105 protein-coding genes, 3 tRNA genes and 2 pseudogenes (1 of these 110 running past the window's edge) are annotated in these 115,343 nt (G+C 64.3%); 75 read left to right on the top strand and 35 right to left on the bottom strand.

Annotation, left to right across the window (positions count from 1 at the left end; translation table 11 throughout):
* Positions 1–515, bottom strand: partial view of a GntR family transcriptional regulator gene (locus QZM67_RS21870; RefSeq protein ID WP_175023874.1) — the 5' portion only. It extends 256 nt beyond the left edge of the window; only the first 515 of its 771 coding nucleotides appear in the window; its start codon is at positions 513–515; its stop codon lies off the left edge, out of view.
* 298 nt (positions 516–813) lie between these two features.
* Between QZM67_RS21870 and QZM67_RS21865 the strand changes: the two genes are divergently transcribed.
* The gene (locus QZM67_RS21865) at positions 814–2,034 is read left to right on the top strand and encodes an MFS transporter (RefSeq protein WP_301806609.1); all 1,221 of its coding nucleotides are present in this window, start codon (positions 814–816) and stop codon (positions 2,032–2,034) included.
* A gap of 72 nt (positions 2,035–2,106) precedes the next feature.
* Here the strand turns inward: QZM67_RS21865 and QZM67_RS21860 are convergent, their stop codons facing one another.
* A complete protein-coding gene (locus QZM67_RS21860; protein ID WP_301806606.1) occupies positions 2,107–3,189 on the bottom strand; it encodes a LuxR C-terminal-related transcriptional regulator in 1,083 nt (360 codons plus the stop codon).
* 500 nt (positions 3,190–3,689) lie between these two features.
* Between QZM67_RS21860 and QZM67_RS21855 the strand changes: the two genes are divergently transcribed.
* The 11 genes from QZM67_RS21855 (at position 3,690) to QZM67_RS21805 (ending at position 12,912) form a co-directional block, all read left to right on the top strand.
* Positions 3,690–3,959, top strand: coding sequence for a DUF4148 domain-containing protein (locus QZM67_RS21855; RefSeq protein ID WP_175023872.1), 270 nt, complete (start codon positions 3,690–3,692; stop codon positions 3,957–3,959).
* 251 nt (positions 3,960–4,210) lie between these two features.
* Entirely contained in the window at positions 4,211–4,612 is a 402-nt protein-coding gene (locus QZM67_RS21850) for a DnaJ family domain-containing protein (RefSeq protein ID WP_043187968.1), read from the top strand.
* Positions 4,609–5,211 (top strand): tRNA adenosine(34) deaminase TadA, encoded by a 603-nt coding sequence (gene tadA, locus QZM67_RS21845; RefSeq protein ID WP_301806603.1) that lies wholly within the window; start codon positions 4,609–4,611, stop codon positions 5,209–5,211. The genes QZM67_RS21850 and tadA overlap by 4 nt, the downstream gene beginning before the upstream one ends.
* Positions 5,212–5,319: 108 nt before the next feature.
* Positions 5,320–6,258, top strand: a complete 939-nt coding sequence (gene ldcA / locus QZM67_RS21840; RefSeq protein WP_301806600.1) for a muramoyltetrapeptide carboxypeptidase — start codon at positions 5,320–5,322, stop codon at positions 6,256–6,258.
* Positions 6,259–6,565: 307 nt separating this feature from the next.
* Positions 6,566–7,270, top strand: a complete 705-nt coding sequence (locus QZM67_RS21835) for a GntR family transcriptional regulator (RefSeq protein ID WP_175023869.1) — start codon at positions 6,566–6,568, stop codon at positions 7,268–7,270.
* Between the two features lie 150 nt (positions 7,271–7,420).
* Entirely contained in the window at positions 7,421–8,905 is a 1,485-nt protein-coding gene (locus tag QZM67_RS21830) for an NCS1 family nucleobase:cation symporter-1 (protein WP_301806598.1), read from the top strand.
* A 10-nt stretch (positions 8,906–8,915) separates the two neighbouring features.
* Entirely contained in the window at positions 8,916–9,707 is a 792-nt protein-coding gene (locus QZM67_RS21825) for an aspartate/glutamate racemase family protein (protein WP_301806596.1), read from the top strand.
* A 148-nt stretch (positions 9,708–9,855) separates the two neighbouring features.
* Positions 9,856–10,809 (top strand): allantoinase PuuE, encoded by a 954-nt coding sequence (gene puuE, locus QZM67_RS21820; RefSeq protein ID WP_301806594.1) that lies wholly within the window; start codon positions 9,856–9,858, stop codon positions 10,807–10,809.
* Positions 10,806–11,327: a 2-oxo-4-hydroxy-4-carboxy-5-ureidoimidazoline decarboxylase gene (uraD, locus tag QZM67_RS21815; RefSeq protein ID WP_043187984.1), complete on the top strand. Its 522-nt coding sequence runs from the start codon at positions 10,806–10,808 to the stop codon at positions 11,325–11,327. Before puuE ends, uraD begins: the two co-directional genes overlap by 4 nt.
* A gap of 62 nt (positions 11,328–11,389) precedes the next feature.
* Complete coding sequence (gene alc / locus QZM67_RS21810) at positions 11,390–12,403, top strand: allantoicase (RefSeq protein WP_301806592.1); 1,014 nt, start codon at positions 11,390–11,392, stop codon at positions 12,401–12,403.
* On the top strand, positions 12,400–12,912 hold the full coding sequence (locus QZM67_RS21805) for an ureidoglycolate lyase (protein ID WP_043187989.1): 513 nt from the start codon (positions 12,400–12,402) through the stop codon (positions 12,910–12,912). Before alc ends, QZM67_RS21805 begins: the two co-directional genes overlap by 4 nt.
* A gap of 84 nt (positions 12,913–12,996) precedes the next feature.
* On the opposite strand, the gene QZM67_RS21800 is transcribed toward QZM67_RS21805, so the two are convergent.
* A complete protein-coding gene (locus tag QZM67_RS21800; protein WP_301806590.1) occupies positions 12,997–13,962 on the bottom strand; it encodes a LysR family transcriptional regulator in 966 nt (321 codons plus the stop codon).
* Positions 13,963–14,113: 151 nt separating this feature from the next.
* Between QZM67_RS21800 and QZM67_RS21795 the strand changes: the two genes are divergently transcribed.
* Complete coding sequence (locus QZM67_RS21795) at positions 14,114–14,518, top strand: RidA family protein (protein ID WP_043187994.1); 405 nt, start codon at positions 14,114–14,116, stop codon at positions 14,516–14,518.
* A gap of 26 nt (positions 14,519–14,544) precedes the next feature.
* Here the strand turns inward: QZM67_RS21795 and QZM67_RS21790 are convergent, their stop codons facing one another.
* Positions 14,545–15,360: an aminotransferase class IV family protein gene (locus QZM67_RS21790; RefSeq protein ID WP_301806588.1), complete on the bottom strand. Its 816-nt coding sequence runs from the start codon at positions 15,358–15,360 to the stop codon at positions 14,545–14,547.
* Between the two features lie 134 nt (positions 15,361–15,494).
* Here QZM67_RS21790 and QZM67_RS21785 point away from each other — a divergent pair, with 134 nt between their 5' ends.
* On the top strand, positions 15,495–16,415 hold the full coding sequence (locus QZM67_RS21785) for a LysR substrate-binding domain-containing protein (RefSeq protein ID WP_301806585.1): 921 nt from the start codon (positions 15,495–15,497) through the stop codon (positions 16,413–16,415).
* Positions 16,416–16,493: 78 nt separating this feature from the next.
* On the top strand, positions 16,494–16,904 hold the full coding sequence (locus tag QZM67_RS21780; RefSeq protein ID WP_301806583.1) for an ACT domain-containing protein: 411 nt from the start codon (positions 16,494–16,496) through the stop codon (positions 16,902–16,904).
* Between the two features lie 100 nt (positions 16,905–17,004).
* Here QZM67_RS21780 and QZM67_RS21775 read toward each other — a convergent pair whose 3' ends face one another.
* The gene (locus tag QZM67_RS21775; protein WP_043188007.1) at positions 17,005–18,198 is read right to left on the bottom strand and encodes a urate hydroxylase PuuD; all 1,194 of its coding nucleotides are present in this window, start codon (positions 18,196–18,198) and stop codon (positions 17,005–17,007) included.
* Between the two features lie 50 nt (positions 18,199–18,248).
* A complete protein-coding gene (gene uraH, locus QZM67_RS21770; RefSeq protein ID WP_011352401.1) occupies positions 18,249–18,602 on the bottom strand; it encodes a hydroxyisourate hydrolase in 354 nt (117 codons plus the stop codon).
* A gap of 512 nt (positions 18,603–19,114) precedes the next feature.
* On the opposite strand from uraH, the gene QZM67_RS21765 reads away from it, so the two are divergent.
* Positions 19,115–20,527 carry an 8-oxoguanine deaminase gene (locus QZM67_RS21765; protein ID WP_301806581.1) on the top strand — a complete coding sequence of 471 codons (1,413 nt, stop codon included), beginning with the start codon at positions 19,115–19,117 and terminating at the stop codon, positions 20,525–20,527.
* Positions 20,528–20,626: 99 nt separating this feature from the next.
* Here QZM67_RS21765 and QZM67_RS21760 read toward each other — a convergent pair whose 3' ends face one another.
* Entirely contained in the window at positions 20,627–21,556 is a 930-nt protein-coding gene (locus QZM67_RS21760; protein ID WP_006490213.1) for a LysR substrate-binding domain-containing protein, read from the bottom strand.
* Between the two features lie 221 nt (positions 21,557–21,777).
* On the bottom strand, positions 21,778–21,987 hold the full coding sequence (locus QZM67_RS21755; RefSeq protein ID WP_011352399.1) for a dodecin: 210 nt from the start codon (positions 21,985–21,987) through the stop codon (positions 21,778–21,780).
* Positions 21,988–22,122: 135 nt separating this feature from the next.
* On the opposite strand from QZM67_RS21755, the gene QZM67_RS21750 reads away from it, so the two are divergent.
* Positions 22,123–23,031, top strand: coding sequence for an NAD(P)-dependent oxidoreductase (locus QZM67_RS21750; protein WP_301806579.1), 909 nt, complete (start codon positions 22,123–22,125; stop codon positions 23,029–23,031).
* A gap of 66 nt (positions 23,032–23,097) precedes the next feature.
* Here QZM67_RS21750 and QZM67_RS21745 read toward each other — a convergent pair whose 3' ends face one another.
* From QZM67_RS21745 to QZM67_RS21730, 4 genes are all read right to left on the bottom strand, one after another.
* Positions 23,098–23,544, bottom strand: a complete 447-nt coding sequence (locus QZM67_RS21745) for a hypothetical protein (RefSeq protein ID WP_027784713.1) — start codon at positions 23,542–23,544, stop codon at positions 23,098–23,100.
* Between the two features lie 333 nt (positions 23,545–23,877).
* Positions 23,878–24,309, bottom strand: coding sequence for a large conductance mechanosensitive channel protein MscL (mscL, locus tag QZM67_RS21740; RefSeq protein ID WP_059233903.1), 432 nt, complete (start codon positions 24,307–24,309; stop codon positions 23,878–23,880).
* A 231-nt stretch (positions 24,310–24,540) separates the two neighbouring features.
* Positions 24,541–25,704 (bottom strand): tetratricopeptide repeat protein, encoded by a 1,164-nt coding sequence (locus QZM67_RS21735; protein ID WP_301806577.1) that lies wholly within the window; start codon positions 25,702–25,704, stop codon positions 24,541–24,543.
* Positions 25,705–25,792: 88 nt separating this feature from the next.
* On the bottom strand, positions 25,793–26,473 hold the full coding sequence (locus QZM67_RS21730; RefSeq protein ID WP_011352396.1) for a PspA/IM30 family protein: 681 nt from the start codon (positions 26,471–26,473) through the stop codon (positions 25,793–25,795).
* 443 nt (positions 26,474–26,916) lie between these two features.
* On the opposite strand from QZM67_RS21730, the gene QZM67_RS21725 reads away from it, so the two are divergent.
* On the top strand, positions 26,917–29,430 hold the full coding sequence (locus QZM67_RS21725; RefSeq protein WP_301806575.1) for a penicillin-binding protein 1A: 2,514 nt from the start codon (positions 26,917–26,919) through the stop codon (positions 29,428–29,430).
* Positions 29,431–29,514: 84 nt separating this feature from the next.
* Here the strand turns inward: QZM67_RS21725 and QZM67_RS21720 are convergent, their stop codons facing one another.
* From QZM67_RS21720 to mfd, 4 genes are all read right to left on the bottom strand, one after another.
* Positions 29,515–29,985: a DUF3574 domain-containing protein gene (locus QZM67_RS21720; protein ID WP_301806573.1), complete on the bottom strand. Its 471-nt coding sequence runs from the start codon at positions 29,983–29,985 to the stop codon at positions 29,515–29,517.
* Between the two features lie 145 nt (positions 29,986–30,130).
* A complete protein-coding gene (locus QZM67_RS21715) occupies positions 30,131–31,150 on the bottom strand; it encodes a threonine/serine dehydratase (RefSeq protein ID WP_301806571.1) in 1,020 nt (339 codons plus the stop codon).
* A 60-nt stretch (positions 31,151–31,210) separates the two neighbouring features.
* Positions 31,211–32,431, bottom strand: a complete 1,221-nt coding sequence (gene argE, locus QZM67_RS21710; protein ID WP_205822479.1) for an acetylornithine deacetylase — start codon at positions 32,429–32,431, stop codon at positions 31,211–31,213.
* A gap of 105 nt (positions 32,432–32,536) precedes the next feature.
* Positions 32,537–36,007, bottom strand: a complete 3,471-nt coding sequence (gene mfd, locus QZM67_RS21705; RefSeq protein WP_175023855.1) for a transcription-repair coupling factor — start codon at positions 36,005–36,007, stop codon at positions 32,537–32,539.
* A 107-nt stretch (positions 36,008–36,114) separates the two neighbouring features.
* Between mfd and ispD the strand changes: the two genes are divergently transcribed.
* Positions 36,115–36,828: a 2-C-methyl-D-erythritol 4-phosphate cytidylyltransferase gene (ispD, locus tag QZM67_RS21700; protein WP_043188032.1), complete on the top strand. Its 714-nt coding sequence runs from the start codon at positions 36,115–36,117 to the stop codon at positions 36,826–36,828.
* Between the two features lie 28 nt (positions 36,829–36,856).
* Positions 36,857–37,342: a 2-C-methyl-D-erythritol 2,4-cyclodiphosphate synthase gene (gene ispF, locus QZM67_RS21695; RefSeq protein ID WP_043188034.1), complete on the top strand. Its 486-nt coding sequence runs from the start codon at positions 36,857–36,859 to the stop codon at positions 37,340–37,342.
* 125 nt (positions 37,343–37,467) lie between these two features.
* On the opposite strand, the gene QZM67_RS21690 is transcribed toward ispF, so the two are convergent.
* The 4 genes from QZM67_RS21690 to ompR form a co-directional block, all read right to left on the bottom strand.
* On the bottom strand, positions 37,468–37,995 hold the full coding sequence (locus QZM67_RS21690) for a carboxymuconolactone decarboxylase family protein (protein ID WP_011352388.1): 528 nt from the start codon (positions 37,993–37,995) through the stop codon (positions 37,468–37,470).
* Positions 37,996–38,071: 76 nt separating this feature from the next.
* Positions 38,072–38,620: a peroxiredoxin gene (locus tag QZM67_RS21685; RefSeq protein WP_043188036.1), complete on the bottom strand. Its 549-nt coding sequence runs from the start codon at positions 38,618–38,620 to the stop codon at positions 38,072–38,074.
* A 189-nt stretch (positions 38,621–38,809) separates the two neighbouring features.
* Positions 38,810–40,171, bottom strand: a complete 1,362-nt coding sequence (locus tag QZM67_RS21680; protein WP_175023853.1) for an ATP-binding protein — start codon at positions 40,169–40,171, stop codon at positions 38,810–38,812.
* Between the two features lie 40 nt (positions 40,172–40,211).
* The gene (gene ompR, locus QZM67_RS21675; protein WP_004199523.1) at positions 40,212–40,937 is read right to left on the bottom strand and encodes a two-component system response regulator OmpR; all 726 of its coding nucleotides are present in this window, start codon (positions 40,935–40,937) and stop codon (positions 40,212–40,214) included.
* 267 nt (positions 40,938–41,204) lie between these two features.
* Here ompR and QZM67_RS21670 point away from each other — a divergent pair, with 267 nt between their 5' ends.
* The 3 genes from QZM67_RS21670 to QZM67_RS21660 all read left to right on the top strand — a co-directional run bounded on the left by QZM67_RS21670 (position 41,205) and on the right by QZM67_RS21660 (position 44,394).
* Positions 41,205–41,483 carry a hypothetical protein gene (locus QZM67_RS21670; protein ID WP_089450797.1) on the top strand — a complete coding sequence of 93 codons (279 nt, stop codon included), beginning with the start codon at positions 41,205–41,207 and terminating at the stop codon, positions 41,481–41,483.
* 132 nt (positions 41,484–41,615) lie between these two features.
* A complete protein-coding gene (locus tag QZM67_RS21665; RefSeq protein WP_089451015.1) occupies positions 41,616–43,118 on the top strand; it encodes a DUF1800 family protein in 1,503 nt (500 codons plus the stop codon).
* Positions 43,119–43,185: 67 nt separating this feature from the next.
* Positions 43,186–44,394 carry a DUF1501 domain-containing protein gene (locus QZM67_RS21660; RefSeq protein WP_301806565.1) on the top strand — a complete coding sequence of 403 codons (1,209 nt, stop codon included), beginning with the start codon at positions 43,186–43,188 and terminating at the stop codon, positions 44,392–44,394.
* 9 nt (positions 44,395–44,403) lie between these two features.
* Here QZM67_RS21660 and hpnD read toward each other — a convergent pair whose 3' ends face one another.
* Positions 44,404–45,237, bottom strand: coding sequence for a presqualene diphosphate synthase HpnD (hpnD, locus tag QZM67_RS21655; protein WP_043188045.1), 834 nt, complete (start codon positions 45,235–45,237; stop codon positions 44,404–44,406).
* A gap of 236 nt (positions 45,238–45,473) precedes the next feature.
* Here hpnD and QZM67_RS21650 point away from each other — a divergent pair.
* Both QZM67_RS21650 and QZM67_RS21645 read left to right on the top strand, forming a co-directional pair.
* Positions 45,474–45,560 (top strand) — tRNA-Leu (locus tag QZM67_RS21650).
* A gap of 173 nt (positions 45,561–45,733) precedes the next feature.
* On the top strand, positions 45,734–46,936 hold the full coding sequence (locus QZM67_RS21645) for an integrase arm-type DNA-binding domain-containing protein (protein ID WP_301806562.1): 1,203 nt from the start codon (positions 45,734–45,736) through the stop codon (positions 46,934–46,936).
* Between the two features lie 199 nt (positions 46,937–47,135).
* Here the strand turns inward: QZM67_RS21645 and QZM67_RS21640 are convergent, their stop codons facing one another.
* Entirely contained in the window at positions 47,136–48,041 is a 906-nt protein-coding gene (locus tag QZM67_RS21640) for a LysR family transcriptional regulator (protein WP_301806560.1), read from the bottom strand.
* A gap of 106 nt (positions 48,042–48,147) precedes the next feature.
* Here QZM67_RS21640 and QZM67_RS21635 point away from each other — a divergent pair, with 106 nt between their 5' ends.
* The 6 genes and pseudogenes from QZM67_RS21635 to aroQ all read left to right on the top strand — a co-directional run bounded on the left by QZM67_RS21635 (position 48,148) and on the right by aroQ (position 52,461).
* The gene (locus QZM67_RS21635; RefSeq protein ID WP_301806730.1) at positions 48,148–49,098 is read left to right on the top strand and encodes a ketopantoate reductase family protein; all 951 of its coding nucleotides are present in this window, start codon (positions 48,148–48,150) and stop codon (positions 49,096–49,098) included.
* Complete coding sequence (locus QZM67_RS21630) at positions 49,095–49,487, top strand: VOC family protein (protein ID WP_301806559.1); 393 nt, start codon at positions 49,095–49,097, stop codon at positions 49,485–49,487. Before QZM67_RS21635 ends, QZM67_RS21630 begins: the two co-directional genes overlap by 4 nt.
* Before the next feature lie 2 nt (positions 49,488–49,489).
* Positions 49,490–49,948 (top strand): MaoC family dehydratase, encoded by a 459-nt coding sequence (locus tag QZM67_RS21625; RefSeq protein WP_301806729.1) that lies wholly within the window; start codon positions 49,490–49,492, stop codon positions 49,946–49,948.
* On the top strand, positions 49,948–51,159 hold the full coding sequence (locus tag QZM67_RS21620; protein WP_301806557.1) for a CaiB/BaiF CoA-transferase family protein: 1,212 nt from the start codon (positions 49,948–49,950) through the stop codon (positions 51,157–51,159). Before QZM67_RS21625 ends, QZM67_RS21620 begins: the two co-directional genes overlap by 1 nt.
* A 6-nt stretch (positions 51,160–51,165) precedes the next feature.
* Complete coding sequence (aroE, locus tag QZM67_RS21615) at positions 51,166–52,002, top strand: shikimate dehydrogenase (RefSeq protein ID WP_301806556.1); 837 nt, start codon at positions 51,166–51,168, stop codon at positions 52,000–52,002.
* A gap of 19 nt (positions 52,003–52,021) precedes the next feature.
* Positions 52,022–52,461, top strand: a pseudogene (gene aroQ, locus QZM67_RS21610) (type II 3-dehydroquinate dehydratase).
* A gap of 159 nt (positions 52,462–52,620) precedes the next feature.
* Here aroQ and QZM67_RS21605 read toward each other — a convergent pair.
* The 4 genes from QZM67_RS21605 to QZM67_RS21590 form a co-directional block, all read right to left on the bottom strand.
* Positions 52,621–53,253: a tyrosine-type recombinase/integrase gene (locus QZM67_RS21605; protein WP_301806727.1), complete on the bottom strand. Its 633-nt coding sequence runs from the start codon at positions 53,251–53,253 to the stop codon at positions 52,621–52,623.
* 156 nt (positions 53,254–53,409) lie between these two features.
* Positions 53,410–54,822, bottom strand: coding sequence for an anion transporter (locus tag QZM67_RS21600; RefSeq protein ID WP_301806554.1), 1,413 nt, complete (start codon positions 54,820–54,822; stop codon positions 53,410–53,412).
* 914 nt (positions 54,823–55,736) lie between these two features.
* On the bottom strand, positions 55,737–56,201 hold the full coding sequence (locus QZM67_RS21595) for a hypothetical protein (RefSeq protein WP_301806553.1): 465 nt from the start codon (positions 56,199–56,201) through the stop codon (positions 55,737–55,739).
* 67 nt (positions 56,202–56,268) lie between these two features.
* Positions 56,269–56,664 carry a hypothetical protein gene (locus QZM67_RS21590; protein WP_301806551.1) on the bottom strand — a complete coding sequence of 132 codons (396 nt, stop codon included), beginning with the start codon at positions 56,662–56,664 and terminating at the stop codon, positions 56,269–56,271.
* Positions 56,665–56,840: 176 nt separating this feature from the next.
* Between QZM67_RS21590 and QZM67_RS21585 the strand changes: the two genes are divergently transcribed.
* The 33 genes and pseudogenes from QZM67_RS21585 to QZM67_RS21425 all read left to right on the top strand — a co-directional run bounded on the left by QZM67_RS21585 (position 56,841) and on the right by QZM67_RS21425 (position 94,279).
* Positions 56,841–57,149 (top strand): helix-turn-helix domain-containing protein, encoded by a 309-nt coding sequence (locus QZM67_RS21585; protein WP_367620450.1) that lies wholly within the window; start codon positions 56,841–56,843, stop codon positions 57,147–57,149.
* 919 nt (positions 57,150–58,068) lie between these two features.
* The gene (locus tag QZM67_RS21580; protein WP_301806548.1) at positions 58,069–58,530 is read left to right on the top strand and encodes a hypothetical protein; all 462 of its coding nucleotides are present in this window, start codon (positions 58,069–58,071) and stop codon (positions 58,528–58,530) included.
* A gap of 9 nt (positions 58,531–58,539) precedes the next feature.
* A pseudogene (locus QZM67_RS21575) lies at positions 58,540–59,058 on the top strand (protein mobD); the annotation flags it as partial.
* An 855-nt stretch (positions 59,059–59,913) separates the two neighbouring features.
* Positions 59,914–60,747 carry a phytanoyl-CoA dioxygenase family protein gene (locus tag QZM67_RS21570; protein WP_301806547.1) on the top strand — a complete coding sequence of 278 codons (834 nt, stop codon included), beginning with the start codon at positions 59,914–59,916 and terminating at the stop codon, positions 60,745–60,747.
* A gap of 17 nt (positions 60,748–60,764) precedes the next feature.
* Positions 60,765–61,178: a RidA family protein gene (locus tag QZM67_RS21565; RefSeq protein ID WP_301806545.1), complete on the top strand. Its 414-nt coding sequence runs from the start codon at positions 60,765–60,767 to the stop codon at positions 61,176–61,178.
* A gap of 76 nt (positions 61,179–61,254) precedes the next feature.
* Positions 61,255–62,619, top strand: coding sequence for a DUF1329 domain-containing protein (locus QZM67_RS21560; protein ID WP_301806543.1), 1,365 nt, complete (start codon positions 61,255–61,257; stop codon positions 62,617–62,619).
* 78 nt (positions 62,620–62,697) lie between these two features.
* On the top strand, positions 62,698–64,527 hold the full coding sequence (locus QZM67_RS21555; protein ID WP_301806726.1) for a DUF1302 domain-containing protein: 1,830 nt from the start codon (positions 62,698–62,700) through the stop codon (positions 64,525–64,527).
* Positions 64,528–64,561: 34 nt separating this feature from the next.
* A complete protein-coding gene (locus tag QZM67_RS21550) occupies positions 64,562–66,922 on the top strand; it encodes an RND family transporter (protein ID WP_301806540.1) in 2,361 nt (786 codons plus the stop codon).
* A 30-nt stretch (positions 66,923–66,952) separates the two neighbouring features.
* Complete coding sequence (locus QZM67_RS21545) at positions 66,953–67,933, top strand: YCF48-related protein (RefSeq protein WP_301806539.1); 981 nt, start codon at positions 66,953–66,955, stop codon at positions 67,931–67,933.
* A gap of 90 nt (positions 67,934–68,023) precedes the next feature.
* A complete protein-coding gene (locus QZM67_RS21540) occupies positions 68,024–69,502 on the top strand; it encodes an FAD-dependent oxidoreductase (RefSeq protein ID WP_301806725.1) in 1,479 nt (492 codons plus the stop codon).
* A complete protein-coding gene (locus tag QZM67_RS21535; protein WP_301806538.1) occupies positions 69,503–70,183 on the top strand; it encodes a cytochrome c in 681 nt (226 codons plus the stop codon).
* Between the two features lie 221 nt (positions 70,184–70,404).
* Positions 70,405–71,538: a trans-acting enoyl reductase family protein gene (locus QZM67_RS21530; RefSeq protein ID WP_301806536.1), complete on the top strand. Its 1,134-nt coding sequence runs from the start codon at positions 70,405–70,407 to the stop codon at positions 71,536–71,538.
* Positions 71,539–71,585: 47 nt separating this feature from the next.
* The gene (locus QZM67_RS21525) at positions 71,586–73,139 is read left to right on the top strand and encodes a class I adenylate-forming enzyme family protein (protein WP_301806533.1); all 1,554 of its coding nucleotides are present in this window, start codon (positions 71,586–71,588) and stop codon (positions 73,137–73,139) included.
* A gap of 24 nt (positions 73,140–73,163) precedes the next feature.
* Positions 73,164–74,405 (top strand): thiolase family protein, encoded by a 1,242-nt coding sequence (locus tag QZM67_RS21520; RefSeq protein WP_301806530.1) that lies wholly within the window; start codon positions 73,164–73,166, stop codon positions 74,403–74,405.
* Positions 74,406–74,595: 190 nt separating this feature from the next.
* On the top strand, positions 74,596–75,927 hold the full coding sequence (locus QZM67_RS21515) for an FAD-binding oxidoreductase (RefSeq protein WP_301806722.1): 1,332 nt from the start codon (positions 74,596–74,598) through the stop codon (positions 75,925–75,927).
* Positions 75,928–76,174: 247 nt separating this feature from the next.
* Complete coding sequence (locus tag QZM67_RS21510) at positions 76,175–76,861, top strand: TetR/AcrR family transcriptional regulator (RefSeq protein WP_301806527.1); 687 nt, start codon at positions 76,175–76,177, stop codon at positions 76,859–76,861.
* A gap of 169 nt (positions 76,862–77,030) precedes the next feature.
* Positions 77,031–78,320, top strand: a complete 1,290-nt coding sequence (locus tag QZM67_RS21505; RefSeq protein ID WP_301806526.1) for an acyl-CoA dehydrogenase family protein — start codon at positions 77,031–77,033, stop codon at positions 78,318–78,320.
* Between the two features lie 53 nt (positions 78,321–78,373).
* A complete protein-coding gene (locus tag QZM67_RS21500; RefSeq protein WP_301806524.1) occupies positions 78,374–78,802 on the top strand; it encodes a DUF4148 domain-containing protein in 429 nt (142 codons plus the stop codon).
* The gene (locus QZM67_RS21495) at positions 78,799–79,548 is read left to right on the top strand and encodes an electron transfer flavoprotein subunit beta/FixA family protein (RefSeq protein ID WP_301806522.1); all 750 of its coding nucleotides are present in this window, start codon (positions 78,799–78,801) and stop codon (positions 79,546–79,548) included. The genes QZM67_RS21500 and QZM67_RS21495 overlap by 4 nt, the downstream gene beginning before the upstream one ends.
* 15 nt (positions 79,549–79,563) lie before the next feature.
* A complete protein-coding gene (locus QZM67_RS21490) occupies positions 79,564–80,496 on the top strand; it encodes an electron transfer flavoprotein subunit alpha/FixB family protein (RefSeq protein WP_301806521.1) in 933 nt (310 codons plus the stop codon).
* A gap of 397 nt (positions 80,497–80,893) precedes the next feature.
* Positions 80,894–82,381, top strand: a complete 1,488-nt coding sequence (locus QZM67_RS21485; RefSeq protein ID WP_301806519.1) for an FAD-dependent oxidoreductase — start codon at positions 80,894–80,896, stop codon at positions 82,379–82,381.
* Between the two features lie 10 nt (positions 82,382–82,391).
* Complete coding sequence (locus QZM67_RS21480) at positions 82,392–83,051, top strand: c-type cytochrome (protein WP_301806516.1); 660 nt, start codon at positions 82,392–82,394, stop codon at positions 83,049–83,051.
* A 34-nt stretch (positions 83,052–83,085) separates the two neighbouring features.
* A complete protein-coding gene (locus QZM67_RS21475; protein ID WP_301806514.1) occupies positions 83,086–83,763 on the top strand; it encodes a hypothetical protein in 678 nt (225 codons plus the stop codon).
* Positions 83,764–83,782: 19 nt separating this feature from the next.
* Positions 83,783–84,514: a hypothetical protein gene (locus QZM67_RS21470; RefSeq protein WP_301806511.1), complete on the top strand. Its 732-nt coding sequence runs from the start codon at positions 83,783–83,785 to the stop codon at positions 84,512–84,514.
* A 36-nt stretch (positions 84,515–84,550) separates the two neighbouring features.
* Positions 84,551–84,847 (top strand): EthD family reductase, encoded by a 297-nt coding sequence (locus QZM67_RS21465; RefSeq protein ID WP_301806508.1) that lies wholly within the window; start codon positions 84,551–84,553, stop codon positions 84,845–84,847.
* Positions 84,848–84,940: 93 nt separating this feature from the next.
* A complete protein-coding gene (locus QZM67_RS21460; RefSeq protein ID WP_301806505.1) occupies positions 84,941–86,536 on the top strand; it encodes a Re/Si-specific NAD(P)(+) transhydrogenase subunit alpha in 1,596 nt (531 codons plus the stop codon).
* 10 nt (positions 86,537–86,546) lie between these two features.
* Positions 86,547–87,962 carry a Re/Si-specific NAD(P)(+) transhydrogenase subunit beta gene (gene pntB / locus QZM67_RS21455; RefSeq protein ID WP_301806501.1) on the top strand — a complete coding sequence of 472 codons (1,416 nt, stop codon included), beginning with the start codon at positions 86,547–86,549 and terminating at the stop codon, positions 87,960–87,962.
* Between the two features lie 102 nt (positions 87,963–88,064).
* The gene (locus QZM67_RS21450; RefSeq protein WP_301806498.1) at positions 88,065–88,376 is read left to right on the top strand and encodes a high-potential iron-sulfur protein; all 312 of its coding nucleotides are present in this window, start codon (positions 88,065–88,067) and stop codon (positions 88,374–88,376) included.
* A gap of 84 nt (positions 88,377–88,460) precedes the next feature.
* The gene (locus QZM67_RS21445) at positions 88,461–90,053 is read left to right on the top strand and encodes a methyl-accepting chemotaxis protein (RefSeq protein ID WP_301806496.1); all 1,593 of its coding nucleotides are present in this window, start codon (positions 88,461–88,463) and stop codon (positions 90,051–90,053) included.
* 59 nt (positions 90,054–90,112) lie between these two features.
* On the top strand, positions 90,113–91,513 hold the full coding sequence (locus QZM67_RS21440; protein ID WP_301806494.1) for a cytochrome ubiquinol oxidase subunit I: 1,401 nt from the start codon (positions 90,113–90,115) through the stop codon (positions 91,511–91,513).
* A 29-nt stretch (positions 91,514–91,542) separates the two neighbouring features.
* Positions 91,543–92,736, top strand: a complete 1,194-nt coding sequence (locus QZM67_RS21435) for a hypothetical protein (protein ID WP_301806491.1) — start codon at positions 91,543–91,545, stop codon at positions 92,734–92,736.
* Between the two features lie 17 nt (positions 92,737–92,753).
* A complete protein-coding gene (locus QZM67_RS21430; protein ID WP_301806488.1) occupies positions 92,754–93,455 on the top strand; it encodes a c-type cytochrome in 702 nt (233 codons plus the stop codon).
* A gap of 197 nt (positions 93,456–93,652) precedes the next feature.
* On the top strand, positions 93,653–94,279 hold the full coding sequence (locus QZM67_RS21425) for an FMN-binding negative transcriptional regulator (protein ID WP_301806486.1): 627 nt from the start codon (positions 93,653–93,655) through the stop codon (positions 94,277–94,279).
* Between the two features lie 624 nt (positions 94,280–94,903).
* On the opposite strand, the gene QZM67_RS21420 is transcribed toward QZM67_RS21425, so the two are convergent.
* The gene (locus tag QZM67_RS21420) at positions 94,904–95,290 is read right to left on the bottom strand and encodes an AAA family ATPase (RefSeq protein WP_301806484.1); all 387 of its coding nucleotides are present in this window, start codon (positions 95,288–95,290) and stop codon (positions 94,904–94,906) included.
* Positions 95,291–96,100: 810 nt separating this feature from the next.
* Between QZM67_RS21420 and QZM67_RS21415 the strand changes: the two genes are divergently transcribed.
* Complete coding sequence (locus QZM67_RS21415; protein ID WP_301806483.1) at positions 96,101–96,394, top strand: hypothetical protein; 294 nt, start codon at positions 96,101–96,103, stop codon at positions 96,392–96,394.
* Between the two features lie 105 nt (positions 96,395–96,499).
* On the opposite strand, the gene QZM67_RS21410 is transcribed toward QZM67_RS21415, so the two are convergent.
* The 4 genes from QZM67_RS21410 to QZM67_RS21395 all read right to left on the bottom strand — a co-directional run bounded on the left by QZM67_RS21410 (position 96,500) and on the right by QZM67_RS21395 (position 100,248).
* Positions 96,500–96,730, bottom strand: coding sequence for a hypothetical protein (locus QZM67_RS21410; RefSeq protein ID WP_043188046.1), 231 nt, complete (start codon positions 96,728–96,730; stop codon positions 96,500–96,502).
* A gap of 115 nt (positions 96,731–96,845) precedes the next feature.
* Positions 96,846–97,955, bottom strand: coding sequence for a class II histone deacetylase (locus QZM67_RS21405; protein WP_301806479.1), 1,110 nt, complete (start codon positions 97,953–97,955; stop codon positions 96,846–96,848).
* A 16-nt stretch (positions 97,956–97,971) separates the two neighbouring features.
* The gene (locus tag QZM67_RS21400) at positions 97,972–99,180 is read right to left on the bottom strand and encodes an MFS transporter (protein ID WP_301806477.1); all 1,209 of its coding nucleotides are present in this window, start codon (positions 99,178–99,180) and stop codon (positions 97,972–97,974) included.
* A 21-nt stretch (positions 99,181–99,201) separates the two neighbouring features.
* Positions 99,202–100,248 (bottom strand): porin, encoded by a 1,047-nt coding sequence (locus QZM67_RS21395; protein ID WP_301806474.1) that lies wholly within the window; start codon positions 100,246–100,248, stop codon positions 99,202–99,204.
* A 302-nt stretch (positions 100,249–100,550) separates the two neighbouring features.
* On the opposite strand from QZM67_RS21395, the gene QZM67_RS21390 reads away from it, so the two are divergent.
* Positions 100,551–101,696 (top strand): helix-turn-helix transcriptional regulator, encoded by a 1,146-nt coding sequence (locus QZM67_RS21390; protein WP_301806471.1) that lies wholly within the window; start codon positions 100,551–100,553, stop codon positions 101,694–101,696.
* Between the two features lie 99 nt (positions 101,697–101,795).
* A complete protein-coding gene (locus QZM67_RS21385) occupies positions 101,796–102,794 on the top strand; it encodes a 2-dehydropantoate 2-reductase (RefSeq protein ID WP_301806469.1) in 999 nt (332 codons plus the stop codon).
* Between the two features lie 170 nt (positions 102,795–102,964).
* Here the strand turns inward: QZM67_RS21385 and QZM67_RS21380 are convergent, their stop codons facing one another.
* A complete protein-coding gene (locus QZM67_RS21380; RefSeq protein WP_043188058.1) occupies positions 102,965–103,414 on the bottom strand; it encodes a MarR family winged helix-turn-helix transcriptional regulator in 450 nt (149 codons plus the stop codon).
* Between the two features lie 62 nt (positions 103,415–103,476).
* Positions 103,477–104,622, bottom strand: a complete 1,146-nt coding sequence (locus QZM67_RS21375) for a glycerate kinase (RefSeq protein ID WP_301806467.1) — start codon at positions 104,620–104,622, stop codon at positions 103,477–103,479.
* A 389-nt stretch (positions 104,623–105,011) separates the two neighbouring features.
* Between QZM67_RS21375 and tig the strand changes: the two genes are divergently transcribed.
* The 7 genes from tig (at position 105,012) to QZM67_RS21340 (ending at position 113,670) form a co-directional block, all read left to right on the top strand.
* Positions 105,012–106,358, top strand: a complete 1,347-nt coding sequence (tig, locus tag QZM67_RS21370; RefSeq protein WP_301806464.1) for a trigger factor — start codon at positions 105,012–105,014, stop codon at positions 106,356–106,358.
* 140 nt (positions 106,359–106,498) lie between these two features.
* Entirely contained in the window at positions 106,499–107,152 is a 654-nt protein-coding gene (clpP, locus tag QZM67_RS21365; protein ID WP_010092137.1) for an ATP-dependent Clp endopeptidase proteolytic subunit ClpP, read from the top strand.
* A 164-nt stretch (positions 107,153–107,316) separates the two neighbouring features.
* Positions 107,317–108,588: an ATP-dependent Clp protease ATP-binding subunit ClpX gene (clpX, locus tag QZM67_RS21360; RefSeq protein ID WP_043188067.1), complete on the top strand. Its 1,272-nt coding sequence runs from the start codon at positions 107,317–107,319 to the stop codon at positions 108,586–108,588.
* A 197-nt stretch (positions 108,589–108,785) separates the two neighbouring features.
* Positions 108,786–111,209, top strand: coding sequence for an endopeptidase La (gene lon, locus QZM67_RS21355; protein WP_011352361.1), 2,424 nt, complete (start codon positions 108,786–108,788; stop codon positions 111,207–111,209).
* 203 nt (positions 111,210–111,412) lie between these two features.
* Positions 111,413–111,488: transfer RNA gene (locus tag QZM67_RS21350), tRNA-Val, on the top strand.
* A gap of 23 nt (positions 111,489–111,511) precedes the next feature.
* Positions 111,512–111,588: transfer RNA gene (locus tag QZM67_RS21345), tRNA-Asp, on the top strand.
* A gap of 147 nt (positions 111,589–111,735) precedes the next feature.
* Entirely contained in the window at positions 111,736–113,670 is a 1,935-nt protein-coding gene (locus tag QZM67_RS21340) for a SurA N-terminal domain-containing protein (RefSeq protein WP_301806461.1), read from the top strand.
* 71 nt (positions 113,671–113,741) lie between these two features.
* On the opposite strand, the gene QZM67_RS21335 is transcribed toward QZM67_RS21340, so the two are convergent.
* Positions 113,742–114,413: an arylesterase gene (locus tag QZM67_RS21335; protein ID WP_301806458.1), complete on the bottom strand. Its 672-nt coding sequence runs from the start codon at positions 114,411–114,413 to the stop codon at positions 113,742–113,744.
* Here QZM67_RS21335 and QZM67_RS21330 point away from each other — a divergent pair.
* A complete protein-coding gene (locus tag QZM67_RS21330) occupies positions 114,412–115,125 on the top strand; it encodes an ABC transporter ATP-binding protein (protein ID WP_301806456.1) in 714 nt (237 codons plus the stop codon). The two genes, QZM67_RS21335 and QZM67_RS21330, sit on opposite strands and share 2 nt — an antisense overlap.
* A 60-nt stretch (positions 115,126–115,185) precedes the next feature.
* Here the strand turns inward: QZM67_RS21330 and QZM67_RS21325 are convergent.
* A partial coding sequence (locus QZM67_RS21325; protein WP_301806720.1) for a hypothetical protein occupies positions 115,186–115,343 on the bottom strand: 158 nt, incomplete at its 5' end.

Genomic DNA, 115,343 nt, shown 5'->3' with positions numbered 1-115,343 from the left:
AGGAAGATGTCGCGGGTCGCGAGATCGGCGCCCGCGAGGCGCTTGCCGAGGGCTTCGGGCACCCAGGTCTGTTCGAGCGACACCGGCTCGCGATTCAGCAGCCGCACGCGGTGAATCTCGACGAGCGGCGCGCCTTCGGGCACGTTCAGCTTGGTCGCGAGATGGCGGTCGGCCTTGACGGTGCGGAAACTGCGCACCTGGTTGACGATCTCGTAGCCCATCGACGACATCGCCTCGGCGAAGCCCTGCAGCGACGTCACGTTCTGGAACGCCTTCGGCTTCGACACGAAGGTGCCCTTGCCGTGCAGCTTGAACAGCAGTCCTTCCTTCTGCAGATCGCCGAGCGCCTGGCGCACCGTGATACGGCTGACGTCGAACATCGCGCAGAGTTCGTGCTCGGACGGCATCCGGCTGTGCGGCGCATAGGTGCCGTCGAGAATCCGCGCGCGCAGGGTGTCCTTGATCTGCACGTAGAGCGGGGCCATCGACAGCGGCACGACGTTGGGTGAAGTCATCGGTCAACTTGTTATGACAAGATTGATCGAGTGTAGTCAGCGCGCTCGCGGGTCCCAACCAACGATTTCTGATTTGAACTTTCCGATTCCGGAAAAGCACGCCGGCAGGGGACAGACCAAACGGACGATCCGCCGGTTGCGGGCAGAGCGGAGCGGCCGGCCATAAAAATTCGCCGGCGCGTGTTCCGCGCCTGTCGATTTCCCGATGCGTCGCCCGTCGTATCCATGTCGACCGGACAGGGCGCCACGCGGGTAGCACCCGGTCCCGGGCATTGCCGTAACGAAAAGGAGGCACGCCATGCCGGATTCCCGATACCGCTGGGTGATCGTCGCCGCAGGCGGCCTGATGGGCTGCATCGCGGTCGGCGCGATGTTTTCGCTGCCGGTGTTCCTGCGTGCGATCGCACGCGACACCGGCTGGTCGATAACCGGCATTTCCGGCGCGATGACGCTCGGCTTCATCGCAATGGCCTTCGCGAGCATGGGGTGGGGCAGCCTGTCGGATCGCATCGGCACGCGCCCGGTCGTCATGACGGGCGCCGTCCTGCTGTCGGCGAGCCTGGCGCTGGCGAGCCGTGCGCCGTCGCTGCTCGCGTTCCAGCTGACTTTCGGCCTCGCCGTCGGTGGCGCAACGGCCGCGATATTCGCGCCGATGATGGCGTGCGTGACGGGCTGGTTCGACACGCACCGCAGCCTGGCGGTGTCGCTCGTGTCGGCCGGGATGGGGATGGCGCCGATGACGATGGCCCCGCTGGCCGCGTGGCTCGTGTCGGTACGCGACTGGCGCACGTCGATGCTGCTGATTGCGGTGCTGGCGGCCGTCGTGATGATTCCGGTGTCGCTGCTGGTGCGCCGGGCGCCCGCGCTCGACGGTGCGCCTGCGGCCCCGGTGGCCCCTGCACCGGCGGACGAGCCTGCGGCGATGTCGGTCATGGATGCGCTGCGTTCGCCGCCGTTCATCGTGCTGCTGCTGACCAACTTCTTCTGTTGCGCGACGCATTCGGGCCCGATCTTCCACACGGTCAGCTACGCGGTGACGTGCGGGATCCCGCTGACCGTCGCGGTATCGATCTACAGCGTCGAAGGGCTCGCCGGCATGGGCGGCCGGATCGTGTTCGGGATCCTGGGCGATCGCATCGGCGCGAAGCGCATGCTGGTGGCCGGGCTGCTCGCGCAGGCGCTCGGTGCGCTCGGCTATGGCTTCGTGCGCACGCTCGACGGGTTCTACGTGATCGCGACGCTGTTCGGCTTCGTCTATGCGGGCGTGATGCCGTTGTATTCGGTGCTCGCGCGCGAGAATTTTCCGCAGCGGATGATGGGCACGGTGATCGGTGGCTGCGCGATGGCCGGCGGCCTCGGCATGGCCGCGGGGCCCGTCGCGGGCGGCCTGATCGTCGATGCGTCCGGCAGCTACCGCTGGCTCTACATCGGTTCGTGCGCGATCGGCATCGGCGCATGCCTGATCGCAGGGATGTTTCGTCCGTTTCCGCAAGCGCGGCCGATGCGGGCAGCCGCATGACTGTGGTTCGACCATGCGCCGCGTGTCGAGCGGAACATGTGAGCCGATCAGGAAAACGAACGATATGCCGCGCTAGTCGTGCGAGCCGGCCCGGAACACGCTGCGCAATTCGTCGTGGTTGTGCACGTTGAGCTTGCGATAGATCTTGCGCACGTGATCGATGACCGTGCTGTTGCGCAGCGCGAAGCCGCTCGCGATCTCGCTGTGAGAGCGGCCGAGCACGAGCTGCGTGCAGAGTTCGCGCTGGCGTTCGGTCAACCCGAATTCGAAGCCGAGCCGTTCGATCTCCAGTTCGAGCGGCGGAAAATGTTCGATGTAGATCACGATGGAGAAATCGCGCTGCACGGGGCGTGCGTCGGCGAGGCGATAGGCCTTGAAGCGAAAGCGGCCGGCGGTATTGCGGCGCTCGAGCGTCGCGGGTGGCGCAGGGTGTCCGCGCCAGATCCGGTTGACGTTCGACAGCAGTGGGGCGAGCCAGTCCGGCAAGTGGTCGTGACGATAGAACGCGAGCGGTTCGCCGGTCGCGAGCGACAGCATCCGGATGCTCTCCTTGTTGTGCAGCAGGAGCCGGCCGGCGCCATCGACGACGACGATCGCGGACAGGCTGCCTTCCGCCTCGTGCAGCGGCAGTTGCGCGGGCCGCGACAGCGCGTGCGCGAGATGTCTGGCGACGGGTTCGATGTCGCGATGATTCTTTTCCGAGAACGGACGACTGCCGGGCGCGCGTGACAGCTGCAGGCTGCCCCAGCCGCGCGTGCCGTCCGTCGCGGTCAGTTCGAGACAATGACGCATCGAGGTCGGCTGCCACAGGTCCGCATACATCTCGCTCGACAGCAGCTCGTCGTCGTAGTGCGCGCTGTTGACGAAGCCGCGGCCGCGGCGCATCGCGTCGGAGAACGTGACGCCGAGCACCTCCTGCCGGGCGGTGTTGTGCACGTTCATGAAGTACGACGGCAATACCGTGTAGACCGTGTCGTTCTCGCTGTAGACGTCCGACAGCGCGTAGTGCTCGTCGGCGTAGAAGAACATGCCCCAGTCGGCACCGACGATGTGTCGTGCGGCTTCAATCACATGAGGAATGACGAGGCGCGGCTCGACGCCGAGCGAACAGAGTCGTCGAATGTGACTCGCCAGCGCGACGTGCTTGTCGGACATGAAGACGCTCCTCGAGCGTGCATCGGACACGCGCGCCGCGTCGTGATGACGTGGCCGATTGCACATGCGCCGTCCTGTCTGTCCAGCTTAGACGCCCAACATGACAACGACCGAAATTACCCCCTTTCAAGGGGGCGTCAAAGCGGCACGTGGTTTCTATCATTGCTCCATTCCAGTTGTATTCACGTGACGAACATGCCGTTGCATTCGGCGTGCGGCATTCGTCCGATGCAACGTGAATGCAACCGGAATATCCGATTCGCGATGCGGCGGGATGCGCGAGCCACACAACTCGAAACGCGCAATGTGGCCGCAGCACGAAATCGCGCATGTCGATGCGCCAGCCCCGGGGGGAAACAGAGGGATTGCCAGCAAGGATCGACGTTGCGTGCACGCCGGATACGACGGCACGCGAGCAGGACGTCGAAGTGCGCGGACGGCGGGAAGCCGGCGCCGCCCGCGTCGTTGGGGGGTATTGCAGCTTCATGTGAGGTGCCACGATGAAGACCATGTACAAGGCGGCGCTGGCCGCAATCTGCGTGCTGGGCGCGGTGGGGCTCGCGCAGGCGCAGGAAGGGAGCGCGCCGACGTCGACGCCGCCGTCCGATGCCGCGATCAGCGCGACGTCGATGGGCAGCATGCCCGGCGCAGGGTCGCAGGCGGGGAGTCCGACCGCGCTCACGCGAGCGCAGGTCCGGAACGAACTGCTGCGCGCGCAGAAGTCGGGCGAACTCGATCGGCTCAACAATCAGTTGTACAACGGACAGTAGCGGCGGACGTGACGACGCGGCCGCAGCGAAGCGGCTGCGTCGATGGCGGCGCCGGGTATCGGCGGCGTGCGGAAATGGGGTTCGACCATGCGTGGCCACGAGCCGGCATGGTCTTAAACGGGGTTGGAACAACGCTCGCGCAAGCACGGCGCGAGCGTGTCGTCAATGGCATATCGAGCATTCGTTCGAAGTGCCTGTCACACGTGCGTCACCCTGCTAGAATTCGGCTGCCGCATTGTTTCGATTGACCGATGAGATTGCTTGACGCCCTGGTCGAACAACGTATTGCCGCTGCTGCCGCGCGGCGCGAGTTCGACGATTTGCCGGGTACCGGCGCGCCACAGGCGCTGGATGACGACCTGCTCGTACCCGAGGAGGTGCGGGTGGCCAACCGTATCCTGAAGAATGCGGGCTTCGTGCCGCCGGCCGTCGAGCAATTGCGCGCGCTGCGCAACCTGCACGACGAAGTGCAGGCGGTCAGCGACCGTGCCGCGCGGTGCCGGCTGCAGGCGAAGATCCTCGCGCTCGACATGGCGCTCGAATCGCTGCGCGGTGGCCCGATGGTGATGCCGCGCGACTACTGCCGGCGCATCGCGGAACGCCTGTGCGAGCGCGGGCTCGACGAAGCGTCCGCCGAAGCGGGGCCGATGTGACGTCCGACGCGCTGCACGACGCAGCCGGGTCGGCGGCCGCTCCGGCGGCCGAATCTACCGCCGATTCTCCCGTTCCCGTTCCCGAAGCCGCGCCCGTATCGGCGCGCGACCTGCATTTCATGCGTCTTGCGCAGGCCGCCGCCGAAGAGGCACGCGCGGCCGGCGAAGTGCCGGTCGGTGCGGTGCTCGTGCGCGGCGACGAAGTGATCGCTCGCGGCTTCAACCATCCGATCGGCGGGCACGACCCGTCGGCCCATGCGGAAATGGCCGCGCTGCGCATGGCCGCGCAGCATCTGCAGAATTACCGGATGCCCGGCTGCGAGCTGTACGTGACGCTCGAGCCGTGCCTGATGTGCGCGGGCGCGATCATGCATGCGCGCATCGCGCGGGTCGTCTACGGCGCCGCCGACCCGAAGACGGGCGCCTGCGGCAGCGTGATCGACGCGTTCGCGAATCCGCAGTTGAATCACCATACCGAAGTGACCGGTGGCGTGCTCGCCGACGAGTGCGGTGCCGCGTTGAAGTCGTTCTTCGCCGAGCGCCGTCGTGCGCTGCGCGAAGCACGGCTGGCCCGCGACGCCGAATCCGGCACGTCATAGGCGCGCCCGCCGCGCGCGTTGCCCGGCGCGAGCCGGGCGTCCACGGTTCCGTGAACCGGAGACGGTTCAGGCCCTCTAAGCAGGTTTGACGACCCGACACCCTTCGCCATGTCCTTCCAGCCCGCCGCGTCCTACACCATCCGCCTGCTTGCGCCGTCCGGCTATCCGCACGACCCCGACGCGATCAATCGTGCGCTCGAGCGCCTCAGCACCGCGCAGCACCGCGTCGAGAACATCGAGGCGACGCAGCGGCGCTTCCAGCGGTTCGGCGGCACCGACGGCGAGCGGGCGGGCGACCTGAACCGCCTTGCCGATCCCGAACGGCCGCTGCCGAACATCGCGCTCGCGGTGCGCGGCGGTTACGGTGCCGCGCGCATTCTGCACGGGCTCGACTATCGCGGGCTCGAACGCAGGCTGCGCGACCAGCCGGTCGCGCTCGTCGGCCACAGCGACTTCACGGCACTCCAGCTCGCGCTGTACGCGAAGGCGCGCATCAAGACGTTCGGCGGCCCGATGCTGTCCGCCGACTTCGGCGCGGAAACGCCGAGCGATTTCACGATGCAGCACTTCTGGCAGACGCTGACGCAGCCGAGCACGACGATCATCGCCGAAGCGCCGCAGGTGCAGACCGTCAACGTGACGGGCACGCTGTGGGGCGGCAACCTCGCGATCCTCACGTCGCTCGTCGGCACGCCGTACATGCCCGACATCGAAGGCGGCATCCTGTTCGTCGAGGACGTCAACGAGCAGCCGTTCCGGATCGAACGGATGATCTATCAACTGCACCTGTCGGGGCTGCTCGCGCGCCAGCAGGCGCTCGTGCTCGGCCAGTTCACCGGCGCGCGGCCGTTCGAGTACGACAACGGCTACGACATGCAGGCGATGATCGAGCAGGTGCGTGCGGTGGTGGGGATTCCGGTCGTCACGGGGCTCCAGTTCGGCCATGTGCCCGACCTGCTGACGCTGCCGTTCGGCGCGCAGGCGCAACTGGTCGCGAATGCGCACGGTTTCCGGCTCACGCTGTCGGACTATCCGCATCTCGGCTAAGGCGGGCGCGATCGAGCGAAAGGCGGGTTTCCCGCCTTTTTCCTTATGTAAGTGCGCAACTAACGGTCTATATTTTTCGTCGGCACCAGCAGGGTCCACACCGGATATTGCACCAGTTTTGTCAACAAAATAGCCGGAAGGGTATACGACGAGAATGGCCTCTGTCGTGCGTCTTGTCCTTGTCGTGCCTGGATTCGGCGCATCGTGCACCGAACGGGGTCGCATCGATGCACGCCGATTGTGCGCAATGCCGGAAAAGAATTGTTGACAATCTTTATGTCCGCCCTAGGATGAGGATCATCACACGATGCCGATCATGAACGAGCCCGAATCCCACCCGTCCGGTGCAGCCAGTCCCGAAGCGATCGCCGAGCGGATCCGCACGGCGATCCTCGAGCATCGGCTCGCGCCCGGCGCGAAGCTGACGGAGGCGCAGCTCTGCGATGTGTTCAACGTGAAGCGCGGGGCGATCCGCCAGGCGCTCGCGCAGCTCGCAACCGACAAGCTGGTCGATCTCGAGCCGAACCGCGGTGCGTTCGTCGCGAGCCCGACGCTGCAGGACGTGCACGAGGTGTTCGAGATGCGCCGGATCATCGAGCTCGCCGTGGTCGAGCGGCTCGCGACCGGGCCCGGCGCGAAGCGGCTGAAAGGGGTCGCCACGCTGATCGAGAAGGAACGCAAGGCATTCGAGCGGCACGACTTCGCCGCCTGGATCCGCCTGTCGGGCGAATTCCACACGACGCTTGCCACGCTGATGGGCAATGCGACGCTCAGCGAGTGCCTCGAAGGGCTCGTCGCACGCTCGACGCTGATGTCGGCGCTGTACGAATCGCACGGGCGCAGCCCGTGCTCGTGCGACGACCACGACGAGATCCTCGGCGCGCTGGAGGCGGGGGATCCGAAGCGGGCGGTGACGCTGATGGCGCACCACCTGCAGCATGTCGAACTGAAGATGCTGGACCGGCCCGCGCAAGGGCAGGTCGATTTGCGCGAAGTGTTCGGCGGCGCCTGAGCGGCGACGCGAACCCGGCCGCGCGCCACAAGAACGAGCGAAATGCAGGCCCGCGGTGTTTGCCGCGGGCCGCTGGTCCGACTCCGGGCGTCGATCCGGAGCGATATCGATGACGGTGGAGCGGCCGCGCGGCCGCGTCAAGGAGAAGTCATGGCTCAGTTCAGTGTGGCGCACGACAGCGCCTATCCGGCGGAAGAAGGCGGCGAGGGCGACGACCCGGCACTGCCGAACGGTTACAGCGAACGTCTGTACAACGAAGATTTGGCACCCCTGAAAAATCAGACATGGGGTTCGTACAACATCTTCGCGTTCTGGATGTCGGACGTGCACAGCGTCGGCGGCTACGTGTTCGCGGGCAGCCTGTTCGCGCTCGGGCTGACGAGCTGGCAGGTGCTGATCGCGCTGATCGTCGGGATCGGTATCGTGAACCAGCTGTGCAACCTGATCGCGCGGCCGAGCCAGCAGGTCGGCGTGCCGTATCCGGTCGCGTGCCGCGCGACGTTCGGCGTGCTCGGCGCGAACGTGCCGGCCGTGATCCGCGGGCTGATCGCGATCGCGTGGTACGGCATCCAGACCTATCTCGCGTCGAGCGCGCTCGTGATCGTCGTGCTGAAATTCTTCCCGCAATGGCTGCCTTATGCGGATGTCCACCACTACGGCTTCCTCGGGCTGTCGGCGGTCGGCTGGGCCGGCTTCATGCTGCTGTGGGTGCTCCAGGCGTTCGTGTTCTGGAACGGGATGGAGACGATCAAGAAGTTCATCGACTTCGCGGGGCCGGCCGTCTACGTCGTGATGTTCATCCTCGCCGGCTACATGGTGTGGCGCGCGGGCTGGCGCAACATCGGCATCAATCTCGGTGGCGTGAAATACCACGGCGCGGAAGTGATTCCGGTGATGATCACCGCCGTGTCGCTGGTCGTGTCGTACTTCTCCGGGCCGATGCTGAATTTCGGCGACTTCTCGCGCTACTGCCGCTCGTTCGGAGAAGTGAAGCGCGGCAATTTCTGGGGGCTGCCCGTCAACTTCCTCGCGTTCTCGCTCGTCACGGTGATCACGACGGCCGCGACGCTGCCGGTGTTCGGCGAACTCATCACCGATCCCGTCGAGACGGTCGGCCGCATCGACCATCCGACCGCGGTGATCCTCGGTGCGCTGACGTTCACGATTGCGACGATCGGCATCAACATCGTCGCGAACTTCGTGTCGCCCGCGTTCGACTTCTCGAACGTTGCGCCGCGCCTGATCAGCTGGCGCGCGGGCGGGATGCTCGCGGCCGTTGCGTCGATCTTCATCACGCCGTGGAACCTGTTCAACAACCCGGCCGTGATCCACTACACGCTCGACGTGCTCGGTGCGTTTATCGGCCCGCTGTACGGCGTGCTGATCGCCGACTTCTACCTCGTCAAGCGCGGCCGGCTCGTGCGCGACGACCTGTACACGATGTCGGAAAGCGGCACGTACTGGTACACGGGCGGCGTGAACCGCCGGGCGCTCGCCGCGCTGCTGCCGGCCGCGTTGATCGCGATCGTCTGCGTGATGGTGCCGGGCTGGCAAGGCGTCGCGAACTTCTCGTGGTTCATCGGCGCGGGGCTCGGCTTCGTCTTCTACCGGCTGCTCGTGAGCGCGAAGGCCTGAGGAGCGTGCAATGAAGATCCGACTGATCAATCCGAATACGACGCAGCGGATGACCGACGCGATGGGCCGCTGCGCGCGCGAGGTCGCGGCCGCCGGCACGGAGATCGCGGCGGTGAGCCCGCCGATGGGCCCGCCGTCGATCGAAGGGTATTACGACGAGGCGCTCGCGACGCCGGGGCTCCTCGCCGAGATCGCGCAGGGCGAGCGCGATGGCTGCGACGCGTACGTGATCGCATGCTTCGGCGATCCGGGCCTCTACGCGGCGCGCGAGCTCGCGCGCGGGCCGGTGATCGGCATTGCCGAGGCTGCGATGCATGCGGCGAGCGTGCTCGCGCCGGGCTTCTCGGTCGTCACGACGCTCGCGCGCACCTGCGGGATGGCGTGGCACCTCGCGGAACGCTACGGGATGAAGCGCTTCTGCCGCAACGTGCGCGCGACCGACGTCGCCGTGCTCGAACTCGACCGGCCGGGCTCGGCTGCGCGCCGGATCATCGTCGACGAATGCCGGCGTGCGCTCGACGAGGACGGCGCCGACGCGATCGTGCTCGGTTGCGCGGGGATGGCCGAGTTTGCGCACGAGATCGAGCAGCAGATTGGCGCACCGGTGGTCGAGGGTGTCACGGCGGCCGTCAAGTGGGCCGAGGCGCTCGTCGCGCTGCGCCTCGCGACCGCGAAGCGCGGCGACTACGCGCGGCCGCTGCCGAAGCGCTATGACGGCGCATTCGCCCGCTTCAGCCCGCCGGACGGGGATGAGGCGGAACCGGTCCCGAATTTGCCGCAACCGCACATACACACCGTCTGACACGCACTATCTGCGCCGCTGTATGGGCGCGTATGGGCGTTTTCGCTACACTGGGCCGTCATCGCATCGGCTTGCGCAGCCAGCCTCCGGCACCCGCGCAGTCGATGCGAACCCATTATTTCAGCGAGCTTTCGCCGCACTTCGAACCATGTCACTCGATCCCAACTATCCTCGCGACCTGATCGGCTACGGCCGCCATCCCGTTCAGGCGAACTGGCCGGGGCGCGCCCGCGTCGCTGTGCAATTCGTGCTGAACTACGAGGAGGGCGGCGAGAACTGCGTGCTGCACGGCGATCCGGGCTCCGAGCAATTCCTGTCCGAAATCGTCGGCGCGGCCGCATATCCCGACCGCCACATGAGCATGGAGTCGATCTACGAATACGGTTCGCGGGCCGGCGTATGGCGCATCCTGCGCGAATTCGAGAAGCGCGGGATGCCGCTGACGGTATTCGGCGTCGGCATGGCGATCGAACGCCATCCGGAGCTCGCGCGCGCGTTCGTCGAGCTGGGCCATGAAATCGCGTGCCACGGCTGGCGCTGGATCCACTACCAGAGCATGACGCCGGAGCTCGAGGCCGAGCATATGCGCCTCGGGATGGAAGCGATCGAGCGCGTGACGGGCGAGCGCCCGCTCGGCTGGTACACCGGCCGCGACAGCCCCAATACGCACCGCCTCGTCGCCGAATACGGCGGCTTCCTGTACGACTCCGACAACTACGGCGACGACCTGCCGTTCTGGATGGACGTCGACATGTCGGGCGGCAAGAAGTCGCCGCAACTGATCGTGCCGTACACGCTGGATACGAACGACATGCGCTTTGCGACGCCGCAGGGCTTCAACACCGGCGATCACTTCTTCGACTACCTGCGCGACGCGTTCGACGTGCTGTACGCGGAGGGCGACGAAGCGCCGAAGATGCTGTCGATCGGCATGCACTGCCGGTTGCTCGGCCGGCCGGGCCGGTTCCGCGGGCTGCAGCGTTTCCTCGATCACATCGAGAAGCACGATCGCGTATGGGTGACGCGCCGTGTCGATATCGCGCGTCACTGGCGTGAACATCATCCGTATCAGCCCAATCATCGAAACGAAGGGAAAGCATGAAGGCGATGCGCTACACGTTGGATCAACTGAACACGATGGCGCCGAGCGCATTTGTCGCGGCGCTGTCGGGGATTTTCGAACATTCGCCGTGGGTGGCCGAAGTCGCTGCGGGCGAGCGGCCGTTTGCGAGCATCGACGCACTGCACAAGACGATGTCGGGCGCGGTGGAAACGGGCGGCGAAGTGCGCCAGCTCGCGCTGATCAACGCTCACCCGGAACTGGCCGGCAAGGCCGCCGTGCGTGGCGAGTTGACGGCCGAGTCGACGCGCGAGCAGAGCGGCGCGGGCCTCGACCAGTGCACGCAGGAAGAGTTCGACAAGCTGCTGACGCTGAACCGCACGTATCGCGAGAAGTTCGGCTTCCCGTTCATCCTCGCGGTGCGCGGCTATGACCGGCACGGCATCATCGCGAACTTCGAGTCGCGCGTGAATCATTCGCGCACCGAGGAACTGCGTGCGAGCCTCGACCAGATCTACCGGATCGCGCGCTTCCGCCTCGACGACCTGATTGACGCCTGACACCGCTATACGGCCTGCTGCGTCGCAGCGGCCTGATCGCATCACTGAAACAAGGAAACATCATGGCTGTTCCGCTTCTCGATCCCAACGCCCCCGACTTCACGCGGCGCTACGTGAATCTTGCCGACCCGCGTCTCGGTGCGCAGGCGCTCGAAGCCAGCGACGATTTCTTCGCGCCGAAGGATCGGATGCTGAACCCCGAGCCGGCCGTCTTCATCCCCGGCAAGTACGACGACCACGGCAAGTGGATGGACGGCTGGGAAACGCGCCGCAAGCGCACGACGGGCTACGACTGGTGCATCGTCAAGCTCGCGCGCCCGGGCGTGATCAAGGGCTTCGACATCGACACGAGCCACTTCACCGGCAACTTCCCGCCGGCCGCGTCGATCGAGGCCGCGTTCGTGGCCGACGGCGCGCCGACGCATGCGACCGAGTGGGTCGAGGTCGTGCCGTCGACGACGCTGCAGGGCAACAGCCATCACTATGTCGAAGCGAGCGACGCGCGTGCGTTCACGCACCTGCGCGTGAACATCTACCCGGATGGCGGCATTGCACGCCTGCGCGTGTACGGCCAGCCGCAACTCGACTGGGCCGGCGCGAGCGCGACCGAGCAGTTCGATCTCGCAGCGATGGAAAACGGCGGTTACGTGGTGGCCGCGAACAACCAGCACTTCGGCGTCGCGTCGAACCTGCTGCTGCCGGGCCGCGGCGTGAACATGGGCGACGGCTGGGAAACCCGCCGCCGCCGCGAACCGGGCAACGACTGGGCGATCATCGCGCTCGCGCAGCCGGGCGTGATCCGCAAGATCGAAGTCGATACCGCGTTCTTCAAGGGCAACTATCCGGACCGCTGCTCGATCCAGGCCGCGTACGTGTCGGGCGGCACGGACAGCTCGCTGATCACGCAGTCGATGTTCTGGCCCGTGCTGCTCGGCGAACAGAAGCTGCAAATGGACAAGCAGCATTACTTCGAACACGACATCGCGTCGCTCGGCCCCGTCACGCACGTGCGACTCAACATCATTCCGGACGGCGGCGTGTCGCGCCTGCGTCTGTGGGGGACGCTCGACAAATGAAGACGCTTGCCATCGAACCGCTGACCAAGGAAGCATTCGCGCCGTTCGGCGACGTGATCGAAACGGAAGGCGCGAAGCAGATCCCGATCAACCTCGGCACCACGATCCGCTTTCACGATCTCGCGAAAGTCGACGTGACCGATGAAGACGGCCGCACGCTCGTCAACCTGTTCCGCGGCCAGCCGCGCACGCTGCCGTTCGAAGTGAAGATGCTCGAACGGCACCCGCTCGGCAGCCAGGCGTTCGTGCCGCTGAACGACCAGCCGTATCTCGTCGTCGTGGCGCCCGCGGGCGATCTCGATCCGGCGAAGATCCGCGCGTTCGTGACGAGCGGGTGGCAGGGCGTCAACTATGCGAAGGGCGTGTGGCATCACCCGCTGATCGCGCTCGGTGGCGTCAGCGACTTCATCGTCGTGGATCGCGGCGGCGACGGCCTGAACCTGAACGAGCAGGACCTGCAGGAATCGCTGTGGCTCACCGACGAGGCGCTGCACGCGCTGACTGCCTGAGTCGCTCGCGTATTCGCGACTGACTGCCTGTCGAAACCCGCGCAATTGGCGCGGGTTTTTTATGTCCGGTCGCTTTCTCGCGATTCAGGTCGCCGCGGTTTTGCGCGTGTCGCGCGAACCGTGGCCGCCGCGGCGCCGGTTCGCGACCGGCGCATGCTGCGCCATCAGCTCGGCGACCCAGTCGATAAAGACGCGCAACTTCGCGCTGACGTGCCGGTTCGGCGGAAACGCGACGTACATCGGCATCGGTTCGAGCTGCCATCGCTCGAACAGCGGCACCAGTTCGCCGCGGGCGCGATGCGCGCCGGCCATGTAGTCGGGCAGCCACAGAATGCCCAGCCCGGCGAGACCGGCCTCGAGGTACGCGTTGCCGTCGTCGACCGCGAGCACGTAGCGTCCGCGCACCGTGACCTGCTCGCCGTCGCATGCCATCTCGAACGGCAACGCCTTGCCGGTGCGTGCCCACAGAAAACCGACGATCCGGTGATGCGTGTCCTCCAGCTCGTCCGGATGCGTCGGCGTGCCGGCGCGGGCGAGATAGGCCGGCGACGCGTACACGCCGAGCCGCAGGTCGCCGACACGGCGCGCGACCAGCGCGCGGTCGGTAGGCTCGCCGCCGCGCACGACGCAGTCGACGTTTTCGCCGATTACGTCCACCACGCGGTCGCTCACGCCCATGTCGAGCTGGAGGTCCGGATAACGCGCATGGAACGCGGGCAGCGCGGGGATCAGGATCAGGCGCGCGAACGGGCTCGGCACGTCCACGCGCAGTCGCCCGCGGGGCGACGCGGAGGCTGCGGACAGGCTCGTTTCGGCATCGTCCATGTCGGCCAGCAGCCGCACGACACGGTCGTAGTACGCGGCGCCGTCCGCGGTGACGACGACCTTGCGCGTCGTGCGGTTGAACAGCTTCACGCGCAGCCGTGCTTCGAGCTGCTGCACGAGTTGCGTGACGGTGGTGCGGCTCATGTGCAGCGTGTCCGCCGCCTTCGTGAAACTGCCGGCTTCCACTACGCGGGCGAACGCCTGCATTGCGTCGAATCGATCCATCGGGTTACGGCTCCGCGTCGGTCGGAATTGTTTGGGACGTGCAAACAGTGTTGGACAGGGTTGCCGGTTTATTCGCCGGGCAACGATCCTTAAAGTGCCTTCATCGTTGATGCCGGGGCGGTTGCGCCCCACAAACCGAAGGAGGTATTGGATGGTAAAGCGTAGCGTGGTTTTCCCGCCCGGTCGCCAGGCGCTGTACGACCGCAACCGCTATTCTCCGGCGCTGCGCTCGAACGGCTTCCTGTTCGTGTCCGGGCAGGTCGGCAGCCGCGAGGATGGCTCGCCCGAGCCGGAACTGGGCGCGCAGGTCCGCCGCGCGTTCGACAACCTGAATGCGGTGCTGCGCGCGGCCGGCTGCACGTTCGACGACGTCGTCGACGTGACGGTGTTCCTCGTCGATCCCGAAGCGACGTTCGAGCGGATCTGGGAGATCGTCCCCGAATACTGGGGCGACGCGCCGCATCCGACGCTGACCGCCGTCGGCGTGACCTGGCTGTATGGCTTCCAGTTCGAAATCAAGGCGATCGCGCGGCTGCCGGAGACGGTCGACGGGTGAGCCGTGCCCAACCCAGGGCCTGCGCGTCACGGTGTGACGGGCGGCTCCTGTTCGTACGCGCGATGCAGCAGCGCGACGAACGACGATGAGTCGGGTAGCGTCGCCGTGCCGAACCGGCGCACGGCGATCCCGGGCGTCCACGAATTCATCACGACGGCGCCGGCCAGCGACGGCAGGTCGGCCGGCGTCAGTTCGCGATCGTGCTGCGCGACGCCCAGGCGTGCCAGTTGCCGGCGCAGGATCCCCATCGTGACGCCGCCGAGCATGCCGGCCACCGGCCACACGACCGCATCGCCGGTCCAGAACGCCAGATTCCAGATCGAGCCTTCGCTGACGCGCCCGTGGCGATCGACGAAGGCCGCATCGTCGAAACCCTGCGCGATCGCGCGGCGCAGGAAGTGTGTTTTCGCGACTTCGCCGACGTGCTTGATGTCCGGCAGCACGCGCTCGTGTTCGAACGGCGCAAGATCGAGCGGGCCCGCCGGACCCGACGACGGCGCGGCGGTGCGGACCAGCACGTCGAGCGCTTCGTCGTCGCGCGGCGCGACGAATTCGCCCGTCGTCGCATGCACGGTCGCCGTCAGCGACAGCGCAGCCGGCGCGCGATCGAGCGCGGCGCGCAGGAGCGTGCGAATCCGGTCGTCGGGCAGCGCCTGGCCGAACAGCGCGTTCGACGCATCGCGCAGCCGCGCGAGATGCAGGTCGAGGCCGCGCACGCGGCCGTCGCGCACCTGCATCGCGGTGAAATGCGCATGGCCGGCGAACGCGAGCGCGGCGAGCGCGTCCGGGGTGGCGGCAACGCCGTTGAGCTGGACGACGGACGGGAACGGGGCAACGGTCATCGATGGATCTCCGGGTTCGGTCGCGAGCGGTGGGGGGCTCGCCACATTTTCAAGAAAGCTTATTGTTTGCCGATTGATGGGTGCTTGAAAAACGAGTAGTTTTGGAACGATCATCAAATCCGGTTTGAAGATCGATGGAACGCATGTGGCCCGGTACGCGCGCGCTGAGGACGTTCGATGCGGCGGCGCGGCACCTGAATTTCTCGCGGGCGGCCGACGAGGTCGGACTGACGCCGGCGGCCGTCAGTCACCAGATCAAGGAAATGGAGGCGCAGCTCGAGATGGAGCTGTTCGTCCGCACGAGCCGTAGCATCCGGCTGACACTGGCCGGTGTCGTGCTGGCTGCTGCGGCAGCCGATGCGCTGGCGGGGCTTCAGCGTGCGACCGTGCGGGCACGACGCATCGCGCGGGAGCAGACGGAGCTGCGCGTGTCGGTCGGTGCGCGCTTCGCGACGCACTGGCTGCTGCCGCACCTGCCGCGTTTCAGGGCCGCGCATCCGGCGTTCGAGCTGTCGTTCGACATCACCGACCGGTTGCGCGATTTCGAAGACGACGACGTCGACGTTGCGATCCGCTTCGGCACCGGGCGTTATCGCGACACGTGCGCGCGGCGCCTGTTCGATACGTCGGTCGTCGCGGTCTGCAGCCCGGCGCTGTTGTCGTCCGCGCCGCCGTTGCGCAAGCCGCGCGATCTGCTGCGCCACACGCTTTGCCACGTCGATTGCGAAGTCGACGGCGTGACCTGGCCGCGCTGGTCGGCCTGGATGGCTGCCGCGGGCGTCGACGGTTTCGACGACAGCCGGTGCATCTCGTTTCCGGATTCGAACCACGTCGTGCAGGCCGTGACGGACGGCACGGCGGTCGGTCTTGCAGAGCCGCACATGATTGCGCGCGATCTCGCGGAAGGGCGCGTCGTGCAGTTGTTCGACGTGAATGTCGAGGTGGCGCCCGGACTTGCGTATCACGTCGTGTATCCGGAGCGCACGCAGGACGATCCGCGCATCGTCGCGTTGCGCGACTGGCTCGCGGATGAAGTCGCGACGATGCGCGCGTAGCGATGGTGATGGTGGCAGCGCGTGCTATCGTGCCCGCATCGCCACCGCACGATGCCCGACTCCGGGCTTATTCCTCCGATGAGCCAACCTGAAAACGACCTCGCGATCCTGCTGAGCACGATGCAGCCCGAACTGCATCCGGGCGCGTTCGCGTTCGCATCGCTGCCGCCCGATGCAAACGTATCGTTATCCGAAGCAATTGCAACGTTCCGAGAAGCGGAAGGGCTGACGGTCGTCGTCGACGAGGAGGCGGCCGCGCGCCACGGCTGGCCGGTGCTGTTCCGTGCGGCCTGGATCACGCTGACCGTGCATTCCGACCTCGCGGCCGTCGGCCTCACGGCGGCGTTCGCACGTGCACTCGGCGCAGCCGGCATCAGTTGCAACGTGATGGCGGCGGCCTACCACGATCACATCTTCGTGCCGTTCGACGACGGCCCGCGTGCGCTCGATGCGCTGGTCGCGCTCCAGCGCGACGCGATGCACAGCTGACGCGCGAACGGCATCCGGCGCACGCAAAAAAAAGCGGGCCCGTTACCGGGCCCGCGAACGGAGAGGATTGCGCCGTAACCAACACCCGGCGCACGGCGGCTTACTTGTTTGCGCCACCCTCGAACCAGGCGGCGAGCTTGGTCCGCTCGTCGTCGGTCATGTGCGTGACGTTGCCGATCGGCATCGCCTTCAGGCGCACGGCCTGTTCGTAGATACGCTGCGCGTTCTTCGACACTTCGTCCGGCGTGTCGAACATCACGCCCGCGGGGGCGCTGCCCATCAGCGTCGGCTTTGCCGAGTGGCATTCCACACAGCGTTGCTGCAGAACCGGCATGATGTCGGCGATCACGATCTTCGGCGCGTTGGCAGCTTGCGCTTCCGGCGCGACCGGCTTCGGCATCGTCCAGACCAGCGCGGCCGACAGCAGTGCGACGCCGCCGATCGGCAGGTACCACAGCTGCTTGCCGCGGTGACGCATCACGAAGAACTGGCGAATCAGCGCGCCGGCCAGCATGATCATCACGAGCACGACCCAGTTGAACTTGTTCGTGTAGGTCATCGCATAGTGGTTCGACAGCATCGCGAACACCACCGGCAGCGTGAAGTACGTGTTGTGCACCGAGCGCTGCTTGCCGCGCTTGCCGTAGATCGGGTTCGGCTCTTCGCCCTTGAGCATCTTGTCGACCATCTTGCGCTGGCCGGGGATGATCACGAAGAACACGTTCGCCGACATGATCGTCGCGAGCATTGCACCGACGATCAGGTACGCGGCACGGCCTGCGAAGATGTGGCACGCGAGGTAGGCGGCGGCGACCACGTAGATGCCTACGCAGATGCCGAGCACGCGGTCGTTGGTGCCGAGGATGCGGCACAGCGAGTCGTAGACGATCCAGCCGGCCGCGAGGAAGCCGAGTGCGGAGGCGACGGCGACCACCGGGCCCATGTCGAGCACGCTCTTGTCGATCAGGTACGTGTTCGGCGCGAGCAGGTACAGCACGAAGAACAGCGAGAAGCCCGACAGCCAGGTCGTGTACGACGGCCACTTCGACCAGTGCAGGTCATCCGGCATTTCCGGCGGAGCGACCGTGTACTTCTGCATGTTGTAGAAACCGCCGCCGTGGACGTGCCACAGCTCGCCGAACACACCGCGCTTGCGCTGGTTCGGGTCGGTCGGCGGTTTCAGGCTGTTGTCGAGCGCGACGAAATAGAACGACTCGCCGATCCACGCGATGGCGACGATGACGTGCAGCCATCGCAGCGCGAGGTTCAGCCAGTCGGTGATGAAGCCTTCCATGAAACTCCTCCAGACTCAGATTTTGTCTTGATGTGGGCGCTGATGCGATGTCAGCTGCCGCGATAGGTGCTGTACGACCACGGCGACACGAGCAGCGGCACGTGGTAGTGCGAGCCGGTGTCGGCGATGCCGAAGCGGAGCACGACGCGATCGACGAAACGGGGTTCGGGCACCTTCACGCCGAGCGACGCGAAGTAGTCGCCGGCATGGAACACGAGTTCGTATTCGCCGGCGGCGAGCGCGGCGCCTTCGAGCAGGGGTTCGTCGCAGCGGCCGTCGCTATTGGTCAGCACGGTCTTGATCGCGCGGCGCGATTCGCCGTCCAGCGCGTAGAGGTCCACCTTGATTGCAGCGCCGGGACGGCCGTGCGCCGTATCGAGTACGTGGGTAGTGAGCTTTCCCATTCGCAATTGTCCTTGTGTGAATGCGAGGTTCGGCGGCGACTCGATCCATTGACTGTGCGGCGGATCGAGGCTCCACGTCACGTGGCTACATACCCGTCGGCGAGATTGAAGCGAGCGCCGTGCAGGCATTGTAAAAAGGTTCCCCGCGCAAATACGGGCGCGATATCAAAGATAATGCGCCGCGCATGAGCGGCTGTCGACGGCACGCCGGATACGGCTTTCGGCGGGCGTTTCGGGCCTCCGGCGGGGCGTTGCGCGGCGTACCATATCGAAACCGTGAAACGCGGTATTCCGGATCGCGCATTGTGTGCGGCGCGCGCTTGGGCGATCCTCCCGCCGTGCGCGTCGGCCTTATGGCCCGCGCGTACCCCGAAGACGGCGAGCACGCCGGGTAACCGGGCCAGGGCGTTCGAACGGACGCAGGCACCGGAGCGTGCCGCGACTCAGCGTTCGAACGGCTGTGTGACCGCCTCCAGGATCAGCCCCTGGAAGCAGACCGACGCGGAGAACGCATGAACCTCGAGCAGCACGCTGGCGCACGCGCGCAGAACACCTCCTCATCCCGCCCGAAAACCCTGCTGGTCAGGCACGCCGATGTGCTCGTGACCATGGACGACACACGCCGCGAACTGCGCGACGCGGGGCTCTATATCGAAGACAACCGGATCGTCGCGGTCGGCCCGACCGCCGAGCTGCCCGACACGGCCGACGAAGTGCTCGACCTGCGTGGCCACCTGGTGATCCCGGGGCTGGTGAACACGCACCATCACATGTACCAGAGCCTCACGCGCGCGGTGCCGGCCGCGCAGAACGCCGAGCTGTTCGGCTGGCTCACGAACCTGTACAAGATCTGGGCGCACCTGACACCCGAGATGATCGAGGTGTCGACGCTCACCGCGATGGCCGAGCTGCTGCAGTCGGGCTGCACGACGTCGAGCGATCATCTGTACATCTACCCGAACGGCAGCCGCCTCGACGACAGCATCGGCGCCGCGCAGCGGATCGGCATGCGTTTTCACGCGAGCCGCGGCGCGATGAGCGTCGGCCAGCGCGACGGCGGGCTGCCGCCCGATTCGGTCGTCGAGCGCGAGCCCGACATCCTGCGCGACACGCAGCGCCTGATCGAGACCTATCACGACGAAGGCCGGTACGCGATGCTGCGCGTGGTCGTCGCGCCGTGCTCGCCGTTTTCGGTGAGCCGCGACCTGATGCGCGACGCGGCCGTGCTCGCGCGCGAATACGGCGTGTCGCTGCACACGCACCTCGCGGAGAACGTCAACGACATCGCGTACAGCCGCGAGAAGTTCGGGATGACGCCGGCCGAATATGCGGAAGACCTCGGCTGGGTCGGCCACGACGTGTGGCATGCGCACTGCGTGCAGCTCGACGACGCGGGCATCAGCCTGTTCGCGCGCACCGGCACGGGTGTCGCGCACTGTCCGTGCTCGAACATGCGGCTTGCGTCGGGTATCGCGCCGGTGAAGAAGATGCGTCTCGCGGGCGTGCCGGTCGGCCTCGGCGTCGACGGCTCCGCGTCGAACGACGGCGCGCAGATGGTCGCGGAAGTGCGGCAGGCGCTGCTGCTGCAACGGGTCGGTTTCGGACCCGATGCGATGACCGCGCGCGAAGCGCTCGAGATCGCGACGCTCGGCGGCGCGAAGGTACTGAACCGCGACGATATCGGCGCGTTGAAGCCCGGCATGGCCGCCGACTTCGCCGCGTTCGACCTGCGCCAGCCGCTGTTCGCGGGTGCGCTGCACGATCCGGTCGCGGCGCTCGTGTTCTGCGCGCCGTCGCAGACGGCGTACACGGTGGTGAACGGGAAGGTGGTGGTGCGGGAGGGGCGGCTGGCGACGCTCGACCTGCCGCCCGTCATCGCGCGTCACAACGCGCTCGCGCAGGCACTGGTCGAGGCATCGCGCTGAGGGAAGACTGAAGCCGTCCGGCGGCTGCCTTGCCGCCGGGCGTGCCGCCAGCATTCGCTGCGCCGCGCCGCGCCGGGACGGCGCGGTCGGTGCGTGCCGTTACGGCTCGATCAGCGTGCGGGTGGCTTCGGCGACGAGGCTGCGCAGCCAGCGCACTTCGTCGGAGTAGTGGCAGCGTTCGTGCCACAGCTGGTAGTACTGCATCGGCGGGAAGTCGAGCGGTGCCGGCACGACCGACAGCGGCAGAAACTTCGCGTAGTGATCGGCGAACAGGCGCGTCGTCGTGAAGATCAGGTCGGACTTCACGAGCACGTAAGGTGCAAGGTTGAAGTACGGCAGCGTGACGACCACGTGGCGCTTGAGCCGTTCGCGCGCGAGATGCACGTCGATCGCGCCGCGCTGGCCGACCGAGTACGGCGTCGGCGCGAGATGCGGTGCGTTCAGGTACTGATCGAGCGTGAGCCCGCCGCGCTTTGCGAACGGGTGCGTGTTGCTCATCAGGCAGACGATTTCGTCGACGAACAGGTTCGACAGGTGCAGCTGCTCGGGCGGTTCGGGCCAGTTGCCGACGACGATGTCGAGCTTGCCGTCTTCCAGCGCGAGCTCATAGTCGAACGCGGGGCCGAGCGAGTGGAATTCGAGCGTCGCGTTCGGCGCGGCCTGCCGGAAACGCTCGACCACGGTCGGCACGAACAGCACGTTCAGGTAGTCGGGGCAGCCGATCCGGTAGCAGCGGATCGACGTGGCCGGGTCGAAGTTGTGCTGCTGGAACTTGATGCGCTCGATTTCACGCAGCGCGTTCTGCACGGGCTCGAGCAGACGCAGCCCGTATTCGGTCGGCACCATGCCGGATTTGCCGCGCACCAGCAGCGGATCGCCGGTGATGTCGCGCAGGCGCCGCAGCGCGGCGCTGATCGCCGGTTGCGACTGGTTCAGTTTGACGGCCGCGCGCGTGACGCTGCGCTCCATCAACAAGGTGTGCAAGACGCGCAAGAGGTACGTGTCGATCGCCTCGCGTTGCTGACTCATGATATCTCCGTTTTATATGTCTGGGCTGATCGAGGGGGCAGGGGGGTATATCGTTTTTAATATGAAGCTGGCCCAGCGTCAAGGGATGGATACCCGCAGACGCCCGCCGGCCGGGCCGCGACGAGGGGCCCGAACGGGGTGCGAGGCGAAGCGCGCGGCGCCGCCTGGACCCGTGTTGCGCGGATCCGGATCGCGGCGCGGCGTGTGATGCGGCGTGCGCGTCAGTCGTCGATGCGCATGCCGACCTTCAGCGTGACCTGCCAGTGAACGACCTGGTCGCCTTCGATGTGGCCGCGTGTTTCGGTCACCTGGAACCAGTGCAGGTTGTGCAGCGTCTTGCCGGCTTTCGAGATCGCGTTGCGGATGGCGTCGTCGCTCGATTGCTTTGACGAACCGGTCAGCTCGATCATCTTGTACACGTGGTCGCTCATGATGCGCTCCCTGGGATATCGGTATGGATGGCCGGTGCAAGCCGTGGTCCCGAAGCGGCGCCGCGCGTGCCCGGCTTCTTGAGTGATAGGTATGATGGGCGGCAAGTTCAACCCATATCGGAGACGAGGAACATCGTGGAAGTCGGATTTTGCGGACCGGGATTGATGGGCGCGCCGATGATTCGGCATTTGCTGGCGGCCGGGCATCGGGTCAGCGTGTGGAATCGCTCGCGCGACAAGGCCGAGGCGCTCGTGAAGGACGGCGCGCAGGTGGTCGGCACACCGCGCGAACTGGCGGAGCGCGTCGAGACGGTATGCGTGTGCGTGCTCGACGGCCGCGCGGTGGGCGACGTCGTGTTCGGCGAGCACGGGCTGCTCTCCGGCGACGCCGCTACGCGTCGCCTGCAGCGCATCGTCGATCATTCGAGCATTCCGCCCGCCGCCACGCGTGATTACGCGGCGCGCGCGGCCGCGCTCGGCGTCGGCTGGGTCGATGCGCCGGTATCGGGCGGCGTGCCCGGCGCGCAGGCCGGCACGCTCGCGGTGATGGCCGGCGGTCGCGCGGCCGATCTCGACGCGGTGCGGCCGCTGATCGACACGTATGCGTCGCGCATCACGCACATGGGCGACGCGGGCGCGGGGCAGACGGCGAAGCTGTGCAACCAGGCGATCGTCACCGCGACGGTGACCGCGATCGCCGAGGCCGTCGGTCTCGCGCAGGCGAGCGGCATCGATGCCGCGCGACTCGCCGAAGCGCTCGCGGGTGGCTGGGCCGATTCGGTGCTGCTGCAGACGTTCGTGCCGCGCATGACCTCGGGCGGGCAGGCGCGGGGCGGCCATCCGCCGATCGGCGCGCTCAGCACATTCCAGAAGGACGTCGATGCAATTGCCGACGCGGCGCGCGACACGGGCGCGGTGATGCCCGTGTCGGCCACCGTGCAGCAGGTGTTGCGGCTCGGCGCCGCGCAAGGGCTCGCCGGCGCCGATTTCGCCGCGTTCATCGACATCGTGCGGCCCGGCAACGGGCGTCAGCAGGTGTCGTGACGGGCAAGCGGGGCGCGTGAATGGCAGATGGGCCGCCCGGAGGCGGCCCATCGAATGGCAGGCGGATCAGCCGAGGGAGCGAGGTGTCGTGTCGCCGGCGTTCTGGCGGCCGAGCCCGCCGCGCAGGCTCGCTTTCGTGCCTGCACCAAACTCGGGCAGGATGCGCGCACGCGCACGGCTGGCAAACACGAGGAAGCCGAAGCCGTTTGCTTCGTACCAATATCCGCCGTTCTCGAGGCCGTCCAGCGGCTGCTCGAGCGCGTTGGCGATCGATTCGATGCAGCGCTTGCGCAGCTCGGCAATGGCGGGATAGGGCGGCTGGGCACCGCGCACGCTGCACAGGAGCACGTCGAGACCGGGCAGCACATGCGCGTACAGGACGGGTTCGTCCTGCGCACGGGCGCGGGCAATCTTGGTGTCGAGCTGGGCAAACGGTTTCGAGTGGCGCAATACCGCGAGGAATGACTCCTGGCCATCCTGCTGGGCACGCCGACGTTTTTTCGGGAAGGACATAAACACTCGCCTCAAAAACAATTGCAAGAAATGCGGCACTTTCATGCGACCCACTCCCGGCTATGTACGCCGCATGTCGATCCTTTATAGCACACGAAAATGCTGCCTTCGTGCAGTACGACGATCAATGTCTCCCGTCGACCTGCTCGCCATGATCGACACAGCCAGCGTCTTGGCGCCCGTACTGTCGTTTAGTCTCCATCATAGACCTGCTTTCCCCGCGCGTGCATTCGCCCGTCACAAAAAAGTGAGATAGGCCGCATGCGGCGGTGCATCGCGCACGCAACAAAAAGGCCCGCACGGGGCGGGCCTGGCAGGCGGGGCGCGCGGCGATCAGCGCTGCTTCAGCGAATCGCGGATCTCGCGCAGCAGCACGGTGTCTTCCGGCGTCGCGGCCGGCGCGGCTTCGTCCGGCTTGCGCAGCTTGTTGATGAATTTCACCATCAGGAAAATGATGAACGCGAGGATGACGAAATTGATCGCCACGGTGATGAACGAGCCGTAGCCGAACGCGGCGACACCCGCGGCCTGCAGGTCCTTGAACGAATCGGGATTACCCTTGAATGTCGGAGGGATGGTGCCGAGCAGAACGAACTTGTTCGAGAAATCCAGACCACCGGTCAGCACGCCGATGACCGGCATGATGAGGTCTTTCACGACCGAGTCGACGATCTTCGAGAACGCGCCGCCGATGATCACGCCGACGGCGAGATCCATGACGTTGCCCTTGACGGCGAACTCCTTGAATTCCTTGATGATGCTCATGAGCGGCTTTCTCCTGGTTGGGGCGACGGGAGGCGTGCCGCGACGCGCAGGGATGCAGAGCGTCGAAAGAGGGTCGGTGGCACGCCGATGGCCGCATGATAGCGAACGCTCCCCATTGCCGGTAGTCCATCTTGAAATGATTGACAAATCCGCGCGTCGGCGCGGCCGGCATGCAGGGGAGCGTGGCGTGCGTGGCAGCGCGTCGCGGGTACGTCGACGCACTGCGTAGCGTCAGGTGTTGTCGTCGGTCCAGCCGTCGTCGTTGCTGCCGAGATCCATGCCGCCGCCGCCGTTGCCGTCGCTCCAGTTCGAACTGTCGCCGCGGCCGAGGTCGAAGCCCGGATCGTTCTCCTGCCGACGGCGCTCGCCGTCGACGATCACGTCGCGTTCGACCACGCGCTCGCGGCCACCCGACATCGCTTCGCCGAGCAATACGCCGGTCAGCAGCCCGCCCATGCCGCCGCCGAAACCGCCGCCGCCTTGCTGGATCACCACCGGCGGTTGCTGTTGCGGGTAGGGCTGCTGCGGATACGGCTGGCCTTGCGCGCCCGTCATGCGATCGGCTTCCTGCGCATACACGGAGCCGCTGCCGTTCACCGGTGCCGCGGGTTGCGCGGCCGGATCGTGACGGCCTTCGACGCGTGCCTTCACGCTCGCATGGCGCTGTTCGAGTTCATCGACGCGATAGGGCGGCACCGGATTCTTGCCGTTCGACAGCGTTTCGACGAGCGTGCGCGCGTCGGTCTCGATCGCTTCGAGTTCGCCCGTGAGCGCCGCGGCGCCGGGCGCCGTCGACAGCTTCGCGTCGAGTTTCAGCGGGCGGATGTCGTTCAGCACGTCGGTGGCACGCTTGAGCTGCGTGCGGCGTTCGTCGTCGGCGCGGCTGTCGTCGGCCGTGCGTGCGCGCCGCAGCGTCCAGCGCAGCACCAGCGCGATCACCGCGACGATCAGCCCGAGGCCGATCCACATGCCGGTCGACGGGCCGTGTTTCTCGGCCGGCGCGACGGCGGGCGCGAGCGACGATTGCAGCGTGCCGGCCTGCGTGGCCGACGGCACGTTGCCGCTCACGCGCGCGGCGTCGGCGCGGATGCGCGACTCCGTCTGCGCGAAGCGCGACGCGTCGGTGAACTTGAGCTGCGGATCGAGCGACTTCGCGCGTTGCAGTTGCGTGAGTGCGTCGGACGCGCGGCCTTCGCGGTCCAGCACCTGCGCATACAGGTAGCGCGCGTGCGCGTTGTTCGGATGGGCGTCGATGACTTGCGACAGCTGCGTGTCGGCTTGCTGCCAGTTGCGTTGCGCGATCGATTGCTCGACCTGCTGCAGCGACGGGACCGCAAATGCGGCGGACGACAGCAACATCAGCGACAGGCCGAGTGCGGCGAGAGATTTCTTCATGGTCGAACCGGGCGCAGGCGCCCGTCTCCTGACGATCGGTTCGCGCCGCGCCCGGGGCGGGCGGCGGCGCGGTTGCCCGCAGTGGCCGTTACTGCGCGGGCGTGTCGAGCTGCTTCTTCAGCGCGGCGAGGCGATCCTCGACCGACGGGCCCTTGTTCAGCGCGGCGAGCTTGTCGTCGAGCGCCTTGCCGCTCGACGTGTCGGCCGAATTCAGGCGCGCGTCCGAGCGTGCGTTCTGCAGCGCGACCTTGTCCTCGAGCTTCTGGAAGTCCTCGGACAGGTTCTTGCCGCCGATGCCGCCCAGGGCGCTGGCCGCGACGTCCTTCGCCTGCGCAATTTCCTGCTTGGCCTGCAGGATGTTCGAGCGCGCATTCAGGTCGTTGCGGCGCTGGCGCATGTCGGCGATCTGCCCCTTCAGCTTGTCGACCGACGGCTCGAGCGTCGACAGTTCGGCCGCGAGCGCGTCACGCTCGGCTTCCGCGTTGGACTGTGCGCCGAGTGCCTCGCGTGCGAGTGCTTCATCGCCGGACTGCAGCGCGCGCTTCGCGCCGTCCTCGTACTTCTTCACCTTGTCGTCGGCCGCATCGCGCTTGCTGCGCTGGGTCGCGACCTGTGCTTCGATTTCGATCAGCGAATTCTCGGCACGGCCGATGCTGTCGTCGAGCTCCCGCACGATCTGCCGTGCGTCGCGCGACGGATCCTGTACCGAATCGGCCGCATCGTTCAGCAGGCCTTTGATCGTGCGCGAAACAGAGTCGAAAAGCGACATGAAATCCTCCGTGGTTGAAAGGCGCCGCGTGACCGCGGCAGTGCCCGTTGCGAGCCGGTTCCGACCCGCATGAGCCGGCGGATATTACACCACCGGTTCACTTAAATACGGCTTAAACGCGCGAGTTCAAGCGGCTTGCGCATCAGGATGTCGAACCTTTCGCGATTGAAAGAAAATCGACTGTGCGCGCCATATTGCGTGTCCATGATAGGCAGAGGATGCCGACAATACGTTCCTTAAATCACGGCATTGCGGGAATTTTTACAAAAAATCGCGAAGCCACCCGGTCGATTTCATTAAAATGCGCTGTCACGTCGCGGGAACGGATCGCCGCGCGGCGGGGTCTGTCGACGTGACAGCCGCATCACGATGTCTCTGCTCTGATTCATTCGCCTGCATTTCCGCATGCGTCCGAGGGCGCCACGACCGCCCGCCATTCCGACATGCCAATTATCAAACGACCGCCTTCTTCTTCCGACAGGAACGAACCCCACTACACGCTGCGCCGTTCGCCGTCCGGAGCCTATTACCCCGATGAGGATGACCGCGACGACGATCGCCGCACCCAGCGCGGCGGCGGGGGCCGCCGCCGCGGATTCGGCTCGCGCGTCATGCTGTGGTTCGCCGGGCTGTTCGCGATCGCCGCGATCGTCGGCGCGCTGATCGTCGGCTACGCGCTGGTCGTGATGGCGCCGCAACTGCCGTCGCTCGATGCGCTGACCAACTACCAGCCGAAGGTGCCGCTGCGCGTGTTTACGGCCGATCACGTGCTGATCGGCGAGTTCGGCGAGGAGCGCCGCAGCCTCGTGCGCTTCCAGGAGATTCCGGACGTGATGAAGAAGGCGGTGCTCGCGATCGAGGACTACCGCTTCTACGAACACGGCGGTGTCGACTTCGTCGGCATCCTGCGCGCGGGTGTCGCCGACCTGATGCACGGCGGCGCGCGCCAGGGCGCGAGCACGATCACGATGCAGGTCGCGCGCAACTTCTTCCTGTCGAGCGAGAAGACCTACACGCGCAAGATTTACGAAATGCTGCTCGCGTACAAGATCGAGAAGGCCCTGACGAAGGACCAGATCCTCGAGCTGTACATGAACCAGATCTATCTCGGCCAGCGCTCGTACGGCTTCGCGGCCGCCGCGCGCGTGTACTTCGGCAAGGACCTGAAGGACATCACGCTCGCGGAAGCGGCGATGCTCGCGGGGCTGCCGAAGGCGCCGTCCGCGTATAACCCGGTCGTCAATCCGAAGCGGGCGAAGGTGCGCCAGGAATACATCCTGAAGCGCATGCTCGAAGTCGGCTACATCACGCAGCCGCAGTACGACGAGGCCGTGAAGGAAGAGATCCACGTGCGCACGCCGGGCAACCAGTATGCGGTGCACGGCGAGTACGTCGCCGAGATGGTGCGGCAGATGATGTACCAGCAGTACAAGGATGAAACCTATACGCGCGGGCTGACCGTCACGACGACGATCAACTCGTCCGACCAGGAAGCCGCGTACCAGGCCGTGCGTCGCGGCATTCTCGACTACGAGCGCCGCCACGGCTATCGCGGGCCGGAAGCGTCGATCAAGTTGCCCGCGGCCGGCGACGACCGCGACGAGGCGATCGACGACGCGCTCGCCGATCACCCGGACAACGGCGACCTGCAGTCGGCGGTCGTGCTGTCGGCGTCGCCGGGCGCGGTCGAGGTGCAGTTCGTCGGCGGTGCGACCACGACGATCGGCCCGGCCGGGCTGCGCTTCGTCGCGGTCGCGCTCGGTCCCCGCGCGAACGACACGCTGCGCATCAAGCCGGGCTCGGTCGTGCGCGTGCTGAAGGACGGCAAGACGGGCTGGCAGGTGGTGCAGCTGCCGCAGGTCGAAGGCGCGCTCGTCGCGATTGCGCCGCAGGACGGCGCGATCCGCTCGCTCGTCGGCGGCTTCGACTTCAACAAGAGCAAGTTCAACCACGTGACGCAGGCGTGGCGCCAGCCGGGCTCGTCGTTCAAGCCGTTCATCTACTCGGCGTCGCTCGACAAGGGCATGGGGCCGGCGACGATGATCAACGACGCGCCGCTGTACTTCCCGCCGAGCGTGCCGGGTGGCACCGCATGGGAGCCGAAGGACGACGACCAGCCGGACGGCCCGATGACGATGCGCACCGGCCTGCAGCGCTCGAAGAACCTCGTGTCGATCCGGATCCTCGCGTCGATCGGCACGCAGTACGCGCAGCAGTACGTGACGCAGCGCTTCGGCTTCGATCCGGCGAAGACGCCGCCGTACCTGCCGATGGCGCTCGGCGCGGGCCTCGTGACGCCGCTGCAGCTCGCGACCGGCTATGCGGTGTTCGCGAACGGCGGCTACAAGGTCGATCCGTACCTGATCGCCGAAGTCGACGACGCACGCGGCCAGCCGCTGCAGAAGTCGCAGCCGGTGCTCGCCGGCAGCACGGCGCCGCGCACGATCGAAGGCCGCAACGCGTACATGATGAACAGCCTGCTGCATTCGGTCGCGACGGCCGGCACGGGCGCGGGCACCAACGCACTGGGCCGCAGCGACCTGCAGGGCAAGACCGGTACGACGAACGACGCGAAGGACGGCTGGTTCGCCGGCTACCAGCAATCGCTCGTCGCGGTCGCGTGGATGGGCTTCGACCAGCCGAAGAGCCTCGGCAGCCGCGAATTCGGTGCGCAGCTCGCGTTGCCGATCTGGGTGAACTACATGCGCACCGCGCTGAACGGCGTACCCGAGCAGCAGATGCCGGTCCCGGACGGCCTGACCTCGATCGACGGCGAGCTGTACTACGCCGATCGCACGCCGGGCAACGGCTTCGTCGCGAACGTCGACATCAACCCGGCCGAGAATTCGATCAGCGCGAACGACGCACTCGGCTCGGCCGGTGCCGCAGGGCTCGCACCGCCGCCCGTCACTCCGCAGGAGAAGCAGCAGATCATGGACATGTTCGAGAACAAGTAAGCGGCACGCCGCGGTTCCGGCATGCGACGGGCGCCTTCGGGCGCCCGTTTTTTTTACGCGGATTTTCGGCAGAGAGAAGGGTCGTCAGAACGCCGCGCAGACCGGCACGAGCGTGATGCCGACCGATTGCTGCCGGAAGCGCACCACGTACGCTTGCCGGATTGCGGCGAGCCGCGCGCGCGTGTCGGGCGTATCGTCGGCGATGATACGGATCACGAAGCTGTCTTCGCGGGTGATTCCGCCGCTTGCGCGGTTGCGCCACTGGCCGTGCGTGTCCCAGTAGGTGAGGCCGTCGGGGAACCGCGGCGTGACCGTGTCGGCGAGGAACGTCGCCCGTTCCGCATCGGTGACGGGGCCGCGCGCGGCGATGTCGCGCCCGAACAGCAGGTCGGCCTGCAGCATGCGGTGCTCGCTTGGCTGCGCGCAGGCCAACGGCGCGCCGTCGACGGGCGAGGACGGTGCCGCGCAACCGGCGAGCAGCGCGATCGCGACACTGCCGATCACCGGCGCCGCGCGGCGCCACCCGGTCGCGGCGCATGCGGCCGACGGTCGCATCTGCCCATTTCGTGACGATCGACCTCCGCGCGCGCAAAACGCTGCGCGCTCAACCACTTGCGTGCTTGTCCGGCGGGTTATCAACAGGGCTGTCAACATAATCTGGGGATAACCCTGGGTTTACCCGCAAGTGCCCGATGCGGGGTCAGTGTTGCAATTTCGCGTGAGCGAGATGCATGCCGAGTGTGCCGGGGTCGGTATTGGTGCCGGATAGCAGCACGCCGACGCGCTTGCCCTGCAGCGTTTCGCGCAGCGGCCCGAGCAGTGCGGCCAGCGCGGCCGCGCACGCCGGTTCAACCGACAGTTTCAGGTGCGAGAACAGGAATAGCATCGCGGCACGCAGCGCGTCGTCGGACACGGTGACGATGCGGTCGACGTGGCGCCGGCACAGCTGGTAGCTGTATTCCTCGGTATGCGGCGCCATCAGCGAATCGGCGATCGTCTGCATCGCGCTCATCTTGATCGTGTGATTCGCCGCGAAGCTGCGGCTCATCGCGTCGGCGCCTTCCGGCTCGACGCCGTATACGTGCACGCGCGGATTCGCGAGCCGCAGCGCGGTCGCCATGCCGGCCGCGAGCCCGCCGCCGCCGATCGGCACGATCACCGCGTCGAGGTCGGGCGTCTGCGTCGCCCATTCGTAGCCGAGCGTCGCGGTACCGAGGATCGTGTGATAGCCGTTGAACGGATGGATGAAGAAGCGGCCTTCCTCGGCCTCGATTCGCCGGACGAGGTCGAACGCCTGCGATGCGCTGCCGGCCAGCACGACTTCCGCGCGGTACTGCTTGCACTGCGCGATGCGTGCCGGGCTCGCGGTATGAAACATCACGACCTTGGCGCTGCTGCCGAGCCGCATCGCCGCATACGCGACGGCCGCCGCGTGATTGCCGGCCGACACGCAGGTGACGCCGGCGTTCTTGCGCGCCTCGTCGAGCGCGAGCAGGTGCGTGAAGGCGCCGCGCGCCTTGAAGCTGCCGCTGGCCTGCAGCAACTCGAACTTGAAGTTGACGTGCGTGCCCTCGAGGGACGGCAGGTCGGCGCGTTCGAACACGGGCGTGCGCGCGACCCAGGGCGACAGTGCGAAATGCTGCGCGGCGATTTCGTCGAGCGTCGGGATCGGCTCGCCGTCGATCGTCGTATGGGCGGTGCCCTGGCGTTCAGTCGACATGACGTGGCGGGTGGCGGAGTGGGCCGGCCCGCACACGCGGGCCGGCGTGGCGGGAGGCAGTCAGTGCGCGTCGACCGACATGCTGCGGATGAACTTGCGCAGGAACTGTTCGCAGCCGGCGAGCTGCGCGAGCTCGACATATTCGTTCGGCTTGTGCGCCTGCTCGATGTTGCCGGGCCCGCATACGACGCTCGGGATGCCCGCGCGTTCGAACAGGCCGGCCTCGGTGCCGTACGCGACCTTGCGCTTGTCCTGGTCGGCCGTCAGCGCGCGCACGAGCTGCGTGATCGCGGCCTGTTCGGTGGCGTCGAGGCCGGGCGCCGCGGCGATCTTCGAGAATTCGATCGCGGCATTCGGATGCTCGCGAAGCATCTGTGGCAGCAGCGTTTCACGTGCATAGGCTTCGATGCGCGTGAAGATCTGCTCGGGGTCGAGCGTCGGCAGGTTGCGGAACTCGAAGTCGAACCGGCATTCGGCCGGCACCGTGTTGATCGCGTTGCCGCCCTGGATCGTGCTCGTCTGCGCGGTCGTGAACGGCACGTCGTACAGCGCGTCGAACGGGCCTTCGGCGCGGAAGCGGTCGGCGATGTCGCGGATGTGGCAGATGAGGCGCGCCGCATACTCGATCGCGTTCAGTCCCTTCGGCGTCAGCGACGAATGCGCCGCGTGGCCGCGCACGCAGCAGCGGTACGCATTGATGCCCTTGTGCGCGATGATCGGCCGCATGCTGGTCGGCTCGCCGACGATGCAGCCGGACGGTTGCACGCCGCGCTTGACCAGATCCGCAATCATCAGCGGCGCGCCCGCGCAGCCGATTTCCTCGTCGTAGGACAGCGCGAAATGGATCGGCTTCGCGAGCCGGGTCGCCTGCATCTCGGGCAGCAACGCGAGCGCGGTGCCGATGAAGCCCTTCATGTCGCAGGTGCCGCGGCCGTACAGGCGGCCGTCGCGGATTTCCGGCGCGAACGGATTGCTGTCCCATTGCTGGCCGTCGACCGGCACGACGTCGGTATGCCCCGACAGCACGATGCCGCCGTTCGTCGAGCCGTCGTGCGCGGGCACGGTCGCGAACAGGTTGGCCCAGCCTTCGCGCGGATCGTGCGTGATCGTCGATGCGATGCCTTTTGCGGCGAGCGCGTCGCGTACCGTTTCGATCAGGCCGAGGTTCGGCACGCGGCTCGTCGTGTCCATCGACACCAGTTGCTTGATCCAGGGCAGGCTGACGAGCGACGCGTCGCCTTGGTCGGCGGCGGACGACACCGTCGCGTCGAGAGTGGACATGGCAAGACTCCGTCTGATGAATGGGAAAATCATACTCAAAAACGCGTCGGCCCGCCTTCGCCGGACGCGATGCGGTGCAGCAACGCCGCACCCGCCAGTATCGCGTCAGCGCACCGCGGTAGCCGCTCCTTGCTTGGGGCCGAGCGCGCGCAGCGTTTCCTTGATCGTCGACACGCGGATCGCGAGATCCGGCGAGCGCGTCTCGATGCGCAGCTTGTCCTGGCCCGCGAGCTTGATGTGCCGGTGCTTCTGCACCATCTCGATGATCCGCATCGGATCGATCGGCGGATTCGGCTCGAACTGCAGCCCGATCGCGACCTCGCTCGCATCGATCTTCACGATGCCGAGCGGCTTCGCGGCGATTCGCAACCGGTGCGTCTCGACGAGCGCGTGCGCCTGCGGCGGCAGCTTGCCGAAGCGGTCGATCAGCTCTTCCTGGATACCGTCGATCGCGTCGCCGTGCTCGCAGTTCGCGAGCCGCTTGTACAGCGACAGCCGCTCCTGCACGTCCGCGCAGTAGTCGGCCGGAAGGATCGCCGGTGCATGCAGGTTGATTTCCGTCGTCGCGGCGAGCGGGGCGGTGAGGTCGGGCTCCTTGCCGTTCTTCAGCGCCTTCACCGCGTCGTTCAGCATGTCCGTATAGAGCTGGAAGCCGATCTCGTGGATCTCGCCCGACTGCTTGTCGCCGAGCACTTCGCCGGTGCCGCGGATCTCGAGGTCGTGCATCGCGAGATAGAAGCCCGAACCGAGTTCCTCCATCTGCTGGATCGCTTCGAGCCGGCGCTGGGCCTGCTTGGTCAGCGCCTGCGGATCGTGGACCAGCAGGTACGCATAGGCCTGGTGATGCGAGCGGCCGACGCGGCCGCGCAACTGGTGGAGCTGCGCGAGGCCGAACTTGTCCGAGCGGTGCATGATGATCGTGTTCGCGCTCGGCACGTCGATGCCGGTCTCGATGATGGTCGTGCACAGCAGCACGTTCGCACGCTGCGCGACGAAATCGCGCATCACGCGTTCGAGTTCGCGTTCGTGCATCTGGCCGTGCGCGATCGCGATGCGTGCTTCGGGCACGAGCGCCTCGAGCATCGTCTTGCGGTTCTCGATCGTCTCGACCTCGTTGTGCAGGAAATACACCTGACCGCCGCGCTTCAGCTCGCGCAGCATCGCCTCGCGGATCACGCTTTCTTCCTCGCGGCGCACGAAGGTCTTGATCGCGAGGCGCTTCTGCGGCGCGGTTGCAATGACCGAGAAATCGCGCAGCCCTTCGAGCGCCATCCCGAGCGTACGCGGGATTGGCGTCGCGGTGAGCGTCAGCACGTCGACTTCCGCGCGCAGCGCCTTCAGCGCTTCCTTCTGGCGCACGCCGAAGCGGTGTTCCTCGTCGATGATCACGAGGCCGAGGCGCTTGAACTGCACGTCCGACGACAGCAGCTTGTGCGTGCCGATCACGATGTCGACGCTGCCTTCGTTGATCTGCGCGATCGCCGCGTTGACTTCCTTCGCGGTCTTGAAGCGCGACAGCTCGACGATCCGCACCGGCCAGTCCGCGAAGCGGTCGGCGAAGGTCTGCGTGTGCTGCTCGGCGAGCAGCGTGGTCGGCGACAGCAGCGCGACCTGCTTGCCGCCCAGCACCGCGATGAACGCGGCGCGCAGCGCGACCTCGGTCTTGCCGAAGCCGACGTCGCCGCACACGAGGCGATCCATCGGCTTGCCGCTCGTCATGTCGCCGATCACGGCCGCGATGGCGGCTGCCTGGTCGGGTGTTTCCTCGAAGCCGAAGCTTTCGGCGAACTTCACGTAGTCGCGCGGATCGAGCGAGAACGCGTGGCCTTCGCGGGCCGCGCGGCGCGCGTACAGGTTCAGCAGCTCGGCGGCCGTATCGCGGATCTGCTGCGCGGCCTTGCGCTTCGCGCGCTCCCACTGGCCGGAACCGAGCGCGTGCAGCGGCGCGCTGTCGGGATCGGCGCCGCTGTAGCGCGAGATCACGTGCAGTTGCGCGACGGGCACGTAGAGCTTGCTGTCGCCCGAGTATTCGAGATGCAGGAATTCCGTCTCGCCTTCGCCGAGATCCATCGACACGAGGCCCATGTAGCGGCCGATGCCGTGCTGCGCGTGGACGACCGGGTCGCCGACCTTCAGCTCCGACAGGTCGCGCACCATCGCGTCGACGTTGCTCGCCTGTTCCTGCCGGCGGCGGCCCGCGCGGCGGCCGAGCGCGCCGTACAGTTCGGTCTCGGTGACGACCGCATAGCCTTCGCCCGGCACCGCGAAGCCGTTCGCAAGTGGCGCGACGCCGAGCGCGAAGCGTTCGTCGCTTTCGAGCCAGCCCGCGAAGTGGTCGTTCGACGCGGGGCGCAGATGGTGTTCGGCGAGCAGTTGCAGGATTGTCTCGCGGCGGCCGGCCGATTCGACGGTCAGCAGGACGCGCTTGCCCGACGATTCGACGAACGTGCGCAGCGACGCGAGCGGATCGTCGGCATGGCGATCGACGGTGAGCTCGGGTAGCGCCGTCGCCCAGCCACCGGCCGGCTGCGCGGGCAGCACGACGCGGGCGAACGGCTTCGCGAACGCGAAGAAATCCTCGTCGGACAGGAACAGCCGCTGCGGCTCGAGGATCGGCCGCTCGCGATCGTGCGCGAGGAACGCATGGCGCTGCTTCGTATCGGCCGTGAAGCGGCGGATCGACGCTTCGAGGTCGCCGGTGAACACCAGGTGCGCATCCTGCGGCAGGTAGTGGAACAGCGTGGCGGTTTCGTCGAAGAACAGCGGCAGGTAATACTCGATGCCGGCCGACGGCACGCCGTTGCCGATGTCCTTGTAGATCGGCGCGCGGCTCGGGTCGCCTTCGAAGGTCTCGCGCCAGCGGCTGCGGAAGGCCGTGCGCGCGGCTTCGTCGAACGGAAACTCGCGGCCGGGCAGGAGCCGCACGTCGCGCACCGGGTAGAGGCTGCGCTGCGTGTCCGGGTCGAACGCGCGGATCGAGTCGACCTGGTCGTCGAACAGGTCGATCCGGTACGGCAGCGGCGAGCCCATCGGGTACAGGTCGATCAGCGAGCCGCGCACGCAGTATTCGCCGGGCCGCACGACCTGGCTCACGTGCTCGTAGCCGGCCAGCGTGAGCTGCGCCTTCAGCTTCGCTTCGTCGAGCCGCTCGCCCTGAGCGAATGCAAACGTGTACGCGGCCATGAACGACGCGGGCGGCATCCGGTACAGCGCGGTGGTCGCGGGCACGAGCAGGATGTCGCAGCGGCCCTCGCCGAGATCGTGCAGCGTCGCGAGACGCTCGGATACCAGGTCCTGGTGCGGCGAGAAGGTGTCGTACGGCAGCGTTTCCCAGTCCGGCAGCAGGCGCACGCGCGCGTCCGGCGAGAAGTAGCGGATTTCTTGCGAGAGCCGTTGCGCGTCGACCGCGTTCGCACAGATCACCGCGAGGAGCGGCACCTCCTGGCGGTTGTCGGCGAGATAACGGGCGATGGCGAGCGCGTCGGCGGAACCATGCGCGCCGTCGAAGGCGAAACGCTGGCCGGACTTGACGCGGGCAATGGGCGAGGCGGACGGGGTGGAAGCGTTATCTGGCATAGGGACGACAGGGGTGGCGTGCACGGGCGCATCGCGGTGCGCCGGTCGAGACGAAAGACCTATTATAAAATCCGCTTCTCGATTTCATCTTTCCGGCGTTTCCCTTCGTGACTCCCCGACTTTTCGCCCTGATTCCCTGTGCCGGCACGGGCAGCCGTTCCGGTTCGGCCGTGCCGAAGCAATACCGCACGCTGGCCGGCCGCGCGCTGCTGCACTACACGCTCGCCGCGTTCGACGCGTGCAGCGAATTCGCGCAGACGCTCGTCGTCCTCTCGCCCGACGATTCCCATTTCGACGCGCGCCGCTTCGCGGGGCTGCGCTTCGCGGTGCGCCGCTGCGGCGGCGGCTCGCGCCAGGCGTCGGTGCTGAACGGGCTGCTGGAGCTGGCCGAGTTCGGCGCGACCGACCACGACTGGGTGCTGGTGCACGACGCCGCGCGCCCGGGCATCACGCCGGAGCTGATCCGCACGCTGGTCGCGACGCTGAAGGACGATCCGGTCGGCGGCATCGTCGCGCTGCCGGTGGCCGATACGCTCAAGCGCGTGCCGGCCGGCGGCGACGCAATCGCGCGCACCGAGTCGCGCGACGCGTTGTGGCAGGCGCAGACGCCGCAGATGTTCCGCATCGGCATGCTGCGCGAGGCGATCCTGCGCGCGCAGCGGGAAGGGCACGACCTGACCGACGAGGCGAGCGCGATCGAATGGGCAGGCCATACGCCGCGCGTCGTGCAGGGCAGCCTGCGCAATTTCAAGGTCACGTACCCGGAAGATTTCGCGCTCGCGGAGGCGATCCTCGCCGCGCGCCCTGCGAACGCCTCCTGACATTTACCCCCTCTCAATCGGAACACGCATGGATTTCAGAATCGGACAAGGCTACGACGTGCACCAGCTCGTCGAGGGGCGCCCCCTCATCATCGGCGGCGTGACGATTCCTTACGAACGCGGCCTGCTCGGCCACTCGGACGCGGACGTGCTGCTGCACGCGATCACCGACGCGCTGTTCGGCGCGGCGGCGCTCGGCGACATCGGCCGCCATTTCTCCGACACGGACGCGGCCTTCAAGGGCGCCGACAGCCGCGTGCTGCTGCGCGAGTGCGTGGCACGGATCAAGGCGGCCGGCTTCACGATCCAGAACGTCGACAGTACGGTAATCGCCCAGGCGCCGAAGCTGGCACCGCATATCGACGGGATGCGCGCGAACATCGCGGCCGATCTCGGGCTGCCGCTCGATCGCGTGAACGTGAAGGCGAAGACCAACGAGAAGCTCGGCTATCTCGGCCGCGGCGAGGGGATCGAGGCGCAGGCCGCGGCGCTGCTGGTGAAGCAGGGCGGCTGACGCCCGGCTGCGGCGCGCGGTTCGACCGCCGCGCCGCGGAAATGACAATGCCACGCGGATGCGTGGCATTTTCGTTTGGCGCGGCGACCAGGCCGGCGTGGCTGCCGGCCGGGTGGTGCAACCGCTTACTCGCCTTCAGCGGCGATCACTTGCGCGGCGGCGTTGATCACCGACGCGATACGGCCGACGTCGCGCAGCTGCGTGACAGTCATCCCTTGCTCGTTCTTCAGCAGCGCATAGTGCGACTTCACGCAGAAGTGGCACTTGCCGACGATCGACGCGGCGAGCGCGTACATCTCGAACTTGCGCTTGTCGACGCCGCCGTGGGTCGCATACGCACCCATCCGCAGCTCGGCGCGCTGCGTCTTCAGGTCGGCGTCGTCGGCCATCTCGACATACGGATACCAGGTGTTGTTCATCCCCATCAGCGCGGCCGCCGTCAGCACGGCGTTCGTCTCTTCGGGCGACAGCACGCCGGCCTCGCGGATCGTCTTGATGAGCACCGTGCTCTTCGCTGCGATCGCCGCCGCCAGCGCAACGCCGACCGCGTCGGTGCCTTCGAGCGACGAGCGCGAGATCGTGCCGTCGAGGTTCAGGCGAATGTCCTTCGCGTAGTCGGGAATACGTGCCTTAATCGAGTCGATGAATTCCATTGATATCTCCTATGGGTTGGCCGTTAAAAAAGCCCGCAGGCAGGACGTGCGCCGCGGGCTTCGTGCATCGATGCGCTTACAGCGTTGCGCCGCCGACTGCACGGTTGCACGGGCACAGTTCGTCCGTTTGCAGGCCGTCCAGAATCCGCAGGACTTCTTCCGGGCTGCGGCCGACGTTCAGGTTGTTCACCGAAACGTGCTGGATCGTGTTGTCCGGATCGACGATGAACGTTGCACGCAGGGCCACGCCGGCTTCCTTGTCGCGCACGCCGAGCTGGTCGATCAGCTCGCCCTTGACGTCGCCGAACGAGTAGTGGTTCAGCTTGTTCAGGTCCTTGTGCTCACGGCGCCATGCGAGCTTGACGAATTCGTTGTCCGAGCTGCCGCCCAGCAGGATGGCATCGCGCTCTTCGAACTGCTTCGTGAGCTTCGCGAACTCGACGATTTCCGTCGGGCACACGAACGTGAAATCCTTCGGATAGAAGTAGATGATCTTCCACTTGCCCGGGAACGACGCTTCGGTGACGGTCTCGAATGCCGACTGGCCGTTTTCCTCGTGATTGTTGAAGCCCGGCTTCGCGGCTACGACGGTGAAAGCTTCGAGTTTATCGCCCACGGTTTTCATGCGGATACTCCTGTATGAGTTGGGAAGAAGACTGAGTCAAGCTACCTCGGTGCTGCAACGATGATGTGACAGCATGGGCAAGACTATAACACTATTAATTAGTAACTTCAATAGATTTTGACTAACGACCCTCATAGCTTTTTTCAACCGGATCGATAGTGTGCAGTGCAAGAAGCGTGCGCGAGCGCGTCACGCAGTCGCGCGCGCCTTGCCGGCGCCGGGGAATTCGAGCGTGACTTCGAGGCCCGCTTCGGGGTTGCGGTTGCGCAGGCGCAGCGCGCCGCGATAGCGGCCCACGAGGCGCAGCACGATCGCCATCCCGAGGCCCGTGCCGTCCGCCTTGGTGCGCGCGGTGTCGACGCGGTAGAACGGCCGCATCACGAGCGGCAGTTGATCTTCGGGGATGCCGGGGCCTTCGTCGCTCACCGACAGCTCGACGCGCGCGTGCGACACGCGCGTCTCGAGCGTGATGCGCGACACGCCGTCCTGCTTGCTTTGGCCATACTTGCGTGCGTTCTCGACGAGGTTGCCGATCACGCGGCGCATGTCGGTCTCGTCGGCTTCGATCACCGCGCTCGGCGCCAGCCGCGTGCGGATCTCGACGCCATCCTCGCCCGACACGCGCGCAGCGACTTCCTGCGCGATCGACGACAGGTCGACGGGCTCCGGTTTGCGTTGCGACGGGCGCGCGTAATCGATGAAAGCCGCGATGATGCGATCCATCTGTTCGATGTCGTCGACCATCGCGTCCTTGGTCGCCTGGTCGGACGGGCTCATTTCGGTTTCGAGCCGCAGCCGCGCGAGCGGCGTGCGCAGGTCGTGCGAGATGCCCGCGAGCATCAGCGCGCGGTCGGCCTCGAGCTGCTCGAGGTCGCGCACCATCTGGTTGAAGCTGCGGTTGGTATCGGCCGCGACGCCCATTCCGCGCTCGGGCAGCAGCTCGGGTGTCTGACCCGAGCCGATCTGCCGCGCGGCGAGCGCAAGCCGCGAGAACGGCCGGTTCACCAGGCTTGTGATGAACGCGGAGCCGAATAGCGACAACGCGAGCGCGAATAGCCCCCAGCCGGCCCACTGCAGGCCGGTGACGTTGTCGAGCTGGTCGCGATCGAGCGCGACCCAGTAATCGTCGTCATCGATCTTGAAGCTGATCCACACGCCGGGAATGTCGTTGACCGACTGCGCGATCACGGTATCGTCGCCGAGACGGCTGCGGATGTCGTGTTCGATCAGGCGGTTCAGCGATTCGTCGGGCTGCAGCTTGAACTTGTCGGTTTTCTCGCGCGGGTAAACGCGCACGCCCTCGTTGCTCTCGAGATCCTGCAGCAGCGCGCGCCGCAGATCGGGATCGGAATAGAGCAGGGCAGTGCGCGTGAGCTTCACGACCGCGACGAGCTGCAGCGCGACGCGCTGCGCACGCGGCTCGCGCTCGATGACGCGAAAGCTCTGGAACCACGCGGCGAGACTGACCGAGATCAGCAGCGCGATCAGCAGGAAGGTGCGCCAGAACAGCCCGCCGAACGCGAGCTGCAGGAGGCGCCGGTCGATACGCATGGGACGGGCCGTGGGCGGGCGAAACCGGAAAGGAAAAAGATCAGGCCGCGCCGTCCGGGATGAACACGTAGCCGAGGCCCCAGACGGTCTGGATGAAACGCGGGCTGCCCGGATCCGGTTCGATCAGCTTGCGCAGGCGCGAGATCTGCACGTCGAGGCTGCGGTCGAACACTTCGTATTCACGACCGCGTGCGAGTTCCATCAGCTTCTCGCGCGACAGCGGCTGGCGCGGATGACGCGCGAACACCTTCAGCACCGAGAATTCGCCGGTGGTGAGCGGAATTTCCTGGCCGGATTTCGTCAGCGTGCGCGTCGCGAGGTTCAGCGAGAACTCGCCGAACTCGAACACCTCGGTGGTTTCCGACGGCGCGCCCGGCAGTTCGGCCGGCGCCTGGCGGCGCAGCACCGCATGAATGCGCGCAACGAGTTCGCGCGGGTTGAACGGCTTCGGCAGGTAATCGTCGGCGCCCATCTCGAGGCCGACGATGCGATCCACATCTTCGCCCTTCGCGGTGAGCATGATGATCGGCGTGCGGTCGTTGCTGCCGCGCAGGCGGCGGCAGATCGACAGGCCGTCTTCGCCCGGGAGCATCAGGTCGAGCACGAGCAGGTCGAAACGCTCGCGTACCCAGAGCTTGTTCATTGCGGTCGCGTTTTCCGCGACGTAGACATTGAAACCCTGCTCGCCGAGATAGCGGCGCAGCAGATCGCGCAGGCGCGGGTCGTCGTCGACGACGAGAATCTTGGAGGGGTTTTTCGTTTCCATGATCGGCATCTTATCGCGAATGGGAATTGACGCACGGCCACGTATTTTCGTGCGTTACAGTCGGTTACAAAATTTACCCGTAGTGTCGCGCGGAGTAAAGGCAGGCTATAGAGATTCCTTTACTCGAAGCCGAAATTCGGTAGATACTCCCCTGCACTCCATCTTTCATCTTTGCACACCCGAATTCCGCAGGGTTTTTCAAGTACCAGAGGTAGCCGGTTGCCGCGTGACGAAGGGAACAAATCGACCAAAGAAGCGAGGACGGTCATGCGATCTGCCCGGATTGCAGTGATGCTGACGATCGCACTTGCCGGTCCGTATGCGTCGAACTTCGCGTATGCGCAGCGCCCCGAGCAGGGCGCATCGTCGCGCAAGCTGCCGCGCGGCAAAGCGCCGCAGTCCGACCGTGCCGCCGAGATGACGGTCCGTTCCGCCGTGCCTCCCGATCTCGAACAGCGCCGCCGCGACGGGCACATGACGCCCGAGGAGCGCCACCTTTTGCGCCAGCACATCGAGGACGCCGTTCGCGAGCTGTACAAGCGCTGACGCGCCGTCTTTCGCGCTGCGCGGAATACCTCGCTCGGAAAAGATTCGTAGCAATTTTCCCGTCAACTTTCGCCTGCCGATTGCCGTTGTACCGGCATCCGCACCGCCGGTGCGTTCCGGGAGTCCATGACGATGAAAGCGAACGCTGCCGCACCGGCGCCGTCGCCCGCTATGCAGTCGCCGCTCGACGCCGACGATGCGTTGTTTTTCCTGAGCCGGACCGGTTTTTCTCCCGCACCCGCCGATGTCGCGCGCATCGTCGGCATGACGCGCGCGCAGGTCGTGGCCGACACGCTCGGCAACGTGCGCCGCGACCCCGTCACGACGTGGCCCGACTGGATCGCCGAGCTGCCGCCGACGCGCGCGCAGCGCCAGGCACTGACCCCCGACATGCGGCGCGACGAGCAGCGCGAGCGCAACGTTCGGTACGATGCGCTGCGCGCGGCGTGGGTCAACGAGATGATCGTCACGCCGTCGCCGTTGACCGAGCGCATGACGCTGTTCTGGCACGGGCACTTCACGTCGGGGCAGGACAAGGTACCTTACCCGCAGACGATGGCCGCGCAGAACGCGCTGTTTCGCCGCGAGGCGCTCGGCAACTTCGGCACGCTGCTGCACGCGGTCGCGAAGGATCCGGCGATGCTGCAGTATCTCGACGGCGCGAGCAATCGCAAGGGGCGCCCGAACGAGAACTTCGCGCGCGAGGTGATGGAGCTGTTCACGCTCGGCGAAGGGCATTACACGCAGTACGACGTGACCGAAGCCGCGCGTGCGATGACGGGCTGGACGGTCGACCCCGATACTTATCGCTTCGAGGTGCGGCCGGATTTGCACGATGCGGGCGACAAGACGATCCTCGGCGAAACGGGGCCGTTCGACGGCGACGGCTTTCTCGACATCCTGCTGAAGCGGCCCGGCACCGCGCGCTTCATCGCCGGCAAGCTGTGGCGCGAGTTCGTGTCGGATACGCCCGACCCGGCGGCGCTCGATGCGGTGGCCGAGCGGTTTCGCACGAGCGGCTACGACATTCGCGCGGCGCTCGCCGCGCTGTGGTCGACCGACGCATTCTGGGATCCACGCAACCGCGGCGTGCTCGTCAAATCGCCAGCGGAATTCGTCGTCGGGTCGGTGCGGCTGTTCGACGTTTCATACGGCGATCCGCAGATGCTTGCGAACACCGTGCGCACGCTCGGGCAGAACCTGTTCTACCCGCCAAACGTGAAGGGCTGGCCGGGCGGCGCGCTGTGGATCAACAGCACCACGCTGCTCGCACGCAAGCAGTTCGTCGAGCAACTGTTCCGCGCGACGGAAACGGCCGGCATGCACCCGCCGGCGCATGCGATGGCGCCGCCGACGAACGCCCGCGCGCACGCAATGCCGGTGGTCGATACGGCGTCCGCCGCGGGTATGCGCGGTGCGCCTGCCAAGCCCGCGCGCGCCGGCCTGCGTTTCGACCTCGAGCGCTGGCTGGCGCAATATCGCGCGCGGCCGCAGGCGATCGCGGGCTTGTCGACCGAGCTTCAGTTGCAGCATGCGGTGCTGCAGCTGTCGCCGGTCGCCGCGATCGACACGGATTCGACCGGCAGCGCATATCTCGAGGCGCTGCTGATGGATCCGGCCTATCAGCTGAAATGACTCGAACGACGATGAAGCGGGGAACCGGTGCGGCAAAGGTGCCGGGCGGCGAACCAAAGGATGCGCGATGAACCGACGTGATTTTCTGACGCTGACGGGTGCTGCGGCCGCGGCCGGCGTGTCGCTGTGGCAGGCGCCCGCGATGGCCGCGACGGGGCGGCCGCCAGTGGCCGGGTATGCGAACGTGTTGATCCTCGTCGAGCTGAAGGGCGGCAACGACGGCCTCAACACAGTGGTGCCGTACGCGGATCCGCTGTACTACCAGTTCCGGCGCAGCATCGGCATCAAGCGTGAGCAGGTGCTGCAACTCGATGCGCACACGGGGCTGCATCCGTCGCTGGCGCCGCTGATGCCGCTGTGGCGCGACGGGCAGGTTGCGGTCGTGCAGGGTGTCGGCTATCCGCAGCCGAACCTGTCGCATTTCCGCTCGATCGAGATCTGGGATACCGCGTCGCGCTCGGATCAATACCTGCACGAAGGCTGGCTCACGCGCACGTTCGCGCAGGCGCCCGTGCCGCCCGGTTTCGCGGCGGACGGCGTCGTGCTCGGCAGCGCCGAGATGGGGCCGCTCTCGAACGGCGCGCGTGCGATCGCGCTCGTCAATCCCGCGCAGTTCATCCGTGCGGCCCGGCTCGCCGAGCCGTCGTCGCTGCGCGAACAGAACCCCGCGCTCGCACACATCATCGACGTCGAGAACGACATCGTGAAGGCGGCCGACCGGCTGCGCCCGCGCGGCGGGATGCGTGAGTTCAGGACGGCCTTTCCGGCTGGCGCGTTCGGCACGTCGGTCAAGACCGCGATGCAGGTGCTGGCCGCGTGCGAAGCGTCCGGGCCAGGCGCGCAGGACGGTGTCGCGGTGCTGCGCCTGACGCTCAACGGCTTCGATACGCACCAGAACCAGCCGGGGCAGCAGGCCGCGCTGCTCAAGCAGTTTGCGGAAGGGATGAGCGCGATGCGCGGTGCGTTGATCGAGCTCGGGCGCTGGAACCAGACGCTCGTGATGACGTATGCGGAATTCGGACGGCGCGTGCGCGAGAACCAGAGCAACGGCACCGATCACGGCACGGCCGCGCCGCATTTCGTGATGGGCGGCCGCGTGGCTGGCGGGCTATACGGTGCGCCACCCGCGCTCGGGCGGCTCGACGGCAACGGCAACCTGCCGGTCGCGGTCGATTTCCGCCAGCTCTACGCGACCGTGCTCGGGCCGTGGTGGGGGCTCGACGCGACGCGCGTGCTGCAGCAGCGCTTCGATACGCTGCCGCTGCTGAAGGCTTAGGGAGTCAGGTCAGCGCCGGCGCGCGGCACGCCACGCGATCCACAGCTTGCGGATCGGCGTCAGCGCGATGCGCTGGTGCAGTACCTGGTAGCCGTCGCGCTCGATTTCGTCGAGCAGCGAGCCGGTCAGTGCGATCTGCGCGCGCAGCGTGCGCTGCGCGCGGCGTTCGGATGCGGGGATCGCCGCTTCGGCGGCCGCGAGCGCTTCGCGCGCGCGGGCCGTCTGGAATTGCAGCAATTCGGTGAAGGCCGGGCTGTAGCGGCGGTTCAGCAGATCGGCCGCGGTCACGTTGTAGCGCTGCAGTTCGTCGATCGGCAGGTAGATGCGGCCGTGGCGCGCGTCGTTGCCGAGTTCCTGCACGAATTGCGCGAGCATCAGTGCGCGGCCGGCATCCGCGGCCCACGGTTGCGGGTCGGCCGGGTTCGCAGCGCTGGCGCGCGCGACCAGCGACGCGAAGACGCCGCCGACCTGCGCGATATAGCGCTGCAGGTTCGCGAAATCGAGGTAGCGCGCCTGTTCGAGATCCATCCCGTAACCGTTGACGAGCGTGCGCAATGCGTCGGCCTCGGCGGCGATCGCCGGATGATGCTGCGCGAGCGCTTTCGTGACCGGGTGCGACGGCTGCCCGTCGGCCAGTGCCGCAAGTTCCTTGTGCCACCACGCGAGCTTCGTGTGTCCGATGGTCGGGTCGCTGGTTTCCTTGACGGTTTCCTCGAGTTCGCGGCGCAGCGCGAACAGGGCGGTCAGGCGCGGTTGCGTGGCGAGCGGCGCCTGGCGCAGCGCGTAATAGACGCTGGAGCCCGCGGGGGCGGCCTTTTGCTGACAGTAGTCGTCGAAGTTCACGGGCGGAATCGTGTGGGGGGCGGGTTCGGGGGACGCGCGGCGGCGCGGTGCCGAAACGTCGAGCGCGGCATTCTAGCACCGCTGCACGACGGGTGCCGGCAGGGGCGAGACAATGCCGCGCGGATCGGGTAGAATCTCGCGCTCGCCTGATCGGGCGTGCCGGTTCCAGGCCGGCGCGATGTCCCGGGCGCGTGGAAACGCATCTTGCGTGCCGCGTGATCAGGCGACAGAAATGCGCGTGAGTGGCGAAATTGGTAGACGCACCAGGTTTAGGTCCTGACGCCCGCAAGGGTGTGCCGGTTCGAGTCCGGCCTCACGCACCAACTCAAGTTCCGGTTTGTTCCCGAGAACTCTTGAAACCCGCGATAGCTAAAGGCTTCGCGGGTTTTTTCATTCTGCGATGTTCCGGTCATTACCGGTTGAAGCTGGGGGCAAGTTGGGGCAACATTGGGGATAACATGGAAGTGTGTCCCGTCCCAGTCATGGAGTTGCCCCCATGCCGCTGACCGATACCGCTATCAAGAATGCCAAGCCTGCCGCGAAGCCTACGCGCTTGTTCGACGGTGGCGGCTTGTACCTGGAAATTTCTCCCGCTGGTGGGAAGTGGTGGCGATTGAAGTACCGCTTCGGCGGCAAGGAAAAGCGGATTTCTCTTGGGGTCTATCCCGATGTCTCGCTACAAACGGCGCGCAAGCGCCGCGCCGAGGCCCGCGAGCGTCTCGCGGTAGGGGCTGATCCGGGAGAGGTGAAGAAGGCGGACAAGCGCGCCGCCAAGCTGGCAGCGTCGAATTCATTCGAGGCTGTCGCGCTTGCTTGGATGGAGGAGCGCCGCGCTTCGGTCGAACCCGCGCAGTACGAAAAGACGCTGGCGCGGTACACGAATGATGTATTCCCTTGGATCGGCAAGCGGCCAATCGCTGAGATCGACGCGCCGGAAGTGCTTACGCTGCTCAAGCGCATTGATTCGCGAGGCGCGCGCTATACGGCTCATCGGGTGCGTGCGGAACTCAGTCAGGCGTTCCGGTATGGCATCAAGGAAGGTTATTGTAAGGTCGATCCGGCACGTGACCTGCTCGGAGCAATCCCATCGACACGCACGATTCACTTCGCCTCTATCACCGAGCCGATTAAGGTGGGTGAAATGCTACGCGCGTTCGATGGCTTCACCGGTACCTTTCCCGTTCTCTGCGCGCTCAAACTGGCCCCTCTGCTGTTCGTACGCCCCGGTGAGCTGCGGAAGGCTGAATGGTCGCAACTCGATCTTGACAAGGCCGAGTGGCGTTATCTCGTTACGAAGACGAAGACCGATCATCTCGTGCCGCTTGCGACTCAGGCGGTCGCGATTCTCCGTGAGTTGCACTCGCTGACCGGAGGCGGTCGCTACTTGTTTCCTGGCGCGCGCGATCGGAATCGCCCGATGAGCGATGCCGCTATCAATGCCGCGCTGCGTCGACTCGGCTACGACACACGTACAGAAATAACGGGACACGGATTCCGCGCGATGGCCAGAACGATCCTCCACGAGGAACTTGAGCAGAAGCCGGAAGTGATTGAGCATCAGCTTGCGCATGCGGTACCTGATGTGCTCGGAGGTGCATATAACCGGACGCGGTTCATCAAAGAACGCCGGGCGATGATGCAGAAGTGGGCCGACTACCTCGACCGGCTCAAGCAAGGCCCGGTGGCCGCTGTTTCTTAGGGATGTGCAATCGCACAATTCGCGGCTGCCTCGATAACCGATAGCCGTGGTGCTGAAGGTTGGCGTTGGCGTCCACATGGACCAGCTTCCGTTGTCGACCCATCTCGGACGCTCGTTCGCACATGCCGTCAACGGCAGGTTGCAGAGGTACAACGGTCGTATTCTTCGTGAACTGACGCGCAGTGCCTTAGGTTCATTCTCACGGTGAAACGCCGAACAACTGAACGACCACACCGCGCAACCAGCGATTCCCGGCCTCCTGGTGATACCGCGGATGCCAGTGTTGCCTCACGGCAAACCCATCCACGGGAATCGGGCACGAATGAACGGCCAGATCGTTGGCCTGCGCAAGCGTTTCGCCGATGTGACGAGGCAGCGTGGCGACCAGATCGGTCGTCTGGACGATCGTTCCGAGCCCGAGGAATCCGGGCAGTTGCAGCACGACGTCACGCTCGATCCGCTCGCGCGCCAGCGCCTGTTCGAGCAGTTGCGCACCGGTGCCCGATTCGATCGCGACGTGCCCCTCCGAACGGTATTTCTTCAACCCGAGCCGTCCGCGAACGCGCGGATGATGGCGGTTGGTCAGGCACACCCAGTCTTGTTGATAGAGCTGCTGCTGGTAGATGCCGCCGCTGAGCCAGGGCACATAGCCGATCGCGAGGTCAGCTTCGCCCGACTCCAGCGCACGTTCCGTGTTGCCGTCGATTCCCGCCGCCTCGAGCCGGATACCGGGCGCCTGCGCGCGCACATGCGCGAGCAGGCGCGGCAACAGCGTAATGTGGCTCGCATCCGTCATGCAGATGCGAAAGCGCCGCTGCGCCGTTGCGGGATCGAATGCGATCTCCCACGCAACGAAGCGCCTGAGCGATTCGAGTATCTCGCGGCAAGGCCCGATCAGCGCGTCGGCTTGCGGCGTCGGCGCCATGCCGCCAGGCGTGCGGATGAAAAGCGGGTCCTGCAAGTGCTCGCGCAGCCGCCCGAGCCAGATGCTGATGGTCGGTTGGCTCTGCCCCAGTTGCTCGGCGACGCGCGTGACGCTGCGCGTGTCGTAGAGCAGGTCGAAAAGTTGCAGCAGCTTCAGATCGGGTAAATCGAGCGGCATCATGGATCGGCTGGCATTATTGTCTGGTGCAATGGTGTCATTGTAGTCATTGCATTGCCGATATGGGTGCCAACTCCTATCGTGTGCCTACACGTCAAGGAGAAGCCCTGTGAAGATTGCGATTCTCGGCGCCGGCGCACTAGGCTGCGCGATCGGCGCCACCCTCACGGACGGCGGCCACGAAACCTGGCTGCTGGACCGTTCGCCCGTCCATGTCGAAACGATGCGTCGCGACGGTCTGCAGGTCGACGACGAGAACGGCACGCGCCGCGTCCCGGTGCAAGCCGCGACCCAGGCGAGCGACGTCGGCGTGGCCGACGTGGTCGTTGTGCTGGTCAAGTCCTTCCACACCGACGCGGCGATGCGCGGCGCACTCGCGCTGATCGGGCCCGAAACGCTCGTGCTGTCGCTGCAAAACGGACTCGGGCACGAAGACGTGCTCGCCGATATCGTGGGCCGCGAGCGGGTGCTTGCAGGCAAGACGTATGTCGGTGGCGTGTTGCGCGGTCCGGGGCATGTCCAGTCGGGCGTGACCGGCAAAGCGACCTATATCGGCGAACTCGATGGGCAGATCACGCCCCGGGTGCAGGCGATTGCCGAGGCTTTCAACGCCGCCGGGCTGATGACCACGGTTAGCGACAACATCATGGGCACGATGTGGGACAAGCTGCTCGTCAATGTCGCTACGGGCGCGATCACGGGCATCACACGTCTCACCTACGGTCAGCTTTATGACGAGCCGTTGTTGAAGGCGACGGCGCTCGCTGCCATCGGTGAAGCCATGGCAGCCGCACAGGCGGCGGGCATCGCCTTGTCGATGACGAACCCCGAACAAGTGTGGACGCTCGCGGCCGAAGGCCTCTCTCCTGCGTTCAGGACGTCGATGCTGCAAAGCCTCGAAAAAGGCTCCGTCACGGAGGTCGATTTCATCAACGGCTCGGTGGTGCGCTGGGGACAACGGCTCGGCGTGCCGACGCCCGTCAACGCGACGCTGGTGGCATGCATCAAGGGCATCGAACGCGCGATGGCCGACGAACAGCGCAAGGAGGCAACCGTATGAGCGGCTCGAAGGCTTATCTGGAGCACGTCGCGATCTGGGTGAAGGACATCCGGTGGCATATCCGCTTCTTCGAAGACGTGCTCGGCATGACCCTGCGCGAAGTCGACGGCACCGTCGAGGCGCCGCGTCAGTACTGGACGCTCGGTGGCCTGCAGTTCATTCATGCGCCGCAACACGAAGGGCCTGAAGGGCGCCTCGCGCATCTTGGCGTCATGTGTGAGGACCTGGAAGCGGCATTGGCTGTGGCCCCGGCCTATGGCGTCAGCGAGATGCCGCAGGGTCGCAACTGGTTGCGCCTGCCCGACGGCCTTGCCGTCGAACTGATTCAGGCGAGACCCGCGTCGTGTGTCGCGCAGGCGCTGAGCATCAACCCACGCGCGGAGGCATGAGCATGATGATCATCGACAAGTACTGGGACGACGCCCGCGAAGGCGACGAGTGCGTGAGCCCGAACTACATCGTGACGAAGGAGCGCATTCTCGCGTACGCCGACCTCACGGGCGACCATACGCTCGTGCACGTGGACGAAGCGTATGCCAACGCGAGCCACTTTGGCTGTCTCGTCGCGCATGGGCTCTTCGGGCTCTCGATTGCGGACGGCCTCAAGACTCAGAGCGACTATCGCTTCCTGCCCGGCATGTCACTCGGGTGGACTTGGGATTTCCTGCTACCAATCAAGGTCAACGATGTGCTGCATGTGAAGTTTCGCGTTGGCGCGATGCGGCCGAGCAACAGCCGCCCCGGCTGGGGCATCGTCGTACTGGCATCGGAGCTGATCAATCAGGATGACCAGGTAGTTCAACGCGGCGAGCATCGTCTGATGGTGCCGCGCCGGCCGGGAGCGTTCTGATGCAGGCCCGTCCCCTCGAAGGCATCCGCGTCGTCGACTATAGCCACTTCCTCGCCGGTCCCTACGTGGGCCGCTGCCTTGCGGCGCTCGGCGCCGAAGTCATCAAGGTCGAGCGTCCCGGCAGCGGCGACGCGGGACGCCAGCACGCGACCGTGCTCGACGACCAGCAAAGTGGCTATTTCCTGCAATTGAACATGGGCAAGCGCGGCGTCAGCGTCAACATGAAAGACACGCGCGGCAAGGACTTCATGCGCCGCCTGTGCGACTCGGCAGACGTGTTCGTCGAGAACTACCGGCCCGGCGCGCTGGATAAGCTCGGGCTGGGCTATGAGGCGCTATCCGCGCGCAATCCGGGCCTCGTCTACTGTTCGATCTCCGCATACGGCCACACGGGACCCGATGCACATCGTGCGGGCTTTGGCCTGATCGCGGAGGCGAAGAGCGGCATCATGCAGATGGTCGGCACGCTGGGCGAGCCGCCGCCGCTGCTGCGCATTTCGCTCGGCGACATGTATACGGGCATCCACGCGGTGGCGGCAATCAATGCTGCGTTGCTCGGGCGCGTGAAGAGCGGCCGCGGCCAGCACATCGACATGGCGCTGTACGACACGCTCGTTTCCATGCACGAGTATGCGGTGCAGTGCTACACGCTGCGAGGCGTGCTGCCGGAGCAAACCGGTCACGACATGCCGACCTCGACGCTTTATGGCGTGTTTCGCGCAGCAGACGGCGACCTCGTGATCGCGGCGCAAGTGGACGATGCATGGAAGCGCCTCGCCGCGCTGATCGAAACGCATGGCGGCCCTGCTGGATTCGGCAGCGATGCGCGCTTTCACGATAGTGTGGGCCGCAACACGCACCGGCAGGCGATTCTCTCCGTCGTGCAGCCGTGGGTTGCAGCACGTCCTGTTGAGCAGGTGATCGAACTGCTGGATGGCATCGATGTGCCTTGCGCGAAGGTGCAGCGCATCGACGAAGTGCTGGACGATCCGCAGATCCAGGCGCGCGGGATGGTGGTCGAGCAGCATCATCCGCGTTACGGAAAGCTGCGTCTGCCCAATCTGCCATTTCGCTTTTCTCATTGCGACACGACCATTCGCGACGTCGCGCCCGATCTCGGGCAGCACAACACGGAGGTTGCACAATCGCTCGGCTTTTCCGCCGCCGAAATCGACGCGATGCAAACCGAAGGCGTTCTCTACTCGAAGTGAGGCACCATGACTGACCAGTATGCCGTGATCGGCAACCCGATCGGACACACGAAGTCTCCGCTGATTCACGGCCTGTTTGCCGAAGCGACACAACAGGCGATGTCCTATGTCGCGATCGAAGGTCCGCTCGATCCTGACGATGGCTTCGCTAGAGTTGTGCGCGAGTTCGCCGGCGAAGGCGGCAAAGGCCTGAACGTCACCGCGCCGTTCAAGCTGAAGGCCTTCGCGCTCGCCAACGAACGCAGCGAACGCGCGGCATTGGCGGGCGCCGCCAATGCGCTCAAGTTCGAACATGGCAGGATCATCGCCGAGAATTTCGACGGCGTTGGCCTGTTGCGCGATATCGAAGTGAATCTCGGCGTTCCGCTCGCTGGCAAGCGCGTGTTGCTGCTCGGTGCGGGCGGCGCCGCGCGTGGCGCGTTGCTGCCGTTTCTCGCCGCGGGTCCCGTCGAACTGGTTATCGCCAACCGCGACGTGGCCAAGGGTGAGGCGCTGGTTGGCCAGGTCGGTTCAGGTGGCGCTGCACTGCGCGCTCGCAGCTATGGCGATCTTCCCGCGATGGGCCGATTCGATCTCGTGGTCAACGCGACTTCCGCGAGCCTGACGGGGGAGTTGCCACCGGTCCCGCCGAGCGTGTTCAGCCCGGCAGGCACCGCGTATGAACTTGCGTACGGCAAGCGCCTCACACCGTTCCTGCGGCTCGCGCGCAACGCAGGCGTGCATGGCGTCGCTGACGGCGTCGGCATGCTGGTCGAACAGGCCGCCGAAGCGTTTGCATGGTGGCGCGGCGTGCGTCCGCAAACTGCTGCGGTCATCGACCGTCTCACGGTGCCGCTCGACTAATTGCGCAAAGGAGAACCCGATGAAAATCGTCCTGATGCTTCATGGCATCAATCACAACATGTTCGGCAAGCGCGACCCGCGCAGTACGGAACTGTGACGCTCGCCGATATCGATGCCAGGCTTCACACGCTGGGCGAAGAACTCGGCGTGCAGGTCGAATCGTTCCGGACGAACAGCGAAGCGGCGATGTGTGAGCGTGTCCATCGCGCTTACGAAGACGGCAAGGACGCCGTGCTGATCAACGCTGGCGCGTGGACGCACTACAGCTACGGCATCCGCGACGCACTTGCAATCCTGTCCTGTCCTGTCGTCGAGCTGCATATGTCGAACATTCACGCGAGGGAGCCGTTCCGGCACCATTCGGTGTTCGCCGATATCGTTAAAGGGCAGATCTGCGGGTTCGGGATCGAGAGCTATCTTCTAGCACTGCGGGCGGTCCATGCGGAGATCCGTGCTTGAGTGGCGCGCGTGAATCGCAATCCGGTTACTTCCGCGGCGGTAAGTGATACGGCGAATGACCGCTCGCGATTGCAGTAAGGACCGTCAAACGTCACTGAATCAATGCTCATTACTGGCTGATAGGGGCCGGCAAGCGACCGCTCACCGGCCGTCACTTCATCAAACTTCGGTCTGCTCCGCCATCTCGAGGGCGTCGTCGACTTCAATGCCGAGGTACCGAACTGTACTTTCCAGTTTGGCATGTCCGAGCAGCAGCTGTACTGCCCGCAGGTTCTTCGTTCGCCGGTAGATTAGCGAAACCTTGGTGCGGCGCATCGTGTGGGTACCGTAGGCGGTGTCGTCAAGGCCGATTGACGCGATCCACCGATGAACCAGCCGGGCATATTGCCGTGTCGATAAGTGCGGCGAGTCGTGAATTCGGCTCGGGAACAGGACATCAGTTGTGCGCAGTCCCTCGTGCCTTATCCATGCCGCCACGCTCTCGCGAGTCTGTTCGGTAATCTCGAACTGTACAGGCCGTTGGGACTTTTGCTGCATGATCGTTGTGCGGCTGGCGACGTGTTCGCCGTGACACACGTCACACACGCGTAGCTTCGTCAGATCACACGCCCGAAGCTTGCTGTCGATGGCGAGATTGAACATTGCCAGATCTCGCACACGGGACGAAAACTCCAGGCGCACGCGTATCGCCCAAATTTCTTTCTGCTTCAGCGGCGGCTTCTGACCTGTCAATCTCCCATTGTTCCACGGTACCCGCGATGGCCCCGTGTTCGTTGATGTTCCCGTGACAATCTCCTTTCACTTGAAGGGAGATCCAGTCTGAGTCCGGAGTAACGGGCGCTACCCGACCCATCTCTGCCGCTGCATGCCTCATCATGTGAACGGCCGCTTTCGAGGTGCAACAGCCATGCCGCTGGCCTTTGGTGCGCGAGCCTCGACGTTGTGGCTTCATGCAAACGCGAGCCACAGCACGCCGACCGCGATCGTCAGCACTGTCAGCGGCGCGCCGACCCTGAAATACGTCCAGAAGCTAATTTCGACCTTCTGTGCGCGTGCGCCCTGCACGACGATCAGGTTAGCGACCGAGCCCAGGATGGTGAAGTTGCCGGCGAGCGTGGAGGCCATCGCCACGGTAAGCCAGGCGTGCTGCGGGTTCCGCAGATGCTCAATGAACGGCTTGAGGATAAGGACCGCCGGCACGTTGCTGACGATATTGGAAAGCACGGCGGTGACGCCACCGAGGACCGGCAGGCTGTCGAGATGGGTGCGACTAACCGCAGCTATGAGTTGCGGCGACAGTACGGCTTTCTCGAGTCCGGCGACCACGACGAAGAGCCCGGCGAACATAATCAGCAATGGCCCGTCGATCTCGCGGTAGACTTTCGCGGCCTTCACCCGTCTCGTGATCAGCAGCAGCGCGCCTGCGACGATCGCCACCTTGGGTGCCGGCAGGCCGGCGAAGAATCCGACCAACATCGCGAGCGTCGTGCCCACCGATTTGATCACCAGTGGGCGATTCTCACGGGAGGGTTCAGGCTCGGCGTGGAGCCTGTCACGGGTGAAAAACTCGCCACGAAACGAGAGCATGATCAGCGCTACGGTGAGCAGCAGGCCGATGACGGCGATCGGCGCCAGCGTCGCGGCGAACGTCCCGTACGGCACATGCGACAGGCTGCCGATAATCATGTTTTGCGGATTGCCGGTGATGGTCGCGGTGCTGCCGACGTTCGACGCCATTGCAACCGCAAGCAGGTAAGGTACCGGGTTGCGTCGCAGTTGCCTGACGAGCTGGAGCACCAGCGGCGTGAGCACTAGGCAGACTGTGTCGTTGACGAGAAACGCAGAAAACAGACCTGAGACGAACGTCACCGCTGTCAACAGGATGATCGGATGGTGCGCGCGTGTCACGACCCAGCCGTTAAGCAGCCGGAAGAAACCCGACAGCCGCAGGTTCGCCACCACAATCATCATCCCAAGCAGCAGAGTGATCGTGTCGAAGTCTATTGACTGATACGCTTCCGGCAGCGTCAGGATGCCGCAGGCAACTATCAGGCTCGCGCCGAGCAGGGCCGCACCTGCACGGTCAAGATGCAGGCCGGGGATCCTGCCGACGGCAACGACCAGATACGTGGCGAGGAATATGACGATGGCCGCGAGTTCAGGCGCGGAGCGAAACATGGCAATGCTGGCGGTGCGTGCCTGTCCGGGATCGGTCCGCCAGAAGAGATAGATGGCAAGCCCGAAGAAGGCGACAGCAAGACTGAGGCCGAGCGGGCCGGCGTAGCGCATCCGACGCGGCCTATCCGCTGGTTGGGACGGGATGGTCGGCCGGCCATTGGGCGGGCTGCTCTTGATTGGCATGGTGGAATTTTCCGGCAACGGCGGCAGAGCTGCCCTTGGTGAAAGTTAGGCGTTGGCAATCATACCGTCCGCCAAGGCGTCGAAACAGCATCGGCCCATGCGGTCTACCGATCTGCGTTTCGACCGACTTGATTCGCACCGAGCGTCCGGTACGTGAGCGGATCCGACAATCGAATGTCCGCCTGGGAGTGAGGTCGAACGGCTGTAGATGCCGCCGACTGCCGCCGGGCGCGGTCAGCTGCAACTGACCTATCATGCACTCATTTCTCTGGATGAATGGTTGGATGCGACCCGAGGGCAAGCGTTTTTGAAGCAGGTGGCAACGGCGAATTCCGAGGCGCAGCTATATCTGAAGGATAACGAGAAGCCGAAACCGGTAACGGATGCGCAGATAAAGTCGCGTTGCGACGAAAGTCGGGGCGCTCGGCAGGGACGAGTACAAGCTGCGTCTGATCGTCGTTAGGGATGGCGCGGCGGCTGCGACTGTTGTTGAGCGAATTGAAGGTCGGCAAGTCATTTGCAGGGCTTCAACGTCAGTACAGTAGGGTGCGGGCGAACTGTCGTGGGTCCGCTTCAAAACGCCGCTGGCGGAGGGCGAGATATCGCGCCTGCCAGTCGCGATCGCACAGGCGCTTGGGAAAATGCCTGTTGGCGCTGTCACTCCTGAGTCGATTTCGATCGACGGCGGACGGGCAACGATGAAGCTCGATGCGAAGTGGCCGACGCAGATGCCGACGTTCAGCCAGGCGCAGACGACGATCCGTCAGCAACTCCATACACTCACGCTGGAAAAGGCGGGTGCGCAGTGTGCTGGCGGTCCGTTGAAGAGGGCGGCGATTCAGCAACCGAACGTTGCACGACCGAGGCGAGATGCGGCGTATGAATGCGAGATAAACGCAGTAACGTCAGATCGACTATCCTCTCGCCAGCTTGTCTTCGATATCGATGGAGACGCACATTAGCGGGGTGCCGCGAGCGGGAGAGTCAGGTGGTTCGAGTCGCAGCAGAAAGTCGAAATATCGTTCCGTGAGCTTCGCGAGTTGTTCCTGTACCGCGCCAAGTCGGATCAGGCATTGGGCGTCCCAGTTCATGCCCACAACCAGTTCGCTTGTCTCGCCGTTCCACTCGCTCATGAGAATTGCGGCGGCGCGCGCGTTTTCCTCGGCGAACCGTTCAACGCGCTGCTCAATGTAGCGCACGTCGTCGCGCATTAGCGTGCCGGAAACACGAAGCGAAACGGCATGCGCGACCTCGTCGTGCCGGAGGTAAACCGAGGCGATGCCGCCCAGATGGCGAGATACGCGATCGAGCTGCTCGTCCTCAAAATCGTCTTGCACGGCGAGCGCACCGCTCAGGACGTACGGGGCTGGCTCTTCCATTTTGAACCTCCGGGATTGGATTTGCCCAGCACGGCGGATAGCGCTGGCATGTCGGTACACTCGCGCTCTAGCTCGCCACCGGTCGAAATTGCTCGAGAATCCGCACCTGGCGCTGTAGAAAGGCCTCCAACTGGACGTGCTCATCGGCAAGTTCTTTGAGCAACTCCACGTGCAGGGCGAGGCCGAGTGGCACACACGATGGCTCTCCGTAGCGCACTCGTCTGAAGATACTGCCGGTCCGTGCCCATTTCTGGGAGAATTCCCCAAGTGCGTTCTCGACGATCTCCGCTTCGTTGTCGGTCAGTACGCCGCGAATGCGGATGACGAGCGAATGCGTGACGGCATCTGTCGCGAAATAAATGTCGGCAGGGTCGGCAATCGTTTGGGCGAACTGCTGGGCGTGGTAGTGCCGGAAGTTGTCCAGGACGGACAAGGCACCGCAGATTTCATAGGTGAAAGGCATAGTGCCTCCGGGATGAGGGACCTACCGTCTTTGGGACTCGTCGCATATCCCCGCTACCATCGGTAGTCGGTTGATCACATTCACTAGGATAGGTTCCAATTGGACATATGTCAACGAAAAATTACCAAACGGACATATTTTGTGTCCGACTAAAATTGGAGCGGAAACGGCTCGGCATGAATCAAACGGAGTTCGCTGCAGCGGGTGGCGTGCTTCAGCATGCCCAAGTCAACTACGAGAAAGGGGCCAGATACCCTGACGCCAGCTACTTGGCGGGGATCGCCGAGGCCGGCGTGGATGTCCAGTATTTGCTGACCGGTCGGCCATCTGATTCCGTCACGCTTGCTCTCACCGTCGACGAGGAGAGACTCCTAGCAGGCTTCCGTGAATTGAAGACTCGAGAAAAGCGGGGTGTGTTAGCCCTGGTGGGTGCGATCACCGGAACACCATCCGACGATCAAGAGAATGGTATCGGCGAGACGTAATTGTGATTTCGGTAGCCGTGTTGGCGCATTGTCGAAAACGCGATGGCCGGCGGTCGAATGATCAATTGCCGGTAGGCGTCCGCCCGCTCGTGAAATTGCACGGATCACCCCCGACATTACCGCATGCCAACGATCGAGCTTGAACAGTATGGTCGATGGAGCGTTGCCTCGACTTGGGCTTCACCCCGATATCCGCTCGATGGCGCTCCTTCTCGACCATCGTTCCGTCCGCGGCATTGCTGACGCGCCGCCAATTGCGGACATGGCGCCCAAAGCCGGCGCAAGCCTATCCTGCAGTCACTCATTTTTCATCTTGTTTTCTCTGCCGAGGGTGACTTCCGTATGCGCTATGTGCAAGCCATGCGCATTCTGAAATCGCGTCCGTGTAATTGCCGTGTGCGGCGCGTTTGATGCAGCGGTGTGAAGAAGTGAGCCCCGCATACACGATCGCATGATCCCGAGCGCATCACGTTTAAACGCTTGGAGAATGCCTGAACGCATGTCTTGAGCGATGGTGCGTCCGACGCACCGCGTCGCGTCGTGCCGGTGGTACTCGAGTTTGGTCCGCAGTGGCGCGACGGCGAATGTCTGCGTAACGCCGGTGCACGCGTGTAGCGCTGGCGTTGAAAGGGCCGGGCAGAAGAGGTGAATGCCGAGTGCGCGCCGATGGCATCGAATGCGTTCTGGATTGCTCTTCAGCGCGAATCGACGGGCAGCAGTGTTCACTGCAATTCGTGTCCATACGCGCGCGAATGGGAAGTCAGATGAGGCGTCTGGCGAGAAAAAAATATTTCTTGTTCCGTCATATTCCTATGTATTCCTCTGCATTCCGTTTGCTTCGAAAACGACATAGAACGAGGGTTGACGGAGCGTAAACGCGTGCGCAAGATGCAGTGAAGGGTGTGCGTCGGAGGTCGTCATGTCGGTTGCCAGAAGATTTACTCGAGGACAGTGGGCAGCGTTCGGTCGTAGGCTGGATGCGCTGCCGGAAAAACCGAAAGACGCGCAACCTGTCAAGGTGGGGGACGGTGTCAAATCTATACAGACACAGATCGTGGCGGCGCGGGAGAAGGGATATACGTTGTATGAACTGATAGAGCAGGCCGCGCAAGAAGGCATCGACGTGAATCTAAATTCGCTGAGATATGCGATGCGCCGTGCGGACGGAAAGGGAAGAGTTCGGCGAGGCAATCGAGACACGGCACGAGAGCAGGCGACAGCGCCTGCTCGAGGCAGGAAGTCAGCACGGGCCAATGCGTCACGCGATAACCCGCCGCGCACGGGATTGCAGCAGAAAGAGAACACGGGGACAACCAGGCCGGGGCAACAGGTACAGGGCTTTCTTGGATTTCCGATCAGCCCGGATACCGAGAACTTGTAGAGGTCTCACATGGCAAGGCAAAATCCCCCCATCTATATGGTTGGTGGTAGCAAGGGTGGTGTCGGCAAGAGTTTTGTGACGCTGGCGCTGGTCGATTACTTTCGACGCACGGATTTCAACGTCGTGCTGGTGGAGACGGACACGTCCAATCCTGATGTCATGAATGCGGTCCATGCCGAGATCGAGTGCGCGTCATGTAATTTGGACGACGTCAGCGGCTGGATCGACTTTGTTGACTTCTGCGATACCCACCGGGATGCGGTCGTTGTCGTCAACACGGCAGCCCGGAGTCAGGCGGGTGTCGAGCAGTACGGTGGAACGCTCGCTAGCGCGCTCGATGAGCTCGCCCGGCGTCTGGTCGTGTTGTGGGTCATCAACCGGCAACGCGATAGTCTCGAATTGCTGCTCAAGTTCGGCGCGACGTTCCAGAACGCAATCACGCATGTTTTGTGCAACGGTTACTTTGGTTCACCGGAGAAATTCACCCTTTATCGGGACTCGCAATTACGCAACGCAGTTGAAGCACAGCCGCCGATTTCGTAGGGGTAGTTTTGGGGGTAGGTCGCAGGCTATGAAACGAGATACCCCAGAGTCCCCGCCGAGAACGCAATTCGCAATGCCAGGTCAGGCATGAAGGCCGTCACGCGCTTGTAACGGAGCGCGCAGAAATTAAAAAGTAATCCGAAGTGTTACGCGCTCTTGAAAAATTGACAGCCATAGGCACTTCAGTATCGATCTTTCTAGATTTTCCTTGACAAGGAAGCGCGTTCGGGTCCCGCGTAGAAATACGCCGCATGCTTACAGCATGCAGATTTGACCAAAGTCTACAGTCCGACGGTAGACGTTCCTGTTCAACCAGGGCACGAACGTGTACTCGTCGTACGCGTTGCTGCCCATATAAATCCAGTTGCTGAGAATGTTGGACATGACCTTCTCCCACTCTTTCCGACGCTAACGGGCGCCACGCTGGCTTCGCGGCAAAAGCCGCCGCAAGCCTGGTTCACACATCTTCTGATGCCATCCCGGGCTGCTACTCGATCACCAGGAGTCGAGACCTATCGGATGGCTCCGTTGTTTGTACATGATGACTAAGATAGGCATGGTTGCAAAATAATGCAAGGGGATTCGGACAGCACACCCATTGACTTCGGTCCCCAAAGGCGGGGCCTCGATCGCCCGAGCCGCTTGCAGGCCCAGGAGCCGCCTTCGGCTTCTAATCGTGGGTTGGTACCTTGCGCATCACCACGCGAAGGCAGGGAATTCCCTCTCTTTTTTCTTTTTTCTATTTTTGTATCATGACCTAACTTTGGTAATATTTTCTACGAAGGCGCCGCGGGAAGCGTTTGCAACCAGGTCGCCAATTGACGATTCAGGAGTTCAGCCATGGATGAAGCCACGCGCAAGGCGTTCGCCGAAGACGGCGCCGTTCTGGTCAAAGGTCTTCTCAGCCAAGAGCAGTTGGCCCGGTGCCGGCAGGTCTTCGATTGGGGCATGGAGAACCCCGGGCCCATGGCCTGCAGCCTGTTCGAAGGCACTGTGCACAAGACCCACAATGACAACGCCAATCCGTTTGCCAAGGGCCGCCTGGATGAACTGGCCGGTGAATTGCCATTCGGCCGATTGTTCGCAGACTTGTGGGGATCGGATCGCGTCTGGTATTTCGCGGAGGAACTGTTCTTCAAGAGCGGAGGCAGGAGCGGTCGTTCGCCGTGGCATCAGGACACTTCCTACCTGCCATGGGAGGGCATGCACTTTGGCAATGCCTGGATCAGCTTCGAGGCCGTACCCAAACAAAATGCGCTTGAGATCGTCCGAGGATCGCATCGAGGTCCGCGTCACGACGGCACGACCTTTCAAAATGCCGACGATCCGACTGATCCTCTGCATGGCGGCGACGTCTGGCCGCGTCTGCCGAATATCGAAGCTGAACGCCGCGATGATCCGGCGGCCTACGACATCATTTCCTGGGCAACGGAGCCAGGTGACGTTTTGCTGCTGCACCCGGGCGTGCTGCACGGCGGCGGCGCGGTCGACACTGCGTTTCCGGATCGACACACGCTTGTGCTGCGCTTCTTCGGCGACGACGCAGTTTTTAGTCCGCTGCCGCAACCGAGCGTCTCTGGCTTCACGCCCGCTGGGGTCTTGTTCGTCGAAGAGCTTGCCGCGTTGAAAGCAGGGGATCCGTTTCGCGCACCGTGTTTCCGTCAACTCGTCTGACCAAAGAGGCCACCGTCATGACAATGTCCACTTCGCGGCAATCGATCATCCCGTCACCGTTCCAGGCGTTCTACGACGCTTATCATTTTTCACCCGCGACCCGTGTGGGGAACACGATCTGGGTCTCCGGCCAGGTCGGCATCGGCCCCGATATGAAACCCGGCGAGGGCATGCCTGCGCAAGCCCGTATCGCGTTCGAGTCCCTCAAGGCGGTGCTCGAGGAGGCGGGCGCGAGCCTTTCCGATGTGGTGGAGCTAACCACTTTCCATACGGATTTGCGCGGCGAAATCGAAGCCTTTTCGGCGGTCAAAGACATGTACTTCCCCGCACGCTATCCGTCGTGGACAGCGGTCGGCGTAACACAACTGGCGCTGCCCGAGTTGTGCATCGAGATTCGGGCGGTGGCCGTGGCAGGGTGCGGCGAGGCCTGAGCAGTTCATCCCTGACGCGTCAGGATTGAATCTATCAATACGTATTACAAATCAGAGTGGAACCGGAAGGAGAGTGATGATGAGAAAGCACACCATCGGAGCCGTGTCGGCCATTGCTTCTGCGCTACTGCTTGTGGCCGGCGCGGCCATTGCGGCGGATTTCACGCCGGACGGCGGCGAGCGCGCGGCGAGCGCGGATGGCGCTGTGCCGGCTTATGCCGGGAAGCAGCCGCCCGAGGCGGGCTGGTCGTACGGGAAGTTTCGCGGCGACTTCTGGAAGCACAAGGGCGAGAAGCCGCTTTACACGGTCGATGCGTCGAACATCGACAAGTACGCGAACATGCTGACGCCGGGCCAGATCGCGCTGCTCAAGCAGAAGAAGGGCTATCGGATGGACGTCTATCCGTCGCATCGCGAATGCCAATTGCCCGATTTCGTCGCGCAGAACTCCAGTGCGAATCTGACGACGGCCAAGCTCGATGCAGCGGGCGAGAACGTGCAGACCGCGGTCCTCCCGGGCGTGCCGTTCCCGCAACCGAAGAACGGCGCCGAGGCGATTCAGAACTACTTGCTGCGCTACCGTGGCGAGGGTCTCGAATGGCCGCAGATGGTGACGACCGTGGCGCCGGCTCCGGGCGGCGGTAACTGGATCGACGCGATCAGCGCGCAGAACGTGTATTACCCGTGGAGCAAAGCGGGCAAGACGTCACCTCAGGACGTCGACCAGTTCGCCCAGGGCGCGTTCTATCAGGTCAGCTCGCCACCGGCGCTGGCCGGACAGGCCTACGTGGCGCGCAACTATTTCAACAAGGACGCGGAGACGTATTACTACTTCCCCGGGCAGCGGCGCGTGCGGCGCATGCCGGCCTATACGCACGATGCGCCGGTCATCGGCATGGAGAACCAGTATCTGATCGACGAAGCCAACATGTTCTACGGCTCCATTGACCGGTTCAACTGGAAGCTCGTCGGCAAGAAGGAAATGATCGTGCCGTACAACGCGTTCGGCATGTACAAGTTCAACGAGAAGTTGCACGACGTCTTTACGCCGGACGGCATTGCGTCCGACAACCGGCGTTATGAAGTGCATCGCGTGTGGAAAGTCGAGGCGACACTCAAGCCTAGCGCTCGCCACGTTGCATCGAAGAAGGTCTTCTATCTGGACGAAGACAGCTGGCTCGCGCTCGTCGGCGAGGACTACGACGCACAGGGCAAGCTCTGGAAGGTGCGCGAGAGCTACCCGATTCCGGTGTGGGAATTGGGCGGCGCGTGCGATAACGAGCCGTTCGTGCAGTACGACCTGAACAACGGACGTTACCTCTCCGACCAGTCGACGATCGGTCAGGGCAAGGATATTCACTGGTATCAGAAGGTCGAAGATCCGCGCTTCAAGGTCGACTTCTTTACGGCGGAATCGCTGCGCTCGGTCAGCGAACGCTAAAACCCGTAGAGGACGGAGCCGGCGTCAGCACGCAAAGACGGTGCGCGCCGGCAACCATTGCAGAGGAGAGCAGACGTGATGAAAACAACTAAAGTACTCAGGCCGACGATAATTTCGCTCGCTGTTCTCGGAGCGGTGGCGCCGGCCGCCTATGGCTACGATTTCACGACCGGTTTCAATGACCTGACTGGCTCGGTGGTAACCAACGTCACGGCAGGTATAGGCATTCGTACGAAGAACCCGAGTTGCTCGCTCACAGGGGACCCGAACGCATTCGGCTGCGGCGCAGCCGCCAATACCGCCCAGTGGGGCGTGGGCGACGACGGCGACCTCAATTACCGCAAAGGGCAGGCCTACAGTGCCAACATCAGCGCAACCAGCGAGTTGCTGCTGAAGATGCCGAGCAATGGTCTCAAGTTCATGATTCGCGGCACCGGCATGTACGACTTCCTGGCCGGCAATACGAACCGCACGCCGCTGTCGAGTACCGCCTCCGCGCAAGTCGTCTACAACTTGCAACTGCTCGATCTGTGGGGCGAGAAGGATTTCACGATCAACGGGCGGAACGCGCATGTGCGCCTGGGCAACCAGGTAATCAACTGGGGCGAGAGCATGTTTGCGCAGGGAGGCATCAATGCCACGAACTCCCTCGATGTCCAGAAGCTGCTGATTCCGGGCTCGCAACTGAAGCAGGCGCTGCTGCCCGCGCCGATGATCAGCTTTGCCGCCGATCTTTCTCATGGTTTCAGCACTGAGGATTACTATCAATTCCAGTGGAACGGAAACCGCTATCCGCCGGTGGGTTCGTACTGGTCGGTGTCCAATAGCCTCGGGCGCGGGACCGGTCCGTATACGGTGAGTACGACCAATTTCAACACGGGGGGGCCCAGTGCGGGCACGATCGCGGGATCGGCCAGCGGCAACCAGGGCGTGCTCAACGGGATCAATACCGGGCTCGTCAACGGCGCGTATGCGGGGCCGCCCTTCAACGATATCGGCCTGCCCGTTTCGTGGCAGGCACCGTCGAAGTACCACCCGCAGTTCGGCATGAAGCTTAACTTTTCGCCGCGCTCCTTCGATGCGAACTTCGCGCTCTATTACGAGAACTACACCGACAAGTCGCAGGTGCTCACGGCGGCGGCCAACGGGACGCTGAACTGGTCGTATCTGCAGAACCGTCAGTTGTTTGGCGCGAGCGCGAATTTCGGCATCGGCAGCTGGGCGATCGGCACCGAACTGTCGTACCGCCCGCGCGATGCCGTGGCGCTGTCGAGTTGTTATGGAGCAGGCGGCCCTCTCGATCTGAACACCAACGGAGTGGCCGGCGTGAATTGCCAGCAGTGGGCCGACGAGAAGAAGTTCCAGTACGACATCAACGGCCTGCTCGCGCTCACGAAAAGCGAGTATCCGTTTCTCAAGCTGCTGGCGGCGGACTCGGCGACGCTCACCTGGGAACTCACGTGGATTTACTACCCCGGCCTGAGTTCGCACGGCGTCACGCGCACGGTCGACGGCCAGACGGTCACGCAGGTACCGCAGGCGGGCTATCTGCCGTGGCTGAACTACAACTCGGGCACGGGCTACCCGATCGGCATGGCGCAGGGCAGTTCGAGTTCGGTTGGCGCGACGATCGACTTCAACTGGACCTATGACGGCACGCTGATCCACGGCTGGCAGGTAACGCCCGGCGTGACTTTCTCCGATGCGCTCTACGGCTATACGCCAACGCTCACTGCGAATTACATGCAGGGTGCGAAGTCGATGAACCTCTACGTGCTGTTCAACCAGAACCCGACCGTCTGGCAGGCGGGCATCAATTACACGATGTTCTGGGGCGGGCACAACACTGTGGGTAATCCCTACGCGGACCGCAACTTCGTCGGGATGTTCGTGACCCGGAACTTCTGACCGGAAACGTCGAGAGACTTGAAGAGGTGATGTCGTGTTGCAACGTTTAGTCAAGACGCTGGAAAAATTCTTCTTCGGCCACCGTGCGCTCGTGCTTGGCGTGATTGTCGTGTTTACCGCCGTGATGGCGGTATTCGCGGTGCAGTTGCGCATGGACGCGGGCTTCGAAAAGCAGATGCCGATCGGCCATGAGTACATCCAGACGTTCCAGAAGTATCGCAACGATCTGCTCGGCGCGAACCGGATTACGGTGGTCGTGCGCGCGCGCAAAGGGTCGATATGGACTCCGGAAGGATTGACTCGCCTGTACAAGGTGACCCAGGCCGTCATCTATCTGCCGAATGTGGATCGCGTCGGCGTGCGCTCGCTGTGGACCCCGAACGCATTCGTCAACGAAATCACCGATGAAGGTTTCCGCGCCGAACCGATCATCTCCGGCACGATCACGCCCGATCAACTGACTCCGGCGATCATCGCGAAGATCCGCCACGCGACCACGGAGGGCAACTATATCGGCACGCTGGTCTCGCATAACGAAGACAGCGCGATGATCACCGCTGAACTGAACGAGCGCGACGCCAGCGGCAAGGTGCTCGATTACGTGGCGTTCAATCACACGCTCGAAGCGAAGATCCGCAAGCCGTTCGAGGACGCCGGCTACGAAGTACAGATCATCGGCTTCGCAAAGCAGATTGGCGACATTGCCGATGGCGCAACGGGCGTGCTCGGCTTCTGCGGCATCGCGCTGCTGCTCACCGGGTTTGCGGTCTACATGTACTGCCACTCGGTACGCCTGACCGTGCTGCTGATCTTCTGCTCGCTGGCATCGCTGGTCTGGCAGTTCGGCACCCTGAAGCTGCTGGGCTTCGGGCTCGATCCGCTCGCGGTGCTGGTGCCGTTCCTGGTGTTCTCCATCGGTGTTTCGCATGGCGTGCAGCAGGTCAACTTCATCGTGCGGCAGATTGCGCGCGGGCATAGCTCGTACGATGCGGCGCGCCATAGCTTCAGCGGCCTGCTGGTTCCGGGCGTGCTCGCGCTCGTCACTGCGTTCGTGTCGTTCGTCACGCTGCTGCTGATCCCGATCCCGATGGTGCGTGAGCTGGCGATCACCGCATCGCTGGGCGTGGGCTACAAGATCGTCACGAACCTGATCCTGCTGCCGGTCGCGGCGTCGTGCTTCAATGTCAACCAGGCATACGCCGAAAAGGCGCAGAAGCGTCAGGCGCGGCGCTCGGCGTTTCTGCGCCCGCTCGCGCGGGTCGCGCAACCGGGGGTTGCGGAGGCAACGCTCGCAGTGGCGCTGGTGGTGTTCGCGCTGGCAGCGTGGCAGAGCCGCGACCGCGTGATTGGGACGCTGCAGCCCGGCGCGCCGGAATTGCGTGAGAACGCGCGCTTCAACCGCGACGCAACTTCCATCGCCAGTCACTACGACATGGGCCTTGACTGGCTGACGGTCGCGGTCGAGTCGGACAGCAAGGCTTGTGACAACCCGGCGGTCGGCTTGTACGAGGACGATTTCACGGCTGCGATGCGCACCGAGCCGGGCGTGGTGTCCGCACAGTCGTATTCGGCATTGCTGCGCACTTACAACCAGGGCTACAACGAAGCCTTCCCGAAGATGAACGTGGTGCCGATCGCCCCCGAGAACTACGGTGCGATGTCGGTCGATGTCGGGCGCATCAAGGGGTACATGAGGAACGATTGCAGCATGACTGCGGTGCACCTGTTCCTCACCGATCACAAGGCCACCACGATCAACCGGATCCTCGCGGACGTGAAGCAATACGGCGCGTCGCACCCGTTCCCCGGCATTCACCTTCGCCTGGCGGCGGGCAACGCGGGCGTGCTCGCGGCCACCAACGACGAGGTGGAGAAGAGCGAGCTGCCGATGATGCTGTACGTGTACGCGGCGATCGTCATTCTGGTGTTCCTCACCTATCGCGACTGGCGCGCAATGGTGGCGTGCTGCGTGCCACTCTCGGTGGCGACCTTCATTGGCTACTGGTTCATGAAGGAACTGAAGATCGGGCTGACGGTGGCCACACTGCCGGTGATGGTGCTGGCGGTGGGCATTGGCGTGGATTACGCGTTGTACATCTACAACCGGCTGCAGATGCACCTGGCCGACGGCGACCCGATCCTCAAGGCCATGGAGCGCGCGCTCGAGTTCGAGTGCGTGGCGACGATCTTCACGGCAATTACGCTGGCGGTGGGCGTGGCGACGTGGAGCTTCTCGGCGCTGAAGTTCCAGGCCGACATGGGCAAGCTGCTCGCGTTCATGTTCCTCGTGAACCTGCTGATGGCGATGACGGTGCTGCCGGCGCTGGCCTCGGTGCTCGAGCGCTGGTTCCCGCGCCGTAAGCCTGCTCGCTCGCCGAGCGTGCTGATCCACTGACGCGAGCAGCCCAACTACAGAGAAATAGTCATGATCAAGTCGCTTTTTGCCGGAATCGCCCTTGCCGCGGCGACGGTATGCGCAGCCCCGTCGGCTTTGGCCCAAGCCGACGGAACGATCGCAACGTGGTCGGCGAAGCCGGCGCACGTGTGGGCGGCGCCGACCCACATGATGCTGATGGACGCGACACGCGCGGGCCCACGCATAGTCGCCGTCGGTGAGCGCGGCCTCGTTTTGCTGTCGGACAACGACGGCAAATCGTTCCGGCAGGCGCACAGCGTGCCGGTTTCGGCAACGCTTTCGGCGGTCAATTTCACGGATGCGCAGCACGGCTGGGCCGTTGGCCAGTGGGGTGTGATTCTCGCGACGACTGACGGCGGCGAAACCTGGCAGAAGCAGCGCATGGACATCTCGGTGGACCAGCCGCTGTTCTCAGTGCTCTTCACGAGCGAGAAGGACGGCATTGCAGTGGGCCTGTGGTCGCTGATGCTCGCCACGCACGACGGCGGCAAGACGTGGACGAAGGTGGCAGTGCCCAAGCCGCCGGGCAACGGCCGTGCGGACCGTAACCTGTATCACATCTTCGCAGACCGCTCGGGAGCCCTCTATATCGACTCGGAACAGGGCATGGTGCTGAAGTCGACAGATAGCGGCGCGAACTGGAGCTATCTGGCGACGGGCGGCAAGGGCACGTTGTGGACCGGCGTAGCGCTCCCCGACGGGCGGATCGTCGTGGGCGGGTTGCTCGGCAGCCTGTATCAGAGCAGCGACGGCGGGGCGACGTGGACAGCGCTGAACGCTGGCACGAAGAGTTCGATCACCGATCTCGTGGCAACCCGAAACGGACTGATGGGCGTCGGGCTCGACGGCCTCGTGCTGCGGCAACGCGAAGGCGGCATGTCGTTCGAGGTTCAACAGCGCGACGATCGGGCGACGCTCACCGCCGCATTGATCGACGGCGCCGGCAAGCCAGTGCTGTTTTCGCAGGACGGGGTGCTGACGGCCCACTGAGGAACACCCGTCTCCATGGTCGTAAATCGTTCTCCTTATTAGCAGGGAAGAGAGAGGGGAGAAGCAATGAAACTGAATTGGGCATCGAAGATGGATCGAAAACGTAAGCCGGATACGCAGACCCGGCGCCAGCTGCTGCGTTTTACGGCGATGGGCGCGGCGTCACTGGCGGCCGGCGGCATCTCGCTGGCACAGGCCGCCGTAACGAAGCCCACGAATGGCGACATTCTGGACGTCGCGATCATCGGCGCGGGTCTCGCTGGATTGACCGCGGGCCGTGACCTCAAACTGGCCGGATGTGATTCGTTTGTCGTGGTCGAGGCACGTAACCGCGTGGGCGGACGCACCTATAACCATGACCTCGGACACGGCGTCGTTTCTGAAGCCGGAGGGCAGTGGATCGGTCCCGGCCAGACCGCGATTTTCGATCTGGCGCGTCAACTCGAGATCGATACGTTTCCGAGCTGGTACACGGGCAAGACCGTCGTGATTGCACAGGGCGCTACGGTGGCCCAGGATTTTCACGGCGGCACCGGGGGTGACGACACGATCGGCAACCGGCTTGCGGAACTCGCGCGCGGGGTGCCTTCCGGCGCGCCGTGGAAAGCACCGCATCTGGCGGAACTGGACAAGCTCTCATACGGCGAGTGGCTCCTGCAGCAGGGCGTGAAATACGAGGACGGCTACTTTCTCGCGTTAGCCGCGAAGCTGACCACGGGCGGTGCGCCGGCGCAGCTGGGTCTGCTGCATTACTTATCGATGATCAACAGTGCGGGTTGCAACTACACGCAACTCGAGGCGTTCAAGGGTGGCGCACAGGAAACGCGCATTGTCGGCGGCTCGCAGCGTCTGTGCATCAAGATGGCCGAGCAACTCGGCGACAAGGTTCGTCTGTCCTCGCCTGTGCGCAAGATCACCGGCTGGGACCGAGATGTCGTCGAGGTACACACTGATCAGGGTGTGATCAAGGCGCGTCGCGTGATCGTCGCGATGAATCCGGCGCTGTGCAACCAGGTGGTGTTCGATCCGCCGCTGCCCGGCGGGCGGGCGCAGCTACAGCAGAACTGGCCCACGAATGCCCCGATGCGCAAGACGGTTCACGTTTACGACAAACCGTTCTGGCGCGACGCCGGCTACTGCGGGACGATCTTCCAGGTCGGTGGCCCGGTTTTCATGGCGTACGACAACTCGCCTCCCGATGCATCGCTCGGCGTGATCGCTGCGTTCGTCGCGCCGGGGATGTTGCCGGACGATTCCACGATGGCCGGAAAGACGCTGTCGGCCACGTTTGCCAAGGCATTCGGCGACCGCGCGCTGCGTCCGTCGCAGTTCCACGACTACGACTGGGGCCGGGTCGATCCTTGGACCTTGCATTGCATCAATCCGATGCCGCCGGGTTTCTGGACGAAGTGGGGCAAGTATTTGCATCCCGAAGTGGGGCGCCTGATCTGGTCGGGGACCGAAACGGCCGACATCTGGGCCGGCGCGATGGACGGCGCCGTGCGCTCGGGCCACCGCGCAGCCTTGCAGGCGCTGGCCGGTTTCACTCGACGTAGCGAGGTGGCGTGAATGAGGCGGGTATGGATCGTGGGCGCAGCTGTCGTGCTGGCAGGCGTCGCGGGCGTGGGCGCGCTCTACGGGCGCGATTATCTCGACGGCATGCATTATGAAAAGGCGATGAGCGAGATCGACAAGACGGAGGTGGCCAACGGAGGCCCCTGGCCGCAACCGCAGGAGACCTGTGTCTTCTGTCACGGTGCGCACGGCCAGTCCGTCAACGCCTGGTATCCGGCGCTGTCTGGACAGCCGGAGGCTTATCTCGTCGCCCAGTTGCATGCGTTTGCCGGCGGGCAGCGACTCAACCCTTACATGGGTGCGATTGCGCGGGAACTGACAGACGAGCAGATCCAGTCGCTGGCTACTTATTTCGCGCGGCAGACGCCGGCTCAAAGCGAAGCGGTGCGCGCCGAGGCGGCACTCGAAAAGCGCGGCATGGAACTCGTGGCGGCTAAAAGCTGCCAGGCCTGCCACGGGGCGTCGTTTATGGGCCGCGATCAGGTGCCGCGTTTGTCGGGCCAGGGCGCCGCCTATCTCGCGAAGCAGCTTGTTGCCTTCAAGACGGGTGAGCGTCATGACCCGAGCGGCGCCATGAACGGGATGGCGGCCTCCCTGTCGGGCGCGGACATCCAGGCGGTGGCCAGCTACCTCGCGAGCTTGACGCCGGGTGGCAGTGACGTCCGCAAGCAATAGCTGCCATGGTGTAACGGGCAGGAGTAGTGGAGAGACAGGGGAATACCCTGTCTTTTTTCAGCAGCTTAAATTTGGCAATATGACCTAAGTTTTGTATTGTGTTCTATTAAATGGCCGCGTGTCATCGCTGCATCAACCGACGGCGGTGCTCGTCACTTCACGCGGCATCGCCGGCAGTTGACAGACGCAACATTTGACCAATCACGTTTCAGGAGACAAGCATGGCTAAGCATCCCGTCGTCGTTTATGGCGCAAGCGGTTACACCGGCATGTTGATCATGGACTGGCTCATCGACCAGGACATTCCCTTTACGGCGGTCGCGCGCAACGCAAAGCGCACGCAGGAAATGATGGCGCAGCGTGTCGTGCGCCTCGAGTCGGCTAACTACGAAATCATCGAAGCCGGGCACACCGTGGATTCGCTCGTGAATGCCTTTCGCGGTGCAAAGGTCGTGTGCAACACGGTCGGGCCGTTCTTCAACTTCGGTCTCACCGCCGTGGAAGCGGCGCTCAAGGCAGGCTGCCACTACCTCGACACCACGGGCGAGCAGCACTATATCCGCCAGGTTCGCGAGCAGTTCGGCGAGCAGTTCCGACAGGCCGGGCTGCTCGTGTCGCCCTCGAATGCCTACATGTACACGTTCGCCGAAATCGCCGCTGAACTGGCGCTCGAAACGCCCGGCACCGACGCGCTGGAGACCGCCACGCTCACGCGCGGCCCGCGCGGCGCCGGCGCTGGCGTGAGCGTAGGATCTACCGCGACCATCTTCGAAGGCTATCGTCAGGAATCCTGCTATCTGTGGGAAAAGAAGCTGGTGCCGCATGACCGGCACGCCTCGTTCAATATCGCTTCTCCCGATTTCCTTCAGCCGGTGTTCGCGTTGCCGTGGGGCGGTACGTCACTGCCGGTGTACTTCGAGCACGATCCGCGCGTGCGCAGCTGCGTTTCCTGCGTGGGCTTCTACGACAACAACGCGATGCAGATGGTGCATGCGCTCGGGCAGAAGTGGGATGCCGAGTACGCGAACTTGCCGCACGAGCAACAGGATGCGGTGCTCAAGCAACTCGTCGATTCGACCACGCCGGCCATGCCGCCGCGCGAACGCACGTCGCTTCATCGCACGGTCGACTTCGCGATCGGCCGCGGCCAGCTCTCGGCCGTTCGCGCAACCGTGCACGGCATTACGCCATACATCGCGACGGGCGCCATCCAGACGGCAGCAGCCATCAAGCTTCTCGACGGCGAGACCGCGAAGGTGGGCTTTGCCTCGGGATCCAAGGCATTCGGGCATCGCTATCTGCTCGGCTTCCTCGAGCAGCGCGGGCTCGCGCGCGCGAGCGTCGCGCAGCTGTAACGGCCGAGAGCACGCAGATCCGGAACAGATTCAGGGAAACATGGGACATGGCAATCATTGACTTTTTCGATCGCGGTTGGCGTATCAACCCCAACGGCGTCGCCTACATTCAGGACGAGCGAAGCTATTCGTTCAGTGAAGTCCACACGCTTTCGTGCCGCATCGCCAACGGCCTGCTCGCGGCCGGCTTCGAAAAGGAAGCGAAGGCAGCGGTCTGGGCCGATAACGACGTCACGGCATGGACCTGCACGCTGGGGCTGTGGCGTGCCGGCGTGGTATGGATCCCGGTGAACGGGCGTAGTGCTCCGCAGGAGAACCAGTACCTCCTCGACGCGTTCGATTGTGAAGCGCTGTTCTTCCACCAGGCGTTCGCACCGGCGATCGAAGCGCTGCGTCCCAGCCTCCCCAAGGTCAGGCTCTGGATCTGTATCGATGCCGACCTGCCGTGGGCACCGTCGCTGGAGAAGTGGAGCGCGGCGCAGCCGGCGACCGAGCCGCGCGTCGATTACGACATGGACGACATCGTGACACTTTCGGGCACGGGCGGCACGACGGGTTTGCCCAAGGGCGTGATGAACACGCATCGCGCGTTCCAGACCTACTTCGCGCAATTCATGATGGCGTATCCGTACGGCGTGGAGCGTCCGGTGAACCTCGCCGCAGCGCCCATGACCCATACCGCGGGGATGCTGTCGCTGCCTTGCACCGCGCGCGGGGGTACGGTGGTCGTGCTGCCGAAGCCCGACCCAGCGCTGCTTCTCGCGGCGATCGCGAAGCATCGGGTCACGGAGTTCTTCCTGCCGCCAACGGTGATCTATCGCCTGCTCGATATCCCCGGCATCGAGGACCAGGATTTTTCCTCGCTCAAGTGCTTTCTCTATGGCGCGGCGCCGATGTCGGTGGAGAAGCTCAAGCGCGCGATCGAGGTGTTCGGTCCGGTTATGGCGGGCGGCTATGGCCAGACGGAAGCACCTGCATCCATTTCCTATCTCACGCCGGCCGAGCACTTCGAGGGCGGCGAGCTTGCACCTGACAGCCGGCTCTCGTCGGTCGGCAGACCCAACCCGCTGATCCGCGTCGAAATCATGAACGATCGCGGCGAGATCCTGCCGCAGGGCGAGACCGGCGAAATCTGCGTGCGCGGGGACCTCGTGATGAAGGGCTACTACAAGGCACCCGACAAAACGGCCGAGACGATCGTCGACGGCTGGCTGCACACGGGCGACGTCGGTCATCTGGATACCGAAGGATATCTGCACATCACCGACCGCAAAAAAGACATGATCATCAGCGGCGGCTTTAATGTCTACCCGAGCGAAGTCGAGCAGGTGATCTGGGCGCACCCGGCAGTGCAGGATTGCGCGGTGATCGGCGTGCCCGACGAAAAGTGGGGCGAGGCTGTGAAGGCGGTGGTGGAGCTCAACGCGGGGCAGAGCGTCAGTGCCGAAGAACTCGTGGCGCTATGCAAGGAGAAGCTCGGCTCGGTCAAGGCGCCGAAGAGCGTGGACTTCATTGCGGCGCTGCCGCGCAGCACCGCCGGCAAGGTGCTGAAGAAGGATCTGCGCGAGCAGTACTGGCAGGGCCAAACCCGCCGGATCTGAGTGAGCCACATAGAGATAAACACCATGAGCGACATTTATATCGCCGGCATTGCGATGACCGTGTTCGGCCGGCACTTCGAGCGCAGCATCGACGATCTCGCGGGCGAAGCACTACGCGGCGCACTGAAGGACGCGGGCTGCGATGCCGGGGCGATCGGCGCGGCTTTCTATGCGGGCATCACCAACGGGCCGTTACAGGGCCAATTGTCCATTCCGGGGCAGGTCGTGTTCAGCAAGATCGGGATTGAAGGCATTCCGGTCTACAACGTCGAAAACGCCTGTGCATCCGGCAGCACCGCGGTGCATCTCGCGGCCCAGGCGCTTCGGTCGGGTGCCTGCGATGTGGCGCTCGCGCTCGGCGCAGAGAAGATGAACGTTCCGGACAAGGCAAAATCATTCGCCCTGTTCGAGGCGGGCTGGGACGTGTCGCGTGTCGACGAGAACTTCTCCAATTTGATGAAGCTTGGCGAAGGCGTCGAGCCCCCGCCCGGATCGGAGTCCGATCGGCCTTATAGCCGCTTCATGTCGGTCTACGCGGCGCTGTGCCGGTATCACATGAAGACCTACGGCACCACGCAGCGCCAGATTGCTGCCGTGTCGTCGAAGAACCATCTGCATTCGGTGCATAACCCGTACTCGCAGTTCCGTCAGCCGTTCACGATCGACGAAGTGCTCGCGGCGCCGCCGATCACATATCCGATCACGCTGCCCATGTGCGCGCCGGTTTCGGACGGCGCGGCGGCGGCGATCCTGTGCACCGAGGAGGGCTTGCGGCGCATCGGTGCCGACCGTAGTCGCTGCATCCGGATTGCAGCGAGCGTCGTCCGCAGCTTTACGCATCGACGCGTCGACGAGCCGGAGAAGAACATCGGCCGCCTTGCGGCGCTACAGGCCTACGAGCAGGCGAGTCTCGGCCCCGAGGACATGGATGTCGCCGAGGTGCACGACGCCTCGGCGATGGGGGAAATCATCCAGGCGGAAAACCTGCAACTGGTCCCGCCCGGCCAGGGCGGTCCCGCTGCCGAAGGTGGCGAGTTCACCATCGGTGGGCACATTCCGATCAATACATCCGGTGGCCTCGAATCGAAGGGGCATCCGCTGGGTGCGACGGGAATCGGTCAGCTCTACGAGCTGGTCTCCCAACTGCGCGGAGAAGCGGGCGCGCGTCAGGTGCCCGGCGCGCGCCACGCGATTCAGGAAAACGGTGGTGGTTTTGAGGGCATCGAAGAAGCGGCGCTTGCTGTGCATATTCTGAGCAAGGTTTGATGGGGGATGTATGAGCGAGACAACGGAAACACAAGCAGGACAAAAGGACGGCTCGCGTTCCGCAGTGAGCCGCCGCACCTTTATCAAGGGTGCGGCGGCAGCAGCCGTGGTGGTGCCGGCGGTGGCGGCTACGCAATGTTCTCGCGTCGAATCGGCTGGCCCAGTGGAGGCGGCCAAATTGACCGCTGACATGGAGAAGTACCGCGCGCTCGGCGGCTGGGTAGAACGGCCAGGCGACATGCAGCCTGAACTCACTGGCGATGTGAGTGCGGATGTGGTCATCGTCGGCGCCGGTTTTGCGGGGCTTTCTGCTGCGCTCGAACTGGTCAGGCACGGAGCGAAAGTGGTCGTGCTCGAGCGCGAATTTGCCGGCTTTGGTGCAAGTGGACGCAACGCGGGCTATCTGGCAGGTGCACTCGCGCTCGAATACGATCTTTTTCTCAAGAGCGTAGGCAACGAGAAAGGGAAGGAGATCGTCCGCTACTACGAAGACGCCGTTCCTTTCGTGGAAGGCAAGCTCAAAGAGTACGAGATCGACTGCGACTACAACCAGACGGGCATTATCCGTGCGGGCATCGATCCCGCTCAGGAAGACAAGGTGCGCGATGACATGCGAACCGGTGCCGGGTTGGGCTTTAAGTCGGAGTTTCTCGATCAGGCCGAGATGCGCGCGCGTGGCATTCCGCCGGCGTTCTTGTTCGGCAACTACGTGCCGCGCGGCGGCACGCTCCACCCGGGCAAGTACGTGATGGGGCTCAGGCGCGCGGCTTTGCGGGCCGGCGTGAAGATCTACGAGAACACGCCGCTGCTGTCTTACACCGAGGGGCCGGTCATCAAGGTGCAAACCCCGCGCGGCAGTGCGAGTGCGTCGGTACTGATGCTGGCCACCAACGCCTACACGCCGCAACTCGGTCTGCTGGCGGACAAGGTTGTGCCGTTGCGAGTCTCGGCGATCGAGACCGAGCCGCTTTCCGATGACCAGCGCAAGGCGCTGGGCTGGCCGCGACGTGAGGGCATCGTGACAGCGCACTGGACCATGGAAAGCCATCGCCTGACCGTCAACAATACCCTCGTGGTGACGACGAAGCGTCTCCACTACCCATATGGCTCCAAAACGCCGAACGTGCCCGACTATGAGTCGTATCGCGAGTTGCGCACAGCCCTGCGTGACCGCTTCCCGACCCTCAAGGGCATCGCGCTGCGGGCCTGCTGGAGCGGCTATATCAGCCTGGCCAGTGACGCGCTGCCGGTTGTTGGTGCTACAGGGGCGCATCAGAACATTTTCTACAGCGCAGGGTGCTCCGGACATGGCGTGGCTGCCCAATCCATGGTCGGAAGCATGATCGCCGGGCGGATTCGCGGCATCGAAAATCCGCTCCTTTCGGCGCTCGATCACAAGACGCCATCGACGCTGCCCGAGCCGTTGCGCTGGTGCGTCATGAACGGGGCGTTAGGCGTGGTGAACGCGCTCGATGACCGCGTAAACGGTAAGGCGCGGGCCGCGCAGGCACGACGGGCGTGAGGCGCATGGCATTATCGTACGGCGCTCGCGGCGACCATGCCTCGACCGGGAGCGTTGAGGGCATTGGGAGCGGCTCGACGATTGACTGTTGTGAATGGCGGCAATGAAGCGCGGGCGCGAACCCTACGGTACGCCATATGGATGCTCAGCCTCTTGTAAGGTATAGTCATGTTTACCTAGGAAGCGGTTCGAGTGACCGCTTTGCCCCTCTTCGGAGAGACGTCTACCTCAATCAAGGCGGAAAGCGATGACAGTGCTAAATGAGCCCAGCACCCGTAAGCGGCGCACGTCGAGCGCAGCACCCACCACGGGAACCGCACCCGACGGCCTGCGGGCCCAGGGTGTACGTACGCGCAATGCCATTATTCGTGTGGCCAGGAAGCTCTTGCTCGAGAATGGCCCCATGGACTTCTCGCTGCGTGCCGTCGCCGTGAAAGCGGGAATCAGCGTCAGCAACCTCCAGTACTACTTCCCGACGCGGCCTGCGGTCCTGCGGGCGGTCATGGCGCCCGTGATCGACGCTTATGTCGATGCGCTGAAACATGCGCTCGAGAGCAATACCTCGCCGCATGCGGCGATCGAAGCCATTCTCAGTTTGGGGCTGCAGGACGCGAAGGACTCGAAGAACATCCCGCTGTGGTGGCATTTCTTTTCGTTTGCGTCTACCGACCCCGAATGTGCGCAGATGAGGGACGACTGGTACGACACTATCACGAGCGAGTTTTCCAAGCTCATTCGCGCCGTGAATCCGGAGCATGGGGCGGCCGAGAGTGCACACATTGCCATTCTGCTTATTTCGATGGTGGACGGCATGACACTTCATCTGGGCACCACGCGCAGCAAGCGAGCGTACATGCGAGGGTTCGAGACGATGTTTCTCGCGACCGCGCGTAACCTGGTGTGGGGGAAGACGGTAGACGCCGAGACCGTCTGATAGCCACGGCGTCGTGCCGGCAAGGAAAAAGGACAGGGGAATACCCTGTCTTTTTTTTTTGCCTCATGTTTTGTATTGTTACCTATGTTTGGTATGTTGATCTATTAAAGGATGGCTGGGTTGCGGGGCAGTCCAGTCGACGTGCGTTCAGGATAGGAGGAGTACCGAAATGATTCGACTGCACAAGTCCGTGGGGTTGCCGCTGGCAGGATTGACCGGTTTCGAAACGCCGATGAGTGAGGAGGAGCGTGCGATCCAGGACACGGTTCATCGTTTCGCACGTGACGTGCTGAAGCCCGTCGGCCGCGAACTCGACCGTATGACGCCGGAGGAAGTGATCGCGCCTGGCTCGCCGTACTGGGCGGCCATGATCGAGAGTGCGAAGCTGGGTCTCGATCCGCAGCTTCTCGCGCAGCTTCCTCCCGACATGGCGGTGCGCATCGAATCGTTGATCGGCGAAGAGCTCGGCTGGGGGGATTCGGGGCTTGCCGTCTCGATCGGTGTGGCGCCCGCGCCGCTGATGATGGCGCAGTCGATCGGCAATCAGGAACTGATCGACATGTGCACCGGCAAGATCGGCTGCTGGATGAACACGCAGCCCGACCGCGGCAGCGATGCCGCGATTCTCTACCGCGACGAGATCAGCACGGGCGGCAAGCAGCCTGTGGGTAACCTCACGGCGAAGGTGGGCGCGGACGAAATCGTCATCAACGGGCAGAGTTCGGCATGGATCTCGAACGGCTCGGTCGCGCAGGTGGCGCTCGCGTACATGGCGGCGGATTACGGCGATGGCTTCTATGGCACCGGGGAGCGGAGTGCGTTCACGAACGGCATCGGGATGATTCTTCCGCTCGACCTGCCGGGTGTCTCGCGTGGCAAGCCGCTCGACAAGATTGGTCAGCGCTCGCTGCCGCAGGGTGAGATCTACTTTGACAACGTGAAGGTGCCCAAGCGGTTCGCCATTGCGCTGCAGGACGATTACCTCGGCAATCTGGCCTCGACCTGGTCGTTCGCCGGCACGCACATGTGTCAGGTGTTCGTAGGCGTGGCCCGCGCTGCGTTCGAACTCGCGCTGGCGTATTGCCACGAGCGCAAGCAAGGTGGGGCACTGTTGATCGACCATCAGATGACGCAACTACGCGTGGGCGAGATGCTGCGCCGGCTGGAGATGGCGCGTGCGATTGCGCGACGCAGCCTCGCATTCTCGCGTCTGTCTCCAAAGAGCCATCCGTATGCGACGGCCCAGGCCAAGGTCAGCGTGACTGAAGAAGCGATGAAGATCACGCACGAGGCGTTCCAGCTCTTCGGCGGCAACGGTACCACCCGCGAATTCCCGATCGAGAAGCTCTTCCGCGATGTGCGCTCCGCGCTGATCGAGGACGGAGAGAACTATCACCTCACGCTGCGTCTGGGCGTGCTGGCAGGCAAGCTCTATCAGGAAGGGTGGACGAAGGAATAACCCGACCTTCGGTGTGTCCAGGTTCGAATTTATTGATTTATCAGGAGTGCAATATGAATACCGCTGCCATGTTGAATCATGCCGCACTTGCGGCTGTACTGACGACCGTCGCCGTTACGGCTCAGGCGCGTGGCGGCGGTGTTCTCCCGCCCAGGCAGCCGATTTCGCATTCCTTTTCCGTCGCGAGTAGCGTGCCGGAAGATTCGAATGCGCAGACCGATGCGGCTCGTCCAACTGGGCAGCCGGTCGCGGACGTCAGCCCTGCGCAGGGCAAAACCCGGGCGCAAGTCCGAGCCGAGATCGTGCGGGCTGGAGAGGATGGAATGCTTCCGTCGCGCTGGGTTGATTATCCGCCCAGTGCAGCGACGAGGACACGCAACCGCGAAAACTTCCTGCGCCTGGAGCAGGCGTGGAAGGCAGAGGGGATCATTGCGGAGACGAGCGTAGGCGGTATAAATGGATTGAGCGAGGAGAAGCAATGAAATTGTTGGTGGCGGTGAAGCGGGTCGTGGATGCCAATGTGAAGGTCGGCGTGAAGTCCGACGGAACGGGTGTCGATATCGCGAACGTGAAGATGTCGATGAACCCGTTCGATGAAATCGCTGTGGAAGAGGCGGTGCGTCTGAAGGAAGCCGGTGTGGCGACGGAAGTCATCGCCGTGTCCGCCGGTGTCTCGCAAGCGCAGGAAACGCTGCGCACGGCGCTCGCGATCGGCGCGGATCGCGCGATCCTGATCGAGTCGAATGAAGACCTACAGCCGCTAGCTGTGGCGAAGCTTTTGAAAGCGCTCGTCGACAAGGAACAGCCGCAACTCGTGATCCTCGGCAAGCAGGCCATCGACGACGATTCGAACCAGACTGGCCAGATGCTCGCCGCGCTGGCGAATCTGCCGCAAGCGACCTTTGCTTCGAAGCTCACGGTCGCCGACGGCAAGGCCACGGTCGCGCGCGAAGTCGACGGCGGCGCGGAAACGCTGTCGCTGAAGCTGCCCGCGGTGGTCACGACGGACCTGCGCCTGAACGAGCCGCGCTACGTCACGCTGCCGAACATCATGAAGGCAAAGAAGAAACCGCTGGAGACGCTCAAGCCCGAGGACCTCGGCGTCGATATCACGCCGCGTCTGAAGACCCTGAAGGTTGCCGAGCCGCCCAAGCGTTCCGCAGGCGTGAAGGTTGCCGACGTGAAGACGCTGGTCGAGAAGCTCAAGACCGAAGCCAAGGTGCTGTAAGGGAGCGAGATAGAAATGACAAATCTGGTTATTGCCGAACACGACAACGCAACCATCAAGGCTGCGACGCTGAACACCGTGGCTGCCGCACAGAAGATCGGCGGCGACGTGCACGTGCTGGTTGCAGGTCACAACGCGCAAGCGGCTGCCGATGCAGCGGCGAAGATAGCAGGCGTTTCGAAGGTGCTGCTGGCCGACGCGCCGCAACTCGAAGCAGGTCTCGCAGAGAACGTCGAAGCGACGGTTCTGAGCATCGCGAAGAACTACTCGCACATCCTCGCGCCGGCAACGGCTGCGGGCAAGAACGTGACGCCGCGCATCGCCGCGAAGCTCGATGTCGCGCAGATCAGCGACATCACGGCCGTGGACTCGCCCGACACGTTCGAGCGCCCGATCTACGCCGGCAACGCGATTGCAACGGTTCAATCGGCTGATCCGGTCAAGGTGATCACGGTCCGTACGACGGCGTTCGATGCGGTTGCAGCCGAAGGCGGCAGCGCAGCGGTGGAGAAGCTCGAAGCGGCAGCGGATAGTGGCCTTTCGCAATTCGTCGACCGTGAAGTCACGAAGCTCGACCGTCCGGAACTCACGAGCGCGAAGATCATCGTCTCGGGTGGCCGGGGTCTGGGCAGCGGCGAGAGCTACACGAAGGTTCTGGAGCCGCTCGCCGACAAGCTCAACGCAGCGCTCGGCGCATCGCGCGCGGCAGTGGACGCGGGCTATGTGCCCAACGATTACCAGGTCGGCCAGACCGGCAAGATCGTCGCGCCGCAGCTCTACATCGCAGTCGGCATTTCGGGCGCGATCCAGCATCTCGCTGGCATGAAGGACTCGAAGGTCATCGTCGCGATCAACAAGGACGAAGAAGCGCCAATCTTCAGCGTGGCCGACTACGGCCTCGTGGGCGATCTGTTCACTGTGGTGCCGGAGCTGGCGTCGTCAATTTGAGCGCGCAGCTGGATTTGCACCTATGATGGCCGGGCGGTTGCCGGTCTGATTCTGCTCACTTGCCCGGATCGTCGAAATCTCTCCGTGGCGCGGTGCATTGGTGCGTCAGGCGTCCGAAAGTGGAATCTCGCGCGGAATCATTTGAGATACAGGGGAATACTCTGTATTTTTTTCTACCTTAACATTGGTATCATGACCTATCTTTGGTTATGTGTTCTATAAATAAACCACTGAAGCGGCGGATCGCACGGTCCCGGCCGAGGCGCACGAATAATTCGTAGAGGAATTCGACGGCGTTGCGTGGCACGGCGTACCGACCGGATATGGAGCCAGACGCCTGAGCAGGGGGCGGTGACCCGCTCAGAGTGGGAGCGTTCATTACGTAGACAGAGGCACTATGGCAAAAAAAACTTCTCCAGACGGCGCGGCAAACCTGCAGCGCAGGCAATGGCTCAAATACGCCGGTGCCTCGGCTGCTGCCGTGGGTACGCTCGCCATGAGCACCCATCAGGCGCATGCCGCAGTCACCAAGGCCGCGCCAGGCGCGGACGACATTCTCGACGTCGCCATCATAGGAGCGGGGCTGGCCGGACTGACCGCCGCGCGCGACCTGCGCCACGCGGGCTGCGAGTCCTTTCTGGTGCTTGAAGCACGGGATCGCGTGGGCGGGCGAACGTTCAACTACAACGTCCCCGGCGGGTACGTTTCGGAAGTTGGCGGGCAATGGATCGGGCCCGGCCAAACGGCCGTTGCGGATCTCGCGCGCGAGCTGGGCGTAGGGACCTTCCCGACCTATTACGACGGGAGTACGGTCATGCTGGGCGGCAACGGCCGCGTGGCAGTCGATCTGAAGGGTACGTTCGGCACCGACGAAGCGATCGGAGCCAAGCTCAGCAGACTGTCGCGCGACGTCCCTTGCGGCGCACCCTGGACGTCGCCAAAGGTCGCTGAACTGGACAAGCTCTCGGTCGGCGACTGGCTGGAAAAGCAGAATATCAAGCCCGAAGATCAGGTCGGATGGAATGGCAGTATCACGCTTTCGGGCGGAGCGGCACCGGCGAAGATGGGGCTGCTGCACTTCCTTTCGATGGTCAATTCCGCGAATTGCGATTACTCGCAACTCGACAGCATCAAGCATAGCGCCCAGGAAACCCGCTTCATCGGCGGTTCGCAAATCCTCAGCATCAAGATGGCCCAGCAACTGGGCGACAAGGTGCGCCTGTCTTCTCCGGTCCGCCAGATTTCCGGATGGGACAGCGACGTCGTTACCCTGCATACCGACCAAGGAGAAGTGCGGGCACGGACCGTCATCATGGCCATTCATCCGGCTTTGTGTCATCAGGTGCAGTTCGATCCGCCACTGCCGGAAAAGCGTGCGGCCCTGCAGCGCGCATGGCCCGCGCATTCCCCGGCACGGAAGACGGCGATGGTCTATCGCCGTCCGTTCTGGCGCGACAAGGGGATGAACGGCAGCATCTTCCAGGTTAATGGCCCCATCATCTGGGCCTTTGACAATTCCCCACCGGCCGGGGAGATCGGGATCATCAATGCATTCATCAACAATGCGATGGTCCCGTCCGAGCGGGACGCGGCAATGGCCATGCAGAAGCAAATCTATGCGCAGGCATTGGGCGATGAAGCGCTGTCTCCCATCGCCTACCACGATCAGGACTGGGGACGGGTCGACCGCTGGACCCTGACCTGCGTGTCCGCCATTCCGCCCGGCTTCTGGAGCGCTCACGGCGAGGCGTTGCGCCCCTCGTGCGGCAAGCTGATCTGGTCGGGGACGGAGACTGCGAATATCTGGGCTGGCTATATGGATGGCGCTGTGCGCTCTGGCCATCAAGGCGCGCTTCAGGCGCTGAATTCCCTGCGCCGCGCGTAGGAGGGTGACGATGAAAAAAATTCTATTGATTGGCATTCCTCTGGTTATGGTGCTGCTGCTGCTGGCCATTTTCGGCTCCGATCTGCTGGGCCTTTATCGACTTCAGAGCTATATCACGACGTCGACTGCGGCTTATCAGGCTGACGGCGGCCCCTGGCCGCATGTGACCGATGTTTGCATGGGTTGCCACGGAGTCAAAGGCAATTCGCTCCATCAGGCGTATCCGAGTCTCGCAGGGCAGCCGGCGCCCTACCTGGAAACGCAGCTTCACAATTTCGCGAGTGAGGCGCGGCGCAATCCGAACATGGGGCCTCTCGCGATGACCATGAGTGATTCGCAGATCAAATCGCTGGCTGAATATTTCGCCAGTGTTACGCCGGTCGCGAATCACTACTTCAAGCCGGATGCGCAACTGCGCGAGAAGGGACAGCGCCTGGTGGCTGCGGGCAACTGTGCCGCATGTCACGGCACCCAACTGATGGGCCATGACACGTTTCCACGCCTGGCCGGTCAGGGATACGACTATCTGCTCGCGCAGTTCGACGAGTTCGCTTCCGGCATCCGCAGCGAACCCACAGGCGTCATGAAAAACCTTGCGACAGGTTTATCGCCCGAAGACCGCGAGGCTATTGCCACCTATCTGGCGAGCCTTGAGCCGAAGAAAAATTGACCAATCAGATGCAACCGGAGTTAGGAGTTTAGTCATGGACCTCAGATCTGTAGTTCTTATGCTCTCCAGTGCTTTGCTGGCATTGAGTTCATTTTTCTATGGCTGGAAGATCGTCAGGAAAAGGAATTATCTTCTCGGCCTGGAGATGTGGATCGTCGGTACCTCGGCGACGAACGCCATTGGTTTTTTTGCCACCGGAAATGCGGTTTCCTATGAAGTAGCGCACTTCTTCGATGCGTTTTCCCGCGGATTTGGCATACCCATCATCGCCGTCGCGGGGTTGATGGCGATTACGCACGGGTACAAACCGTCAATTCGCCAGGACATTGCGGTATTCGTCGCCGCGTTTGCGCTCACATTCGTCCTCGTGGGCGCGGACTTCATCTCTGGGATTTTGCCTTATTACTATCTGATGATGTGGATTCTGCTGTCGATCTATCTCGTGTATTTCATCAAAAGACTTCTGGAAATTGGCGAGTTGCTCCGTGCGCTGGCTGTAGGGGTGGCTCTGGCAACGTCACTGGGCATTGCGGTCATTTACGATTTCTACAAAATACCGGGCGAAGAAACGAACGTCTTTCTCAACTTTTATACGCTTGCTTTGTGCTCGTGGGCCTACTTCATGCCGGCGATCTACTACGGCTATTGTGCTTTGGAGCAAGCGAAAAATGACGGGGTGGTGCTGAACTCGCCCACGCCTTACGGCAGTTGACTTGTCCTGGAGATCAATGATGAATCAGTCCTCGCGCAAGGTAATGCGCTTCACGGCCTGGAGTGCCATTATCGGCGGCATTCTGGCATACGCAAATGTTGGCTTGTCGGTGGCGGTCACGGGACAGGATGCGGATATGGTGCTGCACGGCGCATCGATGCTGGCCTTGCCACCGGATACCCGGGACCTGTTTCGCTGGTGCATGGTTGCCGACACGCTCGGATTCTATCTGCCGTTCCTCGTCATTGGCGGGTACTTTGTGCACGTATTTCGTGAAGAACTGGGCGCGCTCGGCAACATGGTGGCGATGGCCGTCGTGTTGTACGTCGTGGTGGGCGTGACCGGCGCTGTCATGCAGTTTGCGATCCTTCACCCGCTAGCGCATCTATACGCTGGTGGCGACGATGCCACGAGAAATGCCGCAGCGGCAGTATGGACCGCGATAGCCAATGGGACGCAAAACGGCCTCTGGTGGATTGAGGGTCCCCTCGTGCTTTTCTGGACGCCGATTGCCGCCAACGTGCTCAAGAAGGCGGGCTGGAAGGGATCGATTTTGCTGAAGATCGTCGGCTGGGCTTTCGGGATCTTCTTCCTGTTCGGCTTCTTCCCGGATCTCAACGCGCTTTCGAATGCGAGCGAGATGGTCGTCGTGCTGGTTCTGCCGCTGTGGATGTTGCTGTTCGGCTGGCAGTTGCTGCGCCGCGCACGAACGTTGCCGGCACGCTTGCAAGGCGCTGGCGCGATCACTTGAACCCACTCTCGAATACATCTCAACACGGAATTGAATATGACTACCCTGATCGTGAGTTACCCGAGTGCAGAAGGCGGGACGTTTGACCGCGAGTATTACCTTTCGAACCATACCGCGCTTGTCCGCTCGGCGTGGGGCGAGTTTGGTCTGCAATCGGCAGAGGTCCTGTTTCCATCGCCAACGCCGCAACCCTTCGCGTGCATGGCGATACTGCGTTTCAGCGATCAGGCCGCGATCGATGCAGCTCTTTCGTCAGCCAAAACTGCCGAGGTGATGGGCGATGTGAAAAATTTCACTAATATCACGCCGACGATTTTTTGCGCGGACGACTGACCGATTGTGCGGCGGCTGGTCTGACTTCTCCGGTGCCGCCGGGCCTGCAATCCTTGCGATGACCGATACCAACGTGAACCATCAATTCGCCCTATGACATTACTGATTGGCATTCCTCTGGAAGCAGCCACCGGAGAGCGGCGCGTAGCGACCGTGCCCGAGGTCGTCGAGAAACTGATAACGCTGGGGTTCTCGGTCGCCGTGCAAAGCGGTGCCGGCGCCGCCGCGAACTTCGACGACGACGCGTATCGCGCAGCGGGCGCTGAAGTCGTGGCCTCGGCCGCTGAACTCTGGGCCCGCAGCGACATCGTCTTCAAGGTGCGTGCTCCGGGCAGCGAAGAGGTCACGCTGATGCGCGAGGGCGCTATGCTGATCGGCTTTGTCTGGCCAGCCCAGAACCCCGACTTGTTGCAGCAACTGGCCGCGAAACGGGCCACGGTGCTCGCCATCGACTCGCTGCCGCGCACGCTCTCGCGCGCGCAGAAGATGGACGCGCTCACGTCGATGGCCGGCATCAGCGGCTATCGCGCCGTGATCGAGGCTGCGCATGCATTCGGCCGCTTCCTGAACGGGCAGGTCACCGCCGCTGGCAAGGTGCCGCCCGCGAAGGTGTTCATCGCCGGGGCGGGCGTGGCGGGTCTCGCCGCCATCGGCACCGCGGCCAGCCTCGGCGCGATCGTGCGCGCCAACGACACGCGCGCCGAAGTCGCCGACCAGGTCAAATCGCTCGGCGGCGAGTTCGTCAAGGTGGACTACGACGAGGAAGGCTCGGGTGGCGGCGGCTACGCGAAGGTCATGAGCGAGGGCTTCCAGCAGGCCCAGCGCGCGATGTACGCGCAGCAGGCGAAAGACGCGGACATCATCATCACCACGGCGCTGATTCCCGGCAAGCCGGCCCCGAAGCTCATCACGGCGGAGATGGTGCAGTCGATGAAGCCGGGCAGCGTGATCGTGGACATGGCGGCCGAACAGGGCGGCAACTGCGAGCTCACCGTGCCCGGCGAGGCGGTGGTGCGCCACGGCGTGACCATCGTTGGTTATACGGATCTTGCCTCGCGTCTGGCGCGGCAGTCGTCCACGCTCTATGCCAACAATCTGCTGCGCGTGGTCGAGGAACTGTGCAAGACGAAGGACGGCACGATCAACGTCGACTTCAACGACGACGCGATCCGCAGTCTCACGGTCATCAAGGACGGCAGCATCACCTGGCCGCCGCCACCTATCAAGCAGCCGGCCGTTGCACCGAAGCCCCAGCCCGCCGCTGCGGCGGTAGCCGCGCCCAAGAAGAGCGCCCACGGCAAGAGCGAGCCGATGTCGGCGAAGTCACTGGCCATCGTGTTCGGTCTGGGCGCACTGGCGTTTCTGCTGGTGGGGTTGTACGCGCCCGCCACGTTCCTCTCGCACTTCACGGTGTTCGCGCTGGCCTGCTTCGTCGGCTACATGGTGATCTGGAACGTCACGCCGTCGCTGCATACGCCGCTCATGAGTGTGACCAACGCGATCTCGTCGATCATCGCCATCGGCGCGCTGGTGCAGGTCGCGCCGCCGCTGGGCGATGTGGCCGGCGCAGCTGACCGGCCGTCGAGCCTGATCCTGGGTCTCGCCGTGCTCGCGCTGGCGCTCACGGCTGTCAACATGTTCGGCGGCTTCGCGGTCACGCGCCGCATGCTCGCGATGTTCCGCAAATAAGGCAACGACGATGACTTCCAACCTCACAACCGTTTCCTATATCGGCGCGGCGATCCTGTTCATCCTGAGCCTCGGGGGGCTGGCCAATCCCGAGACTGCGCGCCGGGGCAACCTGCTCGGTATTATCGGTATGTCCGTTGCGGTGCTGGCCACCGTGCTCGGCCCGCGCGTGTCGGCGGCGGGCATTCCGTACGTCGTCGGCGCGCTGGTCGTGGGTGGCGCGGTCGGCCTGTTCGCGGCGAAGAAAGTGCAGATGACGCAGATGCCCGAGCTGGTAGCGCTGATGCACAGCCTCGTGGGCCTCGCGGCGTGTCTCGTGGGCTACGCGAGCTACGTCGACACCTCGGTGCAGTTCACGGGCGCCGAGAAGGCCATCCACGAGGTCGAGATTTATGTAGGCATCCTGATCGGCGCGGTGACCTTCGCGGGCTCGATCATCGCGTTCGGCAAGCTCTCGGGCAAGATCGGCGGCAAGCCGCTGCTGCTGCCGGCGCGCCACTGGCTCAACCTCGCCGGGCTGCTGGCGGTGATCGCATTTGGCCGCACGTTCCTGCATGCGGAAAGCATTCAGGACGGCATGACGCCGCTCATCGTGATGACCGTGATTTCGCTGCTGTTCGGCGTGCATATGGTAATGGCGATCGGCGGCGCCGACATGCCGGTGGTGGTGTCGATGCTCAACAGCTACTCGGGCTGGGCGGCGGCGGCCACGGGCTTCATGCTCGGCAACGACCTGCTGATCGTGGTGGGCGCGCTGGTGGGCTCGTCGGGCGCGATTCTTTCGTACATCATGTGCCGCGCGATGAACCGCAACTTCATCAGCGTGATCGCGGGTGGCTTCGGCAGTGGCGCGGGCGTGCCCGCAGCGGCGGGCGGCGCGAGCGCGCAGCCCGCCGGCGAGGTGGTGGCCGTGAGCGCCGCCGAAACGGCCCAGCTGCTGCGCGACGCGAAGCGCGTGATCATCGTGCCGGGCTATGGCATGGCCGTGGCGCAGGCGCAGCACACGGTGTACGAGCTCACCCAGGTGCTGCGCGAGAAGGGCGTTGACGTGCGCTTCGCGATTCACCCGGTGGCGGGGCGCATGCCGGGGCATATGAACGTGCTGCTGGCCGAAGCGAAGGTGCCGTACGACATCGTGCTGGAGATGGACGAGATCAACACGGATTTCCCGGAGGCGGACGTGTCGATGGTGATCGGCGCGAACGACATCGTGAATCCGGCGGCGCAGGAGGATCCTGCCAGTCCGATCGCAGGCATGCCCGTGCTCGAGGTGTGGAAGGCGAAGACCTCGATCGTGATGAAGCGCAGCATGGCCTCGGGTTATGCGGGCGTGGACAATCCGCTCTTCTACAAGGATAACAACCGCATGTTGTTCGGCGATGCGAAGGCGATGCTGGGCGAGATTTTCGGGGCGCTGAAAGCATGAGAACGGTGACTCGCTCGACAGCCACGGTTAGTTCATGAGCCATTCGTTTTTGATTTCACCGTGCCTTACCGGCACGGCAACTACACCATAAGGATTACTTACATGAAAAAATCCCGCCGTACTTTTATGATCACGACCGCCGGTGTGGCTTCGAGTCTTGCGTTCACGCGTCTTGCATTCGCCGATTCTCCGAAAGTGTCCGACACCGACGCCACGGCACAGGCACTCGGCTACAAGTCCGACGCAACCAAAGTCGACAAGGCGAAGTATGCGAAGTATGCCGCTGGCCAGCTTTGCAGCAACTGCACGTTCTATCAAGGCAAGCCGGGCGATGCGTTTGCGCCTTGCCCGATGTTCGGGGGCAAGCAGGTTGCAGGTAAAGGCTGGTGCAACGCGTATAGCCGGAAAGGCTGACGCGGCGGCGCGTATTGGCGATCCCTGAGGCATCAGTTGGCGAATGGTGGCAACAAGCGGCCGGCGAAAAAATTGTATTTCGTAATGGAAAATAAAAAAACTGGCTGCAAGGGCGCTTTTGCGGGGACGATCCGGTTCAAGGTCATGCTTACGCTTGGCGTCTGCGTGGCACTGATGGTGGCGATCGGCATGATGGGTCTGCGCGGTCTGGCAAGGCTCAGTACCGACATGGGCAGCATGTACTCGGCGAGTACCGTGCCGATCGAGGATCTCGCCGCGATGCAGGCAGCGGCGCTGAAGATCCGTCTGCAGATGCGCTACATCCAGGCGCTGCGTGAACAGGGCAAGGCCGAGGAACTCGTGGCCGATATCGGCAAGGAGCAAAAGAAGCTCGATGCGGCCTGGCACGACTACTATCCCGCGAAGATCGCGACGGCGGATGAGCGCCGGCTGGCCGACCGGCTAGCGAAGGTGTTGGCCGCTTTCCGGACGCAATCGGACGATATCGCCGCGGTGCTTCGTTCCGGCAATCTGGACATGGCGGCCTACTCGATCGACGAATTGACGGAAACCGGCGATGCGTTGTCCGACGCAATCGGCCGCGACGTCGCGCTGAGCGCCATGCAGGCGCGTCAATTGGCGGAGCGCGGGAACGCAACGTTCGATGCGTTGCGTTGGACCATGCTAGGCGCAATCGGCCTTGGCATCGTCGTGGCCACGGCTGCTTCGGCATGGTTGCTTTGGGCGATTTCGACGCCGCTGAAGGCGGCGCTCGGCGTTGCCCGGCAAATCGCCGAAGGCCGGCTGGGCCATGCCGAAGGCATGAGCCTGCATGGCGAGTTCGCTCAGTTGGTCGAGGCGCTGCAAACGATGGACCGGCACCTCGCCGGGACAGTGCATACGATCAAGGGATCGAGCGATGAGATCCAGTGCGCTTCGATCCAGATAGCCGAAGGCAGCGCGGATTTGTCTTCCGGCGCAAGACGACAAGCGGAGTCGCTCGAGGAAACTGCCGCGAGCCTGAGCGAGCTCATCATGTCGGTTCAACACAATGCGGATCATGTCCGCCAGGCCGCCGAGTTTGCCAATGCGACGTCACTCGCGGCCGATACGAGCGTGATGGCCGTCGAGCGGATGCGCGGCACGATGGGCGTGATTTCCGCCAGTTCCGCGAAGATCGTGGAAATCACGGCGGTGATCGAAGGGATCGCGTTTCAGACCAATATCCTCGCGCTGAATGCCGCCGTCGAGGCAGCGCGTGCTGGCGAGCACGGCCGCGGGTTCGCCGTCGTCGCCGGGGAAGTGCGCAGTCTCGCGCAGCGGGCGGCCAGCGCAGCGAAGGAAATCAAGGTGCTGGTGCGCAACTCGGTGGAGTCCATCTCGGGTGGCGCCGCGCATGCGGACCAGGTGGCGCAAGCCATGGGCGACGTGCGGCGTGCGGTTCAGCGCGTGGTCGAAATCAACGACAGCATCTTCGAAGCTTCGCAAGCGCAGCGCAGCGGGATCGGGCAGGTCAACGAGGCGGTGAGCCGCATGGATCAGGTGATCCGCAACAATGCCGCCGTGGTCGAGCAGGCAGCTCAAGCGGCGTTCTCGCTGGGGGAGCAGGTTGCCGCCCAGCGGCAAGCGATTGCGGTCTTCGAGGTCCATTCGCCGGCAAGCGCGACAGAGAACTGACGGCGACGGTTACCGTTGGTCCGCTGGAACACAAAAAGATACAGGGAGAACACTTAGACATGCTAGGCATGTATCCGACGTTTTACGTCCCGGGCATCGGGACGGCCTGGGTGATGGGGATCATCGGCGTGATACACGTCGTGGCGTCCCACACATCGGTGGGCGCATCGCTTCTGTTCGCACTGCTCGAAACGCGCGCCTACCGCGAGAACAAGCCGCAGCTGATGGACTTCATCCAGCGCTACGGCATGTTCCTGCTGGTGTTCTCGTACATCATCGGCTCGATCACCGGGCCCGGCATCTGGTATGCGATCACCGTCGCGAGTCCGCGCGGCGTGAGCGGGCTGATCCACAACTTCGTCTGGGTCTGGGCGAGCGAGTGGGTCTACTTCACGGTCGAAGTCATCGGCGTCTACGCGCTCGTGTACCTGATCGGCAAGGTGGATCCGCGCACACACCTGAAGCTCACGTGGTCGTTCGCACTCGCTTCGTGGGCGACGATGCTGCTGATCGTGGGCGTGCTCTCGTTCATGATGTGGCCGGGCCACGATAGCTGGTATCAGACGGGTTCGACGAGCGAGGCGTTTTACAACGTCAACTTCTTCGCGCAACTCGGCACCCGTACTGGCGCGATGCTCGTGATGGCTGCACTCGTGGGCCTGCTGGTGGCGAGCCGCGTGAAGGATCTCGCGCTGCGCCGCAGCGTCGTGCGCTTTATCGCGCCCGTTGGGCTCGTTGGCGGCGCGATTGCGGTCGTGATGTTCTTCTACTACGTGCGTACGCTGCCGAACAACGCGCTCGTGATGCTCGACACGCATCTGCTACCCGTCTACGCGAAGGGCATGGTGTCGGTGTTCCTCGTCTCGACGCTCTGGCTGCTGTTCGCCTGGGCCTTTCCGCAACGCGTCTACACCTCGCTTGCCGTCTCGCTGTTCCTCTTCATCGCCGTGGTGGGCGTGTGGCCCGAGGAGCGTATGCGCGAATCGATGCGCAAGCCGTATGTGGCGGGGCAGTACATCTATGGCAACCAGGTGATCGCGCGCGACGTGCCGGGCAAGGGCATCCATGCGGAAGTCGAGCGCATTGCCGACCACGGTCTGCTGCAGCTGCATCCGTTCGTGCCTGACCGCCTGCGGACCGTCACCCCCGCCAACGAACTCGAGGTGGGCCGTCTGCTGACCAAGGTGGCCTGCGCGAACTGCCACTCGCTTGAACCGGGCGGCCCGTTGCGCAATCTGCCCGACAAGCTGCACCGGTCCACCGACGAGGACATGATCGCCGCGTTCCTACGGGGCGCGCTCAAATATGGCGCGCAACCCTATATGCCGCGCATCGACCTGCCCGACGACGAGATTCGCGCCATCGCGCACTACCTCGCGGCGGTCGACAGTGGCAAGAACGTGGATCGTCTGATCACCGAACAACACGCGGCAGCGAACGCGCCGTTGCAGGGGAACTAGCCATGGACATTGGTGCCGTAATGAACACGATGCGCGACCCCGCCGGGGTTCCCGCCCACCCCGTGGTGTTTCAGATCCTGATGGTGGCTACGTGGGTGGGGCATATCGCCTTCGTGCACCTCGCGCTTGGTTCCGCCGGGCTGGCGATTTTTGCGTTCCATCGGCGCGCCGCTGGTGATTATTGGGAGCGGTTGTCGATGGCGATGACGAAGGTGGCCAAGGTCGCCGTGTCGTTGCTCATCGTGCTGGGGGTAGGGCCGCTGCTCTTTACCCAGGTGATTTACGACCCGCAGTGGTACACGTCGAACGTGCTCTCCGGGCGCTGGGCCATCGCCTTCATCTTCACGCTGATCGTGGCCTACTGCTGCTGGTTCGCGTTCTACCACGCGAATCACAAAGGCGCGAAGAAGCACATCGGCGTATACGCGTGGGCTGCGCTCGGCCTGTTTTGCATCGATGGTCTCATCATGCACGCGTTCTCGTATCAGGCGCTGCTGCCGGGCCAGTGGATGAACTGGTACGCACCCGGCGGCATGGTGGATACGCGCGGCGCCGCGTTGCATGCGATCCAGTGGCCGCGTTACGTGTTCATCATGAGTCTGTCCGTGCCGGCCGTGGGGGTGTTTCTGCTCGCCTACGCGCATTACTTCGCCGTACGAGCGGATCGCGAGCCGGCGTACCGCGCGTTCGTCAGCCACCTCGGCAGGCAGCTTGCGCAGTGGGGTTACGCCATCGCGCTGCTGCCGCTACTAGCCTGGCAGTGCGATTTTCCGGCGGGGTCGGGCCTCGCGCTGCATCGCGTGGGCTGGCTGTTCGTCGGTGCGATCGCGACGATGGCACTCTGGATGCGCAAGCTCGACGACAACGCGCACGGCTATCTGCCCGCAACCTTCGGCCTGGCATTGCTCGGACTCCTTGCCACGTGGCGCGAGATCATCCGGATCCACTACCTCAGGCCGCTGGGCTACACCATCAAGACCTACCCGGTTCACGCCGACTGGCCTTCCACGGTGCTGTTCTTCGCCACGCTCGCCGGCATCGGCGGTCTCGTCGGCGGCTTCTATCTGATGCTGCTGTACCGCGCGGGACGCACGCAGGGCGTGTACATCGCGGACCGCACGGTGGCGCGGCTGGGCACGGGCGCCGTGTCGGTGCTCGGCGTCTGGATTGCGGTGTTCTTCGTGTACGGGATCGCGATCTCGATGCATGACAGCTTCAACTGATACGGGGAGGAATCGAAATGAACAACATCATCCGCTTCTGGTTGGCCCTGCTGGCGCTGTTCTACACGACGGCGCATGCCGAGACATGGGGGCTGGCGCCCGATACGGCCGCGGGCAAGCGGCGCGCGGCGGTGTGCTTCGCCTGCCATAACGTGGACGGCGTGGCGAAGATCCCGGGCGTGCCGAACCTGGCGGGCCAGCAGCGCGACTACCTGGCGAACGCAATTCTGGCCTACCGTGACGGCAAGACCCGGCAGAACCCCACGATGAACGCGATGGCCGCGCCGCTTTCGGACCGTGATGTCGTCAACATCGCGGCCTATTTCAGCCAGCTGCATGGCGCGACCGGCGGTGGTGGCGGGGAGGGCGGCTTCGCTCTCATTCCCGCTGCCTCCCCCGGTGTACAGCACGAAACGGTCGCCGCACCCGTAACTGCGGCACCTGCTGTTCCAGCAGCACCCGCGGCGGCGAGCCCCGCACGCTCCGGCGAGGTCATCTATAGTTCGGTCTGCTTCGCATGTCACGCCACGGGCGCGGCAGGCGCACCGAAGGTTGGGGACAAGGGCGAGTGGTTGCCACGCATTGCGCAGGGCGACGCCACCTTGCTGCATCACGCGCTGCTCGGGTTCAAGGCCATGCCGCCGCGCGGGGGATGCTCGGCGTGTTCCGATGCCGAGATCAAGGCGGCGGTGAGCTATATGACGGCGAAGTCGCGCTAACTTGCATTTGCCTGCTCACTATCATTAGACTGCCCACCGAGGGACCCCGCATCGGCCTGATTTGCAGCTGCCAGGAGCTACCAGGCATACTCGCAGCGCACCGATGCGCTTCACCTGATCGGCAAGAGCTGCGCTCAGCGATCGACAACAGCGGTTCTCGATGCGGGCAGAATGCATACAAATTCACCGCGATATCTATGCATATTCAACCGATTTTCTCCATCCAAGAGCTTCACGAGCTCTATCGACTCATACGCACCTATCCACTGGCGACCTTGATAGGTGCCGCCGAGCATGGGCTGGAAGCCAATCTGTTGCCCATGGAGCTGGACGAAACTGGTGTACAGGCCCGTCTTCTTGGACATGTGGCGAAAAAACATTCAGTCGCCACATTTCCTTCTTCGAGCGAAGTCATTGCAGTCTTCCAGAGCCCCAATGCCTATATATCTCCCCGCTGGTATGCGAATGGGCAGCGTAGTGGACGGGTAGCGCCGAGTTGGGACTACATTGCTGTCGAGGTGCGGGGGCAGATTTCGTTTGTTGATGATCCACAGTGGATCATTTCGCACCTTGAATCGCTGACGGAGGCGCAGGAGTCGGGGCGCAGCAACCCTTGGGCATTGAAGGAGGCTACTCCTGAGTTCGTCGAGGGCGCATCCAAACACTTGCTCGGATTTGAGATAGTGATTTCCAAGGTAAGCGGAAAGCGATTTCTGTCGCAGCAGCGTACTGAGACGGACAGGCTCAGTGTCGCCCATAACCTGAAGTGGTCGAAGTCCGCATCTGCACAAGAGCTTGCTACGCTGATTCGCGACACTAACTGAGAGGTTGGGCGGTGCCATGACGGCCGTTCCCATCCCTCTCGGACACTGCCCCGAACGTCCCCTCGGGTGGGCGTCCGGTGCGAGGCGTTCAGCGACTTTTGTCGAAAGCGGCTTGGCAAACACTCGCTGCACCATGGGCTCGAAGAACTCCAGTGGTAGCGTCGCCGTATCCGGATCGAACGCCGCCGAATGATTGCCCAATCCCGCTCGGTACCTTCACGCATATGGTGGAACGCGGCGCACTGTTCATTGCGGTCCATCAGACCACACCTTCTCTCTGTTTGGAGCTTTCATTTGTATGCAGGCGCGTGATAACTGACCGTGCTTTACGTCCGATTAGCAGTCGAATGTAGTTGACCGCTCACATCAATCACAACAATTGCAATTTGCGAGCGCCTTTCTACCGGCAGCAAGGTTACGAGCATCTTTTCCATTTCGGAAGCGGATGAGGGCAATGCCGATACTTCGGGGTTTCGCGGCATCGGCTTTCCTTCTAACCTGCCAAACCAGAAGACAATGTATCTGCTCGCAAAGACCTGCTTCTGGATGCAGTCTCAGAAGGCCTCGGGAGGCTGACGGTTGATACGGGGCCATATCTTCTCCTGCAACGTTTGCAAGCGATGACTACTGGGGTGGTCGCTCGAAGAGCTTCTGTACGATCGAATCGACCACGTTATCGTCGCCGCGCCCGGAACGCTTCTCGTCGAGAGCATCGAGGAAAATACTGGCATCACTCCAACTGGCTGGCCTGTTCAGGAAAGTCCGCACGGTCATGTAGCGGCCATTGGTTGCTTTTGCTGCGGCCCTGAAAAGATGAGTTTTCCCAGATCCCGGGTCACCCAGCAAAATGACATTGCGGGCGGACTGAAGTGCAGCAAAGCTCGAGTTTGCCGGTGCATTAGCCGTTTGCTGGGGAAGAATCTGTTGTACCTGGCGATCGACCATATGTATTCGAAATCCCCGTAGACGGTGGCTCGTGTACGTCATTGTGGAGACGGCTTCGGTATTCATGTCCGGCGGTCAGCCCGTTTGTCTACAGGTCGACGCGCTCCGCAAACGAGCAGGTTACCTCGGTACTATTCTCGCCGATTCCTCACGAGACCAGCAGACTGCCGGGAGTGCGAGCGAGAAAGTGCCGAGGACAAACTTCGGCTTTCTGCCATCAGACAAATGGCTTCAAGCTAGAGTTGACCGCTGTTGTATCGAGAGGCTCGTTGGAACGGACATGGCGGTATCAGCGGCGATATCGCGCTCCCAAATCGCCCCGACACCGCTGCCGTTCGGGATTTTTCAACCAAGGCAGGCGCTGATTTTGCGGTGCGGTCCGACGACAGCAGTCAAGTTGAGGGAGATTTTCGGTATCGCTAGCCGTATCAACTTCGAACGACCTGATGGTAACGTTGTCCCCACATGAACGAGGCTCAAGCGGTGGCAGCACGCTCGGCGGAAGGCCTCCAGGGATAGTTTGACGGCCGAATGTCGAGTGCTCCCAAGGACACGAACGGAGCTTCAACAGCCGCAGGATCGAGTGTTGGGGGCAACTATGGGGGCCACTATTCAGCGACAAAAGCTCATCGGGTTGATAGTAAAGGCTCATATCGGTTAATTCGAATCAGGCCTCAGCACCAGAAGTCGAATGCGCCCCCGTCAGGGGCCGTTCACTAAAAAGCGCTGTCGGTCGATTGACCGCAGCGCTTTTTTGCTGATGCCGGTGCTTTTCACGGCACGCGGGTCTGGACAAGCGGTGCAAGAAAATTCGCGCCGCGTGTAATATCGTGTTTGCTTCTCATACAAGAAATGCAATTACGCCGAGGACCACCGATGAGAAACACCGTACGCACTCCGATTTCCATCCTGGCGCTGATGTTGGTCGCGCCAGCCTTTGCCAATACGCCTGCCGAGAACATCGCATGGAGCACCAGGCCCGCACGGACGGTTTCATTGTCGTCATCGGCGTGCTCGTCGTCGGGGCGCGTGATGTCGAGCGGTGAGACGTTCTCTACGGAAAATGTGCTGAAAGCAGTCGGCACGTCGCTGGCCGGCGCTGCGTTCGGCCTCGTCACGGGTGGATATCAGGGCGCAGCCCCCAATCCGTGCGCGCGCCCGGGCCTGTGACCGGCCCGCAAGCGAACCGTGTGAATCCCCGCTTGATCTGAAACAGGCCCGACTCCCAGCGCCGCGCATCGCCCGATCCGCGGCGCTTTGTCGTTTCAGGCGCACCTATTCCCAGAAACTCCGGATCGCGACCGCCACGATCACCGGCACCGAGAACACCAGCGGGATCGCGAAATACTGCGCTTCGCGATCGACGACCCAGCTATAGATCACCCACGCCGCGCCGATCGCGAACGTGATGAGGCCGACCGTCACGGCGGCGATGTTCAGGACAAGCTTCGAAGGCTGGCGGCGCGTCTTGGCATCGTCATGGTTATCGTGCGGGGACGATTTCATCGGAAGAGTGCGGCTTCGCGCCGAAACGGGGATAAAAGCACAGGAAACCCCATCCGCTCCGATCGCGCAAGAGGGCCGGCGCAGGCCAGCCCTCCGTCGCGTCTTCCCGCGCGCACTACAACCCGAACGACACCGCCAGTTCGTCGAGCAGTTCGCGCTGGAACGTGACGAACCGCTCGCCTGGCTGCTGCGCGATCGCGAGGTCGAGCATCGGATCGGCGACCTCGGTGCGAATGCCCGCCAGCTCCTCGACGATCGCGAGCCCGCAAAACGGGACGTACGCTTCCGAATACCCACCTTCGTGAACGACGACGAGCCGCCCGCCGCAATGACGCTGCGCGGCCTCCTTCACTGCGCGCGTCATGAACCGGTAGCTGTCGGTATGCAGCTGCATGCGCGCGAGCGGATCGACCGCGCTCGCGTCGAGGCCGCTCGCGACGACGATCAGCTCGGGCCGGAAACGCTCCAGCGCCGGCAGCACGATCCGTTCGAACGCGTAGCGATACGCATCGTCACCGCTGCCCGCGAGCAGCGGCACGTTCAGGTTCGCGCCCACGCCAGCGCCTTCGCCGCGGTCGTCCGCGCCGCTGTAGCCCGGCGGGAAGCAGCGGTCCTGGTGCAACGAGATCGTCAGCGTGTCCGGATCGTCGTAGTAGATCGATTGCGTGCCGTTGCCGTGATGCACGTCCCAGTCGATCACCGCGACGCGCTCGATGCCGTGTTTCGCACGGGCGGCCTCGATCGCGATCGGGATGTTCGCCAGCAGGCAGAAGCCCATCGGGCGATCGCGCAGGCAGTGGTGGCCGGGCGGCCGCGACAGCGAGAACGCGTTTGCCGCACGCTCGCCGAGCACCGTATCGACGGCCGCGATCGCGAGGCCGGCCGACAGCGCGGCGATCTCGTAGCTGCCTTTGCCGAACGGCGCGAGATCGCCGAGGACGCCGCCGTTCGCATCGCTGAGTGCGCGGAACGCGTCGAGATAGTGCGCGGGATGAATGCGCAGCAGATCGGTGGTCGATGCCGGCGCGGCGCCGCGCAGGTCGAGCTGAGCGGCCAGACCCGAGGCCTGCACGAGCGACAGGAAACGGCGCTTCGAATCGGGCGATTCCGCGTAGCCCGCGCTCGACGGCGGCTGGACCCAGCCGCCGACCGGGAAGAACAGCGCGTGCGTGCCGCCCGTATGCCAGAAAGTGCGTTCGTCGGTGAAGAAGGCAGTGCGATTCATGGATGTACGTGACCTGTCACGGTTGGGAGGAAATGGAAGGGCGCGCGCGGCGATCGATGTGGCGCAGCGCGGCGAAAGACACGACCGCGACGGCCGTCGCGGCCGCGAACAGCGCGCGCATCGTGCCGCCGGCATCGAGCATCAGTCCGGCGAGCAGCGGGCCGGCCGCGAGGCCGGCGCCGATCACGAAGTTGAGCGTGGCCACGAGGCGGCCCGACGTGTCGATCTGCGCGACGGTCGCGAGGATGAACGGCAGCACGAACGTCCACGCGAACTTGAACGCGAAGATCGCCGCGCTGTAGCCGCCGGCGTGCCGCATCACGGCGAGCGCGACGAGCGAGGCCGCCAGCAGCGCGTAACCGGCCGCCAGCATTGCGCGCCGCGCAAGCCGGCCGCCCGCGCACGACGCGAGCGCCGCGCCGGCGATGCCCATCACGCTCGCGATCGCGAGCACGTTGCCGGTCGACTGCGGATCGAGTCCGGCATCGCTGGCGGCACGGCTTGCGAACGTCCACACGCTGCCGATCGCGAGATAGAACGTCAGCACCGCGCCGATCGCGAGCACGACGAAGCGTTGCGGTGTTTGCGCCGCGGCGCCGCGCGTGTTTTGCGCGGGTGCGGTGCGCGCGCCCAGCGATGACGGAAAGCCGCGCGACAGCGGCGCCGCCAGCAGCGCGAGCACGGCGAGCGCGACATACAACGCGCGCAGCCCGAACGCCGCGAACACATGCGGCAGTACGAACAGGCCGATCGCGCCCGCGATCAACTGGCCGACGACCCACAGGCCGTACACGCGATCGCTGTTCTCGCTCGTCGCGGCGCTCGTCATGCAGAGCACCATCAGCGAGCCGCCGCCGAGCGCGGTGACGGCACGTAGTGCGAGCAGCGCGACGAAGCCCGGCATCCACAGCGCGGTCAGCAGGTTGCCCGCGCCGAACAGCGCGATGGCGAACGCGGCGACGCGACGTGCGTCGATCCGGCCGAGCCACAGGTATGACGGCACGGTCGCGAGGCTGAACGCGCCGAGCTCGACGAAGAAGTAGGTGCCGATCTGCGATGCGGATAGCCCGAGCTGCGTCGCGAGCTGGCCGGCGACGGCGGGCGCCACGAGCAGCAGCAGCGGCGTGATGGCCGCGAACACGACGAGCGCGATGAGCGTCGAGCGCGCGAAGGTCGATGCGCGGCCGTCGGGCGGGAGTGCGGCATCCGGAGAAAGGGTTTTCATGGCGGGCTCTCGTGTGGGGATTCAGAACAGGTGGTACATGCCGACCATCGCGCCGAACTGCGACGCGCCGGCGAGCGGCGTCGGGTCGTATTCGTAGACGGTCTGCGAACTCTGGCCGCTGTTGCGCGCGTAGCCGAGATTCACGTACGCGACGGTGCGTTTCGACAGCGCGTACGTGGTGCTCGCGATGAACAGCGTCGGGTGGCCGATCGCAGGCGTGCGCGAGTCGGTGTGATAGACACCCGCATTCAGGCCGATCTCGCTCGACATCTGATAGCGCACACCACCCCAGACGATCGTGCGCGCCGCGTCGAGGTCGCCGGTCAGGCGTTCGACGCCTGCGTAGACGGTGAGCGGCAGCGCGGCAAACGCATAGCGCGCGGCGAGCGTGCCGAGTTCGCGGCGTCGCGCGGACGTGTCGTCGGCCGCTGATACATCGCCGTGCGCCTGATGCAGCACCGCGCTGACCGACAGGCCGTTGCTCGTGTACTGGCCGCCGAGTTCGAGCACGCGTCCGGCGCGCGTATTGCCGGCGACGCCGGATGTCGCGGCGAGCGCCTCGACATCGAAGCCGGCGAACGTCGGGGACTGGTACTTGACCGAGTGGTCGATGAAGTTCGCGTTCATCGGCACGATGACGCCCTGGCCGCTGTACGACGCGTACCAGAGCGGGTCGTAGAACAGCGTCTTGTCGAACAGCACGCTGAACTGTCGGCCGAGCGTGATGGTGCCGATGGGCCCCGCGATGCCGACGTACGCGCCGCGGAAGAACGCGTAGCCGGGCACGGTTGAGGTACCGTCGTTGAGGTTGAGGCCCTGCTCGAGCTTGAACAGCGCACGCCAGCCACCGCCGAGATCCTCGTGGCCCTTCAGCCCGATCTGCGAAGGCAGGATGCCGTAGTTCTGCAATTGCACGGCCGAGTGGTGCCCGTCGGCATGCGTCAGGTATTGCACGCCGGCATCGAGCGCACCGTACAGCGTGAGGGACGACTGCGCGTGCGCGCCGACGCTGCACGCGGCAAGCGTCGCGACGGCTGCGGCCGTGCGGATGAAGCGGGGTTTCGTCACGTGGGGTTCTCCATACCGTCCTGCATCGGTTTGTCGTTGGTGTTGTTGCGACGCAGTGTCCGCAGCGGGAAAGCCTTCGAACAGTCGTCCAGATGAACGGTGCGGAAAACCCGCGGAGCGCGGCATGCACGCGGCGCGCTGGCGTGGTGCGGTGTGCTGCGGAGCAGCAAGGTGCGGTGCACCGTTCAAATGGATGGGGCTGGCGCCCGTTCCGGCGCCGTGGCCCGTCAAAAAAGCCGATCGCTATAATCGGCCGGTGTCGTTGCGCACATCAGCAGCCCGATCGGGCAGGGGAGCGGAAGGTGAGGATCACGACGGATATCGGGCAGGATCTCGATGCGCTGCGCGACGTGCCGGCCGCCATCGTGCTCGACGACTTCGCCTGGCCGCCGCTGCCGTCACGGCGCGCCGATTTCGACGGCGTCACGCGCGGCGACGCATCGCAGCGTGAACTCGGGCTGATGCTGCTCGACCTGTATGCGGTTGCGGCCCGGTCCGCCATCGGCGAATTCGAATACCGGTTCTTTTCGCTGCTGCAGGCGCTCATACCGTTCGATGCCGCATGGACGGGCGTCGCGACCCATGTGTCGACCGGCCCCGTGATGCACAACAGCTTCCTGTACCGGCTGCCGCACGCGTTCTTCCGCGACTGGAAGCGCGTGCGCGATTGCGACCCGCTCGCACACCGCACGCTGCGCGGCGCACACGGCCATGCGGTCCGGTTGTCGGTCGTCGAACCGGGGCTCGATGCCCGGTTTCGCGACTGGTGCGTGAAATACGGGCTCGCGCAACTGATGTGCGTGTGTACGCTCGATCGCCGTTTCGGTCTGACGACGTTCATGTCGATCTACCGCCAGGGCCTGAATCGGCCGTTCAGCGACGACGACGCACGCCGTTTCGAGGAAGTGATTCCGCATCTCGCGGCCGCATTGACGATCAATCGCGCCGCACAGCTCACGCGTGAGCGCGGCGATACGGTCGCGCCGGCGGCGCGCGCCCTGTGCGACAACTTCGGCGTGCTCCACCACGCCGATCACGGTTTCGACGACGTGTTGCGCACCGAATGGCCGGCATGGGCCGGTGCGCGCGTGCCGGAGCCGCTCGTCGTGCACCTGCGGCGCCAGTCGGGCCAGCCGTTCGTCGGCGATGCGCTGCGGATCCAGTGCGTGCCGGTTGCGGGGCTGTTTCAGATCGAGGCGCGACCGCGCTCGCTGCTCGACCGCCTGAGCCCGCGCGAGCTCGCGGCGATCCGTTACTACGGCGCCGGGCGCTCGCACAAGGAAGTCGCGCAACAGATGGCGATTTCGCCGACGACCGTGCGCCACTATCTGCGCTGCGCGTATCGCAAGCTCGGCATGCACGACAAGAGCCAGATCGCCGGCGTGCTCGGCGCGACGGGCGGCGCGGCCGACGACGAGCCGGTGGAAGCCGGCGGCGAGCCGCGCTGAATCGGTCGAATGCTGCGTGTTCCACGCACTCGCGCGAATGGTTGTGCCCGCAACCATTGAGCGTTATGCTCGTCAGCTCCCAGGAGACGGAATTCCATCATGAATGACACGAATTCAGGGTCGGTGCGCGCGGCGGTGGTCGGGGTCGGCGCGATCGGCGGGTTGCTTGCGGTTGCGTTGTCGCGGGCCGGCATGACCGTGAGCGCGTACGCACGCGGCGCGACGCTCGACGCGCTGAACACGCACGGCGTGCGCGTGATCGACGAGGCGGGCGCGACATCGTCGGTTCCGGTGCGAGCGAGCGACGATGCGGCTGCGCTCGGCGTGCAGGACTATGTGGTGATCGCGTTGAAGGCGCAGGCGCTGCCGGCGCTGGCCGCGCGCATTGCACCGCTGGTCGGGCCGGATACGGTGATCGTCGCGGCGATGAACGGGCTGCCGTGGTGGTTCACGCACGGGCTCGAAGGCGCGCTCGACGGCGTGCCGCTCGATGCGGTCGATCCGGCCGGTGCCGTGTCGGCGGCGCTGCCGCCTGCACAGGCGATCGGGTGTGTCGTGCACCTGTCGTCGAGTACCGACGCGCCGGGCATCGTGCGCCGCGGGCGCGGCAACCGGCTGATCGTCGGGGCGCCCGATGCGCGACTCGACGTCGCTACTGCGCGCTTCGCTGCGGCGCTCGCGGCGGGCGGTTTCGACGTCGAGTCGACGCCCGCGATCCGGGCCGAGATCTGGACGAAGCTGTGGGGCAACATGAACATGAATCCGCTCAGCGCGCTGACGGGGTCGACGTCCGAGCAGTTGCTCGACGATCCGTTCACGCAGGATCTCGCGCTGCGGATGATGGAGGAGGCCGCCGCGATCGGCGCGAGGCTCGGCCTGTCGACCGGGATGAGCGGGCCCGAGCGGATCGCGGTCACGCGCAAGCTCGGTGCGTTCAAGACGTCGATGCTGCAGGATCTCGAAGCGGGGCGTGCGCTCGAGATCGGGCCGATTCTCGGCGTGTTTCCGGAGCTCGGACGCAAGCTCGGCGTGCCGACGCCGTATTGCGACGCGGTACTCGGGCTGCTCCGGCAGCGCGCGACGAACAGCGGGCTGTAACGCGTGCCGGGCGCCTGCATGCGCAACGCTGGTGAGGCGAGGCGCTGCGGGCCGCTAGCCGTACGCAACGCGTGACGCAAAGCGGGCCGCCCGCGTCGCGGGTGAGGCGACCGGGGCGGCCCGTCGAATTCATCGGATCAATGCGGCGGGCGCCGTGCCCGCGTTGCCGCTCAGTCGTCCCGCTCGGTTGCGTGTGCGACGACCTTGTCGAGCAGCCGCTCGAACGTCTGGCGTTCGCTGTCGGACAGGCACGCGAGCAAGCCGTCGTTCCACTTGCGCACGATCGGCATGATCTTGCGATGCAGCGCGCGGCCGTCGGCGGTCAGCGCGATCAGCACGATCCGGCCGTCCTCCTCGCTCGCACTGCGCGCAAGCAGCCCCTGGCGCAGCAGTGCCTCGGCCGCCCGGCTCGCCTGGCTTTTGTCGAGATTGGTGTGGCGCGCGAGGTCCATGATCGAGAACGGGCCGAAGGCGCCGACGGCGGCGATCACGCGCGCCTCGGGCAGCGAGATGTCGAGCTTGTGCCGGTACACCTCGCCGATCCCGCGGTCGGAGCGCTTCGTGAGCGCGTGAAGGCGATAGGTCAGAAACTGATCGAGCCCGGCTTGACGGCCTTTCATGTCGAATCCTGAAGAAAAAGGGCGGGCCCGATTGTTCCTGTATCGCGCGCTCGGGTCAACGGTCAGTGTGCGCCGTATTTCAGGCGCGTCAATTGCTCCGCTTCGTTCGCGAGCAGATTGGCCGCGTCGCGGATCGCGACGTCGAGCGTGATCGGCCCGGGAGCCGGCGAGAAGCAGCCGGAAAAATGTTCGGACAGGCGCGGCAGCGCGGCCGGGTCGACCGCGCCGGACAACAGCGACGCGGGCACGCCCGCGGCCTGCGCGTGGCGGCACGCGATGAACGGCGCTTTGCCATGCAGCGTCTGCACGTCGGAGCGGCCTTCGCCGGTGATCAGCCAGTCGGCGCCGGCGAGCGCCGCGTCGAGGCCGACCTGCCGCGCGACCACTTCGGCGCCCGCTTCGAATTGCGCGCCGAGCATATGCAGCGCGAAACCGAGGCCACCCGCGGCACCGGCGCCCGGCAGGTCGCGGCCACGGCGGTCGAGCACGGCTTCGAGCAGGTCGGCGAAGCGGTCGAGGGCGGCGTCGAGGGTCGCAACCTGCTCGGGCGTCACGCCCTTTTGCGGGCCGAACACGGCGGTCGCGCCGTGCGCGCCCGTCAGCGGGTTGTCGACGTCGGACATGCCGATGAATTCCGTTTCCTTCAGGCGCGGGTCGAGCCCCGACGCGTCGATGCGCGTGATGTCGGCGAGCCGCGACGGCACCGGCTCGACCGGCTGGCCGCCCGCGTCGAAGCACTGCAGGCCGAGGCCGGCGAGCAGCCCGGCGCCCGCGTCGTTGGTGCTGCTGCCGCCGAGTGCGACGAAGAAGCGGCGCACGCCTTCGTCGAGCAGCGTGCGGATCGCCTCGCCCATCCCGCGCGTGCTGCGCGCGTCGACCGGCACGCTCATGCCGACCGGATCCGTGATGCCGACGATCTCGGCCGTCTCGACGATCGCGGTGCGCGCGTCGATCACGCCGACCGCTGCGTCGTGTGCCGCGAGCGACGCGCCGGCCACCCGCAGCGCGCGCCGCGTACCGCCGCCTGCCAGCATCGCGTCGAGCGTGCCTTCGCCGCCATCGGCCATCGGGCAGCAGCGCACGACCGCATCGGGGCGGGCGCGGCGGATGCCGGTGGCGATCGCATCCGCGACCTGCTCGGCGGAAAGCGAGCCTTTGAACGAATCGGGCGCGATGACGACGACAGGCGCGGACGGGTGTTGCGGCATGGTGTCTCCGGAAGGCGTGATTGGTGTGAGGAATGAATGCGGCCGCGACGGCGGCATACCTTCAATCGGAGCTTACAGGATGGCGGGCCCGTGGTGGATACGGCGTTCGGCATAGCGGCGATCCGCGCGCATTGCCGTGCAAAGGGCTGCCGATGCGGGGCGGACGCATGTGCGTCGCGCTGATCTGGCGGCGTGAGGAAAATTGTTTGCTAGAATAGTCGATTCTTCCGGCCAAAGCCGTGCTCCGAGCCGCTTGCGCTAGCCATCCGGCGCGTGCAGGGATGGCGTGGCGCTCCGGCGCGGCGAGTGGATGTGACGCACATCCCGCCGCAGGCAGGCACGGCAAGGAAAACCCGATTCGCTCGAATAATTTTAGGACGATTGAAGCCATGGCTAACGTTGTTGAGAACCTCGGCAAGCTTGAACGCCGCGTGACGATTTCCCTGCCGAAAGACACCGTGCAGAAGGAAATCGACGCCCGTATCCAGAAACTCGCGAAGACCGTGCGCATGCCGGGTTTCCGCCCGGGCAAGGTGCCGGTGAAGATGGTCGCGCAACAGTACGCGGGTCAGGTCGAAGCAGAAGTGCTGAGCGACAAGATCGGCCAGGAATTCTTCACGATCAGCCGCACGGAAAACCTGCGCGTCGCTGGCCAACCGAGCTTCGAGCCGAAGCAGGAGCAGGCTGAAGGTGCATACGCGTTCGACGCGACGTTCGAGGTCTACCCGGAAGTGAAGATCGGCGATCTGGCGACGGCTGAAGTCGAGCGCTCGACGACGTCGATCGGCGACGCCGAAATCGACCGCACGCTGGACATCCTGCGCAAGCAGCGCGTGCACTACCACGCACGTGGCGAAGCCGGCGAGCACGGCGACGGCGGCGCAGACACCGCAGCCAAGGACGGCGACCGCGTGACGGTCGACTTCGTCGGCAAGATCGACGACGTCGCCTTCCAGGGCGGCACGGCCGAAGATTTCCCGTTCGTGCTCGGCGAAGGCCGCATGCTGCCGGAATTCGAAAAGGCAGCGCTGGGCCTGAAGGACGGCGAATCGCGCACGTTCGACCTGGCATTCCCGGAGGATTACCACGGCAAGGACGTCGCGGGTAAGACGGCGCAATTCACGGTCACGATGAAGAAGATCGAGTGGCCGCACCTGCCGGAAATCGACGGTGAATTCGCGAAGTCGCTCGGCATCGAAGACGGCGATCTCACGAAGATGCGCGGCGAGATCAAGGAAAACCTCGAGCGTGAAGCGAAGCGCCGCACGCAGTCGATCGTCAAGAACCAGGTGATGGACGCGCTGCTGAAGATTTCCGAACTCGACGTGCCGAAGGCGCTGATCGAGCAGGACCAGCAACGCCTCGTCGAAATGGCTCGCCAGGATCTGGCGCAGCGCGGCGTGCCGAACGCAAAGGACGCCCCGATCCCGGCCGAGATGTTCGCCGAGCAGGCAGAGCGCCGCGTGAAGCTCGGCCTCGTGCTGGCCGAACTCGTGAAGTCGAACAGCCTGGAAGCGAAGCCGGAGCAGATCCGCGCGGAAGTCGACGAGTTCGCGAAGAGCTACGAAGACCCGAAGGAAGTGGTCCGCTGGTATTATTCGAACCAGCAGCGCCTCGCCGAGATGGAAGCGTTCGTCGTTGAAAGCAACGTCGTCGATTTCGTGCTGGGCAAGGCGAAGGTGACGGACAAGGAAGTGAGCTTCGAAGCACTCGCGAGCGCATCGGCGCAAGCGTAAGTGTTGCTCTAGCGGCGTGCCGGCTGTCGGAGCGACGGCCCGCACGCCGTTTTTACGTCAAGCGCACGGTTGCCATTAATATGGCGATTGAGCGGGCGGCTTCCTTCCGTTCAATTTTCCATTCGAACAAGGTTCATTGAATGATCACTCGCGCTGAATTGCTGGACATGCTTGCTTCGAACGCGCCGCAGGGTTTCGAGGCGCAAGCGCTGGGGCTGGTGCCGATCGTCGTCGAAACGAGCGGCCGCGGCGAGCGTTCGTACGATATCTACTCGCGTCTCCTGAAGGAGCGCCTGGTGTTCATGGTCGGCGAAGTGAACGACCAGACCGCCAACCTCGTGGTTGCGCAGCTGCTGTTCCTCGAGAGCGAGAATCCCGACAAGGACATCAGCCTGTACATCAACAGCCCGGGCGGGTCGGTGTCGGCCGGCATGGCGATCTACGACACGATGCAGTTCATCAAGCCGGACGTGTCGACGCTGTGCATGGGCCTCGCGGCCAGCATGGGCGCGTTCCTGCTCGCGTCGGGTGCGAAGGGCAAGCGTTTCGCGCTGCCGAACTCGCGCGTGATGATTCACCAGCCGCTCGGCGGCGCACGCGGCCAGGCATCCGACATCGAGATCCAGGCACGCGAAATCCTCTACCTGAAGGAGCGGCTGAACCAGTTGCTCGCGCAGCACACGGGCCAGGACGTCGAGCGCATCGCGCGCGACACCGACCGTGATAACTTCATGTCGAGCGAGGATGCGAAGGCGTACGGGCTGATCGATCAGGTGCTGCTGAAGCGCCCGTGAGCTTAAGTGGGGTGCCGCCCCGATTCGTGCGGCGCCCCTGCGACGTCCCGAACGCCCTGAGCATCTGCGGCAAGCGCATCCAGCCGGCTCCGGTCGCGCCCTAGGCGCGGCGCTCGGAGCATTCGGCGTATCATGTCATCTACCTGTCCGGAGGCTCTACATTCATGGCGGACAAAAAAGGTTCGAACAGCGAGAAGCTGTTGTATTGCTCGTTTTGCGGAAAGAGCCAGCATGAGGTGAAAAAACTCATCGCTGGCCCGTCGGTGTTCATCTGCGATGAATGTATCGACCTTTGCAACGAGATCATTCGCGACGAGGCGGCTGCCGCCGGCGTCGAGGCCAGCCTGTCCCGGTCGGATCTGCCGAGCCCGCAGGAAATTCGCGACATCCTCGATCAGTACGTGATCGGCCAGGAGCGCGCGAAGAAGATCCTCGCGGTGGCCGTGTACAACCACTACAAGCGTCTGAAGCATCTCGACAAGAAGGACGACGTCGAGCTGTCGAAGAGCAACATCCTGCTGATCGGCCCGACGGGTTCCGGCAAGACGCTGCTCGCGCAGACGCTCGCGCGGTTGCTGAACGTGCCGTTCGTGATCGCCGATGCGACGACGCTGACCGAAGCCGGCTATGTCGGCGAGGACGTCGAGAACATCATCCAGAAGCTGTTGCAGAACTGCAACTACGAGGTCGACAAGGCTCAGCGCGGGATCGTCTACATCGACGAAATCGACAAGATCAGCCGCAAGTCGGACAACCCGTCGATCACGCGCGACGTGTCGGGCGAGGGCGTCCAGCAGGCGCTGCTGAAGCTCGTCGAGGGCACGATGGCGTCGGTGCCGCCGCAGGGTGGCCGCAAGCATCCGAACCAGGATTTCATCCAGGTCGATACGACCAACATCCTGTTCATCTGCGGCGGCGCATTCGACGGTCTCGAAAAGGTGATCACCGATCGTACCGAGAAAACCGGCATCGGCTTCGGCGCGACGGTCAAGAGCAAGCAGGAACGCGACGCGGGCGAAGTGCTGCGCGAAACGGAACCGGAAGACCTGATCAAATTCGGTCTGATCCCCGAATTGATTGGCCGTCTGCCGGTGGTCGCGACGCTCGGCAAGCTCGATGAAGCTGCGCTGATGAAGATCCTGGTCGAACCGAAGAACGCGCTCGTCAAGCAGTATCACAAGCTGTTCGCGATGGAGCGCGTCGAGCTGGAGATCCGGCCGGGCGCACTGCAGGCAGTCGCCCGCAAGGCGATCCGCCGCAAGACCGGCGCGCGCGGTTTGCGTTCGATCATCGAACAAGCGTTGCTCGACGTGATGTACGAACTGCCGACGATGAAAGGGGTCAGCAAAGTCATCATCGACGAGAACGTCATCGAAGGCGACGGCAAGCCTTTGCTGATCTACGAGGACGCGCCGAAGGTGGCGGGTTCGAACTGACCGGCTTGCCGACGATGTTCTGCGAAAAAGGCCGTTCATGAGACCGTGGGCGGCTTTTTTTCGTTTATCTTGTGGGTAACTCTGACTCGACACGCGGTGGTTACTTTCTTACCGAATATTTCCCGCACTTGAAGGCTTGCAATTCGTTGTGGCGGCCTCAATTACCGAACAATTGATTCCACTCATGGGGAAATGAAATGTCAGGCACCCAACTTCTCCCGCCGGAACGCATCACGCTCCCGCTGCTGCCGCTGCGGGATGTCGTCGTTTTCCCGCACATGGTGATTCCGCTCTTCGTGGGCCGGCCGAAATCGATCAAGGCCCTCGAAGCAGCGATGGAAGGCGGCAAGCACATCATGCTCGTCGCCCAGAAAACCGCGGCCAAGGACGAACCGACCGAAAAGGACATGTACGAGGTCGGTTGTATCGCCAACATCCTGCAGATGCTGAAGCTGCCGGACGGCACCGTGAAGGTGCTCGTCGAGGGCCTGCAGCGCGCGAAGGCGTTGTCGATCGAAGAGCAGGAAACGCAATTCTCCTGCGAAGTGATGCCGCTCGAGCCCGATCATGCCGACAGCGCTGAAACGGAAGCGCTGCGCCGTGCGATCGTGTCGCAGTTCGACCAGTACGTGAAGCTGAACAAGAAGATCCCGCCGGAGATCCTCACGTCGCTGTCGGGCATCGACGAAGCAGGCCGTCTCGCCGACATGATCGCCGAGCGCCTGCCGCTGAAACTCGACCAGAAGCAGCACATCCTCGAGATGTTCCCGGTCATCGAGCGCCTCGAGCACCTGCTCGCGCAGCTCGAAGCCGAAATCGACATCCTGCAGGTCGAAAAGCGCATCCGCGGGCGCGTGAAGCGCCAGATGGAAAAGAGCCAGCGCGAGTACTACCTGAACGAACAGGTCAAGGCGATCCAGAAGGAACTGGGCGAGGGCGAAGAGGGTGCCGATCTCGAGGAACTCGAGAAGCGCATCAACGCCGCGCGCATGCCGAAGGAAGCGAAGAAGAAGGCCGACGCCGAGCTGAAGAAGCTGAAGCTGATGTCGCCGATGTCGGCGGAAGCGACCGTCGTGCGCAACTACATCGATACGCTGATCGGCCTGCCGTGGCGCAAGAAGAGCAAGGTCAACAACGACCTGTCGAACGCCGAGCAGGTGCTCGACGAGGATCACTTCGGCCTCGAGAAGGTCAAGGAACGCATCCTCGAGTATCTCGCGGTGCAACAGCGCGTCGACAAGGTCAAGGCGCCGATCCTGTGCCTCGTCGGGCCCCCGGGCGTCGGCAAGACCTCGCTCGGCCAGTCGATCGCCCGTGCGACGAACCGCAAGTTCGTCCGGATGGCGCTCGGCGGCGTGCGTGACGAAGCCGAGATCCGTGGTCACCGTCGTACGTACATCGGTTCGATGCCGGGCAAGATCCTGCAGAGCCTCACGAAGGTCGGCGTGCGCAATCCGCTCTTCCTGCTCGACGAAGTCGACAAGATGGGCATGGATTTCCGCGGCGATCCGTCGTCGGCGCTGCTCGAAGTGCTCGATCCGGAACAGAACCACACGTTCGCCGACCACTACATCGAGGTCGACTTCGACCTGTCGGACGTGATGTTCGTCGCGACGTCGAATTCGCTGAACATCCCGCCGCCGCTGCTCGACCGGATGGAAGTGATCCGTCTGTCGGGTTACACGGAAGACGAGAAGGTCAGCATCGCCCAGCGTTACCTGCTGCCGAAGCAGAAGAAGAACAACGGGCTGAAGGAAGGCGAGATCGAGGTCACCGAACAGGCGATCCGCGACATCATCCGCTACTACACGCGCGAAGCCGGTGTGCGTTCGCTCGAGCGTGAAGTGTCGAAGATTTGCCGCAAGGTCGTGAAGATGCTGCTGCTGAAGAAGGCATCGGGCGCGATCAAGGTCGATGGCGAAAACCTCGATACGTTCCTCGGCGTGCGCAAGTACGACTTCGGCCTCGCGGCGAAGGAAAACCAGGTCGGTCAGGTGACGGGCCTCGCGTGGACGGAAGTCGGTGGCGATCTGCTGACGATCGAAGCCGCGGTGATGCCGGGCAAGGGCAACGTGATCCGTACCGGTTCGCTCGGCGACGTGATGAAGGAGTCGGTCGAGGCGGCACGTTCGGTCGTGCGCTCGCGTTCGCGTCGTCTCGGCATCAAGGACGAAGCGTTCGAGAAGCAGGACATCCACATCCACGTGCCGGAAGGCGCGACGCCGAAGGACGGTCCGTCCGCCGGCGGTGCGATGACGACCGCGCTGGTGTCGGTGCTGACGGGTATCCCCGTGCGTGCCGATGTCGCGATGACGGGCGAAATCACGCTGCGTGGTGAAGTCCTGCCGATCGGTGGCCTGAAGGAGAAACTGCTCGCAGCGCATCGCGGTGGCATCAAGCTCGTGCTGATCCCGGAAGAGAACGTGAAGGATCTTGCCGAGATTCCGGACAACGTGAAGAACGCGATCGAGATCGTGCCGGTCCGCTGGATCGACAAGGTACTGGAACTCGCGCTCGAGCGTTCGCCGACCCCGCTGCCGCCGGAAGAAGAGGCGAAGGCGGCGGCACCGGTCGCCGATGCGGCGAAGGATGCCGGCTCGACGGAATTCGTCAAGCACTAAGCATTTGGGCACCGTCCTTCCTGACGGTTGTTCACGAAACCCGCGGCGTGGCCGCGGGTTTTTTATGTGTGTCGGAATCGTGTGCGCGAGCGTTTAAAAAATTCACGTCAGGGCTTTGCAAAATGATCGGGGATGAATTAAACTTGCGGGCTCGCTGGTTGTTGATGCCGAAACGCAGATCGCAGCCAGAACGAATCGGAAACGGGTGCTTAGCTCAGCTGGTAGAGCGGCGCCCTTACAAGGCGTAGGTCGGGGGTTCGAACCCCTCAGCACCCACCAGTTTCCTGATTCAGCCAGACCAAGGAGCGGTAGTTCAGTCGGTTAGAATACCGGCCTGTCACGCCGGGGGTCGCGGGTTCGAGTCCCGTCCGCTCCGCCAAACAAACGAAAGTGCCCGCCTTGTGCGGGCATTTTCGTTTTGTGCGTCTGGTTGTCGCGTCGTACTCGCCCACAGCACGTCTGCTTTTCTCCCGTCCCACCCCGTATGTTGTAATATCGGTCGTTTTGTCCAATTTTCCCGTCACGCATGCTCGATTTCTTCCGTAATCACCAGCGCCTGATGATGGCGCTCCTGCTCCTGATCGTGTTGCCGGGGCTGGGTTTCGTCGGGATCCAAGGCTTCCGCGGCTTCTTCGACGATAGCGCGAACGTCGCGGCAGTCAACGGGCACAAGATCACGCGGGTCGAATTCGACGGCGCGTTCCGCCAGCAGATCGACCAGGCGCGCCAGGCACTCGGCGGGCAGTTCGACATCAAGATGTTCGATACGCCCGAGCACCGCAAGCAGGTGCTCGACGGCCTGATCCAGCAGCGCGTGCTGGCCGACGAGACCCAACGTCTGCACCTGACCGCATCCGACAACGCCGTGCGCGATGCGCTGATGAGCGACCCGATGATCGCGTCGCTGAAGAAGCCCGACGGTTCGATCGACGTCGAGCGCTATGCGCAACTGCTGTCGTTCCAGGGGATGACGCCCGAACAGTATCAGGAGCGCGTGCGCTACAGCCTCTCGCTGCAGCAGATTCCGGCCAGCATCGTGTCGAGCGCGTTCACGCCGAAGAGCCTCGCGCAACGCCTGTCCGAACTCGCCGCGCAGCAGCGCGAAGTGCAGCCGCTCGTGCTGAAGACGAGCGACTTCGCAGCGAAGGTCCAGCCGACCGACGCACAGCTCACCGCGTACTATGACGCGCACAAGCAGGGCTTCGCGACGCCGGAGACCGCGACGATCCAGTACCTCGTCTATTCGCCGGCCGCAGCGGCTGCGAGCGCGCAGCCGACCGACGCGGACATCAAGAAGTTCTACGACGACAACCCGACGCACTTCCGCACCGAAGCGCAGGTTCGCGTGAGCCACATCTTCGTCGCCGCAGCGGGCAGCGCCAGCGCGGCCGACAAGGCGGCCGCGAAGACGAAGGCCGAGCAATTGCTGGCCGACGTGAAGGCGCATCCGGACCAGTTCGCGCAGATCGCGCAGAAGAGCTCGCAGGACGCACCGTCGGCCGCGAAGGGCGGCGACCTCGGCTTCATCACGCCCGGCTCAACGGCGGGCGGCAAGGCGTTCGACGATGCCGCGTTCGCACTCAAGCAGGGCGACGTGAGCGGTGTCGTGCAGTCGGATCTGGGCTTCCACATCCTGAAGGCCACGGAAGTGAAGCCGGCGGCCGTCAAGCCGTTCGCGGACGTGAAGGATCAGATCGCAGCCGACCTGAAGCAGCAGTACGCATCGAAGGCGTTCACGGATAACGCGGAAGGGTTCACGTCCACCGTCTACGAAAAGGCGAAGACGCTGCAGCCGGCAGCGGACAAGTACAAGCTGACGATCCAGACGGCTACCGTCACGCCGACGCCGAATCCGCAACTGCCGCCGACGAGCCCGCTGAACAATCCGAAGTTCCTCGCCGCCGTGTTCGCCACCGACTCGGTGAAGAGCCAGAACAACACGCAGGCGATCGACGTCGGCAACAACACGCTGATCTCGGCGCGCGTGACCGACTACAAGCCGGCTGCCGTGCCCGCGCTGGACGCGATCAAGGACGTCGTGCGTCAGAAGGTCGTCGCCGAGCAGGCCGCGGAACTCGCGAAGAAGGACGGTGCGGCGAAGCTCGCCGAACTGCAGAAGTCGAAGTCGACCGACGGGTTCGCGGCCGCGCAGAAGGTGTCGCGCACGCAGTCGCAGGGCCTGACGCCGGCTGCGCTGAGCGCCGTGTACAAGGTCGACGCGAAGACGCTGCCGGCCTACGTCGGTGTCGATCTCGGCGCGGACGGCTATGCGATCTACCGCGTGAACGCGGTGATCCCGGGTTCGGCGGTCGATCCGCAGCAACTGGCGGCCGCGCAGCAGCAGATGGCGCAGGTCGACGCACAGAGCGAAGGCGAAGCGTATCTCACCGCGCTGCGCGATCGCTCGAAGGTGAAGCTGTACGGCTCGACGGCCAGCCAGTCGCAGAACGGCGACAACTGATAGTCGTTTCGCACGCAACAAAAAGCCCCGCTTCATGCGGGGCTTTTTGTTTTCCAGCGACGGCTGTGGCGTCAGCCGCGCGGCTTGCCAAGCAGTGGTTTCAGCGTCGGCCACACGTTGTCGAGCAGAATGCCCTGCGCTTGCTGTGCAGGGTGCATCTGGTCGGCCTGGAACATCTCGGGCTTGTTCTCGATGCCGGCCAGCAGGAACGGCACGAGCGGCACGCCGAGATCCTTTGACAGCCGCGTATAGACGGCGTGGAACTTCTGCGTGTAGTCGGGGCCGTAGTTGGGCGGCACGTACATGCCGACCAGCACGACCTTCGCCCGCGCCTGTCGCGCGCCGGCGATGATGTCGCGCAGGTTCTGCTCGGTCGTCGCGAGCGGCACGCCGCGCAGCGCATCGTTCGAACCGAGCTCGACGACAACGATCGACGGCCTGAGTCGCTGCAGTACCGCGGGCAGGCGCGCACGGCCGCCGCTCGTGGTGTCGCCGCTGACGCTGGCGTTCGCGACGCTATAATCGATTCGCTCGGTCGTGAGCCGTTGCCGCAGCAACGCCACCCAGCCGGTGTCGCGCGGCAGCCCGTATTCGGCCGACAGGCTGTCGCCGAGCACGACAATCACGGGCTGGCCCGATGTCGCGGGCGTCGTCGCGGCGCGTGCCGGCACGGTGGCGGCGAGCAGGGTGCCCAGCAGCGCGGCGACCGCCGCGCGTCTTTTCCAGCGAAATGTCGTGTCCATGTTCAAGATTACCGATCCGATCATCGAAGTCCATGACGTGTGCAAGCGGGTTGCCGATGCAACGGGCGAGTTGACGATCCTCGACGGCATCACGCTTGCCGTGACACCGGGCAGCAGCCTCGCGATCGTCGGCGCGTCGGGGTCGGGCAAATCGACGCTGCTCGGCCTGCTTGCGGGGTTGGACAGCGCGACGAGCGGCACGGTTCGCCTGCTCGGTCGTGCGCTCGACCAGCTCGACGAGGATGCGCGCGCCGCGCTGCGCAATGGCTCAGTCGGGTTCGTGTTCCAGTCGTTCCAGTTGATGCCGCACCTGACGGCGCTCGAGAACGTGATGCTGCCGCTCGAGCTGCAGGGTGGCATCAGCGCGCGCGACGCAGCCGATCGTGCCCAGGCGCTGCTCGTGCAGGTCGGTCTCGGCGAACGCACCGCGCATTATCCGAAGCTGTTGTCCGGGGGCGAGCAGCAGCGCGTCGCGCTTGCGCGCGCATTCGTCACGCGCCCGGCGATCCTGTTCGCCGACGAGCCGACCGGCAGCCTCGATGCGGCCACCGGCCATGCGGTCATTGACCTGATGTTCGAACTCAACCGCACGCACGGCGCCACGCTCGTGCTCGTCACGCACGATGCCGAACTCGCGCGCCGCTGCGCGACGACGGTGACGCTCGACGCCGGGCGCATCGTCGCACCGCAAGCCGCGCCGCGCGGCGCCTGAATTTTTTGGCCGGCCGCGCAGGCAGGGCTGCGCGGCCGGCATCGGCATGACGCCGTTGCGTCAGCGTTTCAGCGCCGCGCGGGCGCGCTCGATCAGCGCGGCCGTCGACGAATCGTGCTTCGCCGGATCGACCGACTCGGCCGACAGGTCGGCTTCCACCACCTTGCCGAGAATCTTGCCGAGCTCGACGCCCCACTGGTCGAACGGATTGATGTCCC

The organism is Burkholderia sp. AU45251, from assembly GCF_030482905.1.
GTDB classification, from domain to species: Bacteria; Pseudomonadota; Gammaproteobacteria; order Burkholderiales; family Burkholderiaceae; genus Burkholderia; species Burkholderia aenigmatica.
This window is presented reverse-complemented; position numbering and strand designations above follow the sequence as displayed.

Coding starts and splice junctions, on each gene's coding strand:
- QZM67_RS21865 (WP_301806609.1), top strand. CDS start 814: ATGCCGGATTCCCGATACCGCTGGGTGATCGTCGCCGCAGGCGGCCTG.
- QZM67_RS21860 (WP_301806606.1), bottom strand. CDS start 3,189: ATGTCCGACAAGCACGTCGCGCTGGCGAGTCACATTCGACGACTCTGT.
- QZM67_RS21855 (WP_175023872.1), top strand. CDS start 3,690: ATGAAGACCATGTACAAGGCGGCGCTGGCCGCAATCTGCGTGCTGGGC.
- QZM67_RS21850 (WP_043187968.1), top strand. CDS start 4,211: ATGAGATTGCTTGACGCCCTGGTCGAACAACGTATTGCCGCTGCTGCC.
- ldcA (WP_301806600.1), top strand. CDS start 5,320: ATGTCCTTCCAGCCCGCCGCGTCCTACACCATCCGCCTGCTTGCGCCG.
- QZM67_RS21835 (WP_175023869.1), top strand. CDS start 6,566: ATGCCGATCATGAACGAGCCCGAATCCCACCCGTCCGGTGCAGCCAGT.
- QZM67_RS21830 (WP_301806598.1), top strand. CDS start 7,421: ATGGCTCAGTTCAGTGTGGCGCACGACAGCGCCTATCCGGCGGAAGAA.
- QZM67_RS21825 (WP_301806596.1), top strand. CDS start 8,916: ATGAAGATCCGACTGATCAATCCGAATACGACGCAGCGGATGACCGAC.
- puuE (WP_301806594.1), top strand. CDS start 9,856: ATGTCACTCGATCCCAACTATCCTCGCGACCTGATCGGCTACGGCCGC.
- uraD (WP_043187984.1), top strand. CDS start 10,806: ATGAAGGCGATGCGCTACACGTTGGATCAACTGAACACGATGGCGCCG.
- alc (WP_301806592.1), top strand. CDS start 11,390: ATGGCTGTTCCGCTTCTCGATCCCAACGCCCCCGACTTCACGCGGCGC.
- QZM67_RS21805 (WP_043187989.1), top strand. CDS start 12,400: ATGAAGACGCTTGCCATCGAACCGCTGACCAAGGAAGCATTCGCGCCG.
- QZM67_RS21800 (WP_301806590.1), bottom strand. CDS start 13,962: ATGGATCGATTCGACGCAATGCAGGCGTTCGCCCGCGTAGTGGAAGCC.
- QZM67_RS21795 (WP_043187994.1), top strand. CDS start 14,114: ATGGTAAAGCGTAGCGTGGTTTTCCCGCCCGGTCGCCAGGCGCTGTAC.
- QZM67_RS21790 (WP_301806588.1), bottom strand. CDS start 15,360: ATGACCGTTGCCCCGTTCCCGTCCGTCGTCCAGCTCAACGGCGTTGCC.
- QZM67_RS21785 (WP_301806585.1), top strand. CDS start 15,495: ATGGAACGCATGTGGCCCGGTACGCGCGCGCTGAGGACGTTCGATGCG.
- QZM67_RS21780 (WP_301806583.1), top strand. CDS start 16,494: ATGAGCCAACCTGAAAACGACCTCGCGATCCTGCTGAGCACGATGCAG.
- QZM67_RS21775 (WP_043188007.1), bottom strand. CDS start 18,198: ATGGAAGGCTTCATCACCGACTGGCTGAACCTCGCGCTGCGATGGCTG.
- uraH (WP_011352401.1), bottom strand. CDS start 18,602: ATGGGAAAGCTCACTACCCACGTACTCGATACGGCGCACGGCCGTCCC.
- QZM67_RS21765 (WP_301806581.1), top strand. CDS start 19,115: ATGAACCTCGAGCAGCACGCTGGCGCACGCGCGCAGAACACCTCCTCA.
- QZM67_RS21760 (WP_006490213.1), bottom strand. CDS start 21,556: ATGAGTCAGCAACGCGAGGCGATCGACACGTACCTCTTGCGCGTCTTG.
- QZM67_RS21755 (WP_011352399.1), bottom strand. CDS start 21,987: ATGAGCGACCACGTGTACAAGATGATCGAGCTGACCGGTTCGTCAAAG.
- QZM67_RS21745 (WP_027784713.1), bottom strand. CDS start 23,544: ATGTCCTTCCCGAAAAAACGTCGGCGTGCCCAGCAGGATGGCCAGGAG.
- mscL (WP_059233903.1), bottom strand. CDS start 24,309: ATGAGCATCATCAAGGAATTCAAGGAGTTCGCCGTCAAGGGCAACGTC.
- QZM67_RS21735 (WP_301806577.1), bottom strand. CDS start 25,704: ATGAAGAAATCTCTCGCCGCACTCGGCCTGTCGCTGATGTTGCTGTCG.
- QZM67_RS21730 (WP_011352396.1), bottom strand. CDS start 26,473: ATGTCGCTTTTCGACTCTGTTTCGCGCACGATCAAAGGCCTGCTGAAC.
- QZM67_RS21725 (WP_301806575.1), top strand. CDS start 26,917: ATGCCAATTATCAAACGACCGCCTTCTTCTTCCGACAGGAACGAACCC.
- QZM67_RS21720 (WP_301806573.1), bottom strand. CDS start 29,985: ATGCGACCGTCGGCCGCATGCGCCGCGACCGGGTGGCGCCGCGCGGCG.
- QZM67_RS21715 (WP_301806571.1), bottom strand. CDS start 31,150: ATGTCGACTGAACGCCAGGGCACCGCCCATACGACGATCGACGGCGAG.
- argE (WP_205822479.1), bottom strand. CDS start 32,431: ATGTCCACTCTCGACGCGACGGTGTCGTCCGCCGCCGACCAAGGCGAC.
- mfd (WP_175023855.1), bottom strand. CDS start 36,007: ATGCCAGATAACGCTTCCACCCCGTCCGCCTCGCCCATTGCCCGCGTC.
- ispF (WP_043188034.1), top strand. CDS start 36,857: ATGGATTTCAGAATCGGACAAGGCTACGACGTGCACCAGCTCGTCGAG.
- QZM67_RS21690 (WP_011352388.1), bottom strand. CDS start 37,995: ATGGAATTCATCGACTCGATTAAGGCACGTATTCCCGACTACGCGAAG.
- QZM67_RS21685 (WP_043188036.1), bottom strand. CDS start 38,620: ATGAAAACCGTGGGCGATAAACTCGAAGCTTTCACCGTCGTAGCCGCG.
- QZM67_RS21680 (WP_175023853.1), bottom strand. CDS start 40,171: ATGCGTATCGACCGGCGCCTCCTGCAGCTCGCGTTCGGCGGGCTGTTC.
- ompR (WP_004199523.1), bottom strand. CDS start 40,937: ATGGAAACGAAAAACCCCTCCAAGATTCTCGTCGTCGACGACGACCCG.
- QZM67_RS21670 (WP_089450797.1), top strand. CDS start 41,205: ATGCGATCTGCCCGGATTGCAGTGATGCTGACGATCGCACTTGCCGGT.
- QZM67_RS21665 (WP_089451015.1), top strand. CDS start 41,616: ATGAAAGCGAACGCTGCCGCACCGGCGCCGTCGCCCGCTATGCAGTCG.
- QZM67_RS21660 (WP_301806565.1), top strand. CDS start 43,186: ATGAACCGACGTGATTTTCTGACGCTGACGGGTGCTGCGGCCGCGGCC.
- QZM67_RS21645 (WP_301806562.1), top strand. CDS start 45,734: ATGCCGCTGACCGATACCGCTATCAAGAATGCCAAGCCTGCCGCGAAG.
- QZM67_RS21640 (WP_301806560.1), bottom strand. CDS start 48,041: ATGATGCCGCTCGATTTACCCGATCTGAAGCTGCTGCAACTTTTCGAC.
- QZM67_RS21630 (WP_301806559.1), top strand. CDS start 49,095: ATGAGCGGCTCGAAGGCTTATCTGGAGCACGTCGCGATCTGGGTGAAG.
- QZM67_RS21625 (WP_301806729.1), top strand. CDS start 49,490: ATGATGATCATCGACAAGTACTGGGACGACGCCCGCGAAGGCGACGAG.
- QZM67_RS21620 (WP_301806557.1), top strand. CDS start 49,948: ATGCAGGCCCGTCCCCTCGAAGGCATCCGCGTCGTCGACTATAGCCAC.
- aroE (WP_301806556.1), top strand. CDS start 51,166: ATGACTGACCAGTATGCCGTGATCGGCAACCCGATCGGACACACGAAG.
- QZM67_RS21600 (WP_301806554.1), bottom strand. CDS start 54,822: ATGCCAATCAAGAGCAGCCCGCCCAATGGCCGGCCGACCATCCCGTCC.
- QZM67_RS21595 (WP_301806553.1), bottom strand. CDS start 56,201: ATGGAAGAGCCAGCCCCGTACGTCCTGAGCGGTGCGCTCGCCGTGCAA.
- QZM67_RS21590 (WP_301806551.1), bottom strand. CDS start 56,664: ATGCCTTTCACCTATGAAATCTGCGGTGCCTTGTCCGTCCTGGACAAC.
- QZM67_RS21585 (WP_367620450.1), top strand. CDS start 56,841: ATGAATCAAACGGAGTTCGCTGCAGCGGGTGGCGTGCTTCAGCATGCC.
- QZM67_RS21580 (WP_301806548.1), top strand. CDS start 58,069: ATGTCGGTTGCCAGAAGATTTACTCGAGGACAGTGGGCAGCGTTCGGT.
- QZM67_RS21570 (WP_301806547.1), top strand. CDS start 59,914: ATGGATGAAGCCACGCGCAAGGCGTTCGCCGAAGACGGCGCCGTTCTG.
- QZM67_RS21565 (WP_301806545.1), top strand. CDS start 60,765: ATGACAATGTCCACTTCGCGGCAATCGATCATCCCGTCACCGTTCCAG.
- QZM67_RS21560 (WP_301806543.1), top strand. CDS start 61,255: ATGATGAGAAAGCACACCATCGGAGCCGTGTCGGCCATTGCTTCTGCG.
- QZM67_RS21555 (WP_301806726.1), top strand. CDS start 62,698: ATGAAAACAACTAAAGTACTCAGGCCGACGATAATTTCGCTCGCTGTT.
- QZM67_RS21545 (WP_301806539.1), top strand. CDS start 66,953: ATGATCAAGTCGCTTTTTGCCGGAATCGCCCTTGCCGCGGCGACGGTA.
- QZM67_RS21540 (WP_301806725.1), top strand. CDS start 68,024: ATGGATCGAAAACGTAAGCCGGATACGCAGACCCGGCGCCAGCTGCTG.
- QZM67_RS21535 (WP_301806538.1), top strand. CDS start 69,503: ATGAGGCGGGTATGGATCGTGGGCGCAGCTGTCGTGCTGGCAGGCGTC.
- QZM67_RS21530 (WP_301806536.1), top strand. CDS start 70,405: ATGGCTAAGCATCCCGTCGTCGTTTATGGCGCAAGCGGTTACACCGGC.
- QZM67_RS21525 (WP_301806533.1), top strand. CDS start 71,586: ATGGCAATCATTGACTTTTTCGATCGCGGTTGGCGTATCAACCCCAAC.
- QZM67_RS21520 (WP_301806530.1), top strand. CDS start 73,164: ATGAGCGACATTTATATCGCCGGCATTGCGATGACCGTGTTCGGCCGG.
- QZM67_RS21515 (WP_301806722.1), top strand. CDS start 74,596: ATGGAGAAGTACCGCGCGCTCGGCGGCTGGGTAGAACGGCCAGGCGAC.
- QZM67_RS21510 (WP_301806527.1), top strand. CDS start 76,175: ATGACAGTGCTAAATGAGCCCAGCACCCGTAAGCGGCGCACGTCGAGC.
- QZM67_RS21505 (WP_301806526.1), top strand. CDS start 77,031: ATGATTCGACTGCACAAGTCCGTGGGGTTGCCGCTGGCAGGATTGACC.
- QZM67_RS21500 (WP_301806524.1), top strand. CDS start 78,374: ATGAATACCGCTGCCATGTTGAATCATGCCGCACTTGCGGCTGTACTG.
- QZM67_RS21495 (WP_301806522.1), top strand. CDS start 78,799: ATGAAATTGTTGGTGGCGGTGAAGCGGGTCGTGGATGCCAATGTGAAG.
- QZM67_RS21490 (WP_301806521.1), top strand. CDS start 79,564: ATGACAAATCTGGTTATTGCCGAACACGACAACGCAACCATCAAGGCT.
- QZM67_RS21485 (WP_301806519.1), top strand. CDS start 80,894: ATGGCAAAAAAAACTTCTCCAGACGGCGCGGCAAACCTGCAGCGCAGG.
- QZM67_RS21480 (WP_301806516.1), top strand. CDS start 82,392: ATGAAAAAAATTCTATTGATTGGCATTCCTCTGGTTATGGTGCTGCTG.
- QZM67_RS21475 (WP_301806514.1), top strand. CDS start 83,086: ATGGACCTCAGATCTGTAGTTCTTATGCTCTCCAGTGCTTTGCTGGCA.
- QZM67_RS21470 (WP_301806511.1), top strand. CDS start 83,783: ATGAATCAGTCCTCGCGCAAGGTAATGCGCTTCACGGCCTGGAGTGCC.
- QZM67_RS21465 (WP_301806508.1), top strand. CDS start 84,551: ATGACTACCCTGATCGTGAGTTACCCGAGTGCAGAAGGCGGGACGTTT.
- QZM67_RS21460 (WP_301806505.1), top strand. CDS start 84,941: ATGACATTACTGATTGGCATTCCTCTGGAAGCAGCCACCGGAGAGCGG.
- pntB (WP_301806501.1), top strand. CDS start 86,547: ATGACTTCCAACCTCACAACCGTTTCCTATATCGGCGCGGCGATCCTG.
- QZM67_RS21450 (WP_301806498.1), top strand. CDS start 88,065: ATGAAAAAATCCCGCCGTACTTTTATGATCACGACCGCCGGTGTGGCT.
- QZM67_RS21445 (WP_301806496.1), top strand. CDS start 88,461: ATGGAAAATAAAAAAACTGGCTGCAAGGGCGCTTTTGCGGGGACGATC.
- QZM67_RS21440 (WP_301806494.1), top strand. CDS start 90,113: ATGCTAGGCATGTATCCGACGTTTTACGTCCCGGGCATCGGGACGGCC.
- QZM67_RS21435 (WP_301806491.1), top strand. CDS start 91,543: ATGCGCGACCCCGCCGGGGTTCCCGCCCACCCCGTGGTGTTTCAGATC.
- QZM67_RS21430 (WP_301806488.1), top strand. CDS start 92,754: ATGAACAACATCATCCGCTTCTGGTTGGCCCTGCTGGCGCTGTTCTAC.
- QZM67_RS21425 (WP_301806486.1), top strand. CDS start 93,653: ATGCATATTCAACCGATTTTCTCCATCCAAGAGCTTCACGAGCTCTAT.
- QZM67_RS21420 (WP_301806484.1), bottom strand. CDS start 95,290: ATGAATACCGAAGCCGTCTCCACAATGACGTACACGAGCCACCGTCTA.
- QZM67_RS21415 (WP_301806483.1), top strand. CDS start 96,101: ATGAGAAACACCGTACGCACTCCGATTTCCATCCTGGCGCTGATGTTG.
- QZM67_RS21410 (WP_043188046.1), bottom strand. CDS start 96,730: ATGAAATCGTCCCCGCACGATAACCATGACGATGCCAAGACGCGCCGC.
- QZM67_RS21405 (WP_301806479.1), bottom strand. CDS start 97,955: ATGAATCGCACTGCCTTCTTCACCGACGAACGCACTTTCTGGCATACG.
- QZM67_RS21400 (WP_301806477.1), bottom strand. CDS start 99,180: ATGAAAACCCTTTCTCCGGATGCCGCACTCCCGCCCGACGGCCGCGCA.
- QZM67_RS21385 (WP_301806469.1), top strand. CDS start 101,796: ATGAATGACACGAATTCAGGGTCGGTGCGCGCGGCGGTGGTCGGGGTC.
- QZM67_RS21380 (WP_043188058.1), bottom strand. CDS start 103,414: ATGAAAGGCCGTCAAGCCGGGCTCGATCAGTTTCTGACCTATCGCCTT.
- QZM67_RS21375 (WP_301806467.1), bottom strand. CDS start 104,622: ATGCCGCAACACCCGTCCGCGCCTGTCGTCGTCATCGCGCCCGATTCG.
- tig (WP_301806464.1), top strand. CDS start 105,012: ATGGCTAACGTTGTTGAGAACCTCGGCAAGCTTGAACGCCGCGTGACG.
- clpP (WP_010092137.1), top strand. CDS start 106,499: ATGATCACTCGCGCTGAATTGCTGGACATGCTTGCTTCGAACGCGCCG.
- clpX (WP_043188067.1), top strand. CDS start 107,317: ATGGCGGACAAAAAAGGTTCGAACAGCGAGAAGCTGTTGTATTGCTCG.
- lon (WP_011352361.1), top strand. CDS start 108,786: ATGTCAGGCACCCAACTTCTCCCGCCGGAACGCATCACGCTCCCGCTG.
- QZM67_RS21340 (WP_301806461.1), top strand. CDS start 111,736: ATGCTCGATTTCTTCCGTAATCACCAGCGCCTGATGATGGCGCTCCTG.
- QZM67_RS21330 (WP_301806456.1), top strand. CDS start 114,412: ATGTTCAAGATTACCGATCCGATCATCGAAGTCCATGACGTGTGCAAG.
- QZM67_RS21335 (WP_301806458.1), bottom strand. CDS start 114,413: ATGGACACGACATTTCGCTGGAAAAGACGCGCGGCGGTCGCCGCGCTG.